The sequence below is a fragment of the Burkholderia sp. MSMB1589WGS genome, from assembly GCF_001636105.1.
In the GTDB taxonomy this organism is placed as follows: Bacteria; Pseudomonadota; Gammaproteobacteria; order Burkholderiales; family Burkholderiaceae; genus Burkholderia; species Burkholderia humptydooensis.
Window position 1 is genome coordinate 56,448 of sequence record NZ_LNJT01000001.1, and the last position, 114,178, is coordinate 170,625.

General features: G+C 67.8%; 100 protein-coding genes, 1 other RNA gene and 4 pseudogenes (2 of these 105 only partly in view). 28 read left to right on the plus strand and 77 right to left on the minus strand.

The window, feature by feature from the left end:
* Both WT16_RS00285 and WT16_RS00290 read left to right on the plus strand, forming a co-directional pair.
* Positions 1-1,253, plus strand: the 3' portion of a protein-coding gene (locus WT16_RS00285) for an Nramp family divalent metal transporter (RefSeq protein ID WP_063532482.1). Its footprint begins 55 nt before the window's first position; only the last 1,253 of its 1,308 coding nucleotides appear in the window; its start codon lies off the left edge, out of view; the stop codon is at positions 1,251-1,253.
* A 248-nt stretch (positions 1,254-1,501) separates the two neighbouring features.
* Complete coding sequence (locus WT16_RS00290) at positions 1,502-1,705, plus strand: DUF1289 domain-containing protein (RefSeq protein ID WP_004191494.1); 204 nt, start codon at positions 1,502-1,504, stop codon at positions 1,703-1,705.
* A 141-nt stretch (positions 1,706-1,846) separates the two neighbouring features.
* On the opposite strand, the gene WT16_RS00295 is transcribed toward WT16_RS00290, so the two are convergent.
* The 3 genes from WT16_RS00295 to WT16_RS00305 form a co-directional block, all read right to left on the minus strand.
* Positions 1,847-2,491 (minus strand): OmpW family outer membrane protein, encoded by a 645-nt coding sequence (locus WT16_RS00295; RefSeq protein ID WP_009912175.1) that lies wholly within the window; start codon positions 2,489-2,491, stop codon positions 1,847-1,849.
* 72 nt (positions 2,492-2,563) lie between these two features.
* Complete coding sequence (locus WT16_RS00300) at positions 2,564-3,754, minus strand: nitronate monooxygenase family protein (RefSeq protein ID WP_015602257.1); 1,191 nt, start codon at positions 3,752-3,754, stop codon at positions 2,564-2,566.
* A gap of 161 nt (positions 3,755-3,915) precedes the next feature.
* Positions 3,916-5,352 carry an aldehyde dehydrogenase family protein gene (locus WT16_RS00305; protein ID WP_063532483.1) on the minus strand — a complete coding sequence of 479 codons (1,437 nt, stop codon included), beginning with the start codon at positions 5,350-5,352 and terminating at the stop codon, positions 3,916-3,918.
* Positions 5,353-5,628: 276 nt separating this feature from the next.
* On the opposite strand from WT16_RS00305, the gene WT16_RS00310 reads away from it, so the two are divergent.
* Entirely contained in the window at positions 5,629-6,264 is a 636-nt protein-coding gene (locus WT16_RS00310) for an eIF4A-inactivating lethal factor BLF1 (protein WP_015601377.1), read from the plus strand.
* A gap of 165 nt (positions 6,265-6,429) precedes the next feature.
* Here WT16_RS00310 and WT16_RS00315 read toward each other — a convergent pair whose 3' ends face one another.
* Complete coding sequence (locus WT16_RS00315) at positions 6,430-8,022, minus strand: ABC-F family ATPase (protein ID WP_063532484.1); 1,593 nt, start codon at positions 8,020-8,022, stop codon at positions 6,430-6,432.
* Positions 8,023-8,198: 176 nt separating this feature from the next.
* Positions 8,199-10,700, minus strand: coding sequence for an AsmA family protein (locus WT16_RS00320; RefSeq protein ID WP_063532485.1), 2,502 nt, complete (start codon positions 10,698-10,700; stop codon positions 8,199-8,201).
* A gap of 133 nt (positions 10,701-10,833) precedes the next feature.
* Here WT16_RS00320 and WT16_RS00325 point away from each other — a divergent pair, with 133 nt between their 5' ends.
* Positions 10,834-11,529, plus strand: a complete 696-nt coding sequence (locus WT16_RS00325) for an ATP-binding cassette domain-containing protein (protein ID WP_006026931.1) — start codon at positions 10,834-10,836, stop codon at positions 11,527-11,529.
* Entirely contained in the window at positions 11,526-12,344 is an 819-nt protein-coding gene (gene fetB / locus WT16_RS00330) for an iron export ABC transporter permease subunit FetB (protein ID WP_059930832.1), read from the plus strand. Before WT16_RS00325 ends, fetB begins: the two co-directional genes overlap by 4 nt.
* A gap of 237 nt (positions 12,345-12,581) precedes the next feature.
* Here the strand turns inward: fetB and WT16_RS00335 are convergent, their stop codons facing one another.
* Both WT16_RS00335 and WT16_RS34655 read right to left on the minus strand, forming a co-directional pair.
* A complete protein-coding gene (locus WT16_RS00335) occupies positions 12,582-13,127 on the minus strand; it encodes a DUF6013 family protein (protein ID WP_063532486.1) in 546 nt (181 codons plus the stop codon).
* A gap of 70 nt (positions 13,128-13,197) precedes the next feature.
* Positions 13,198-13,674 (minus strand): annotated as a pseudogene (locus tag WT16_RS34655) (hypothetical protein).
* Positions 13,675-13,716: 42 nt separating this feature from the next.
* Between WT16_RS34655 and serB the strand changes: the two are divergent.
* The gene (gene serB / locus WT16_RS00340) at positions 13,717-14,562 is read left to right on the plus strand and encodes a phosphoserine phosphatase SerB (RefSeq protein WP_063532487.1); all 846 of its coding nucleotides are present in this window, start codon (positions 13,717-13,719) and stop codon (positions 14,560-14,562) included.
* Between the two features lie 86 nt (positions 14,563-14,648).
* Here the strand turns inward: serB and WT16_RS00345 are convergent, their stop codons facing one another.
* The 11 genes from WT16_RS00345 to WT16_RS00400 form a co-directional block, all read right to left on the minus strand.
* On the minus strand, positions 14,649-15,833 hold the full coding sequence (locus WT16_RS00345; RefSeq protein ID WP_059934684.1) for a cystathionine beta-lyase: 1,185 nt from the start codon (positions 15,831-15,833) through the stop codon (positions 14,649-14,651).
* A gap of 316 nt (positions 15,834-16,149) precedes the next feature.
* Positions 16,150-16,758 (minus strand): hypothetical protein, encoded by a 609-nt coding sequence (locus tag WT16_RS00350; protein WP_015602101.1) that lies wholly within the window; start codon positions 16,756-16,758, stop codon positions 16,150-16,152.
* A gap of 16 nt (positions 16,759-16,774) precedes the next feature.
* Complete coding sequence (gene bktB / locus WT16_RS00355) at positions 16,775-17,959, minus strand: beta-ketothiolase BktB (RefSeq protein WP_063532488.1); 1,185 nt, start codon at positions 17,957-17,959, stop codon at positions 16,775-16,777.
* 97 nt (positions 17,960-18,056) lie between these two features.
* Positions 18,057-18,983, minus strand: a complete 927-nt coding sequence (locus WT16_RS00360; RefSeq protein ID WP_063532554.1) for a sugar kinase — start codon at positions 18,981-18,983, stop codon at positions 18,057-18,059.
* 2 nt (positions 18,984-18,985) lie between these two features.
* Positions 18,986-20,377, minus strand: coding sequence for a 30S ribosomal protein S12 methylthiotransferase RimO (gene rimO, locus WT16_RS00365; RefSeq protein ID WP_082874647.1), 1,392 nt, complete (start codon positions 20,375-20,377; stop codon positions 18,986-18,988).
* A 575-nt stretch (positions 20,378-20,952) separates the two neighbouring features.
* Positions 20,953-21,525, minus strand: coding sequence for a polyhydroxyalkanoate synthesis repressor PhaR (gene phaR / locus WT16_RS00375; RefSeq protein ID WP_015602025.1), 573 nt, complete (start codon positions 21,523-21,525; stop codon positions 20,953-20,955).
* Positions 21,526-21,662: 137 nt separating this feature from the next.
* A complete protein-coding gene (locus WT16_RS00380; RefSeq protein ID WP_009912154.1) occupies positions 21,663-22,403 on the minus strand; it encodes a 3-ketoacyl-ACP reductase in 741 nt (246 codons plus the stop codon).
* A 128-nt stretch (positions 22,404-22,531) separates the two neighbouring features.
* Positions 22,532-23,713 carry an acetyl-CoA C-acetyltransferase gene (locus WT16_RS00385; RefSeq protein WP_063532490.1) on the minus strand — a complete coding sequence of 394 codons (1,182 nt, stop codon included), beginning with the start codon at positions 23,711-23,713 and terminating at the stop codon, positions 22,532-22,534.
* A gap of 96 nt (positions 23,714-23,809) precedes the next feature.
* Entirely contained in the window at positions 23,810-25,609 is a 1,800-nt protein-coding gene (phaC, locus tag WT16_RS00390) for a class I poly(R)-hydroxyalkanoic acid synthase (protein WP_015600805.1), read from the minus strand.
* A gap of 502 nt (positions 25,610-26,111) precedes the next feature.
* Positions 26,112-26,981, minus strand: coding sequence for a peptidoglycan editing factor PgeF (gene pgeF / locus WT16_RS00395; RefSeq protein ID WP_043282637.1), 870 nt, complete (start codon positions 26,979-26,981; stop codon positions 26,112-26,114).
* Between the two features lie 6 nt (positions 26,982-26,987).
* Positions 26,988-28,175: an RluA family pseudouridine synthase gene (locus WT16_RS00400; RefSeq protein ID WP_015600828.1), complete on the minus strand. Its 1,188-nt coding sequence runs from the start codon at positions 28,173-28,175 to the stop codon at positions 26,988-26,990.
* 53 nt (positions 28,176-28,228) lie between these two features.
* Here WT16_RS00400 and WT16_RS00405 point away from each other — a divergent pair, with 53 nt between their 5' ends.
* Positions 28,229-29,053 (plus strand): outer membrane protein assembly factor BamD, encoded by an 825-nt coding sequence (locus WT16_RS00405; protein WP_063532491.1) that lies wholly within the window; start codon positions 28,229-28,231, stop codon positions 29,051-29,053.
* A 125-nt stretch (positions 29,054-29,178) separates the two neighbouring features.
* On the opposite strand, the gene WT16_RS00410 is transcribed toward WT16_RS00405, so the two are convergent.
* The 3 genes from WT16_RS00410 to WT16_RS00420 all read right to left on the minus strand — a co-directional run bounded on the left by WT16_RS00410 (position 29,179) and on the right by WT16_RS00420 (position 32,581).
* Positions 29,179-31,440 carry an ATP-dependent DNA helicase gene (locus tag WT16_RS00410; RefSeq protein ID WP_006026947.1) on the minus strand — a complete coding sequence of 754 codons (2,262 nt, stop codon included), beginning with the start codon at positions 31,438-31,440 and terminating at the stop codon, positions 29,179-29,181.
* Positions 31,441-31,502: 62 nt separating this feature from the next.
* Positions 31,503-31,718: a YdcH family protein gene (locus tag WT16_RS00415; RefSeq protein ID WP_006026948.1), complete on the minus strand. Its 216-nt coding sequence runs from the start codon at positions 31,716-31,718 to the stop codon at positions 31,503-31,505.
* A gap of 107 nt (positions 31,719-31,825) precedes the next feature.
* The gene (locus WT16_RS00420; RefSeq protein WP_059934675.1) at positions 31,826-32,581 is read right to left on the minus strand and encodes a hypothetical protein; all 756 of its coding nucleotides are present in this window, start codon (positions 32,579-32,581) and stop codon (positions 31,826-31,828) included.
* Positions 32,582-32,721: 140 nt separating this feature from the next.
* Here WT16_RS00420 and WT16_RS00425 point away from each other — a divergent pair, with 140 nt between their 5' ends.
* Complete coding sequence (locus tag WT16_RS00425) at positions 32,722-35,049, plus strand: Tex family protein (RefSeq protein WP_063532492.1); 2,328 nt, start codon at positions 32,722-32,724, stop codon at positions 35,047-35,049.
* Between the two features lie 181 nt (positions 35,050-35,230).
* Here WT16_RS00425 and WT16_RS00430 read toward each other — a convergent pair whose 3' ends face one another.
* Positions 35,231-37,123 carry a potassium transporter Kup gene (locus WT16_RS00430; protein ID WP_063532493.1) on the minus strand — a complete coding sequence of 631 codons (1,893 nt, stop codon included), beginning with the start codon at positions 37,121-37,123 and terminating at the stop codon, positions 35,231-35,233.
* Here WT16_RS00430 and WT16_RS34250 point away from each other — a divergent pair.
* Positions 37,088-37,282: pseudogene (locus tag WT16_RS34250) on the plus strand (hypothetical protein). The gene WT16_RS00430 and the pseudogene WT16_RS34250 sit on opposite strands and share 36 nt — an antisense overlap.
* 138 nt (positions 37,283-37,420) lie before the next feature.
* Here the strand turns inward: WT16_RS34250 and WT16_RS00435 are convergent.
* From WT16_RS00435 to ndk, 16 genes are all read right to left on the minus strand, one after another.
* Entirely contained in the window at positions 37,421-38,014 is a 594-nt protein-coding gene (locus WT16_RS00435) for a phosphoribosyltransferase (RefSeq protein ID WP_041861657.1), read from the minus strand.
* 7 nt (positions 38,015-38,021) lie between these two features.
* Positions 38,022-39,368, minus strand: a complete 1,347-nt coding sequence (locus WT16_RS00440) for an adenylosuccinate synthase (RefSeq protein ID WP_015601246.1) — start codon at positions 39,366-39,368, stop codon at positions 38,022-38,024.
* Positions 39,369-39,492: 124 nt separating this feature from the next.
* A complete protein-coding gene (locus WT16_RS00445) occupies positions 39,493-40,641 on the minus strand; it encodes an ATP phosphoribosyltransferase regulatory subunit (protein WP_015600991.1) in 1,149 nt (382 codons plus the stop codon).
* A gap of 120 nt (positions 40,642-40,761) precedes the next feature.
* On the minus strand, positions 40,762-40,953 hold the full coding sequence (locus tag WT16_RS00450; RefSeq protein ID WP_006026956.1) for a DUF2065 domain-containing protein: 192 nt from the start codon (positions 40,951-40,953) through the stop codon (positions 40,762-40,764).
* Positions 40,954-40,977: 24 nt separating this feature from the next.
* Entirely contained in the window at positions 40,978-41,877 is a 900-nt protein-coding gene (locus WT16_RS00455; RefSeq protein ID WP_063532494.1) for a protease modulator HflC, read from the minus strand.
* Between the two features lie 15 nt (positions 41,878-41,892).
* Positions 41,893-43,224, minus strand: a complete 1,332-nt coding sequence (gene hflK / locus WT16_RS00460; RefSeq protein WP_063532495.1) for an FtsH protease activity modulator HflK — start codon at positions 43,222-43,224, stop codon at positions 41,893-41,895.
* Between the two features lie 81 nt (positions 43,225-43,305).
* Positions 43,306-44,469, minus strand: a complete 1,164-nt coding sequence (gene hflX, locus WT16_RS00465; RefSeq protein ID WP_170963104.1) for a GTPase HflX — start codon at positions 44,467-44,469, stop codon at positions 43,306-43,308.
* A 70-nt stretch (positions 44,470-44,539) separates the two neighbouring features.
* Complete coding sequence (gene hfq / locus WT16_RS00470) at positions 44,540-44,779, minus strand: RNA chaperone Hfq (protein ID WP_004192796.1); 240 nt, start codon at positions 44,777-44,779, stop codon at positions 44,540-44,542.
* 134 nt (positions 44,780-44,913) lie between these two features.
* Positions 44,914-46,251, minus strand: a complete 1,338-nt coding sequence (gene der / locus WT16_RS00475; protein ID WP_009912127.1) for a ribosome biogenesis GTPase Der — start codon at positions 46,249-46,251, stop codon at positions 44,914-44,916.
* Between the two features lie 234 nt (positions 46,252-46,485).
* Positions 46,486-47,631 (minus strand): outer membrane protein assembly factor BamB, encoded by a 1,146-nt coding sequence (gene bamB / locus WT16_RS00480; RefSeq protein WP_006026962.1) that lies wholly within the window; start codon positions 47,629-47,631, stop codon positions 46,486-46,488.
* A gap of 44 nt (positions 47,632-47,675) precedes the next feature.
* Positions 47,676-48,305, minus strand: a complete 630-nt coding sequence (locus tag WT16_RS00485; RefSeq protein WP_006026963.1) for a tetratricopeptide repeat protein — start codon at positions 48,303-48,305, stop codon at positions 47,676-47,678.
* Between the two features lie 52 nt (positions 48,306-48,357).
* On the minus strand, positions 48,358-49,698 hold the full coding sequence (gene hisS / locus WT16_RS00490) for a histidine--tRNA ligase (RefSeq protein WP_006026964.1): 1,341 nt from the start codon (positions 49,696-49,698) through the stop codon (positions 48,358-48,360).
* A gap of 19 nt (positions 49,699-49,717) precedes the next feature.
* Complete coding sequence (gene ispG, locus WT16_RS00495; RefSeq protein ID WP_059934698.1) at positions 49,718-51,022, minus strand: flavodoxin-dependent (E)-4-hydroxy-3-methylbut-2-enyl-diphosphate synthase; 1,305 nt, start codon at positions 51,020-51,022, stop codon at positions 49,718-49,720.
* 93 nt (positions 51,023-51,115) lie between these two features.
* Entirely contained in the window at positions 51,116-52,195 is a 1,080-nt protein-coding gene (locus WT16_RS00500) for a helix-turn-helix domain-containing protein (protein WP_063532496.1), read from the minus strand.
* 147 nt (positions 52,196-52,342) lie between these two features.
* Entirely contained in the window at positions 52,343-53,479 is a 1,137-nt protein-coding gene (rlmN, locus tag WT16_RS00505) for a 23S rRNA (adenine(2503)-C(2))-methyltransferase RlmN (RefSeq protein ID WP_006026967.1), read from the minus strand.
* 43 nt (positions 53,480-53,522) lie between these two features.
* Positions 53,523-53,948 (minus strand): nucleoside-diphosphate kinase, encoded by a 426-nt coding sequence (gene ndk / locus WT16_RS00510; protein WP_006026968.1) that lies wholly within the window; start codon positions 53,946-53,948, stop codon positions 53,523-53,525.
* A gap of 248 nt (positions 53,949-54,196) precedes the next feature.
* On the opposite strand from ndk, the gene WT16_RS00515 reads away from it, so the two are divergent.
* The gene (locus WT16_RS00515; protein ID WP_059934667.1) at positions 54,197-54,895 is read left to right on the plus strand and encodes a Bax inhibitor-1/YccA family protein; all 699 of its coding nucleotides are present in this window, start codon (positions 54,197-54,199) and stop codon (positions 54,893-54,895) included.
* A gap of 81 nt (positions 54,896-54,976) precedes the next feature.
* On the opposite strand, the gene rlmD is transcribed toward WT16_RS00515, so the two are convergent.
* Entirely contained in the window at positions 54,977-56,380 is a 1,404-nt protein-coding gene (gene rlmD, locus WT16_RS00520) for a 23S rRNA (uracil(1939)-C(5))-methyltransferase RlmD (protein ID WP_063532497.1), read from the minus strand.
* A 76-nt stretch (positions 56,381-56,456) separates the two neighbouring features.
* Between rlmD and WT16_RS00525 the strand changes: the two genes are divergently transcribed.
* Entirely contained in the window at positions 56,457-57,317 is an 861-nt protein-coding gene (locus WT16_RS00525) for an endonuclease/exonuclease/phosphatase family protein (protein WP_063532498.1), read from the plus strand.
* 76 nt (positions 57,318-57,393) lie between these two features.
* On the opposite strand, the gene WT16_RS00530 is transcribed toward WT16_RS00525, so the two are convergent.
* The 10 genes from WT16_RS00530 to ffs all read right to left on the minus strand — a co-directional run bounded on the left by WT16_RS00530 (position 57,394) and on the right by ffs (position 67,096).
* Positions 57,394-58,170, minus strand: coding sequence for a 3'-5' exonuclease (locus WT16_RS00530; protein ID WP_059934664.1), 777 nt, complete (start codon positions 58,168-58,170; stop codon positions 57,394-57,396).
* A gap of 7 nt (positions 58,171-58,177) precedes the next feature.
* A complete protein-coding gene (gene rpoS / locus WT16_RS00535) occupies positions 58,178-59,266 on the minus strand; it encodes an RNA polymerase sigma factor RpoS (RefSeq protein WP_006026973.1) in 1,089 nt (362 codons plus the stop codon).
* Positions 59,267-59,277: 11 nt separating this feature from the next.
* The gene (locus tag WT16_RS00540) at positions 59,278-60,168 is read right to left on the minus strand and encodes a peptidoglycan DD-metalloendopeptidase family protein (RefSeq protein ID WP_063532499.1); all 891 of its coding nucleotides are present in this window, start codon (positions 60,166-60,168) and stop codon (positions 59,278-59,280) included.
* An 11-nt stretch (positions 60,169-60,179) separates the two neighbouring features.
* Entirely contained in the window at positions 60,180-61,169 is a 990-nt protein-coding gene (locus WT16_RS00545) for a protein-L-isoaspartate(D-aspartate) O-methyltransferase (RefSeq protein ID WP_063532555.1), read from the minus strand.
* Entirely contained in the window at positions 61,166-61,927 is a 762-nt protein-coding gene (gene surE, locus WT16_RS00550; protein ID WP_063532500.1) for a 5'/3'-nucleotidase SurE, read from the minus strand. The genes WT16_RS00545 and surE overlap by 4 nt, the downstream gene beginning before the upstream one ends.
* A 113-nt stretch (positions 61,928-62,040) precedes the next feature.
* On the minus strand, positions 62,041-63,246 hold the full coding sequence (locus tag WT16_RS00555) for a CoA transferase (RefSeq protein ID WP_063532501.1): 1,206 nt from the start codon (positions 63,244-63,246) through the stop codon (positions 62,041-62,043).
* 56 nt (positions 63,247-63,302) lie between these two features.
* Positions 63,303-63,905, minus strand: coding sequence for a recombination mediator RecR (gene recR / locus WT16_RS00560; RefSeq protein WP_082874651.1), 603 nt, complete (start codon positions 63,903-63,905; stop codon positions 63,303-63,305).
* Positions 63,906-63,936: 31 nt separating this feature from the next.
* Entirely contained in the window at positions 63,937-64,263 is a 327-nt protein-coding gene (locus WT16_RS00565) for a YbaB/EbfC family nucleoid-associated protein (RefSeq protein ID WP_006026979.1), read from the minus strand.
* A 93-nt stretch (positions 64,264-64,356) separates the two neighbouring features.
* Complete coding sequence (locus tag WT16_RS00570; RefSeq protein ID WP_063532502.1) at positions 64,357-66,852, minus strand: DNA polymerase III subunit gamma/tau; 2,496 nt, start codon at positions 66,850-66,852, stop codon at positions 64,357-64,359.
* Positions 66,853-66,997: 145 nt separating this feature from the next.
* An RNA gene (gene ffs / locus WT16_RS00575) (signal recognition particle sRNA small type) lies at positions 66,998-67,096 on the minus strand.
* Between the two features lie 361 nt (positions 67,097-67,457).
* On the opposite strand from ffs, the gene trxA reads away from it, so the two are divergent.
* The 8 genes and pseudogenes from trxA to WT16_RS29745 form a co-directional block, all read left to right on the plus strand.
* On the plus strand, positions 67,458-67,784 hold the full coding sequence (trxA, locus tag WT16_RS00580) for a thioredoxin TrxA (protein ID WP_006026981.1): 327 nt from the start codon (positions 67,458-67,460) through the stop codon (positions 67,782-67,784).
* A 194-nt stretch (positions 67,785-67,978) separates the two neighbouring features.
* Entirely contained in the window at positions 67,979-69,241 is a 1,263-nt protein-coding gene (gene rho / locus WT16_RS00590; RefSeq protein ID WP_009890788.1) for a transcription termination factor Rho, read from the plus strand.
* A 140-nt stretch (positions 69,242-69,381) separates the two neighbouring features.
* Complete coding sequence (locus WT16_RS00595; protein ID WP_006026983.1) at positions 69,382-69,909, plus strand: MerR family transcriptional regulator; 528 nt, start codon at positions 69,382-69,384, stop codon at positions 69,907-69,909.
* Positions 69,906-71,462: an MFS transporter gene (locus tag WT16_RS00600; protein ID WP_063532503.1), complete on the plus strand. Its 1,557-nt coding sequence runs from the start codon at positions 69,906-69,908 to the stop codon at positions 71,460-71,462. The genes WT16_RS00595 and WT16_RS00600 overlap by 4 nt, the downstream gene beginning before the upstream one ends.
* A gap of 41 nt (positions 71,463-71,503) precedes the next feature.
* A complete protein-coding gene (locus tag WT16_RS00605) occupies positions 71,504-72,349 on the plus strand; it encodes a M90 family metallopeptidase (RefSeq protein WP_063532504.1) in 846 nt (281 codons plus the stop codon).
* Between the two features lie 133 nt (positions 72,350-72,482).
* Entirely contained in the window at positions 72,483-72,746 is a 264-nt protein-coding gene (locus tag WT16_RS00610) for a type B 50S ribosomal protein L31 (RefSeq protein ID WP_006026986.1), read from the plus strand.
* Positions 72,747-72,971: 225 nt separating this feature from the next.
* Positions 72,972-74,720, plus strand: coding sequence for a hypothetical protein (locus tag WT16_RS00615; protein ID WP_059934658.1), 1,749 nt, complete (start codon positions 72,972-72,974; stop codon positions 74,718-74,720).
* 24 nt (positions 74,721-74,744) lie between these two features.
* Positions 74,745-74,939: pseudogene (locus WT16_RS29745) on the plus strand (MATE family efflux transporter); the annotation flags it as partial.
* Between the two features lie 58 nt (positions 74,940-74,997).
* On the opposite strand, the gene WT16_RS00620 reads toward WT16_RS29745, so the two are convergent.
* The 5 genes from WT16_RS00620 to WT16_RS00640 form a co-directional block, all read right to left on the minus strand.
* Positions 74,998-76,113 (minus strand): acetoin dehydrogenase dihydrolipoyllysine-residue acetyltransferase subunit, encoded by a 1,116-nt coding sequence (locus WT16_RS00620; protein WP_063532505.1) that lies wholly within the window; start codon positions 76,111-76,113, stop codon positions 74,998-75,000.
* Positions 76,114-76,117: 4 nt separating this feature from the next.
* Entirely contained in the window at positions 76,118-77,122 is a 1,005-nt protein-coding gene (locus WT16_RS00625) for an alpha-ketoacid dehydrogenase subunit beta (protein ID WP_009916694.1), read from the minus strand.
* Positions 77,123-77,171: 49 nt separating this feature from the next.
* Positions 77,172-78,155 (minus strand): thiamine pyrophosphate-dependent dehydrogenase E1 component subunit alpha, encoded by a 984-nt coding sequence (locus tag WT16_RS00630; RefSeq protein ID WP_006026991.1) that lies wholly within the window; start codon positions 78,153-78,155, stop codon positions 77,172-77,174.
* Between the two features lie 133 nt (positions 78,156-78,288).
* The gene (locus WT16_RS00635; RefSeq protein WP_063532506.1) at positions 78,289-79,065 is read right to left on the minus strand and encodes an SDR family NAD(P)-dependent oxidoreductase; all 777 of its coding nucleotides are present in this window, start codon (positions 79,063-79,065) and stop codon (positions 78,289-78,291) included.
* A gap of 41 nt (positions 79,066-79,106) precedes the next feature.
* Positions 79,107-80,186 carry an NAD(+)/NADH kinase gene (locus WT16_RS00640; RefSeq protein WP_015601388.1) on the minus strand — a complete coding sequence of 360 codons (1,080 nt, stop codon included), beginning with the start codon at positions 80,184-80,186 and terminating at the stop codon, positions 79,107-79,109.
* 417 nt (positions 80,187-80,603) lie between these two features.
* Between WT16_RS00640 and WT16_RS00645 the strand changes: the two genes are divergently transcribed.
* Positions 80,604-82,562, plus strand: coding sequence for a sigma-54-dependent Fis family transcriptional regulator (locus WT16_RS00645; protein ID WP_063532557.1), 1,959 nt, complete (start codon positions 80,604-80,606; stop codon positions 82,560-82,562).
* Between the two features lie 42 nt (positions 82,563-82,604).
* On the opposite strand, the gene WT16_RS00650 is transcribed toward WT16_RS00645, so the two are convergent.
* Both WT16_RS00650 and WT16_RS00655 read right to left on the minus strand, forming a co-directional pair.
* Positions 82,605-83,003, minus strand: a complete 399-nt coding sequence (locus WT16_RS00650; protein ID WP_009912093.1) for a carboxymuconolactone decarboxylase family protein — start codon at positions 83,001-83,003, stop codon at positions 82,605-82,607.
* A complete protein-coding gene (locus tag WT16_RS00655; protein WP_015602183.1) occupies positions 82,952-83,446 on the minus strand; it encodes a MerR family transcriptional regulator in 495 nt (164 codons plus the stop codon). Before WT16_RS00655 ends, WT16_RS00650 begins: the two co-directional genes overlap by 52 nt.
* A 307-nt stretch (positions 83,447-83,753) precedes the next feature.
* Here WT16_RS00655 and WT16_RS00660 point away from each other — a divergent pair, with 307 nt between their 5' ends.
* Positions 83,754-84,344, plus strand: coding sequence for a helix-hairpin-helix domain-containing protein (locus tag WT16_RS00660; protein ID WP_015600333.1), 591 nt, complete (start codon positions 83,754-83,756; stop codon positions 84,342-84,344).
* Between the two features lie 80 nt (positions 84,345-84,424).
* Positions 84,425-84,847 (plus strand): YidB family protein, encoded by a 423-nt coding sequence (locus WT16_RS00665; protein ID WP_015601739.1) that lies wholly within the window; start codon positions 84,425-84,427, stop codon positions 84,845-84,847.
* A 121-nt stretch (positions 84,848-84,968) separates the two neighbouring features.
* On the opposite strand, the gene ltrA is transcribed toward WT16_RS00665, so the two are convergent.
* The 6 genes and pseudogenes from ltrA to WT16_RS00695 form a co-directional block, all read right to left on the minus strand.
* Positions 84,969-86,357, minus strand: a complete 1,389-nt coding sequence (ltrA, locus tag WT16_RS00670) for a group II intron reverse transcriptase/maturase (protein ID WP_231892007.1) — start codon at positions 86,355-86,357, stop codon at positions 84,969-84,971.
* A gap of 670 nt (positions 86,358-87,027) precedes the next feature.
* Positions 87,028-87,297: pseudogene (locus WT16_RS00675) on the minus strand (ABC transporter substrate-binding protein); the annotation flags it as partial.
* Positions 87,298-87,505: 208 nt separating this feature from the next.
* Complete coding sequence (locus WT16_RS00680) at positions 87,506-88,810, minus strand: MFS family transporter (RefSeq protein ID WP_063532509.1); 1,305 nt, start codon at positions 88,808-88,810, stop codon at positions 87,506-87,508.
* A gap of 346 nt (positions 88,811-89,156) precedes the next feature.
* Entirely contained in the window at positions 89,157-90,845 is a 1,689-nt protein-coding gene (locus WT16_RS00685; RefSeq protein WP_009912496.1) for a SpoVR family protein, read from the minus strand.
* On the minus strand, positions 90,845-92,110 hold the full coding sequence (locus WT16_RS00690) for a YeaH/YhbH family protein (RefSeq protein ID WP_006026635.1): 1,266 nt from the start codon (positions 92,108-92,110) through the stop codon (positions 90,845-90,847). The genes WT16_RS00685 and WT16_RS00690 overlap by 1 nt, the downstream gene beginning before the upstream one ends.
* A gap of 123 nt (positions 92,111-92,233) precedes the next feature.
* Positions 92,234-94,156 carry a PrkA family serine protein kinase gene (locus WT16_RS00695; RefSeq protein ID WP_006026634.1) on the minus strand — a complete coding sequence of 641 codons (1,923 nt, stop codon included), beginning with the start codon at positions 94,154-94,156 and terminating at the stop codon, positions 92,234-92,236.
* A gap of 535 nt (positions 94,157-94,691) precedes the next feature.
* On the opposite strand from WT16_RS00695, the gene WT16_RS35345 reads away from it, so the two are divergent.
* Positions 94,692-94,817, plus strand: coding sequence for a hypothetical protein (locus WT16_RS35345; RefSeq protein WP_269447536.1), 126 nt, complete (start codon positions 94,692-94,694; stop codon positions 94,815-94,817).
* Positions 94,818-94,847: 30 nt separating this feature from the next.
* Here the strand turns inward: WT16_RS35345 and WT16_RS00705 are convergent, their stop codons facing one another.
* The 12 genes from WT16_RS00705 to WT16_RS35490 all read right to left on the minus strand — a co-directional run bounded on the left by WT16_RS00705 (position 94,848) and on the right by WT16_RS35490 (position 108,587).
* Positions 94,848-96,701, minus strand: a complete 1,854-nt coding sequence (locus WT16_RS00705; protein ID WP_063532510.1) for a methyl-accepting chemotaxis protein — start codon at positions 96,699-96,701, stop codon at positions 94,848-94,850.
* Positions 96,702-96,906: 205 nt separating this feature from the next.
* Positions 96,907-97,881, minus strand: coding sequence for a ribokinase (gene rbsK, locus WT16_RS00710; protein ID WP_006026631.1), 975 nt, complete (start codon positions 97,879-97,881; stop codon positions 96,907-96,909).
* Positions 97,878-98,909: a LacI family DNA-binding transcriptional regulator gene (locus WT16_RS00715; RefSeq protein WP_009912507.1), complete on the minus strand. Its 1,032-nt coding sequence runs from the start codon at positions 98,907-98,909 to the stop codon at positions 97,878-97,880. Before WT16_RS00715 ends, rbsK begins: the two co-directional genes overlap by 4 nt.
* A gap of 29 nt (positions 98,910-98,938) precedes the next feature.
* Complete coding sequence (locus tag WT16_RS00720) at positions 98,939-99,952, minus strand: ABC transporter permease (protein WP_063532511.1); 1,014 nt, start codon at positions 99,950-99,952, stop codon at positions 98,939-98,941.
* An 85-nt stretch (positions 99,953-100,037) separates the two neighbouring features.
* On the minus strand, positions 100,038-101,654 hold the full coding sequence (locus WT16_RS00725) for a sugar ABC transporter ATP-binding protein (protein ID WP_063532512.1): 1,617 nt from the start codon (positions 101,652-101,654) through the stop codon (positions 100,038-100,040).
* A 141-nt stretch (positions 101,655-101,795) separates the two neighbouring features.
* Positions 101,796-102,758, minus strand: a complete 963-nt coding sequence (locus WT16_RS00730; RefSeq protein ID WP_063532513.1) for a sugar ABC transporter substrate-binding protein — start codon at positions 102,756-102,758, stop codon at positions 101,796-101,798.
* Between the two features lie 425 nt (positions 102,759-103,183).
* Positions 103,184-104,113, minus strand: coding sequence for a CysB family HTH-type transcriptional regulator (locus WT16_RS00735; RefSeq protein ID WP_006026626.1), 930 nt, complete (start codon positions 104,111-104,113; stop codon positions 103,184-103,186).
* A 71-nt stretch (positions 104,114-104,184) separates the two neighbouring features.
* Positions 104,185-105,240: a sulfate ABC transporter ATP-binding protein gene (locus WT16_RS00740; RefSeq protein ID WP_063532514.1), complete on the minus strand. Its 1,056-nt coding sequence runs from the start codon at positions 105,238-105,240 to the stop codon at positions 104,185-104,187.
* Between the two features lie 13 nt (positions 105,241-105,253).
* A complete protein-coding gene (gene cysW, locus WT16_RS00745; protein ID WP_059934409.1) occupies positions 105,254-106,252 on the minus strand; it encodes a sulfate ABC transporter permease subunit CysW in 999 nt (332 codons plus the stop codon).
* Positions 106,249-107,142, minus strand: a complete 894-nt coding sequence (gene cysT, locus WT16_RS00750) for a sulfate ABC transporter permease subunit CysT (RefSeq protein WP_006026623.1) — start codon at positions 107,140-107,142, stop codon at positions 106,249-106,251. Before cysT ends, cysW begins: the two co-directional genes overlap by 4 nt.
* A 130-nt stretch (positions 107,143-107,272) precedes the next feature.
* Positions 107,273-108,310 (minus strand): sulfate ABC transporter substrate-binding protein, encoded by a 1,038-nt coding sequence (locus tag WT16_RS00755; protein WP_006026622.1) that lies wholly within the window; start codon positions 108,308-108,310, stop codon positions 107,273-107,275.
* A 103-nt stretch (positions 108,311-108,413) separates the two neighbouring features.
* Positions 108,414-108,587 (minus strand): hypothetical protein, encoded by a 174-nt coding sequence (locus tag WT16_RS35490; RefSeq protein ID WP_009912523.1) that lies wholly within the window; start codon positions 108,585-108,587, stop codon positions 108,414-108,416.
* Positions 108,588-108,590: 3 nt separating this feature from the next.
* Here WT16_RS35490 and lexA point away from each other — a divergent pair, with 3 nt between their 5' ends.
* The 3 genes from lexA to WT16_RS00770 all read left to right on the plus strand — a co-directional run bounded on the left by lexA (position 108,591) and on the right by WT16_RS00770 (position 110,406).
* Positions 108,591-109,238 (plus strand): transcriptional repressor LexA, encoded by a 648-nt coding sequence (gene lexA / locus WT16_RS00760; protein ID WP_063532515.1) that lies wholly within the window; start codon positions 108,591-108,593, stop codon positions 109,236-109,238.
* Between the two features lie 64 nt (positions 109,239-109,302).
* Positions 109,303-109,629 (plus strand): hypothetical protein, encoded by a 327-nt coding sequence (locus WT16_RS00765; protein WP_059934238.1) that lies wholly within the window; start codon positions 109,303-109,305, stop codon positions 109,627-109,629.
* 36 nt (positions 109,630-109,665) lie between these two features.
* A complete protein-coding gene (locus WT16_RS00770; protein ID WP_063532516.1) occupies positions 109,666-110,406 on the plus strand; it encodes a DUF2939 domain-containing protein in 741 nt (246 codons plus the stop codon).
* 297 nt (positions 110,407-110,703) lie between these two features.
* On the opposite strand, the gene WT16_RS00775 is transcribed toward WT16_RS00770, so the two are convergent.
* The gene (locus WT16_RS00775) at positions 110,704-111,195 is read right to left on the minus strand and encodes a universal stress protein (RefSeq protein WP_006026618.1); all 492 of its coding nucleotides are present in this window, start codon (positions 111,193-111,195) and stop codon (positions 110,704-110,706) included.
* 184 nt (positions 111,196-111,379) lie between these two features.
* Between WT16_RS00775 and nodI the strand changes: the two genes are divergently transcribed.
* Together nodI and WT16_RS00785 are read left to right on the plus strand one after the other, a co-directional pair.
* Positions 111,380-112,339, plus strand: coding sequence for a nodulation factor ABC transporter ATP-binding protein NodI (gene nodI / locus WT16_RS00780; RefSeq protein WP_269435039.1), 960 nt, complete (start codon positions 111,380-111,382; stop codon positions 112,337-112,339).
* A 4-nt stretch (positions 112,340-112,343) separates the two neighbouring features.
* Entirely contained in the window at positions 112,344-113,180 is an 837-nt protein-coding gene (locus tag WT16_RS00785) for an ABC transporter permease (RefSeq protein ID WP_006026616.1), read from the plus strand.
* Between the two features lie 123 nt (positions 113,181-113,303).
* Here the strand turns inward: WT16_RS00785 and WT16_RS00790 are convergent, their stop codons facing one another.
* Both WT16_RS00790 and WT16_RS00795 read right to left on the minus strand, forming a co-directional pair.
* Positions 113,304-113,726, minus strand: coding sequence for a hypothetical protein (locus tag WT16_RS00790; protein ID WP_009912533.1), 423 nt, complete (start codon positions 113,724-113,726; stop codon positions 113,304-113,306).
* A gap of 196 nt (positions 113,727-113,922) precedes the next feature.
* Positions 113,923-114,178: the 3' portion of a permease gene (locus tag WT16_RS00795; RefSeq protein ID WP_063532517.1), read on the minus strand. Its footprint extends 806 nt past the window's final position; only the last 256 of its 1,062 coding nucleotides appear in the window; the start codon falls outside the window, past its right edge — the gene reads right to left on this strand; the stop codon is at positions 113,923-113,925.

A 114,178-nucleotide genomic window follows, 5' to 3' on the forward strand; every position in this document is an offset into this window, starting at 1 on the left:
CCGGCGGGCCGGGCGGCGGCCGCCGCTGGGCCACGTTCGTCGGCGCGGGCGTGCTCGTCGCCGTCGGCTACATGGACCCCGGCAACTGGGCGACCGCGCTCGCGGGCGGCGCAGGCTACGGCTACGCGCTCCTCGGCATCGTGATCGCCGCGAGCCTGATGGCGATGCTGCTGCAATGGCTCGCCGCGCGGATCGGCGTCGTGTCCGGGCGCGACCTCGCGCAACTGTGCCGCGAGCGCTTCGACCCGCGCGTCACCGTGCTGCTGTGGATCGCCGCCGAGATCGCGATCATCGCGTGCGACGTCGCGGAGGTCGTCGGCGCGGCGGTCGCGCTGCAGATGCTCTTCGGCGTATCGCTGACGGCGGGCGTGCTCGTGTCGGCGGTCGGCACGCTCGCGATGCTCGCGCTCGAGCGGCGCGGCCGGCGCACGCTCGAAGCGGCGATCGCGTCACTCATCTTCTTCGTCGGCTTGTGCTTCGTGATCGAAGTCGCGCTCGCCCGGCCCGACTGGCACGCGGCGCTCGCGGGCGCCGCGCCGCCGCCGCGGCTGCTGCGCGAGCCCGGCATGCTGTGGCTCTCGGCCGGCATCCTCGGCGCGACCGTGATGCCGCACAACCTTTACCTGCACTCGATGCTCGTCAAGCACCATGCGAGCGAGCGCGACGAGCAGTCGATCCGGCGCGCGCTGTTCGGCGTCAATCTCGATACGTTCGTGTCGCTCGGGTTCGCATTCGTGATCAACGCGGCGCTTCTCATCGTCGCGGCGGCGGTGTTCCATGCGAGCGGCCACGACGACGTCACCGATCTCGCCGACGCGCACCGGCTCATCGCGCCGCTCGTCGGCAACCGCTGGGCAGGGCTGCTGTTCGCGGCCGCGCTGCTCGCGTGCGGGCTGTCGGCGACGGTGACGGGCACGCTCGCCGGCCAGGCGATCATGGAAGGCTTCCTGAAGCTCACGCTGCCGCGCTGGCAGCGCGCGCTCCTCACCCGCGCGCTCGCGATCGGCCCCGCGCTCGCCGCGGTCGGCCTGTTCGGGCAGCACGGATCGAATCAACTGCTCGTCGCGAGCCAGGTCGTGCTGAGCCTGCAATTGCCGCTCGCGATGGTTCCGCTCGTCGTATTCGCGTCGAGCCGCGCGCTGATGGGAAACTGGCGAGTCCGCGGCTTGCCGCTCGCGGCCGCGTGGGTGTGCGCCGCCGTGATCCTGCTGCTGAACGGGGCGCTCGTCTGGCAGGTCGTTGCGGCGGAGTGAGCGGAAGAAATTGGCGCACGGCTCGCGCGCCGGCAGCAGCGACGGCGGCGGCAATTCACCCAGCCATTCACCCGGCCATTCACCCGTTCGATTGAAAAACCGCAGCGACGCTCGCACGCATCATGCGCCTCGGCGCGCCACGCCTCCTCCTTCCGGGCCGCCCCGATCGACCGCGCCAGGCGTTTCGCGCGCATGCTTTAACATAACGGCTTGCCGCTCGCGCGGCGATCACCGAATTCCATGCTCCGATGACCTCGAATCTTCACGACAAACCCGACAGCCCCTGCATCGGCGTCTGCTCGACGCTCTTCGACGAAGTCTGCAAAGGCTGCGGTCGCACGGCGCTCGAAGTCGCGAACTGGGTGTTCATGACGGACGCCGAGAAGCAGGCGGTATGGGAGCGCATCACGCGCGAAGGCACCGCGATGCGCTTCCAGTACGACAAGCTGTAGTGCTGTCGACTCGCAACGCGCGGCGGTTGCAGAGTATGCGCATGCGCATTCGATCAGCATGCCGAAACGATCGGAGCAAAAAAAGGACGGCACGCATGAAGCCGTGCCGCCAACCCCAACACTTTTCGATTCCGCCGATTCCTAGAACTTCATCCCGACGCCGACGCCCACGATGAGCGGATCGATGTTCAGCCGGCCGAGCGGCTGGCCGCCGAGCGTCGCATCGGTGTGCATCCAGATCTTCTTCACGTCGACGTTGACGAACACTTTCTTCGTCACCTGCACATCGACGCCGAACTGCAGCGCGGGACCGAAGCTGTGGTTGTTGATCCCGATCCCCTCGCCGCCCGCGTGCAGTCCGTTGTTGTAGAACAACGTGTAGTTGATGCCCGCGCCGACATACGGACGCACCTTGCCGGCGTGATTGAAGTGGTACTGCAGCAGCAGCGTCGGCGGCAGCACGCCGACGCCGCCGAGATCGCCGAGCGACGACGTGATCTGATGCCGCGACGTGCCGAGGATCAGCTCGACGCCGAGGTAATCGCGAATCATGTACGTGAAGTCGAGCTCGGGGACGATCGCGTTGTTCACGCCGACGTTCAGCGCCGACAGCGTATTGCTCGTGCGCTCGTCCGGCATGATGCTGATCCCGCGAACGCGCGCGATGATGTCGCCTTGATTGATGCCCTCCCCGGGCGAAGCCGCATGCGATAGCGACGGAATCATCGCAAGACCGGCTGCGCAGGCGATAGCGGTGGTGCAAGTACGGATTGTTTGACAACGCATCATAAGGCCCCCCTAAGAACAGGCTTCATTCTCCGGGGATGGTTCCCTACTTATATTGACCGACATCAAGCATCACGACAGCGAGAAAGTGGGACGGTTTGCCGCAGCCTCGGGCGCGGCGCCCGTGAGCAGCAGGTCGAGCAGATCGCGCACGCTGCGAATCGCCTGCCCGAACGGCAACGACTCGCGGCCGCGGAAGAACAGCCCGTTCGCGACGTCGCCGCGCAGCGCGGCGGCAAGACGCGTATCGATGCAGAAGTGACCGAAGCGCTCGATGCCGTCGCGCAAACCGCACACCGTCAGGCATTCGAGCGCGGACGGGCAGCGCTGCTTGAGCGCGCCGATCTTCGCGCGGATGCGCGCCTCGTGCCGCAGATAGCGCTCGAGCCACGGCGTCTTCACCGCACGCGCGGGCAGCCCCGTGACACTGACGAATTCGACGATGTCGTCCGGCTGCGCGTTCGCGAGCACGCGCTTGAAATTCGGATGCGCATCGCCCTCCTCCGTGACAGCGAACGGCGTGCCCACCTGCACGCCGTCCGCGCCTTCGGCGAGCGCCGCGCGCACCGTCTCGTGGCTGTTGATGCCGCCCGCGACGACGAGCGGAATGCGTTCGCGCTCGAGGCCGAGCGACACGAACGTCTGCCGGGTTTCGTCGATGACGCGCGCGAATTCGAAGCGCGGATCGTCCATGTCGTCGAGGCTCGTCACGCCGAGATGGCCGCCCGCATGCGCCGGATGCTCGATCACGATCGCATCGGGCACGCGCCCTTTCTTCATCCACTTCTTCAGCACGAGCGCGATGCCGCGGCTGTCCGACAGGATCGGGATCAGCGCGATATCGTGCCCCTGCGTCATGTCCGGCAGATCGAGCGGCAACCCTGCGCCCATCACGATCGCGTCCGCGCCGAATTCGCACGCGATGCGCACGTAGTCCGCGTGCGAGCGCACCGCCTTCATCACGTTGACCGCGATCATGCCGCGGCCCTCGCTCCACGTCTTCGCGCGCTGGATCTCGCGCGCGAGCGCCTCGAGATTCGCAGCCTCCATCGTCTCGCGATCGGGGTGCAGCCTGCAGCGCTCGATCAGGTCGGTATGGTGATGGCGCAAGTCGATGCTCGCGATCGTGCCGAGCGCGCCTTCGCGCGCGACGCTTCCGGCGAGCCGATGCGCGGAGATACCGACGCCCATCCCGCCCTGCACGACGGGCAACAGCGAGCGGCCACGGATCCTGAGCGGCGGAAAGGGAATGGGACCGATCATCGCAACCTCTCGATACAGCAGAAAAAATTCGATGATCGGCGATTGCCGGCGAAACGCCTTGACCGTCGTCAAGAAAAACGGCACGCGTGCGCATGGACGCGTGCCGTGTCGTCACAAAAAGAGGCGCGCTCGATGTTGCTTACGCGTCCTTCACGCGCTCGTTACGCGCCCTTCTTCGGCCGCAGTTGCATCGATTTGTATTCGAGATATTCGTCGAGCCCATACGTGCCGTTCTCGCGGCCGATCCCCGACTGCTTGAAACCGCCGAACGGCGCGGCCATGTTCCAGGCGCCGCCGTTGATGTCGACCTGCCCCGTGCGAATGCGGCGCGCGACGCGCATCGCGCGCTCGTCGCTGCCCGACCACACCGCGCCGCCGAGGCCGTACGGCGAATCGTTCGCGATCCGCACTGCATCGTCTTCGTCGCGATACGTGATGATCGACAGCACCGGGCCGAAGATTTCCTCCTGCGCGATCGTCGCGCCGGGCTCCACGCGCCCGAACACGGTCGGCTTCACGAAGAAGCCGCGCGCAATGCCTTCCGGCATGCCGAGGCCGCCCGTGACGAGCTCCGCGCCTTCGTCGATGCCGCGCCGAATATAATCCTGCACGCGCTTTTGCTGGACTGACGACGCCAGCGCGCCGAGCCGCGTCGCATCGTCGCGCGGATCGCCCGCGACATAGGTTTGCGCCGCGGCCTTCGCGAGGTCGCGCGCTTCTTCGTAGCGCGATTCCGGCACGAGCATCCGCGTGTGCGCGGAGCACGTCTGGCCTGCATTCAGATAGCACGCGGACACCGTGCCCTTCACCGCGGCCGCGAAGTCGGCGTCGTCGAGAATCACCGACGCCGACTTGCCGCCCAGCTCGAGCGCGACGCGCTTCACGCCGGCCGCGGCGAGCTCGGCGACGCGCTTGCCCGCGCGCGTCGAGCCGGTGAACGACACCATGTCGACATCGGGGTCGCTCGCGAGCGCCTCGCCGACGACGGGCCCGTAGCCGCACACGAGATTGAACACGCCGGCGGGCAGCCCCGCGTCGTGAATCGCTTCGGCGAGGATGAACGCATTGAGCGGCGCGACTTCGGACGGCTTCAGCGCGACCGTGCAGCCGGCCGCGAGCGCGGCGGCAACCTTCAGCGTGATCTGGTTGAGCGGGTAGTTCCACGGCGTGATCGCCGCGACGACGCCGACGGGCTCGCGCACGACGAGCGAATTGCCGACCTGTTCCTCGAACGCGAAGGTCTCGGCGAGCTTCGCATACGCACCCCAGTTGTAGATCGGGCCTCCGACCTGGATCGCGCGCGATAGCTTGATCGGCATGCCGACTTCGCCCGTGATCGATTGCGCGAGTTCCTCGCTGCGCGCCTTCAGGTTGTCGGTGATCCTGTGCAGATAGCGGGCGCGCTCGGCGGGCGGCGTCGCGGCCCAGTCGTCGAACGCCGCGCGCGCGGCGGCGACGGCCGCTTTCGCGTCTTCGGCGGCGCCTTCGGGAATGCGGCCGATCACGGCCTCGGTGCCGGAGTCGATCACGTCGATCGTGCCCTTGCCCGCGCTCGGGCGCCACGTGCCGCCGATGTAGAACTGTTCGTAGGTTTTCATCGCAGCCCTCTTGATCCCGGTGGAAATACGGTCATTCTACCCAGTCGAGCACATCGACCACTCGGCATCCCCCCATCGTTTCGGAGAAGGTCCAATGTGCCGGACAAACTACACTCGAAGAATTGCGTTTCGGCAGGAGACGTTTCTCGCTCCGCAACGGTTCGCAGACTCATGTCATCAAACCGATCGACGCCGCTACCGGCTTTCGGCGGCGTGCGCTGACCCGACTTCCCGCCCGCTCTGCAAATCGCCGTTTCATCGAAAGGACGTACGACCATGCCAAACTCACTCGAAACCCAGATTCGCCAGGCAATGAAAACAGGCGGCACCCTCACTATCGAATTCGATCAGGCTCTCAATCAGAAATCGCCGGGCACCTTGAATGTATTTCTTCACTCGACGAAAGGCGGCGTAAGGATAGATCTCGATTCGGGCAATCAAGGCGAACCGGCGAAAATACTGTGGCTACCGTGGAAGCAAGGCGAACTGCAAACACTGCAACCCGGATCGATCTCGACCACGGGCATGCTGTTCTTCACCTACTACCTGACTGGTTGCAAAGTATTCGCCGCCAGCGGCGGCCCCGTCTGGCACATCGATGCGCCAGTCGAGGTCGAGCAGTTCTGGCCCAGAATGTCGAGCGACGAATGGATGGAGGATTGGGAGATCGGCACCGATCAAGCGATTGCCTATCTTCATCGCGCGGGCCAACGCGACAACCTGTGGAATCTATCCAAGTATCTTGAAGGCCCCGCCCCGAGCACATACGGACGCGACAATCTGGGAGAGGCGGTGGTGGGTGGAATCGTCAGCGGCCCCCGGCAAATGGACCTGTACCAGTACGCCACGACATCTTCGGGCTCATCTCCCTGGAGCCGATTGGCGTACACCAATCAGCGACGCAAGCAATAGGCGGGAGCGGAGGCGGGGGCGTTCATCTTCGTCCGGACCGACGACGGGGCCACATCGCCGACCGAGGACGGGCCTCTTGTCGGCCCCTTCCCGCCCTGCGTCGCACGAAGCCGGATCGGATGATCGGGCGACCCGGTTTCGATCGGGCCGCCGTCACGATTTCGCTTACTGCAAACCCTTGCTCGCGAGGAAATCCTCGTAATTCCCGCCGAAGTCAGTCAGCTTGCCATCCGTCGTCACTTCGATGATCCGGTTCGCGAGGCCGCTCACGAACTCGCGGTCGTGCGACACGAAGATCAGCGTGCCCTCGAACTTCTCGAGCGCGATCTGCAGCGACTCGATCGACTCCATGTCCATGTGGTTGGTCGGCTCGTCCATCAGGAGCACGTTGTGGCGGCCGAGCATCAGCTTGCCCCAGATCATCCGGCCCTTCTCGCCGCCCGACAGCACCTTCACCGATTTCCTGATGTCGTCCGCCGAGAACAGCAGGCGGCCGAGCGTGCCGCGCACCATCGTTTCGTCGTCGCCGTCCCTGCGGTACTGGTCGATCCAGTCCATCAGCGTGACGTCGTTCGGGAACGCTTCGTAGGTGTCCTGCGGCATGTAGCCGACGTTCGCGTTCTCGGCCCACTTCACGGTGCCGTGCTCGAGCGCCAGGTTGCCGAGCAGCGAACGCAGCAGCGTCGTCTTGCCCGCACCGTTCTCGCCGATGATCGCGATGCGCTCGCCCGGCTGCACCGACAGGTTGAAGTTCTCGAAGATCGTGCGCTCGTACTTCTTCGTGATCTCTTGCGCGACGACCGCGACGTTGTGCAGCTTCTTCTCGTACTCGAAGCGGATGAACGGGTTCTGGCGCGACGACGGCTTGAATTCCTCGATCTTGATCTTGTCGATCTGCTTCGCGCGGCTCGTCGCCTGGCGGGCCTTCGACTTGTTCGCCGAGAAGCGGCGCACGAAGTCCTGCAACTCGGCGACGCGCTCCTTCGCGCGCGCGTTCGCGGCGGCCTGGCGCTCGCGCGCCTGCGCGGACGCGAGCATGTAGTCGTCGTAATTGCCCGGCCAGACCTTCAGCGTGCCGTAGTCCATGTCGGCCATGTGCGTGCACACCGAGTTCAGGAAGTGACGATCATGCGAGATGATGATCATCGTCGAATCGTAGTTGTTGAGCGTGTCCTCGAGCCAGCGGATCGAGTTGATGTCGAGGTTGTTGGTCGGCTCGTCGAGCAGCAGCACGTCCGGGTTCGAGAACAGCGCCTGCGCGAGCAGCACGCGCAGCTTCCAGCCCGGCGCGACGTCGCGCATCGGGCCATTGTGGAATTTCTCCTCGATGCCGATGCCGAGCAACAGCGCGCCCGCGCGCGCCTCGGCGTCGTAGCCGCCGTATTCGGCGAACTTCGCCTCGAGCTCGGCTGCGTGCATGTAGTCGTCGTCGGTCGCCTCCGGGTTCGCGTAGATCGCGTCGCGCTCGGTCATCGCGGCCCACATCTCGGTGTGGCCCATCATCACGACGTCGAGCACGCGCACGTCCTCGTATGCGAACTGATCCTGGCGCAGCTTGCCGAGACGAACGTTCGGCTCGAGCGCGACGTTGCCCGACGATGGCTCGAGATCGCCACCCAGGATCTTCATGAAGGTCGACTTGCCGCAGCCGTTCGCTCCGATGAGGCCGTAGCGGTTGCCCTCCCCGAACTTGACCGAGATGTTCTCGAACAGGGGCTTGGGCCCGAATTGCATCGTGATGTTGGCGGTAGAAAGCACGGCAGATCCCGTTAAGAGATAGATCGACGGAAAACCGGGTATTTTAGCAGGAGTCGATGAATCGCTGCGCCGCATGCCCTTCGGGCCCCGAAAACGGGCGCGCCATTCGCCTGTCTTTTCCTCCCGCGGCCGGCATAAATTGCCCGGCGCGCCGATCCGTCAAGCCCGCGCCCCCGTCACTTGCGCGCATTCGCCGCCTGCTGCGGCGCCTTCAATTGCGCGAACAGTTCCGGGCACGGCACGTCCTTGTTGTTGCTCGGCGCGATCAGCGGGATCAGCGCCGCGAGCGGATTCACGAGCCCGAGGCCGACCATCGCGCCCGCGCGCAACGCGAGCGCGCCCGCATCGACGCCGACGTCCGGATTCTTGAACGTCCCCTTCATGTATAGCGGCGAGCGCAGCGAGAACACGCGGAATCCCTTCGTATGCGGATGGACCTTCAGGTTCATCGACTCGTTGCGCAAATCGATCGGGCCGTCGATGTTGATCAGCGCGTCGTCGGTATCGAACGCGAACAGCTTCGTGTCGAGCAAGCCGTTGGTCGCCACGAAATCGACGGCCGCGCAATTGATCTTCACGTCTTGGCCGCCGAACATCTTCTCGTAAAGGACGTTGGCGACGTTCAGGCCCGCCGCCTCCATCAGCAAGCGGCTGATCGCGCCGTTGGTCATCAGCATCTTCACTTCGCCGCTCGACGTCGCCGCGAGCGCGGCGGGCGAGTTGCCGGTCGCCGACAGCGCCGCATCGCCGTTGATCTCGCCGAACGCGGACTGCATGACCTTCTGCGTCGGGAACAGTTGCCTGAGCTTCAGATGCCGCGCGGCCACCGCGAAGCGCCCCTTGAGCGGCGCGGCGCCGCCGTCGAGATGCGCGGTCGTCGCGAGCGAGCCGCCCGCGACGCCGAACTTCAGCGGCTCGAGCGACAGCACGCCGTCCGTCATCACGATGTGCGTGTACAGATCGGTGATCGGCAGCGCGGCGCTCTTGACCAGCTTGCGGCCCGTGAACTTGACGTCGGCGTCGAGCGCGCGCCAGCGGTCAGTGCGGAACGTCTCGACAGGCAGCACGCGGCCGGGCGGCTGCTTCGTCGTGTCCCCGCGCTGCGCCTTGCTCGCGGCCGTGTCGGCGCCGACGATCGGCGCGAGATCGGAGAATTGCAGCAGATTCGACACGAGCTCGCCGGACAGCAGCGGCCGGGGCGCGCGCTGCTGGTACGTCAACGTGCCGCGCAGATCGCTGCCACCGACGCGGCCGTTGAAGTTCTCGTAGCGGAACGTGCTCGCGCCTCGCTTGAAATGGCCGATGAGCCGGCCTTCGGTCGCGTAGGGCGGCGTGTCGGGCAGCGTCACGCCCGTGAGCGGATACAGATGCGACATGCTCGTGCCCTGCAGCCACAGCCGCAGATCGATCGCGGCGAGATGGACCGGATCGGTGAGCGTGCCGACGATCGCGAGGCGCGTGTCGCCCGCCTTCACGTCGGCCTGCAGCGGGAACGGCCGCGATGCGTCGCGAAGCGACAGCACGCCGCCCATCTTGCCCGTGCCGGCGATCGGCACGCCCTTGTAGCGGCCCTTGACGGTCAGGCCGAATGCGTAGGTCGGACCGGCCGGCCGCTTCGCCGCGGCAGCCGCGCTTGCGCTGCTTGTGCCAGGCCCGGCCGCGGTCGTCGATACAGCGGCAGCGGAGGCCGCTGCGGAAGCGGCCGCTCCGCCTGCATTCGACGCGGGCGCCTTGCCGGCGGCAATCGCCGCGGCGCTGCCGCCTGACGACGACGCAGCCGTCTTCGGCGAGCCGCCCGCATTCGCCGAAACCCGATTTCCCGCCGCCTGCGCCGACGCCGCCTGGCTGCCGCCGGAAGCCTTGCCGGCCGGCGCCGCGCCATTCGCGCCATTCGCGCCATTCGCGCCCGTTGCGCCGCTCGCCGCCGAAGCGCCGCCCGTTCCGGGCGCTTCGGCCGCCGACGCTGCCGACGCTGCCGACGCCTCGGACACAATCTGGGCCTTCGCCTTCGCGGTCAGTTGCGCCGCCCCCTTCTTGCCGACCCGCTGCGCCGACGCCGCTCGCGACGTTTCCTCCTGCTGCCGGAGCACGTCGCCGAGCGGGATCGGCTGGCCGAGCGTGTCGACCGCGACGCTCAGATCAGCTTTCGTGATCGCATCGCGATACGCGACCGTGCCCTTCGCGAAGCCGAAGTCGCGCAATTGCACCTTCCACGGCGACGGGCCGGAAGACTGCTTGAATTCGAAGGTCCAGTTGTTGCGGCCGTCGGCGAGGCGCTCGATGTCGAGCGCCGGATTGACGAGCTCGATCGTCGGGATCACGACCTCATGGGCGAGCAGCGGCAGCAGCGCGAGCTCGAAGCGCGCTTCGTCGAGCGTCGCGAAGTCGGGCGCCTTCGCCCAGGGCGGGTTGCCGATCACGACCTGGCGCGCCGAGAACATCGGCCACGGCACCCAGGCGCGCCAGCCGGTCTCGCCGTCGGGCCGCCGCCAGCCGACCTTGATGTCGCCGCGGATCTCGAATGGCCGGCCGATCGACGCGCTTGCCTGCTCGTTGATCCACGGTTTCGCGCGGCTCCAGTCGAACGTGAAGATGAACACGCCGACCGCCGCGGTCAAGACCGCGAAGATGCCGACGATCCACGCCGCCGTTTTGCCGAGGGTACGGGTGAGCGTCATGCCAGATTCCGTCGTTGTTCTTCCTGAACCGGCAGCGCCGCGCAGCGTGCGCGACGCTGCCACTGACAGTTATTATGGCGCACGATGCGGCGCCACCCGCCCCCATTTACCGTTTTTTGCGTTTTTTGCATTTATGACAGCCGATGCCCTGATCGAAGCCCGACAGATCACGCGACGCGACGCGGCGAGCGGCAAAACGCTCCTGGCCCCGACCGATTTCTCGCTCGCGGCGGGAGAGCGGATCGCGCTCACCGGCCCGTCGGGCTCCGGCAAGAGCGTGTTCCTGAGGGTTCTCGCGCGCCTCGATCCGATCGACGGCGGTCAATTGCTCTGGCACGGCAAGCGCGTGCCGCGCGCGGCCATCCCGCGCTACCGGCGCAGCGTCGCGTACGTTCGGCAGCGCCCCGCGACGGCCGACGGCACGGTCGAGGACCTGCTGCGCTACCCCTATTCGCTCGCGGTCTATCGCGATGCGCACTTCGACCGCGCGCGCGTCGCGCGCCTCGCCGCGCAAGCGGGCCGCGGCGACGATTTCCTGCGCAAGGCCGCGAGCGAGCTGTCGGGCGGCGAGGCGCAGATCGCCGCGCTGCTGCGCGTGCTGCAGCTCGCCCCCGACGTGCTGCTGCTCGACGAGCCGACGTCCGCCCTCGATCCCGATTCGACCCGCGCGATCGAGGCGCTCGTGGCCGCCTGGTTCGCCGCGGCGCCCGCCGCGCGCTCGTATCTGTGGATTTCGCACGACCCGGCGCAGGCGGCGCGCGTCGGCCGCCGGCGCCTGACGATGCGCGCCGGCGCGCTCGGCGATGCCGCGACGGAGAACATGCGATGAACACGCCGCTGCAAGACCTGAGCCTCGTCGACGTCGGGATCGCGGCGGCGCTCGTCGCGATCAACGGCGCGATTTCGGTCGCCCTGTCGCTCGGCCTCGGCCGCAAGCTCGCGTGGGCTGCCGCGCGCACCGTCGTGCAGTTGCTCGCGATCGGCTACGTGCTCGGCTGGGTGTTCGGCCATCCGCGCTGGTACGTCGTGCTGCCGCTCGTCGCGCTGATGACGCTGATCGCCGGCTTCGCGGGCGCCGCGCGCGGCAAGCGGACCTACGCGGGGCAGCGCGCCGACAGCATCCTGTCGATCTGGGCGAGTAGCTGGTTCGTCGCGGCAATCGGGCTGTTCGTCGTGATCCGCATCCATCCGTGGTACGAGCCGCAATATGCGATCCCGATCCTCGGGATGATTCTCGGCAACACGCTGACGGGCGTGTCGCTCGGCATCGAGCGGATGATGGAGGAGCTGACCGCGCGGCGCGATCGCGTCGAGACGGCGCTCGCGCTCGGCGCGACGCGCTGGGAAGCGGCGCAGGACGCGGCGCGGCAGGCGGTGCGCGCCGGCATGCTGCCGACGCTCAACCAGATGGCCGTCGTCGGCGTCGTGAGCCTGCCCGGGATGATGACGGGCCAGGTGCTCGCCGGGCAGTCGCCGCTGCAGGCCGTCCGCTATCAGATCGTCATCATGTTCCTGATCGCGGCGGCGTCCGCGCTCGGCACCGTCGGCGCGGTGCTGTCGACTTATCGGCGGCTCTTCTCCGCCGAGCACCGGTTTCTGGCATCGCGGCTCGTCGAGCGGGAAAAGACCGCGAATCGCGGGTGAGACGCGCACGCCCGTGGAGTGGACCCGCTCGTCGGACGCTTGATGGTTCGTCGATTCGCGTGGGACGTAACAGCTTGGCGAGTCGGCGGACTGGCGATTGGCGCGAGCCTTGTCGCCGATCCGAGTGATCCGAGTGATCCGAGTGATTATCGAGTCGCGCGCCGACATCCGGCGTGTCATGCGGCGTGCGTGCCGCGCCGCCGCCATCCGCCACGCGAACGCCGCCGCGCCACCCCGTTACCGCTTGATCGACACCGTGATCTTCGTGCCGTCGCGCATCGCGATCGACTTCGAGCCGCCCGTCGGGATCGACAGCCATTTCACCTGGCTCACCGATACGACATTCGGGCATTGCAGCGTCTTGCCGTTCACCGTGACCTTCTTCGCGCCGTTCGGCGCGCTCGCCTGGAAGCTCAGTTGCACGTTCGCGACGCCCTTGCTGTCGATGGATGGCGCGAGCCGCACCTGCGCCTGCCGGACCATCGCGCCGTTCGCGTCGCGCGGCAGCGTGTCCGCATTCGGGCACGCGCCGGGCATCGGCACGGCGCCCGACGGCGGCACCGACTTCCAGTTGTAATCGTCGGTTTCGCCGGAGCGGATCTTGCGCGTCTCCTGCATCGTGCCGAACTGCTTCGAGTCGACCTTGACCGTGTATTGAAGCTGGCCGTCGTTGCCGCCCAGCACACTGCCCTTGATGGGCGGCGCCGCATGCGCGGCGAAAGCCGAGAGCAGCGCCGCGGCGGCGCACGACGCGACGAGCGGCGACAGAATGCGTTGACTCATGCTGACCTCTCCTTTTATGACGACGTGCTGCGCGAATCGCCGGGTTATCGATGCATGACGCAATGCCAGTCTAACGCGAAGCGGCACGCGTGGCGCCTGCCGCGCATCGGGTGTTACCCCTGCTTGCACGATCCGCGCCGAGCGTGCGTGGCGCGCGATCACGGGCTCGATACTCGCCTCGGGGCGCTCGCTTCGCGCGGCATCGCCCGGAATGGACGAGATGCATCGCGGACACGTCATGCTCGCTCGCATGCTGCCGGAACGTGAAGCCGTCGACGGCGAAGACGCCAAGCGCGCGCACGACAAATTTGATCCATCGCAAATTTTCACGCCTTGTTGCTCGAACCATCGAATCGAGTTGACGGCGACGTCCGGTATCAAACGCTGTCCGCACAAGAGCCGAGAGCCGGAAATCGCCAGCCGGGAATGCGCAGCGATCAGCCACGCCCCGCCCGCCACCGTCCGATCGGACACGCCCGAGTCCTCCCCCTACCGCCCGTCCGCTGGCGCTGCGTCGCAACCGGCTACAATAACGGGTTCGCCGCATCGCCTTGGTCGGCGCCGCCACCCGCTCCACCGTGACACTTCCATGACCACGAATCTCGTCGTTCAAAGCACTGCGCCGCTCTCCGACGCGCATCACAAGCCGCTCGCCGCACTCGCGCGCGGCGCGCGCGTCGTTCCGCTCGACGCGCAGTCGATCCGCATCGAGGGCGCCGACCCCGCGCAGCGCGCCGACATCGACGCATACTGCGGCGCGCACGCGCTCGACTACGCGTTCGTCGACGCGGCCCGCAAGCTTGCCGACTTCGGACTCGTCGCGATGGACATGGATTCGACGCTGATCACGATCGAGTGCATCGACGAGATCGCGGACTTCTGCGGCCTGAAAGCCGAAGTCTCGGCGATCACCGAGGCGGCGATGCGCGGCGAGATCAAGGATTTCAACGAGAGCCTGACCCGCCGCGTCGCGCTGCTCGCGGGCCTCGACGCGAGCGCGCTCGAGCGCGTCTACGAAGAACGGCTGCGGCTGTCGCCGGGCGCCGAGTCGATGCTTGCCGGCGTGAAAGCGGCGGGCCTGAAGACGCTGCTCGTATCGGGCGGCTTCACCTTCTTCACCGAGCGCCTGAAGGCGCGGCTCGGCCTCGACTTCGCGCACTCGAACACGCTCGAGATCGTCGACGGCAAGCTGACGGGCAGGGTCGTCGGCGAGATCGTCAACGCGGACGTGAAGGCGCGCGCGGTGCGCGATACGTGCGCGGCGCTCGGCATCGAGCCCGCACGCGCGATCGTCCTCGGCGACGGGTCGAACGATCTGAAGATGATGGCCGCCGGCGGCTTCTCGATCGCGTTTCGCGCGAAGCCGGTCGTGCGCAGCGCGGCGAGCGCCGCGTTCGATCACGTCGGCCTCGACGGATTGCTGCGGCTGTTCTGAGGCCGCGCTCAGGCTCGCCCGGCCCGCGCGCGGCGCGGCCGAAAGAACCGCCGCCTCTGTCTTCCGCCGCGGTCCGATGTCGCGCGTTACGCGAACGTTTCGGCGAATGCGCGCTCGATGTCCGCGCGCAAATCGGCTTCATCTTCGAGGCCGACATAGAAACGCACCAGCGTGCCGCGATGCGGCCACTTGCCCGTGCGCATCGACTGAACGTCGTACGGCATCGCGAGGCTGCATGCGCCGCCCCAGCTCCAGCCGATCGCGAACAGCGCGAGCGCCTCGACGAAGCGGTCGACCTGCGCGGCATCGTAGCGCTCGTCGAACACGACCGAGAACAGGCCGCCCGCGCCCGTGAAGTCTCGCATGAAGGCCTCGTGGCCGGGGCAATCGGGCAGTTGCGGATGCAGCACCGCCGCGATCTCCGCACGCGTCTTCAGCCAGCGCGCAAGCGACAGCGCGCTGCGGCCGTGCGCCTCGAAACGCGCCCGCATGCTCGGCAGGCCGCGCAGCACGAGCGAGCAGTCGTCGGCCGACACGCCGATGCCGAGCCGCATCCGCGCAAGCTTCAGCTTCGCGTGCAGTTCGTCGTCGGCGGTGATCGTCGCGCCCATCAGCACGTCGCTGCCGCCCGACTGATACTTCGTCAGCGCCTGCACCGAGATGTCGACGCCGTGCTCGAACGGCTTGAACGCAAGGCCCGCCGAATACGTGTTGTCGATCGCCGTGACGATCCCGCGCGAGTGCGCGACCGCCGTGATCGCCCGCACGTCGGGCACCTCCATCGTCACCGAGCCGGGCGCCTCAAGCCAGATGATGCGCGTGTTCGGCTGGATCAGATCGGCGATGCCCGCACCGATCATCGGATCGTAAAAGCGCGCGGTGATGCCGAAATCCTTCGCCAGCCATTTGCCGAAATCGCCGTTCGGCCCGTATGCGTTGTCCGGAATCAGCACGTCGTCACCTTCCTTGACGAGGCCGAAGTACACGTTCGTGATCGAGGAGAGCCCCGACGGCTGCAACAGCGCGTGCGTGCCGCCTTCGATCTCGGCGAGCCGCTGCGCGAGCGCGAGCGACGTCGGCGTGGCGTGCAACCCGTAGCGCCACTGGCCATCCTGGTGCCAGTCGAGGTTGCGCATCGTCGCGAGATCGGGGAACACGACCGTCGACGCTCGCGCGACCGGCACGACGAACGATTCGAAACCGGCGGGAATGCGATCGTCCGGCTGGACGACGCGCGTCTGGAGCGCGCGCTTGGGAATGGATGCGGTCATCACTGGGAGGGCTCGGCGCAAAACGAGCCGGAAAAGATTGGAAACCCGGCTAGCTTAGCCGGATTCCACACGTTTGGCCCGGTACAGTCGGCGCGGCCGCGACCGTGCCGGCGAGAGGCGCCCGCGCCCGAGACCGATGCGGGAGCGGGGGCAACAGATGGGGCCGGTAAGGGGGACTGGCAAGAGGACCGGCAAGAGACCGCCGAGCCCCGGCCGCATCGCCCAAAACCGTTGAGCTACCCGGCCCGTTGAGCCGCCCGGCAAGCGCCGATCGGCGACCGGGAGACTCGGCCGCCGCGCCGACCCGCCGCGTTCGCTATTCGGCGGTCCGCAGATTGCTCACGCCGTCGATCGACTGCCCCCGGACGCCCGCCTGCGGCGCGCCTGCGGCGGCCGGCGCGGGCTGCGCGCCCGCCGCATGCGACGGCGCGGGCGCGCCGCCCGCCGGGCGCAGCGCGACGGGCAGCGGATCCGACTGATCGGCGTTCATCCGGTCGGCGGACAAGCCGCCCGACGCATCGAAGCGGCCGATCCACACGCCCGTGATGTTCGTGCCGTCGTCCGATTCCTCGATCTCGAGCGTGTCGCCGTCGCGATCGCCCGCGAGCAGGACGACCGCCCCCGTGTCGAGATACTGGCACTCGCCATGCACGCCCGGCTCGTCCGTCTTCGGCCCGAGACGCACGACGACCTGCCGGCCGCCGACCGTCCCTTCGTAGCGCGGCAGCCGCGCATACGCCGGATTCGGCTTGAGCGGCGCGGCGGGCGGCGGCGCGTCCGCCTGCGGCGCGGCGGCGGACGCCGCATCGGCCGCGCCCGCGGAAGCCGCCACGCCCTGAGAGGGAGACTGCGCGAACGCGAGCCCCGCCGCCGTCGCAAGTGCGGCGGCGAGCGCCGCGCCGCGGATTCCGGTGATCAGCTTCAACTGCGCGGCCCTCTCGTTACAGACGCTCGAACACCGCGGCGATGCCCTGCCCGCCGCCGATGCACATCGTGACGAGCGCGTAGCGCCCGCCGGTCCGTTGCAGCTCGTACAGCGCCTTCACGGTGATGAGCGCGCCCGTCGCGCCGATCGGATGGCCGAGCGAAATGCCCGAGCCGTTCGGGTTGACCTTCGCCGGATCGAAGCCGAGCTCGCTCGACACCGCGCACGCCTGCGCGGCGAACGCCTCGTTCGCCTCGATCACGTCGAGATCGGCAACCGTGATGCCCGCACGCTCGAGCGCCTTCTTCGTCGCGGGCACGGGGCCGATGCCCATGTACGCCGGATCGACGCCCGCGTGCGCATACGAGACGAGGCGCGCGAGCGGCTTCGCGCCGCGCTGCTCGGCAACGCTGCGCTCCATCAGCACGACCGCGGCGGCGGCGTCGTTGATGCCCGATGCGTTGCCCGCCGTCACCGTGCCGTTCTCCTTGGCGAACACGGGCTTGAGCTTTGCGAAATCGTCGAGCGACGCGTCGTGGCGCACGTGCTCGTCGGCGTCGAACACGACCGTGCCTTTGCGCGATGCGATCTCGATCGGCAGGATCTGCTCCTTGAAGTAGCCGGACTTCGTCGCATGCGACGCGCGCCGATGCGATTCGACCGCGAGCGCGTCCTGCGCGTCGCGCGTGATCCCGTACTTCGTCGCGACGTTCTCGGCCGTCACGCCCATGTGAATCGACTGGAACGGATCGCTGAGCGCGCCGACCATCATGTCGACGAGCTTCGCGTCGCCCATCCGCTGGCCGAAGCGCGCGACCGGCACCGAGTACGGCGCGCGGCTCATGTTCTCCGCTCCGCCCGCGACTGCGATGTCCGCGTCGCCGAGCAGCACGCCCTGCGCGGCCGACACGATCGCCTGCAGGCCCGAGCCGCAAAGGCGGTTGAGCGTCAGCGCGGGCGCGTGCTGCGCGATGCCGCCGTTGATCGCCGCGACGCGCGCGAGATACATGTCCTTCGGCTCCGTGTGCACGACGTTGCCGAACACGACGTGGCCGACTTCGTCGCCCGACACCTGCGCGCGCGACAGCACTTCGCGCACGACCCGCGCGCCGAGCTCGGTCGGCGCGAAGTCCTTCAGGCTGCCGCCGAAATCGCCGATCGCGGTGCGTACGCCGCTTACCACCACTACTTCGCGTTGCATCGTTGCCTCCCTCTCTTCTCTTGATGAAAACCGATGGAGCGCGCGGTCGCGGCCGCGCACGTCATGCATTCGGATCGCGCGCCGCACGCGCGCGGGCTCACGCGCCCAATAGCCGCTCGACCGCGGCGCGCGACGGGATCGGCGCGACCGCGCCGAACCCTTGCGTCGACAGCGCGGCCGCCGCGTTCGCATAGCGTGCGGCCGAGAACGGATCATCGCCCGCGGCGAGCCGCGCGACGAACGCACCGCCGAAGCAGTCGCCCGCGCCCGTCGCGTCGAGCGCGTCGACGACGAAGCCGGGCACGACGCGCCGCTCGCCGGGCGTCGCGACATACGCGCCCTCGCGGCCGAGCTTCAGCGCGACGACGCGCGGCCCCAAGGCGAGCAGCGCATCGACGATCGCGTCGCGCTCGACGAGCCCGGTGAGCGCCGTCACGTCATCCCAGCTCGGCAGGCAGACATCGGTATGGCGCAGCGCCTCCGTCATCACCGCCCGCGCGCGCGGCAGCGGCCAGAGCTTGAGCCGCAGGTTCGTGTCGAAGCTCACGCGCGCGCCGTTCGCGCGCGCATGCGCGATCGCGGCGAACGCCGCATCGCACGCGCTCGTGCTGATCGCGAGGCTCACGCCCGACAGATGCACGAAGCGCGCGGCCGCGAGCGCGTCGAGCGGCAGATCGCGGATCGCGTAGCGGCTCGCGGCCGAGCCCGCGCGGAGATAATCGAACGCGTGGCCGTGCTCGCCGTGCGACACGAAATAGACGCCCGTCGGCGCGCTGCCGTCGATCCGCACGCACGACGTGTCGACGCGCTCGCGACGCCACAGATCGAGCAGCAACCGGCCGAAATGATCGTCGCCGAGCGCGGACACGAAACCCGCGCGCGCACCCTGCCGCGCGGCGGCGATGCAGAAGTTCGACGTATCGCCGCCGAAGCCCTGCAGATAGTTCGGCTCGCCCGGCCGCGCCTGATTGAATTCGACCATCGCCTCGCCGAGCGCGAGCACGTCCGGAGACGTCGCCGGCATCATCAGACCTCGCCCCAAAGATCGTGGCCGTCGGCGCCCGTGATCTTCACGGACACGAAATCGCCAACCTTGTACCGCTTCGACGCCTTCGTTGCCGGCTCGACGTAGACGACGCCGTCGATCTCGGGCGCGTCGGCCGCGGTGCGGCCGACGCCGCCCTCTTCGTTGACCTCGTCGATCAACACCTTGAGCGTCTTGCCGACCTTGCGTTCGATGCGCGCGGCCGACACCTCCTCGGCGACTTCCATGAATCGCGCGCGGCGCGCCTCGCGCACGTCGTCGGGCAGCGCGCCGTCGAGCTCGTTCGCGCTCGCACCCTCGACCGGAGAATACGCGAAGCAGCCGACGCGATCGAGCTCCGCCTCGCGAATGAAGTCGAGGAGTGTCTCGAATTGCGCGTCGGTCTCGCCCGGAAAGCCCGCGATGAACGTGCTGCGAATCGTCAGATCCGGACAGATCTCGCGCCACTTCTGCACGCGCTCGAGCACCCGCTCCGCGTTCGCCGGGCGCTTCATGCGCTTGAGCACGTCCGGGTGCGCGTGCTGGAACGGCACGTCGAGATACGGCAGCACGTGGTCCTTGAGCGGGCCTTGCGCCATCATCGGGATGATTTCGTCGACGTGCGGATACGGATACACGTAATGCAGACGCACCCACGCGCCGTACTGCGCGGCGAGCTCGCCGAGCGCGCCGACGAGCTCGGTCATCCGCGTCCTGAGCGGCCGTCCGTTCCAGAAGCCCGTGCGGTACTTGACGTCGACGCCGTACGCGCTCGTGTCCTGCGAGATCACGAGCAGTTCCTTCACGCCGGCCTTGAACAGGTTCTCGGCTTCGAGCATCACCTCGGCGACGGGCCGCGACACGAGATCGCCGCGCATCGACGGAATGATGCAGAACGAGCAGCGGTGATTGCAGCCTTCGGAGATCTTCAGATACGCGTAGTGGCGCGGCGTGAGCTTGATGCCCGCGGCCGGCACGAGATCGACGAACGGATCGTGCGGCTTCGGCAGATGGCTGTGCACGACCTGCATCACTTCGCCGACCGCATGCGGGCCGGTGACGGCGAGCACCTTCGGGTGCACTTCCTCGATGAGGCCGGAGCCGCTCGCGCTCTTCTTCGCGCCGAGGCAGCCGGTGACGATCACCTTGCCGTTTTCCGCGAGCGCTTCGCCAATCGCGTCGAGGCTTTCCTGGACCGCTTCGTCGATGAAGCCGCAGGTGTTGACGACGACGAGATCCGCGCCGTCATAGGTGCCGGAGATTTCGTAGCCTTCGGCGCGCAGTTGCGTGATGATCTGCTCGGAGTCGACGAGCGCCTTCGGGCACCCGAGCGAAACCATGCCCACCTTGGGCGCGGCGAGCGGCTTACCGCGTGATTTCAATGAATTTTCCAACTATCGCTTCCATGCGTGAGGGGACGGCGTCCGGTGGCGGCACGCCTTGGGTTTGCCGGCATTTTACCCTCCGCGCGGCGACGTTTCCCCGCGGGAGCACACCGAGCGCGTCGCCCACCCGGACCGCATGCGTGACGCCGATTGCGAGCTGCTTGGTGACGAGCCTCATGAGCCGGATCGCCCCGACGTAGCACGCGCCCATCGCGCTCGTACACGGCAGACGCGCGAGGCCGGCCGACAGCTTCAGGAGTCGGGTTCGCGAATGCAGCGCGTGCGTCGCAGACGAAACGGCCGCCTGCCCGTCTGCCGCGGCGGCATCATTCGGGCGCATCCCACCCCGAAAAGAAACGGCGCCTGCGCGGCGCCGTTTCCTGCATGCGATTGCGACGTCCGCCCGATGACGCGCGGCAAGCCGCGGCCCCTCGGGCGATGCGCCCGCCGAGCGCAATCGATGCCGCCCCGCCGAGCCGCAAGCGGGTTCACGGAGCAACGACACATGCGGTATCGCAACGCAGCCGGGTCGCATTCCGGCCACGGTCCCGGCGAAAGACGTCGCACGACGTCGCGCGTTGCGTCTACTTTTTCTCCGGCTCGCTGCCCGGCGGCGTCGCCGGCTTGAACGGGAACGAGCTGAACATCGTCTTCGCCTGGTTCTGCATCTGCTCCTGCATCTGCACGAACATGTTCTTCGACTGCTCGATGTAGCTCGTCATCATCCCTTGCATCATCGGCGCCTGCATGTTCATGAACTGCGACCAGACTTCCGGATTCATCGCGTTGTTCTCGTACAGGTTCTTCGACTGGTCGGCAAGCTTGCTCTGGATGTCGATGAACGCCTGGATGTTCTTCTCCAGATACGCGCCCATCATCCCCTGCATCGCATGCCCGTAGAACCGGATGATCTGCGAGAGCATCGACGACGAGAACATCGGCACGCCGCCGCTCTCCTCTTCGAGAATGATCTGCAGCAGGATGCTGCGGGTCAGGTCCTCGCTGCTTTTCGCATCGATGACCTTGAAGTCCTCCTGTTCGAGCACGAGTTGCTTCACGTCGGTCAACGTAATGTAGGTGCTCGTCTCCGTATCGTACAAACGGCGGTTCGGATACTTCTTGATCAGCCGTTCGCCAGTTTTCTTTGTAGTAGTCATGTAACGCCTTTGAGCGCCTGATGCGCGCAGTGACGGCGCCCGGCGCCGCACGCGGGCGCGAGCCGCGCGCGGAACCGGGCGTTCCCGGAACATCCGACCCACACGGCCGGACGGCATGCGCCGCCCGGCCGAATGGCTCAGCCCATATGCAAGCCGCCGTTCAGCGAAAAATCGGCGCCCGTCGCGAAGCCGGACTCTTCCGACGCGAGCCACGCGACGATCGAGCCGATCTCGTCGGGCGAGCCGAGACGGCGCACCGGAATCGTCGCGACGATCTTCTCGAGCACGTCCGGACGGATCGCCTTCACCATGTCCGTGCCGATGTAGCCCGGCGACACCGTGTTGACCGTCACGCCCTTCGTCGCGACCTCCTGTGCGAGCGACATCGTGAAGCCGTGAATGCCCGCCTTCGCGGTCGAGTAGTTGGTCTGGCCGAACTGCCCTTTCTGGCCGTTCACCGACGAAATATTGATGATGCGCCCCCAGCCGCGCTCGACCATGCCGTCGATCACCTGCTTCGTGACGTTGAAGAGGCTCGTCAGGTTCGTGTCGATCACGGCCGTCCAGTCTTCGCGCGTCATCTTGCGGAACACGACGTCGCGCGTGATGCCCGCGTTGTTGACGAGCACGTCGATCTCGCCGATCTCGGCCTTCACCTTGTCGAACGCCTGCTTCGTCGAATCCCAGTCGCCGACGTTGCCTTCGGATGCGTAGAAATCGAAGCCGAGCGCCTTCTGGTTCTCGAGCCATTTCACGCGGCGCGGCGAATTCGGGCCGCAGCCCGCGACCACCCGGAAGCCGTCCTTGTGCAGGCGCTGGCAGATGCTCGTACCGATGCCGCCCATGCCGCCCGTTACGTAAGCAATTCGCTGAGACATAACCATCACTCCATTATCGTTTTGAGAAGCGCCGAGCGGCAACCTCTCCGTCGCCTGCATGCCGATCCGCCCGTTCGCCGGGCCGCGCGCCCGTCGGCGCGGCCGGCTCGGGTGCCTCCTGATTGGCGTTACGGGCGCTCGAGCGCGAGCGCGACGCCCATCCCGCCGCCGATGCAAAGCGATGCGAGGCCGCGTTTCGCATCGCGCTTGCGCATTTCGTGCAGCAGCGTGACGAGAATCCGGCAGCCCGACGCGCCGATCGGATGGCCGATCGCGATCGCGCCGCCGTTCACGTTGACCTTCGACGTGTCCCAGCCCATCTGCTTGTGGACCGCGAGCGCCTGCGCGGCGAACGCCTCGTTGATCTCCATCAGGTCGAGGTCGCCGACCGACCAGCCCGCGCGCTCGAGACAGCGGCGCGACGCCGGAACGGGGCCCATGCCCATCACGCTCGGATCGACGCCCGCGTTCGCGTAAGCCTTGATCCGCGCGAGCGGCTCGAGGCCGAGCGCCTCGGCCTTCTTCGCCGACATCACGAGCACCGCGGCCGCGCCGTCGTTGATGCCGGACGCGTTCGCGGCCGTCACCGTGCCGTCCTTCGCGAACGCGGGTTTCAGGCCCGCGAGCGCCTCGGCCGTCACGCCGTGACGCACGAACTCGTCGGTCGCGAAGCGAAGCGGCTCGCCCTTTCGCTGCGGGATCTCGATCGGCACGATCTCGTCGTCGAAGCGGCCCGTCTTCTGCGCGGCTTCCGCCTTGTTCTGCGACAGCGCCGCGAACTGGTCCTGCTCTTCGCGCGTGATCCCGTATTCCTTCGCGACGTTCTCCGCGGTGACGCCCATGTGGTACTTGTTGTAGACGTCCCAAAGGCCGTCGACAATCATGCTGTCGACGAGCTTCGCGTCGCCCATCCGGAAGCCGTCGCGCGAGCCCGGCAGCACGTGCGGCGCGGCGCTCATGTTCTCCTGGCCGCCCGCGACGACGATCTCCGCGTCGCCCGCGACGATCGCGTTCGCGGCGAGCATCACGGCCTTCAGGCCGGAGCCGCACACCTTGTTGATCGTCATGCCCGGCACGGCGTTCGGCAGCCCCGCCGCGATCAGCGCCTGACGCGCCGGGTTCTGGCCCGAGCCCGCCGTCAGCACCTGGCCCAGAATCACTTCGCTGATCTGCTCAGGCTTCACGCCCGCACGCGCGAGCACCGCGCGGATCGCGGTCGCGCCGAGCTCGGGCGCGGCGATCTTCGCGAGCGAGCCGCCGAACTTGCCGACCGCGGTGCGCGCGGCCGATACGATCACTACGTCAGTCATTTCACTATCCTCCGAACGAACGCGGCACGGCGCGCCGCGAACCGCCCTGTTAAAAATCGGTGGCGACGCAAAGCGTGCTCCGCCTTCCGTCGTTCGTCAATCGCGTCGCATCACATACCGGCCGGGCGCGGGCTCGATCACCGGGAAGTGCGCGGAGCCGGGCTGCGCGCGCGGCTTCACCTTCTTGCCGCCGTACTGATCGAGCCACTCGATCCACACCGGCCACCAACTGCCCGGATGCTCGACGGCCGCGTCGAGCCAGTCGTTCGCCGATTCCGGCAGCGCCTTTGCATCCGCGTCGTAGCTCCAGTAGCTGCGCTTGTTCTTCGCGGGCGGGTTGATCACGCCCGCGATGTGGCCCGACGCGCCGAGCACGAACTTCAGCGGCCCCGTCAGCAGCGACGTCGATTCGTACGCGGTCTGCCACGGCACGATGTGATCCTCGCGCGAGCCGTAGATGAACGTCGGCACGTCGATCCGCGACAGATCGACGGGCTCGCCGCACACGGTGAGCGCGTCCGGCTCGCGCAGCTTGTTCTCGAGATAGGTGTTCCGCAGATACCACGCGTACATCGGGCCCGGCAGGCTCGTCGAATCGCCGTTCCAGTACAGCAGATCGAACGGCGCGGGCGTGCGGCCCTTCAGGTAGTTGTCGACGACGTAGTTCCACACGAGATCGTTCGGACGCAGAAACGAAAACGTGTTCGCGAACTCGACACCGCGCATCAAGCCCGCCGGCGCGCCGTTCTTGCCGCCGATGGTCTGCTCGCGCATCTGCACGTGCGCTTCGTCGACGAACACGTCGAGAATGCCCGTGTCGGAGAAGTCGAGCATCGCGGTGAGGAGCGTCATCGACGCGGCCGGGTGCTCGCCGCGCGCGGCGAGCACCGCGAGCGCCGTCGCAAGCATCGTGCCGCCGACGCAGAAGCCGAGCGTGTTGATCTGCTCGCGCCCGCTCACCTGCTGGACGACGTCGATCGCGGCGAGCAGGCCCTCGTCCATGTAGTCGTCCCATGTCTTGTGCGCGACCGATGCATCGGCATTGCGCCACGACACGAGGAACACCTGATGGCCGCACGACAGCGCGTGCGCGACGAGCGAGTTCTCGGGCTGCAGATCGAGGATGTAGAACTTGTTGATGCACGGCGGCACGATGAGCAGCGGCCGCTCGAAGACGGTCGGCGTCGTCGGCTTGTACTGGATCAACTGGATCAGATCGTTCTCGTAGACGACCGCGCCTTCCGACACCGCGAGATTCTCGCCGACGACGAACTGCGATTCGTCCGTCTGCGAGATCTTGCCGCGCTGCATGTCGGCGAGCAGGTTCATCATCCCGAGACGCAGGCTCTCGCCCTGCGTCTCGACGAGATTCTTCTGCGCCTCCGGATTGAGCGCGAGGAAGTTGCTCGGCGACGCGGCGGCCGTCCACTGCTGGACCGTGAAGCGGATTCGCTCGCGCGTCTTCGGATCGGTCTCGAGCGCGTCGGCGAGCTCCTGCAGATAGCGTGCGTTCAGCAGATACCAGGCGGCCGCGAATCCGTGCGCGGGCGAAGCCTTCCACGCATCCGAGCTGAAGCGCCGATCCTTCAGTTCAGGAACGGTCGGCGTCGCGACGTTCGCCTGCTGGATCAGCGCGATGCACTCGCGCGAGTAATCGGCCTGAAGCTTCTGCAGCCGCGCGGGCGGCACCGACGCGACGGGCGCGAGCCCGGCGGGCGACACGGCCGCGCCGGACCAGTCCGGCATCGGCGGCATCTTCGGCATCGCAAACGAAAACGGCAGAGGCGTCTGGAACGCCGCGAACGGCGACTGCGCGGGTACGCCGCCCGCGGCCGCTCGGGCCGGTTCCGCGAAGCTGCGCCATGCGTCGAGCCAGGACTCGAACAACTGTTGCATGGGCTGGGCCGCCGATCCGGCTGTATTGTGGCCCTGGGGAGTATCCGTGTGAGAGGACGTCGACGATTTTTTCGATGCTGTCATACCTGCCTTAACGGTGGTTCCTCGGTGGTTCCTCGGTGTTGCCTGCGGGGACCCTGGAAATCCTGCTCGAGCCGCATGAAGTCGACCACCCACTGCGCGCCCCGTCCGGCCGGGCGTCGTGTTCCGGAGCGCTTCTCCAGATTCTGCCGCAGTGCAGTAGTTTTATCATTATCGTTTTCCCCATGTGATCCGTCACCTCCGACAACACATGCTTCGACAACCGGAATGATTGTTGCAGGACGCGCCGCGCGACGCGCGGCGGGGATGTCCGGCCCGTTCGGCCGGCAAGAGTCTAAGCGATCTCGATGACAACCATCACACGGTGCGGCGCAGCAATCCGCGCGCCGCGGCGCGGCAGGAACAGCGCCGGCATGCCGTCGCGGCCAGTCGCCACGACGCCGCTCGCAACCGGCGGCCGTCAGTCGGCGAGCCAGATCATCGCGGCCATCCGGCCCGTCACGCGATCGCGGCGATACGAATAGAAGCGCTCGCGCTCTGTCACCGTGCACGCGGTACCGCCGCTCACGCGCGCGACGCCGGCACGCGCGAGGCGCAGCCGCGCGAGCGCGTAGAGATCCGCCAGATACTTGCCGGGCGCGTCCGCGCGCGGCGCGAATGCGCGTTCCGTCGCCGCGTAATCGGCGAGCGGCGCCGCATCGAGAAAGGCCGAGCGCACGTCGGCGCCGACTTCGAACGCGGTCGGCCCGATCGCCGGGCCGAGGTACGCGTGCAGGCTGCCGGCGCCGGCGCCCGCCAGCGCCGCGACGCGCTCGGCCGTCTTCTCGACGATGCCCGCGACGAGGCCGCGCCAGCCCGCATGCGCGGCGCCGACCGCGCGGCCCGCTTCGTCGCACAGCAGCACCGGCAGGCAGTCGGCGACCATCACGACGCAGACGGCGCCCGGCGTCGCCGCGACGCTCGCATCCGCGCGCACGACGCCGCCCTCGCCCGCATCCGCCGCGCTTGCGGCGAGCACGTCCTCCGCGCGCACGACATCCGTGCCGTGGACCTGCTCGAGCCACGCGGCGCGCGGCTGGCCCGTCAACGCGAGCAGCCGCGCGCGATTCGCATCGACATGCGCAGGATCGTCGCCGGTGTGCCGGCCGAGGTTCATCCCGCCCGCGACCTCGCCGCCCTGACCGCCCCGGCCACCCCAGCCGCTCCACCCGCCATAAGGCGGCTCGCTCACGCCGCCGTTGCGCGTCGAGACGAGCGCGCGCACGCGCGGCGGCGCATGCCAGTCGGGTTGCACGCAATCGGCCAGCGTCAGGGGTCGCAACGTCGTCATCGGCAGTCAGTCCTCATCGTCGTCGGCATACGGGATGCCTTCATCGTAACCGTCGTCATAGACCGCGTCGTCGTCGCCGAATTCCGCATCGTCCGCGCCGAAGCCGAGTGCCTCGACGAGCGCCGCGAGATCGGCCGGCAGCGGCGCGCGCCATTGCATCGTCCGGCCGGTCGCCGGATGAACGAGGCCGAGCCGCCATGCGTGCAGCGCCTGCCGCGCAAAGCCGCCCGGCAGCGGCGTGACCGAGCGCTTGCCGCGCGCGCGGCCGTACACCGGATCGCCGAGCAGCGGATGCCCGACGTGCGCGCAGTGCACGCGGATCTGGTGCGTGCGCCCGGTTTCGAGATCGCAATGGATCGCCGACACCGGTTGACGCTCCCACAGCGTCGTGTCGACCGCGCGGAAATGCGTGCGTGCAGGCTTGCCCGCCGCGCCCGCGACGACCGCCATGCGCGTGCGTTCGCGCGGATCGCGGCCGATCGGCGCGTCGATAGTGCCCTTGTCGGGCATCTGCCCCCACACGAGCGCGAAATAGCGGCGCTTCACCGTGCGCGCCTGCAATTGACGGATCAGATCCGTCTGCGCGGCGAGCGTGCGGGCGACGACCATCAGGCCCGACGTCTCCTTGTCGAGCCGATGCACGATGCCCGCGCGCGGCAGGCCGGCCGCGTCGGCATAGCGGTGCAGCAGGCCGTTGAGCAGCGTGCCGCTCCAGTTGCCGGCCGCCGGGTGAACGACGAGGCCGGCCGGCTTGTCGACGACGACGATCGCTTCGTCCTCGTAGACGATCGAAAGCGGCACCGGCTCCGGCGTGAACGCGAGTTGCTCGGGCAACAGATCCGGCAGCAGCTCGATCGTCGCGCCGAGCGGCACGGGCTGCCGGATCTTCGCGGGCGCGCCGTCGACGCGCACGCGGTCCGACTCGATCCACTGCTGCAGACGGCTGCGCGAGAACTCGGGGAACAACTGCGCGAGCGCCTTGTCGAGGCGCTCGCCCGCGAGCGCGGGCGGCACGCCGACGACGCGCGGCGCATCGGCGCCGGCATCGGCGCCCGCCGGCGCGACGAGCGCGTCGCTCGTCAGATCGTCGTCGAGCGAATCGCCGGCAGAAGCGTCGGCGGGGCTGGCGCTTGGGCTATAATCGTCGCGGTTTGACTTGCCCGCACGGGCATTCAACGAACTTGAACGGGTCATTTAAACTGGGTCACTTGAGACTTGAAGCTAGGACAATGCGAGCCCTTTTCACCATGATGCATTCGACCAAACGCGTCGCAAAACCTGCGGCCGCCTGGGCCGCGCTGGCGGCGGCCGCGGTGCTCGTCGCGGGTTGCCACGGCTTGCCGCAGAAGAGCGACGAGACGGCAACCTGGTCGAACAACAAATTATACTCAGAGGCTCAGGATGCATTGACGGGCGGCGACTGGGGCAAGTGCGCGAAATATTTCGAGGCGCTGCAGGGGCGCGACCCGTTCGGCCACTTCGCGCAGCAGGCTCAGATCAACGTCGCCTACTGCAACTGGAAGGACAACGAAACGGCCTCCGCCGACCAGGCGGTCGACCGCTTCATCCAGCTCCACCCGGATCACCCGGATGTCGCGTACGCGTACTACCTGAAGGGGATGATCCACTTCAACGACGACCTCGGTCTCTTCGGCCGCTTCTCCGGCCAGGACATGAGCGAGCGCGATCCGCAGGCGCTGCGCGAATCGTATGACGCGTTCAAGGTCGTCGTCGACCGCTATCCGAAGAGCAAGTACGCGCCCGATGCGGCCGCGCGGATGCGCTACATCGTCAACGCGCTCGCGTCGCACGAAGTGCACGCGGCCGACTACTACTACCGGCGCGGCGCTTATGTCGCGGCGATCAACCGCGCGCAGCTCGCGATCAAGGAATACAAGAACGCGCCGGCGATCGAGGACGCGCTGCACATCATGATGCTGTCGTACACGAAGCTGAATCAGCCGCAGCTCGCCGACGACACGAAACGCGTGCTCGCGTCGACGTTCCCGGACAGCCCGTACGTCACGGGCCATGCGCGGCCGGGTGCGAAGAAATCGTGGTGGCAGTTCTGAGTTGAGCATCGCGCGTCGCGCTTCGTGCGCGACCGGCGCATGAAAGAAAAACCCGGCCTGGTCGAGCCGGGTTTTTCTTTTTGCGCGCCTGCCCCTGCCGCGCAGGCTCAACGATTACCGCGCGCTCAAGCCTGCTCGGCTTCGCGCCGCTCGGCGAAGAACTCGCGCACGACGTCGATCTCGCGCGTTCGCTTGAAGGGCGGCAGGCTCTGCCAGATACGACGGCCATATGGCTTGTCGACGAGGCGCGTGTCGCAGATCATCAGCACGCCGCGGTCCGTCTCCGCGCGAATCAGCCGCCCCGCGCCCTGCTTCAGCGTGATGACGGCCTGCGGCAACTGATGGACGGCGAACGGGCTCAACCCCTTCTTCGTCAGCGCATCGAGCCGCGCGGCGAGCACCGGATCGTCGGGCGGCGCGAACGGCAGCTTGTCGATCACGACGAGCGACAGCGCGTCGCCGCGCACGTCGACGCCTTCCCAGAAGCTCTGGCTGCCGACGAGAATCGCATTGCCGTATGCGCGGAACCGGTCGAGCAGCTCAGTGCGGCTCGCATCGCCCTGCACGAGGAGCGGCGTGTTCCAGCCGCGCGCCTCGATCGTCTCGCGCAACTTCATGGCGATCCGGTCGACCGCGCGCAGCGTCGTGCACAGCACGAACACGCCGCCGCCCGACGCCTCGATCGCCGGCAGCGCGGCGTCGAACACCGCGTCGGTGAACGCGGGCGACGACGGCTGCGGCAGGTTCCGCGGCACGTACAGGAGCCCTTGCGTCTGATAGTCGAACGGGCTCGGCAGCGTCATCGAGCGGCGCGAATTGAGCCCCATCTGCGCCGCGTAGTGCGTGAAATCGCCGCGCACCGACAGCGTCGCCGACGTGAAGATCCACGCGCGCGGCACGCCCGCGCGCTGCTTCGCGAAGATCGGCGCGACGGACAACGGCGTTTCGTGCAACTGGACCGTGTGCGCGAACACCTCGACCCAGCGCACTTTCTCGTTCGGATCGTCGCGCTCGCCCGCTTCCGCAGCGGCCTTCGCATCGGCCGCATCGTCTTTCGCACCGGGCGCAACCCAGCCCGCGAGCAACTCCTGCAGCTCGCGCGCGCGGCGCTGGCAGGCGGCGATCGATTCGGCCCGCTCCGCCTGCCCCGCGAGCGCCGTCGACAGCGCGTCGAGCGCCGAATCGACCGCATCGAGCGCGCCGAAAAGCGGATGGCCGTCGCCCAGTTGCGCGAGCGACATCCGGACGATCCCGTCGTCGGCGAACGCGAGCCGCACGTCGCGCGCCGCACGCTCCAGCGCGCCGCCGAGCTTCACCCATTCGACCGCATCGCGCGCATGCGCGAGCCCCTCGACCACCGCATCGCGCGCGAGCTCGAGCAGTTGCGTCGTCGACAGCGTCTCGCCGAAAAAGAGCGTCGCGGTCTCGGGCAACTGATGCGCCTCGTCGAAGACGATCGTGTTCGCGCTCGGCAGCAATTCGGCCATCCCGGTGTCGCGCAGCATGATGTCGGCGAAGAACAGGTGATGATTGACAACGACGATGTCCGCCTGCTGCGCCTCGCGGCGCGCCTGCATCACGAAGCAGTCCTTGTAATGCGGGCATTCCTGGCCGAGGCAGTTGTCGCGCGTCGACGTGACCATCGACCACACGGGCGACGTCTCCGGCACGCTCGCGAGCTCGGCCTTGTCGCCGCTCTTCGTGATCTTCGCGAAGCGGATGATGTCCTGCAGGTACGCGGTGTCCTGTCGCGACGGCAAGCGGCCGTTGTCGGCCGTGCGTTGCAGATAGTAATGACACAGGTAATTCGCGCGCCCCTTGAGCATCGCGACCGTCACGGGCACCGCGAGCGCGTTGCGCACCGTCGGGATGTCGCGCTGGAACAGTTGATCCTGCAGGTGCTTCGTGCCCGTCGACACGATCACCTTGCCGCCCCAGAGCATCGCCGGGACGAGGTACGCATATGTCTTGCCGGTGCCGGTGCCGGCTTCGACGATCAACGTGTTGTCGCCGTTGTCGGCGCCTTCGTCGCCGGACGACGTGGCGTGCGCATCGTCACGGCCGGCGGATGCGCCGTCTTGCAGGCGCCGCGCGGGGCGCTTGCGCGCCTCGAAGATCTCGGGCTCCGGCATCAGCTTGCCCGATGCTTCCATCGCGGCGGCAACGGCGCGCGCCATGTCGATCTGCGACGCGCGCGGGCGGTAGTTGTCGAGCGCGCGCGCGAACAGGCCGCCGTCGCCGAAGATGGCGTCGAGCTCGACGATGCGCTTCACGCTCGGCGTGTACGCGCCCGCGGCGGCAACGGCGCTGCCGCCGGACGTGCGGGAGCGCGCGGCGGACGAATCGTCGCGCCGCGCGTCGGGAGTGGCATCAAGCGGTGAATTCAAGGCAAGCGGTTCCTAATATCATCCGGCGCCTGCCGCGGCGCCGGCGCTTGCCAGGCCGCGCGTCAAGCGCGCTTATCCGGTTCGAGCTGCGATTGCAGCATGATGATCTTGTCTTTGGCCAGCAGCTTTTCCTTCTTCAGCCGGTGCAGCGCCAGGTCGTCGATGTCGGAGCGTCCCTCTTTCTGCTCGATCTCGCGGGCAAGCTGCTGGTGCAGCTCCTGCAAAGACACCAGTCGGTTGTACAGTTCCTGTTGCGTTTCCGCCGAACGGGTTTGCATACTTGCCTCCTCATTGAATCGGCATGCCGACCGAGCCGCCTGCATGCCCGAGATTGCCTTGCGAAACCACCACCCAACGCTGCCGCGTGTACCCCTGCTGCTAACCGTTACTGCTGCTGTTGCTTCTGCTTCGCCTTCTCGGCGGCCTGCCGCCGGCGTTCGTCGACGTCCGCCTTGTGCTGCGCCGCGTCACGCTGCTTCTGTTCGTAGCGCCCGGCGTTCTCCGCGCGCTGCTGCGCATCCTTCGCCGCCTGCGCGTGCGCCGCGTCGAGCTTGCGCTGGAACTCGGCCTGCTTCGCGTCATACGCCTGCTGGTTCGCCGCGCGTTGCGGCGCCTGCGCGTCGCGCTGCGCGCGCTTGAGCGCGTTTTCCTGCTGCTTGCCTTCGTACGCGGCCGCGTTCGCCTGTTCGTTCGCCGCGCGCTGCGGCGCCTGCGCCTGCCGCTCGGCTTCCTTCAGCGCGAGTTGCCGGTCCCGCTCCTGCGCGCGCACCGCCCGTTGCTCGTCGTCGAGCGCGAGCTGCTCCTGGCTGACGCTCGCGCGCTCGGCCCGCATCGTCTCGCGCGCCTTGTTCAGGCAGTGATTGACGAAAAACGTGCTGTAGCAATCGTGCTGGGCCACCGCATAACGATAATCGTTTTCCGACGCGCGTTGATTGAGCACTTTTTGACGCGCGTCGAAATTCGCCTGCGCGCCGAACGTGCCCGCATCGGATGCGGCGGCGGCAGGCGCCGCGACGGCGGATGCGGACGTCTGCGCGATGCCGGCGACGGGCGCGCAGGAGAGCGTCGCCGCAAGCGCAGCGGCGAACGCGAGAACGGAAAATCGGGAGGTTGGCAACGTCGTAGGAAAGCTGCGGATCATGGGGCGAATTCTAACACCCGCGGCTAGACCCTTTCGCATTTATGGCAAAATGCCCCGCTCCATTCACCCGCCCGGGCCGACTCGAGGGCGCAGCCGGCCGGACCGGGCGATTTCTGCAGGCAGTAGACGCACATCACGACATGACGGAAACCGTAGCACTCAAGATCGTACAGCGCATCGCCGACGAACTGTCGGTCCAGCCCCGGCAAGTCGCCGCGGCAGTGCAACTCCTCGACGAAGGCTCCACCGTTCCGTTCATCGCCCGCTACCGGAAGGAAGTCACGGGCAACCTGGACGACACGCAGTTGCGCCAGCTCGAAGAGCGCCTGCTGTATCTGCGCGAGCTCGAGGAACGCCGCGCGACGATCATCGCGAGCATCGACGAGCAGGGCAAGCTGACGGACGAACTGCGCGCGGCGATCGACGCGGCCGACAGCAAGCAGACGCTCGAGGATCTGTACCTGCCGTACAAGCCGAAGCGCCGCACGCGCGCGCAGATCGCCCGGGAAGCCGGGCTCGAGCCGCTCGCGCAGGCGCTCCTCGCGAATCCGCTCCTCGATCCGCAAACGGAGGCCGCCGCCTACGTGAACGCGGACAAGGGCGTCGCCGACGTGAAGGCGGCGCTCGACGGCGCACGCGACATCCTGTCCGAGCAATTCGGCGAGACGGCCGAGTTGCTCGGCAAGCTGCGCGACTACCTGTTCGAGCGCGGCGTCGTGTCGTCGGCCGTCGTCGACGGCAAGGAAGGCGAGGAAGGCGAGAAATTCCGCGACTACTACGACTACTCGGAAACGCTCAAGACCGTGCCGTCGCACCGCGCGCTCGCGCTGTTCCGCGGCCGCAACGCCGGCGTGCTGACCGTGAAGCTCGGCCTCGGCGAGGAGCTCGACGCGCAGGTGCCGCATCCGGGCGAGGCGACGATCGCGCGCCATTTCGGGATCGCGAACCAGAACCGGCCCGCCGACAAGTGGCTGTCCGACGTATGCCGGTGGTGCTGGCGCGTGAAGGTGCAGCCGCACATCGAGACCGAGCTGCTCACGCACCTGCGCGAGACGGCCGAGCACGAAGCGATCCGCGTGTTCGCGCGCAACCTGAAGGACCTGCTGCTCGCCGCGCCCGCGGGCCCGAAGGCCGTGATCGGTCTCGACCCCGGCCTGCGCACGGGCGTGAAGGTTGCCGTCGTCGATCGCACGGGCAAGGTGCTCGCGACCGACACGATCTATCCGCACGAGCCGCGCCGCGACTGGGACGGCTCGATCGCAAAGCTCGCGCGCCTCGCCGCGCACACGCAGGCGGAGCTCGTCAGCATCGGCAACGGCACCGCGTCGCGCGAAACCGACAAGCTCGCGAGCGAGCTGATCGCACGGCATCCCGAGCTCAAGCTGCAGAAGATCGTCGTGTCGGAGGCGGGCGCGTCCGTCTACTCGGCGTCGGAGCTCGCCGCGAAGGAATTCCCCGAGCTCGACGTGTCGCTGCGCGGCGCCGTATCGATCGCGCGCCGGCTGCAGGACCCGCTCGCCGAACTCGTGAAGATCGAGCCGAAGGCGATCGGCGTCGGCCAGTATCAGCACGACGTGAACCAGCGCGAGCTCGCGCGGTCGCTCGACGCGGTCGTCGAGGACTGCGTGAACGCGGTCGGCGTCGACGCGAACACCGCATCGGCCGCCCTCCTCGCACGCGTGTCGGGCCTGAACCCGACGCTCGCGCGCAACATCGTCGACTACCGCGACGCAAACGGCCCGTTCCCGTCGCGCGAGCATCTGCGCCGCGTGCCGCGCCTCGGCGACAAGACGTTCGAGCAGGCGGCGGGCTTCCTGCGCATCAATGGCGGCGAGAATCCGCTCGACCGCTCGTCGGTGCACCCGGAGGCGTACCCCGTCGTCGAGCGGATGCTCGCGAAGATCAGCAAGCGCATTGACGACGTGCTCGGCAACCGCGACGCGCTCGCGGGCCTGTCGCCCGCCGAATTCGTCGACGAACGCTTCGGATTGCCGACCGTGCGCGACATCCTGTCCGAGCTCGAGAAGCCCGGCCGCGATCCGCGACCCGAATTCAAGACCGCGACGTTCCGCGAAGGTGTCGAGAAAGTGTCGGATCTCGCGCCGGGGATGGTGCTGGAAGGCGTGGTGACGAACGTTGCGGCGTTCGGCGCGTTCGTCGACATCGGCGTGCATCAGGACGGGCTCGTCCATGTGTCCGCGATGTCGACGAAATTCATCAAGGATCCTCACGAAGTCGTGAAGGCGGGCCAGGTCGTCAAGGTGAAGGTGCTCGACGTCGACGTGAAGCGCCAGCGGATTTCGCTGACGATGCGGCTCGACGACGACTCGGCGCCGAGCGCGGCCGGCAATCGCGGCGGCGCGGAGCGCGGCGCCATGCGCGGCGGCGCGCGGCCGCAGCGCTCGCGCGAGCCGGAGCCGGCGGGCGCGATGGCCGCCGCGTTCGCGAAGCTCAAGCAGCCGCGTTGAGCGCGACGCGCCAGTCACGAAAAAGCCCGCTTCGAAGCGGGCTTTTTTGTGACTGGCGGCGTCTGGATCGACGGGGGGCGATTCGGCATCTCCGCTCGATAGCGCTGGCATCGATTCCTGTCGCGCGAAAGCGGTGGAACGCGCCGCACGTCGACAACGAACGGCGCGCGGCACTCGCCGCTCAGATCTCGATCTTCGTGCCGAGCTCGACGACGCGGTTCGCCGGGATCGCGAAGAAATCGGTCGGCTTCGCGGCGTTCTGATGCATCCACGCGAACACGCGCTCGCGCCAGATCGACATGCCCGGCAGATGGGTCGGCACGACGGTTTCGCGCGCGAGGAAGAACGACGTGTCCATCAGCTCGAACGTCATTCCGCGCTGACGCGCGACCTCCTCGAGCACCGCCTTCACGTCCGGCGTTTCGTTGAAGCCGTATTCCGCCTTGACGATGTAGAGTCCTTCACCCGCATCGTGAATCGTCACCCGTTCGTCGTCCTTCACATACGGGATGTCGCGCGTGACGAATGTCATGAAGATGGTCCGCTCGTGCAGCACCTTGTTGTGCTTCAGGTTGTGCAGAAGGCTCACAGGCACCAGCGTGTCGTTGCCCGTCAGATAGATCGCCGTGCCCGACACGCGGTGCGGCGGATGCGCGAGCAGCCCCTGAAGGAACGGCGCGAGCGGAATGCCGTCGGCGGCGGTGCGCTCCTTGACGATATGACGGCCCTTGTACCAGGTCATCAACAGGAAGAACAGCAGCGCGCCGATGCCGAGCGGCAGCCAGCCGCCCTGCTCGACCTTCAGCAGGTTCGCGCCGAAGAAGCCGAGGTCGACGACGAGGAACACGCCGATGATCACCGCGACGAGCAGCTTGTTCCAGTTCCAGACCTTCACCATCACGACCGCGGCGAGGATCGTCGTGATCACCATCGTCGCCGTCACCGCGATGCCGTACGCGGCCGCGAGGTTGTCGGAACTCTTGAAGCCGATCACGATGCAGAGGATCACGAACAGCAGCAGCCAGTTGACGACGGGCACGTAGATCTGCCCGATCGCGAGCTCGGACGTATGCAGGATCTTCATCCGCGGCACGTAGCCGAGCTGGATGGCCTGGCTCGTCAGCGAATACGCGCCCGAGATCACCGCCTGCGACGCGATGACGGTCGCAACCGTCGACAGCACGACGAGCGGCAGCGCCGCCCATTGCGGCGCGAGCAGGAAGAACGGATTCTCGATCGCCTTCGGATCGAGCAGCAGCAGCGCGCCCTGGCCGAAGTAGTTGAGCACGAGCGACGGCATCACGAGCACGTATGCGGCGAGCCGGATCGGCTTCGCGCCGAAGTGCCCCATGTCCGCGTAGAGCGCTTCCGCGCCCGTCAACACGAGCACGACGGAGCCGAGCACCACGTACGCGAGCAGCACGTGCTCGGACATGAACGAGAACGCGTAGTATGGATTGATCGCCCGGACGATCATCGGCGCGCGCGCGATGTGATAGACGCCGAGCGCGGCGATCGTCACGAACCAGAGCACCATGATCGGGCCGAACAGCTTGCCGACCATCGCCGTGCCGTGCCGCTGAATCCAGAACAGCGCGGTCAGGATCACGATCGTGATCGGCAGCACGAGGTGCGACAGTTGCGGCGTTGCAACCTCGAGGCCCTCGACCGCCGACATCACCGAGATCGCGGGCGTGATCACCGCGTCGCCGTAGAACATGCACGCGCCGAAGATGCCGAGCGCCATCATCAGGCCGGTGATACGCGACTTCGGATTCAGCGGCCGCAGCGACAGCGCCATCAGCGCGAGCACGCCGCCCTCGCCGTTGTTGTCGGCACGCATCACGAACAGCACGTACTTGATGCCGACGACGAGAATGATCGCCCAGAACAGGAGCGAGATCACGCCTAGGATCGAGCTCGGCGTGAGAGGAATGCCGTGTGCCGGACTGAACGCTTCCTTGAGCGAGTACAGCGGGCTCGTGCCGATGTCGCCGAAAACCACGCCGATTGCTGCAATCGCGAGCGATTGCAGCGAATGCTGGCGCATGGACGAGTGATTCGTGTCGGTCATAAAAGCGGTATAAATCCGTGCTGGGGTCGGAAAAACGAGCGCTACTCTAACTGGGCACGCAAAAATGCCGCCCACTGACGTTGTCGGCACACCACTTGCTGCGGCGCGCCAAGTGTAGCATGGGGGCACGATGCCTCCTGCCGCGATGGGGCGTCATGATAGCCGGGCGCGGGCGCCGCGCCTACCCTCTCGCGCGATTCTTCGGATACCGTAAAGAAGACGTAAAAGATCGAACGCACCCCCTAAAAAAAAAACGGCGCCATCGAGGCGCCGTTTCCGGTGCGACATCCCGCGCGCTTATGCGGCGGACGCGTCGTCGCGCTGCGCGTTGCCGCGCTTGATCCACGCCGCGAGATTGTGCGGACGCACGGTATCCCATTCTTCGAATGGCTGATGAATCCACGGATTCGTCGGCAGATACTGGACGTGATAATCGGGCTTCACCTTCGAGCAGCCCTTGTACCAGAGCACGGCCGAGCGCACGGCCGTCACGGCCGGATAGCGCTCCTTCAGATGCTGCTGGACGCGCGCGAGCGTCACGCCCGAATCGACGAGATCGTCGACGAGCAGCACGTTGCCCGTCAGTTCGCCGCGCGTCATCGTGATGTACTGCGCGATATCGAGATCGCCCTGCTGCGTGCCCGCCGCCTCGCGATACGAGCTCGTCGCGAGAATCGCGAGCGGCAGATCGTAGATGCGCGAGAGCTGATCGCCGACGCGCAGCCCGCCGCGCGCGAGGCACAGGATCTTGTCGAACTTCCACCCGGAATCGTGCACGGCGAGCGCGAGCATCTCGATCAGCCGGTGGTATTCGTCCCAGCCGACCCAGAGATTCTTGTCGTCGTTGCGCGGATCGGACATCTTGAGCGCGGTCATGAGGTTCTGCGTCATCGGCGATTTACACCTTGAACGGATGACGCAGCAGGATCGTCTCGTCGCGATCCGGGCCCGTGGACACCATGTCGATCGGCACGCCGGCCACTTCCTGCACGCGCGCGAGGTACGCGCGCGCGTTCTCGGGCAGCGCGTCCCACGAGCTGATGCCGACCGTGCTTTCCTTCCAGCCGCCGAACGTCTCGTAGACAGGCTCGCAGCGAGCGACTTCGGCCGCGCCGCGCGGCAGCAGATCAGCGTCTTCGCCGTCGATCTTGTAGCCGACGCACAGCTTCACTTCGTCAAGGCCGTCGAGCACGTCGAGCTTCGTCATGCACAGGCCCGACACGCCGTTGATCTGGATCGAGCGGCGCAGCGCGGCCGCGTCGAGCCAGCCGGTGCGGCGCGGACGGCCTGTGACGGAGCCGAATTCCTTGCCGACGTTCGCGAGCGTGATCCCGATCTGATCCTGGCGGCTCGGATTGTCCGCGTCGTACAGTTCGCTCGGGAACGGGCCCGAGCCGACGCGCGTGCAATACGCCTTCGTGATGCCGAGGATGTAGTTGAGCTTCTGCGGGCCGACGCCCGCGCCCGCCGCCGCCGCGCCCGCGACGCAGTTGCTCGACGTGACGAACGGATAGGTGCCGTGATCGATGTCGAGCAGCGTGCCCTGCGCGCCTTCGAACAGCAGGTTGCGGCCCGCGTGGTTTTCTTCGTACAGGCGGCGCGACACGTCCGCGACCATCGGCTTCAGGCGATCCGCGTAGCCGAGCATCGTATCGAGCGTCGCCTGGAAATCGACGGCCGCGCCGCCGAGATACTGCGTCAGCACGAAATTGTGGAAGTCGAGATTCTCGCGCAGGCGATCGGCGAACGTTCTCGCGTCGAACAGGTCTTGCACGCGCAGCGCGCGGCGGCCGACCTTGTCCTCGTACGCAGGGCCGATGCCGCGGCCCGTCGTGCCGATCTTGCCCGCGCCGCGGCGCGCTTCGCGCGCCTGGTCGATCGCGATGTGATACGGAAGGATCAGCGTCGCCGCCTCGGAAATGAACAGGCGCTCGCGAACGGAAAGACCGGCCTCTTCCAGCTCGCCGATTTCCTTGAACAGTGCCTCGGGGGACAGGACGACGCCGTTGCCGATGTAGCAGGCAACGCCTTCGCGCATGATGCCCGACGGGATGAGGCGCAAGATGGTTTTCTTGCCGCCGATGATGAGGGTGTGGCCGGCGTTGTGGCCGCCCTGGAAACGCACGACGCCCTGAGCGTGGTCCGTCAGCCAGTCGACGATCTTGCCTTTGCCTTCATCACCCCATTGAGTCCCCACGACGACGACGTTGCGCCCGGGAGTCACGTTCACTGCGCTGGCAGACATGTTGATTCGTTAGCTGGTTAAAAACGTATTCTACCTAGGTTCGCCGCCGGCTCCGAATTTTTCCGTTTCGCTTCAACGACATTGCACGCCGGACGCGCATCGGAAGCCCGGTGGCGCAACACGTTCAGCGGGGCTCGACCACCCACGCGCCGTCGCGCTCGACGAGCGCGCGATCGCATGCGAATTCGTCGAGCACGTGATCGTGCCCCGGCAGCGCCTGTATCACCACCTCGCCCGCGTCGCGCAGCGCGCCCACCGCCGCGCGCAGCGCGTCGTCCTGCTTCCACGGCGCGAGAATCGCGGCGCCGCGCGCCTCGACCGGCGAGATCCGCGCGATTTCGCGCAGGTCGAGCGAAAAGCCCGTCGCCGGACGCGCGCGGCCGTAAGCCTGGCCGACGTGGTCGTAGCGGCCGCCGTGCGCGACCGCGTTCGGCACGCCGTCAACGTACGCGGCGAACATCGCGCCGCTGTGATACGCGTAGCCGCGCAGATCGGCGAGATCGATCGCGACCTCGGCATCCTTCACCTGCGCGACGAGATGCGCGAGATCGTCGAGCGCGCGGGCGATCTCCGGCAGCGCCGGCAACTGGCGGCGCGCCTCGTCGAGCACCGACGCATCGCCGTACAGGCGCGGCAGCGCACGCAGCGCGGCGCGCGTATCGGCGCCGAGGTCGTCGGTCAGCTCGGTGAGGCGCGGCACGTCCTTGCCGGCGAGCGCGTCGTAGAGCGCCTCGCCGCGCTCGGCCGCAACCGCGTCGCGCGCGAAGAGCGCGGCCAGCACGCCCGCGTGACAGAGGTCGAGCCGGATTTTCTTCAGGCCGGTCAGGTGCAGCGCATCGAGCATCAGTTGCTGGATCTCCTGATCGGCCTCAAGGCCCGCATGCCCATAGATTTCCGCGCCGATCTGCAACTGCTCGCGGCTCGCGTGCAGCCCGCGCGGACGCGTGTGCAGCACGGGGCCCGCATAGCAGAGGCGCGTCACGCCCTGGCGGTTCAGCAGGTGCGCGTCGATCCGCGCGACCTGCGGCGTCATGTCGGCGCGCAAGCCGAGCGTGCGGCCCGACACCTGATCGACGAGCTTGAACGTGCGCAGGCGCAGCTCGTTGCCGCCGCTCGTCAGCAGCGACTCCAGATACTCGAGGAGCGGCGGCATGACCATCTCGTAGCCGTACGAACGAAAGCGGTCGAGCAGCCTGCGACGCAGCTCCTCGATCTTGCGCGCCTCCGACGGCAGCACGTCGGCAATATTCTCGGGAAGTAACCAGGTCGACATCGTGGCGGTCCTACGACAGGAAACACGGCGCGCGCGTCGCGCGCCTCGGATTGGAATCGGGTCGGCGCCCGGCGCCTCGGCGGATGGCCGGGCGGCGCCGAACGGGCGCAAGCGGCCGGATCAGGTGACGAGCAGAAGCAGCGCGAGCCCGAGCGCCATCACGATGAACCCGCCGATCCGGATATGGTGCGGGGGCCGCTCCGCTATTCTACGGAACGTGTCGCGCCACGCGCTCGGAAACACGAACGGAAAAGCGCCCTCGATGATGAGCATCAGCGCGAGAGCGAGCAGTAACGAGCCAGCGAGATCCATGCAGACGACGACGCCCCTTGCACATCAACGGTTGCGGGGCGCGGCAGCCGGCGCCGCGGCGCCGGCCGTCGGGCTGCGCATGAAGCGGAAGAACTCGCTGTCCGGATCGACGACGATCACGTCGTTCGGCTTGAAGCTGTTCCGATACGCCTGCAGGCTCGCGTAGAACTGGTAGAACTGCGGATCGCGGCCGAACGCGTCGGCGGCGATCGACGCGGCCTTCGCGTCGCCCTCGCCCTTGATCGACTGCGCGGATTTGTAGCCTTCCGCGAGAATCGTCTGCTGCTGCCGGGCCGCGTCCGCCTTGATCTCTTCCGCCTGCGCCGCACCTTCCGCGCGCTCGCGCTCGGCCTCGCGCTGCAGCTCGGCCGTCATCCGCTGATACGCGCCGTCCGCCTGCGCGGCGGGCAGGTCGACGCGCGTCAGTTGCACGTCGACGACGTCGATGCCAAGCGGCGCCGCGTCGGCCTGCAGCGCGCGCTTCGCATCGTCGGCGATCGCACGCTGGCTGCCGAGCGCGTCGTCGAGATCGCGCTTCGCGAACGCGGCGCCGAGCGCGCCCCTGGCCGCCGCCGTCAGGCGATCGACCTCGCCGCGCGGCACGCCGCCCGTCTCCCTGTAGTACTTGAGCACGTCGGCGATCCGGTATTTGACGACGGGGCTCACGAGCACGTCGCTCTTGTCCTTCGTCGCGAGGCTCAGCGGATCGGCCGAGTCGAGCGTCTGCACGCGGACGTCGACGAGCGTCGCCGTCTGCAACGGCTGCGGCAGCTTGAAATGCAGGCCGGGGCCGGCGAGCGCCGGCGTGTCGCCGTCGCGCGACGACAGCACGGCCGTATGGCGCGGATCGACGATGAGCACCGTCGACGAAGCCACCAGCGCGACGATGACGATCGCTACGACGAGCGCGATGATTCGGTTCATGTAAAGCGCTCCTCGTTACTGCAGATCGTCGGTGCGCGAACGGCTGCGGAACGCCTCGCGCGAGCGCAGCGAATCGCTGCCGGACGCCGGGCTCGCCGCGGCGGGCGCCGACGCGCGCGGCGCGCTCGCGGCAGCCGCGGCCGATGCCGGCGCGGAAAACGCGGGCGTGGGCGCTTGCGCGCCGCTCGCAGGCATCGCGGCGGCGGCGCTCGCCGCCTCGGCCGCGCGCTGGCGCCCCGCCTCGACGATCTTGTCGAGCGGCAGATACAGCACGCTGTTGCCCGCCTTGTTGCCGACGTACACCTTCGTCGTGTTCGAATAGATCTCCTGCATCGTCTCGAGGTACATCCGCTCGCGAATCACCGCGGGCGCCTTCGAGTACTGCGCGTAGACCTGCTTGAAGCGCTCCGCGTCGCCCTCGGCCTGCGCGGCGACGCGCTCGGCGTACGACTTCGCGTCGTCGACCATCTTCGCCGCGTCGCCCTGCGCGCGCGGCAGCAATTCGCTCGCATACGCCTGCGCGGCGTTCTTCGCGGCCTCGCTGTCCTGGCGCGCCTTCGCGATGTCGTCGACGGCCGCCTGCACCTGCTCGGGAGGCGCCACGCTCTGCACGGTCACGCCGGTCACGACGAGGCCCGTGCGATAGCGGTCGAGGTCGCGCTGGATCGCCTTCGCGAGCGCATCGCGCAGCGCGTCGCGATCCTGCGCGAGCACGTCTTCCGCGCGCTTCGCGCCGACAATCTCGCGCACCGCCGCCTGTGCGGCCTGCGACACGCTGCGCTCGGGGTCGACGGCGCGAAACAGGTAATCGGTCGGGGACCCGACCCGATATTGAACGGCGAAACGCACGTCGACGATGTCGGCATCGCGCGTGAGCATCGACGCGTCCTTCACGTTCGCGAGCCGCACGACGTTGTTGCGACCGATCTCGATCGAGCGCACCTGCGCGGTGTCGACGATCTCGTGCGATTCGAACGGATACGGCAGGCGCCAGTGAACGCCGTCGCCGACCGAGCCTTTGTATTCGCCGAAGCGCAGCACGACGCCCGTCTGGCCATCCTGAACGATGAAGATGCCGCTGCCGAGATAGATCGCGATCAGCACGCCCGTGACAATGCCGACGCCGACGCGCGCGGCGCGCCCGTTGTCGGGACGAAAGCCGTTGTTGCCACCGCCCTTGCCGCCGAACCAGCCGCTCAGGCGACGGTTGAAGTTCCGCCACATTTCGTCGAGATCCGGGGGGCCGTCGTCGCGCCCGTTCGGGCGTTTCGATTCGTTCGCGCGCGGCTTGTCGCCGTTGCCGCCGCGTCCCCAGCGGGGATCGTTGATCGACAGCAAGGCGCGCATTCGCCGCCAAGTACTCCGCTCGTTGTAATCGTTCACCTGTATTTGTTCACCAGATTGGAGCAATTCGATCGGCCGCAGCCGTCAGCGCCCGTGTTCGGAAACCGGGTGGTCTTCGTGTGGTTGCGCCGGCGCGCCGCCGAGCGGCACGGCGCCGACAAGATGTTCCGCGGTAGCGATCTCGGCGATGGCGGCACGCAGCGAATCCAGCCCCTGGCCCGTGCGCGCGCTCAAAAAGACGCGCGAAATATTACCATACTCGTCCCGCTCGACCGCGCCGCCGCGGGCCGCGAGCTCGGGCACCGCATCGATCTTGTTGAACACGAGAACCTGGCGGATCGAGTCCGCCCCGATTTCGCGCAGCACGTCGTTGACCTGCTCGATCTGCTCGAGCCGCACCGCGCTCGACGCGTCGACGACGTGCAACAGCAGATCCGCGTGGATCGTCTCCTCGAGCGTCGCGCGAAACGCCGCGACGAGTTGGTGCGGCAGTTCGCGAATGAAGCCGACGGTATCGGACACGACGATCTGCCCGACCTCGTCGCCGAGATACACGCGCCGCGACGTCGTGTCGAGCGTCGCGAACAACTGGTCGGCCGCATAGGCCTGCGCTTTCGTCAGCGCATTGAAGAGCGTCGATTTGCCCGCGTTCGTATAGCCGACGAGCGACACCGACATCGCGCCGCTGCGCGCGCGCTGCCGGCGCTGCGTGTGATGCTGGCGGCGCAGCCTGTCGAGCCGCGACTTCAGCATCTTGATGCGCTCGCCGATCAGCCGGCGGTCGGTTTCGAGCTGCGTTTCGCCGGGGCCGCGCAGGCCGATGCCACCCTTTTGCCGCTCAAGGTGGGTCCAGGCCCGAATCAGCCGGGTCGCGAGATACTGCAGTTGCGCGAGCTCGACCTGCAACTTGCCTTCGTGGCTGCGCGCGCGTTGCGCGAAGATGTCGAGAATGAGGCTCGTGCGGTCGACGACGCGCCGATTAAGCATTCGCTCCAGATTGCGTTGCTGGGCGGGTGCGAGCGCGTGATTGAAGATGACGATTTCTACGTCGTTCGCTTCGCAGGCAAGCCGCAGTTCCTCGGCTTTGCCGCTGCCGACGAACATCGCGGCGTCGGGACTCGCGCGGCGGCCCGTCAGCGTGACGGCGGGATGGGCGCCCGCGCTGGAGGCGAGCAGGCTGAGTTCTTCGAGACTGGCTTCGAAATCGGTCTTGCCGAAATCGATGCCCACTAACGCTGCGTTGATCAAATTATCGGACGTCAAGATAAGGCGGCTGGCATCGGCTGCCGGCGGCGACGCAAGCCAGCCGCGGCATGGGTTAGGACGCTGCTTCCGCATCCGGGTGGAAGTTCACCGGACGCGCCGGCACGACCGTCGAAATGGCGTGCTTGTAAACCATCTGGGTAACTGTGTTCCGGAGCAACACGACGTACTGGTCGAACGATTCAATGTTCCCTTGGAGCTTGATGCCGTTGACGAGATAGATCGAAACCGGCACGTGCTCTTTACGCAGTGCGTTCAAAAACGGGTCTTGTAACAATTGCCCTTTGTTGCTCATGGCGTACTCCATCTTTTTTGCAGGTTGAACTAGATTGGGGCGAAGAAAAAGAGAGCCGCCGCCAATCGCTACACTATAGCCGATTTTGTCCGCCCCGCCCGGCTCTGCCGACCGGCCGACGCGGCGCGCGCCGCTCAGTCCTTGTCGGCGTACGGGTTCGTCGACGAGCGGAACTCTATGCGCAATGGAGTGCCCGTCAGCGAGAAAGTTTCTCGGAAACGATTCTCGAGATAGCGCTTGTACGTTTCCGTCACGGCGTCGAGCGCGTTGCCGTGGATCACGATGATGGGCGGGTTCTGTCCGCCCTGGTGCGCATAGCGCAGCTTCGGCCGCACCGGGCCGCGGCGGCGCGGCTGCTGGAACTCGACCGCCTCGATCAGCGCGCGCGTGAGCTTCGGCGTCGGCAGTTTCTTCATCGCGGCCGCATACGCGTCGTCGACCGAGCGCATCAGCGCGCCGATGCCCGTCTTCTCCGCCGCCGAGATGAAATGGAACTTCGCGAAATCGAGGAATTTCAGCTTGCGCGCGAGATCCGCCTTCGTGCGCTCGCGCACGTGCGGGTCGAGCCCGTCCCACTTGTTCACGCCGACGACGAGCGCGCGCCCCTGCTCGACGACGAAGCCCGCGATGTGCGCGTCCTGGTCGGAGATGTCCTGCTGCGCATCGAGCAGCAGAATGACGACGTTCGCGTCGGAGATCGACTGCAGCGTCTTCACGACCGAGAACTTCTCGATCGCCTCGAACACCTTGCCGCGGCGGCGCAGGCCCGCCGTGTCGATCAGCGTGTACTGCTTGCCGTTGCGCTCGAAATCGACGTAGATCGAATCGCGCGTCGTGCCCGGCATGTCGAATGCGATCACGCGGTCTTCGCCGATCAGCGTGTTGACGAGCGTCGATTTGCCGACGTTCGGCCGGCCGACGATCGCGATCTTGGTGCCGCGCGCGGCGGCGTCCTCTTCGCTCTCTTCCGGCTGGCCCGCGTACGCGACTTCGAGCGCCTCGTTGATCATGTCGGTCACGCCGTCGCCATGCGCGGCCGAGATCGCGCGCGGATCGCCCAGGCCGAGCTCGTAGAAATCCGACGCGACCGCCGTGTATTTCATCCCCTCGGCCTTGTTGACGACGAGGAAGATCGGCCGGCCTGTCTTGCGCAGGTAATCGGCGATCGACTTGTCCTGCGGCGCGAGGCCGTTGCGTCCGTCGACGATGAACACGACGACGTCCGCCTCCTCGACCGCCTGACGCGTCTGCCGCGCCATCTCGTGCAGGATGCCGTCCTTCGCGACGGGCTCGAAGCCGCCCGTGTCGACGACGAGGTACGGCCGCGCGCCGACCCGCCCCTCGCCGTAATGGCGATCGCGCGTCAAGCCGGGCAGATCGGCGACCAGCGCATCGCGCGAGCGCGTGAGCCGGTTGAACAGCGTGGATTTCCCCACATTGGGGCGCCCAACGAGGGCAATGACCGGTTTCATCTGATGATGTCGTCTACGTGAAACGCAGCGGCGGTGAGCCCGCATGCCGCAGGCGGCTGCGCTTGATGGAAATTAGCACGAATTCGCGCCGCGTCGGCGCGCAGGCGGCGGCATACGTGTCGCGCCGCTCATTTTTTTCGATTCGCTCCCGGCTGCCCGCCGATCGCGCGATGCCGCGCCGCCGGGCCGCGCGCGGCCGGCGAAGCGCACGGCCGCGCGAAAAACGTCGCGCGCTTAGCGCGGACGGAAACCGTATACGCCGCCGTCCTGCGTCAGGACGACGAGCGTGTTGCCGGCGAGCACGGGCGCCGCGGCGATCGCGCTGCCGTCCGTCTTCATCCGGGCGACGAACGTGCCGTCGTCGCGCGACAGGAAGTGCACGAAGCCCTTGTAATCGCCGAGCACGACCGCGCGGCCGAGCAGGTACGGCACGCCGACGTCGCGGCTCTTCAGCTTGTCGTTGCGCCAGAGCTCCTTGCCCGTCGCGACGTCGTAAGCCGACACGACCGACCAGTCGTCGCCGCCCGCGACGGCCGTATCGTCCTGCGCGACGCCGCTGCGGCTCGAAAACGCCTTTTCCCACAGCGGGCGGCCCGAGTTCGCATCGAAGCAGCCGAGCTGGCCCTGGAACGTCACCGCGCACGTCTCGGCGCCGACAAGCGTCGGCGCGCCCGTCACGTCATTGATCCGCTCGACTTCGGTCACGCCCTTCGGGAACGACACGGGCGTCTGCCAGAACGGCTCGCCCGTCTGCAGGTTCAACGCGACGAGGCCGCCGCCCGGGAAGCCCGCGAGCACCGCGGCGTCGCCCGCGAACGTCATGCCGGCCGACACGCGCAGGTTGAGCGGCACCGCGCGGTTGCGGTAAGTCCACTTCTGCTCGCCCGTCTGCGCGGCGAATGCGATCACCTGGCCGTCGATCGTGCGCACGATCACGAGACCGTTGCCGACGAGCGGCGGCGAGAAGATCTCGCCCTGCACGGTGCTCTTCCACAACTGCTTGCCGTCCGGGCCGAGCACGAACACGCCGCCCTTCAGCGCGCCGACCGCGGTCAGGTTGCCGTCGCTGCCGACGCCCGCCGACAGGTCGGAGCCGATCTTCGCGCGCCAGACTTCCTGGCCCGTCTTCGCGTCGATCTTCTCGACCGAACCGTTCGCGCCGGCGACATACACCGCATCGCCCACCGCGACAGGCGAGAACGAATAGCGACCGCCCTTGCCGACGCTCGCCTTCCACACCTGCTGCACGTCGAGCACGGGTTTGAACTCGGTGAGCGGCGTCGGCACGCGGCGCGCGTCCTTCGTTGACGAACAGGCCGCGAGAACCAGGACGGCCGCCGCGCAGGCAACGGGTGCAGCGTAACGTTTCAGCAGATTCATCGATAGCGAAGCAAAGTTAAGTTGTAAAACGAAAGCGTGGGCGCTCAGCCGCCGAGCGCGTCCAGCTTGAACTGCACGAGTTGACGAGCGGATGCGTCGTCCTTCGGCAGCGCGTCGAGCGCGAGCTTGTACGCCGCCTTCGCATCGTCGCTCTTGCCTTGCGCGGCGAGCAGATCGCCGCGGCGATCGGCGACGGCGCCCTTGAACGCGTCCGAAGGCGTGCCCGACAGCAGCGCGAGGCCCGCATCGTACGCCTTCTCGTCGAGCAGCAGCGACGCGAGGCGAAGCTTCGCGATCTGCTTGTACTCGTCGTCCTTCGCGTGATCGGCGGCCCACTGCAGTTGCGCCTTCGCGCCTGCCGCATCGCCCGCGCCGTACAGCGCCTTCGCCGCCTCGAGCGCCGTCATCTGCGCATAGGCGGTGCCGCCGAACTTGTCTTCCATGTCGGACGCGACGCGCGAGACCTTCGCCTTGTCGTTCGACTGGACGGCCTGCTGCACCTGCTCATAGAGCACGGCCGCCTGAGACGCCTGACGGCGCTGCCAGTAGTTCCAGCCGTTCCAGGCGGCCGCGGCGGCAAGAACGGCGATCGCGATCCAGGTCGTCAGATCGCCCCACCGGGCCCACCACGCCTTCAGGTTTTCAATCGATTCTTGTTCGTCGTGATAACTCATCGCCTAGCGATTCCTTCCTGTACACGCTTTTTGTCGAGCGGATGCGCCGCGATCAGTCGTCGCCGTCTTCGGCGGTTGCAACCATCGCATTGATTAGAAATTCGGTCAAGCTTTCGACCGGCACGGACTGCTGAACGTTCTTCTCGCCGTCTGCGCCCGCGCCGCGCAGCGGCTTCACGCTCGCCGCGCCGTTCGCGACCTCGTCTTCGCCGAAGATCACCGCGAACGCCGCGCCGCTCGCGTCCGCGCGCTTCATCTGCGACTTGAAGCTCGCGCCCGCGCCGTCCGCGCTGCAATGCAAGATCACGTCGAGGCCCGTGTCGCGCAGGCGCTCGGCGGCGATGAACGCCTGCTCGCGCGCGGCGTCGCCCTGGTGGACGACGTACACGTCGACGCCTTCCTGCTCCGGCATGAGGTTCTCTTCCTTCAGGAGCTCGAGGATACGCTCGACGCCCATCGCCCAGCCGCACGCGGCGGTCGGCTTGCCGCCCAGTTGCTCGATCAGCGGATCGTAGCGGCCGCCCGCGGCGACCGTGCCCTGCGCGCCGAGCTTGTCGGTCACCCACTCGAACACGGTCAGGTTGTAGTAGTCGAGCCCGCGCACGAGGCGCGGATTGATCGTGAACGGCAGGTTGTTCGCCTTCAGCAGCCGTTGCAGGCCCTCGAAGTGCGCGCGCGACGCGTCGCCGAGGAAATCGATCAGCTTCGGCGCGTTCTGCACGATCTCCTGCAGCGCCGGATTCTTCGTGTCGAGCACGCGCAGCGGGTTCGTGTAGAGGCGGCGCTGCGCGTCGTCGTCGAGCGACTCGGCATGCTGTTCGAGATACTTGATCAGCTCGACGCGGTGCGCGGCGCGCTCCTCGGCGAGGCCGAGCGAGTTGATCTCGAGCTTGATGCCGGCGAGGCCGAGATCGTCCCACAGGCGCTGGCACATCATGATGATTTCCGCGTCCGCGTCCGGGCCCGCGAAGCCGAGCGCCTCGACGCCGACCTGATGGAACTGGCGATAGCGGCCGCGCTGCGGACGCTCGTGGCGGAACATCGGCCCGAGGTACCACAGCCGCTTCGGACCGTCGTACAGCATGTTGTGCTCGATCGCCGCGCGCACGACGGCCGCAGTGTTCTCGGGACGCAGCGTCAGGTGCTCGCCGTTGAGCGAGTCGACGAAGCTGTACATCTCCTTTTCGACGATGTCGGTCACTTCGCCGATGCCGCGCGTGAAGAGCTGCGTGTGCTCGACGATCGGCGTTCGGATGTTCTGATAGCCGTACGCGCGCAGCAGCGACTTCACCGTCGCTTCGAAGAATTCCCACAAGCCGGCATCCTGCGGGAGGATGTCGTTCATGCCCTTCACGCCCGTCAGCTTCTCGAGCTTTCGCTTTTGTTCTGTCATCTGAAATACGGTGGACGAATTAATTCTGGACCGCGGCGCGGCCGTAGGTGCGCGCGACGTAGTCGCTCACGATCTGCTGGAACTCTTCCGCGATGCGCTCGCCGCGCAGCGTCTTCACTTTCTCGCCATCGACGAACACGGGCGCGGCCGGATTCTCGCCCGAGCCCGGCAGGCTGATGCCGATGTTCGCGTGCTTCGACTCGCCCGGGCCGTTGACGATGCAGCCCATCACCGCGACGTTCATCTTCTCGACGCCCGGATATTCGTCGCGCCACACCGGCATCTGCTCGCGCAGGTATGTCTGGATCTGCAGCGCGAGCTCCTGGAACAGCGTGCTCGTCGTGCGCCCGCAGCCCGGACACGCGACGACCATCGGCGCGAACGAGCGCAGCCCCATCGTCTGCAGGATTTCCTGGCCGACCACCACTTCGCCCGTGCGCGCCGCGCCCGGCTCCGGCGTGAGCGAAATGCGGATCGTGTCGCCGATGCCTTCCTGCAGCAGCACGCCGATCGCGGCCGTCGACGCGACGATGCCCTTCGAGCCCATGCCCGCCTCGGTCAGGCCGAGGTGCAGCGCGAAGCCGCAGCGGCGCGACAGCTCGCGGTACACGGCGATCAGGTCCTGCACGCCGCTCACCTTGCACGACAGCACGATCTTGTCGCGGCCGAGGCCCAGCTCGACCGCGCGCTCGGCGGAGCCGATCGCCGACTGGATCAGCGCCTCGACCATCACGCTCTGCGCTTCCCACGGCTTCGCGCGCGCGCCGTTCTCGTCCATCATCCGCGCGAGCAGATCCTGATCGAGACTGCCCCAGTTCACGCCGATTCGCACCGGCTTGTCGTACTTGATCGCGGCTTCGATCATCTGCGCGAACTGCGAATCGCGCTTCGCGCCCTGGCCGACGTTGCCCGGGTTGATCCGGTACTTCGACAGCGCCTCCGCGCAGCCCGGATAATCACGCAGCAGCAGGTGGCCGTTGTAGTGGAAATCGCCGACGAGCGGCACCGACACGCCCATCCGGTCGAGCTGCTCGCGGATCGCCGGCACGGCGGCGGCGGCCTCCGGCGTGTTCACGGTGATGCGCACGAGCTCGGAGCCCGCGTTCGCGAGCTCCTTCACCTGGATCGCGGTGCCGATCGCGTCGGCCGTGTCGGTGTTCGTCATCGACTGCACGCGCACGGGCGCCGCGCCGCCGATCGTCACGAGCGTGCCGCCCCAGCGGACGTCGACCGCATGCGACACGCGCCGCGGCGCATGCCCGCCGAATACCGGCTCGGTTGAACAAATCTGACTGCTGCGTGGGGATTGAGCTTCGGATTGCATCGATAGATCCAATTTACGCCAAGCGCGCCGCCTGCCCGGCTGCGCGCAAAAGGGAAAAGCGCCGCGACCGGGCCGGCCGCGGGGCGCTTGCCGTCAGGGCAATGCGAAACGCGCGACGTTGCCCCGAGCCGTCGAGTATTTTGCCGGATCGACAGGCTTGCCGTCGAAAGCGACCGATTCGAGCCCGGCCTTGTTGCCGATCGTGACCTTGAGCGGCGCGGCGCCCGCGACCTGCTTCGTCTCGCCGGCGCGCACGAGCGCCGAGAACAGCTCCTTGCCGTTCTTGTCGCGCACGCTGAACCAGCAGTCCTGCGCGACCTTCAGCGCGACGACCGACTGGCCGGGCGCGACTGCGACGGCTGCGCTCGCGCCGTCGGCCGCCGGCGCGGCCGGCTGCTGCGTCACTTGCGCCGGCTGCGCGGGTTGCGCCGGTTGCGCGACGGCAACCGGCGTCGAAGCGGGCGGCACGACCACCGCGCTCGCGACGACGGGCGCCGAGCCCGCGGCCGGCACGCTCGCCGATGCGCCGCCGATCGGCTGCGTCGCGGGCGCCGCGATCGCGCCCGCCTGCGTCACCGTGCCCGACACCGCCGCACTCGCCGGCAGATCGGACGCGGTGCCTTCCTGCTGCGCGTGCGTGCCCGACGCGGCCTCGCCCGCGCCGCTCGACTTGAAGCGCGCGAGCCAGTTCGACGATTCGCCGCCCGTGCGCCACATCGCCGCCGCGACGAGCGCGACGACGACCGCCGCAACCGCCCACAGCCACGGCCGGCCGCGCGACGAGCCGCCGAGCGGGATCGACACCCGGCCGCGCGGCAGATCGGTGCCGGCCGAAGCGGGCATCGACAGATCGACCTCGGGCGCGCCCTTCTCACGGCGCAGCGCCTGCGCGAACGGCTCCGGATCGACGCCGAGCATCTTCGCGTAGCTGCGCACGAGGCCGAGCGCAAACGTCGTGCCCGGCAACCGGCTCGTATCGCCCGCCTCGAGCGCCTGCAGCTTCGGCGCCGCGACCTTCAGCCGCGCGGACACGTCGTCAACCGACCATCCCTTCGACTCACGCAAGGCCGCGAGCCGTGCGCCCACCGCCGCGACCGACGCAATGCCGCCGGCCGCCGCCGGTTTCTCGCCTGCGTTCGTCTCTGGGCCCTTTGACGGCTGCGGTTCGCTCATCCTCATCCTCGCGTCGATTCTTCTTGCCTGCACGCCCGCGCCAGCTCCGGCCGGGCCCGCAACACCACCGTTGTCACACACTGCGCGGCGCCGCGCGCCGCCCCCGATCGCTTTACGCGCATTTCACTACCGGCCCGGACATCCCCATCAAACCGCCCGGACCTCGATAACCTTCGTCGTCCCCGTCCGCTCGGCAAGGCGCGTGCGATCCCTGACCGCGCCCGCCAGTTGCCCGCAGGCGGCGTCGATGTCGTCGCCGCGCGTCTTGCGGATCGTCGTCACGATACCGGCGTCGATCAGAACCTGCGCGAAGCGCTTGATCTGCTCTGTCTTCGAGCGCACGAGCCCCGATTCCGGGAACGGATTGAATGGAATCAGATTGAATTTGCACGGCACGTCGCGCGTCAGCGCGAGCAACTCGCGCGCATGCGCTTGCGTATCGTTGACGCCGTCGAGCATGCAGTATTCGAACGTGATGAAATCGCGCGGCGCGACCTTCAGATAGCGCTGGCACGCGGCCATCAGTTCGCGCAGCGGATGCTTCCTGTTGAGCGGCACGAGCTCGTCGCGCAGCGCGTCGTTCGGCGCGTGCAGCGACACCGCGAGCGCGACGGGCAGCTCCGCGCCGAGCCGGTCCATCATCGGCACGACGCCCGACGTCGACAGCGTCACGCGCCGGCGCGACAGGCCGTACGCGTTATCGTCGAGCATGAGGCGCATCGCGGGCACGACCGCCGAATAATTGAGAAGCGGCTCGCCCATGCCCATCATCACGACGTTCGTGACCACCCGCTCGGCCTTTCCGTTCGGGCCGGGCGCGCGGCCGAGCGACGCGCGCAGCGCGAATTCCGCCATCCGCAACTGCCCGACGATCTCGCCCGTCGACAGATTGCGGGAAAAACCCTGCTTGCCGGTCGAGCAGAAGCGGCAATTGACCGCACACCCCGCCTGCGACGACACGCACAGCGTGCCGCGCGTCTCCTCGGGGATGAACACCGTCTCGACCGCATTGCCGTTGCCGACGTTGATGAGCCACTTGCGCGTGCCGTCGGCCGACACGTGATCGCTCAGGATGTCGGGCGTGCCGATCACGGCGCGCCCCTTCAACTTCTCGCGCAGCGATTTCGCGAGATCGGTCATCCCGTCGAAATCGGCCGCGTTGTATTGGTGGATCCAGCGCTGCAGTTGCTTAGCGCGAAACGCCTTCTCGCCGAGGCTGCCGCAATACGCGACGAGCCCCTCGGCGTCGAGGTCGAGTAGATTGACGATGGTTTCGCCCGCCATGATTGCCCTGCCTTGCCGCCGAACGCGCCGGACCCCGACCCGCTTAGCGCGAGTAGACGTTCATTTCCGGGAAGAAGAACGCGATCTCGACGCGCGCCGTTTCCGGCGCGTCCGAGCCGTGCACGGCGTTCGCGTCGATGCTGTCCGCGAAATCGGCGCGGATCGTGCCCTTTTCCGCCTTCTTCGGATCCGTCGCGCCCATCAGGTCGCGGTTCTTCAGGATCGCGTCCTCGCCTTCCAGCACCTGGATCATCACCGGGCCCGAGATCATGAAATCGACGAGATCCTTGAAGAACGGACGCTCGGCGTGCACGGCGTAGAACTTCTCCGCATCGGCGCGCGACAGGTGCGCCATGCGCGCCGCCACGATCTTCAGGCCGGCGTTTTCGAAACGGCTGTAGATCTGGCCGATCACGTTCTTCGCCACCGCATCCGGCTTGATGATCGACAGGGTGCGCTCGAGTGCCATAAAAACTCCAAGAAATTAAGAGGTTACAGTTCCAAATGAACCCGTTATTGTAACACGATCCCGTGTATCATTGCGATTGAACCCTTACACGGCAGAAAGGTTCTAATACTTCGTGTTTCGCAGGCGCCAAGGCGTTGAAACCTCCGCCGTCGAAACCCATCATAGGGGTAGCGGCTTCACGGTATTTTGCGGCGCAACAAGCGCGTCGCCCGCCGGCGGCGCCGCCACGTTCCATGCTAGGAGAAACCATGAACGATTATCCGTACAACTTCGGCCGCGGCGGCGCGATCAGCACCGCCGAGACCCGCAACCGCGTGCTGCGCAACACCTACTGGCTCCTCGCGCTGTCGATGGTGCCGACCGTGCTCGGCGCGTGGGCCGGCGTCGCGACGGGTTTCTCGCGGTTCGCCGCGACGAGCCCGATAATGAGCCTCCTCGCGTTCTTCGCGATCGCGTTCGGCTTCATGTTCGCGATCGAGCGCACGAAGAACAGCTCGGCCGGCGTGTTCGTGCTGCTCGGCTTCACGTTCTTCATGGGCCTGATGCTGTCGCGCCTGTTGAGCTTCATCCTCGGTTTCTCGAACGGCCCTTCGCTCATCATGCTCGCGTTCGGCGGCACCGGCGTGATCTTCGCCGCGATGGCGACGGTCGCAACCGTCAGCAAGCGCGACTTCTCCGGCCTCGGCAAATGGCTCTTCGTCGGCGTGATCGTGCTGCTGCTCGCGATGGTCGCGAACATGTTCCTGCAGTTGCCGGCGCTGATGCTGACCGTGTCGGTGCTCGCAATCGTAATCTTCTCGGCGTACATGCTGTTCGATGTCCAGCGCGTCGTGAACGGCGGCGAGACCAACTACATCAGCGCGACGCTCGCGATCTACCTCGATCTGTACAACGTGTTCACGAACCTGCTCGCGCTGCTCGGCATCTTCGGCGGCAACCGGAACTGAAGCTCGGCGACACGTCGCCGCGCGTCACGAAAAACCGGCCTCGGGCCGGTTTTTTCATGCGCGCGCCGCCCGCATTCCACGTCAGCCGCGCTCGAAGAGCGCGATCGATTCGACGTGCGACGTGTGCGGGAACATGTTGACGACACCCGCGCCCTTGAGCCGATAACCCGCCTCGTGCACGAGGAGACCCGCGTCTCGCGCGAGCGTCGACGGATTGCACGACACGTAGACGATCCGCGCGGGCAGCGGCCCTTCACCGCTCTGCGCGATCTCGGCGAGCGCCTTCGACACCGCGAGCGCGCCTTCGCGCGGCGGATCGATCAGGAACTTGTCGAATGCGCCGAGCGCGCGCAGATCGTCCGCCGTCACCTCGAACAGGTTGCGGCACGCGAACGACGTATGACCGTCGACGCCGTTTTCCTTCGCGTTCGCGAGCGCGCGCGACGTCAGCGTCTCGCTGCCCTCGATCCCGACCACCTCGCCCTCGCGCGCGAGCCGGGCGAGCGGCAGCGTGAAATTGCCGATTCCGCAGAACAGGTCGAGCACGCGGTCGCCGCGCTCGGGCGCGAGCAGGCGCAGCGCCCGGCCGACGAGCACGCGGTTGATCTGGTGATTGACCTGCGTGAAATCGGTCGGCTTGAACGGCATCCGGATCCCGAATTCGGGCAGCGTGTAGTCGAGCCGCACGTCGAGCGGATAGAACGGCGCAGCCGTATCCGGCCCTTTCGGCTGCAGCCAGAACTGCACGCGGTGCGCGTCCGCGAATTCGCGCAGGAGCGCCTCGTCGGCCGCGTCGATCGGCTCGAGCACGCGCAGCACGAGCGCCGTCACCTGCGAGCCGACCGCGAGCTCGATCTGCGGCATGCGATCGCGGATCGACAATTGCTCGACGAGCCGGCGCAGCGGCACGAGCATCGCCGACACGTGCGGCGGCAGCACTTCGCAGCTCGTCATGTCGGCGACGTAGCTGCTTTTCTTCTCGTGGAAGCCGACGAGCACGCCGCCCTTCTTCGCGACGTGGCGCACGGTGAGGCGCGCACGATAGCGGTAGCCCCACGACGGGCCGTGAATCGGCGCGAACATCGCCTCGGCGCGCAGCTTCGCGAGATGCCACAGATTGTCTTCGAGCACGCGCTGCTTGATCGCGACCTGCGCGCGCATGTCGAGATGCTGCATCGAGCAGCCGCCGCAGGTGCCGAAAAACGCGCATTTCGGCTGCGTTCGCATCACGCTCGGGCGCAGAATATCGACGACCTGCGCCTGCTCGTAGGTCGGCTTGCGGCGAAAGCTCGAATAGGTGACGCGCTCGCCGGGCAGCGCCCCCTCGACGAAAATCACCTTGCCGGGCTCGCCGTTTTCGTCGACGACGCGGCCGACGCCGCGCGCTTCCATGTCGAGCGAATCGATATCGAGAACCGGGGCGCGATCGGGCGCGGCGCTCGCATGGGACGCGCGGCGCGTGGAGAGAGGGACGGCTTCTGACACCAGCTTTTCCTGACGAACGATTGTGGGGAAAGGCGAGATTGTAGACGAACGGCCGTCATGCAACGGAGATTCGACGATGCGACTCATCAGTTGGAACATCCAATGGGGACGGGACGCGAACGGCACGGTCGACCTCGCGCGCACCGTCGACGCCGCGCGCGGCCTCGGCGATTTCGACGTGCTGTGCGTGCAGGAAGTCACGCGCGGCTTTCACGCGCTGCCAGGCGGGCCGTCCGGCGATCAGTATGCCGAACTGAGCGCGCTATTGCCAGCTTACGTGGTGTTCGACGCGATCGGCGTCGATCTGCCGCCGCTCGAGCCGGGCGCGCCGCGCCGGCAATTCGGCAACGCGCTCGCGACGCGGCTGCCCGTCGAGCGCGCGATGCGCCACGCGCTGCCGTGGCCCGCGAGCGCCGCTGCGCCGTCGATGCCGCGCTGCGCGCTCGAAGTCACGCTGCGCGCGCCGTTCGGGCCGCTGCGCGTCGTCGTCACGCATCTCGAGTACTACTCGGCGCGGCAGCGGCTCGCGCAGGTCGATGCGCTGCGGCGCCTGCATCGCGAGGCGGCCGCGCACGCCCGCGAGAGCGCGCCGCCGGAAACGCCGACGGGCCCTTTCGCGCCGTCCGCGCGCGCGGCCGACGCGATCGTCTGCGGCGACTTCAACAACGCGTATCGCAGTGACGCGTACCGGCGCTTTCTCGCGCCGTTTCCGGACGCGCCGCGCTTCGTCGACGCATGGCTCGCGCGCCATCCGGGCAAGACGCCACCGATGACGGCGGGCGTCTACGACACCGTGCAATGGCACGAAGGGCCGATGACCTGCGATTTCGTGTTCGTCACCGATACGCTCGCGCACCGCATATCACGCTGCGAGATCGACGGCGCGGTGCGCGCGTCGGATCATCAGCCGATCGTGCTCGAATTGAGCGACGCGTAGCCGGGCGATGCGCAAGCGGATCGAGATGAACGGAAAGCGCGACGTCCCCGTCACGCGTTGCGCATCGCGCGCCGCGTCACGCGCCGAACGCGGCGAGGTATTCGGCCCAGTGCGGCGCCGGCTCCTGCACGAGCGCGTTCTTCACGAGCACGATCTCCTCCGCGTATTCGGCGGGCGACAGGCTGCCACGCATCTGCTGGAACCGGCAATACAGCAAGTACGTGTTCACGACGTCGGTCTCGCAGTAATTGCGAATCTCTTCGATTCGCCCCTCCTGGAATGCCGTCCACACCTGGCTGCCGTCCATCCCGAGCTTGCCCGGGAAGCCGCATAGCTTCGCGAGCGCGTCGAGCGGCGCGCTCGCGCGCGGCTGGTAGAGCGCGAGCAGATCCATCAGGTCCAGATGCCGCGTGTGGTAACGCGACAGATAATTGTTCCACTTGAAGTCGCGATCGTCCTCGCCCATGTCCCAGTAGCGCGGCGCCGCGACGCCGTGCACGAGCGCGCGGTAATGCAGCACCGGCAGATCGAAGCCGCCGCCGTTCCAGGACACGAGCTGCGGCGTGTACTTCTCGATCACCCGGAAGAACGACTGGACCAGCGTCGCTTCCGGGTCGCCCGGCGTGCCGAGCGAGCGCACGCGAAAGCCGTTGCTGTCGCGGAACACGCACGAGATCGCCGCGATCCGTTGCAGATGGTGCGGCAGGAAATCGCTGCCCGTCTTCTCGCGGCGCGCGGCGAACGCGTGCTCGGCCACTTCGGCGTCGGCGAGGTCGGCGGGCAGATCTTCGAGACGGCGAATGCCGTCGACATCGGGAATCGTCTCGATGTCAAAAACCAGAATCGGTGTCATCGATGAATTACAGAACGGCGTCCTTGCGCACGCCGTTGGAGGCAAAAAACCGCTTGAGCCGCACGAGCGCTTCCTGCTGGATCTGGCGGACCCGTTCGCGGGTCAGCCCCATCTCGTCGGCAAGCTCCTCGAGCGTCGCGGGTTCGATATGGTTGAGGCCGAAGCGCCGCTCGATCACGTGGCGATGCTTGTCGGACAGGCGCGACAGCCACGCGCGCGTCAGCGTCTCCAGTTCGCGGTGCTGAACCTCAGCGTCGGGCGACTGGCTCTGGTCGTCGGGCAGCAGATCGAGCAGGCTGCTCGCCGGATCGAGATCGAGCGGCGCGTCGAGCGACGCGGTGTGCTCGTTCAGCGCGAGGATGTCGGTGACTTCCTCGGCCGTCTTGCCGGTCAGATACGCGATGTCGTCGATGCTCGCCTCGCGGCGCTCGGCCGCCGCGCCCGTCGACAGCGAGTTCTTCTCCAGATGTCGCTTCGCGCGCAGCACCTGGTTCAGCTCGCGGATCACGTGCACCGGCAGCCGCACGGTGCGCGCCTGATTCATGATCGCGCGCTCGATGCTCTGGCGGATCCACCAGGTCGCATATGTCGAGAAGCGAAAGCCGCGCGTCGGATCGAATTTCTCGATCGCGTGCATGAGCCCGAGGTTGCCCTCTTCGATCAGATCGAGGAGCGGCACGCCGCGATTCAGATAGCCTTTCGCGATGCTGACGACGAGCCGCAGGTTGCGCTCGATCATCACCTGCCGCGCCTCGAATTCGCCCGCCTTCGCGAGCCGCGAATAGCGCTGCTCTTCCTCGACCGTCAGCAGCGGCTTCACGCTGATGCGGTTCAGGTAGTGCTGGATCGTGTCGGCGGTGAGCTCCGCCTGCAGAAGCGCCCGGAAGTCGTCCAGATCAGGCGACGCGTCGGCCGCGTCGCTGCGCCCTTCGCCCGAATCGTCCGAATCCGCGTCGCGCGGCTCGTAGTCGCGTTCGCTGTCGGCAGCGTCTTCGTCCTCGTCCGTCGAAGCGCCAGCTCGCTCCGCCGATGCTTGCGTGGCTCGACTGATCTTCTCAGACTCGGCTTGCGGATCGTGGCGCTTCGATTTCGGCATGGTCGTCTCGTTTATTGAGGCGGCAAATACTTCAGCGGATCGACAGGTTTACCCTGCCGGCGAACCTCGAAATGCAGCATCACGCGGTCGGAATCGCTGTTGCCCATCTCTGCGATCTTCTGGCCTTTCGTCACCGCGTCCCCCTCTTTTACCATCAAAGCGCGATTGTGTGCATACGCCGTGAGATAAGTTGCGTCGTGCTTGATGATAATGAGGTTGCCATAGCCTCGCAGCCCGTTGCCCGCGTATACCACGCGGCCATCCGCGGCGGCCTTCACGGCCTCGCCGGCCGGGCCGCCGATGTTGATCCCCTTGTTCTTCGAATCGTCGAACGTGTTGAGCAGCGCGCCGCGCACCGGCCACGCAAACGACACGTTGCTGCTCGCGGCGAGCGCGCCCGTTTCGGTCGACGCGGTCGTGGCCGGCGCAGTCGGCGCGGCGCTCGCGCTGGAACCGGAGCCATAGATCGGCGGCACCGCGGCGGAGCCGCTCGACGGACCGCTCGACAGCGGCGGCGTGACCGCGGCGCCCGCGACCGGTGCGGCCGCCGTCGCGCCGCCCGCGGTCGGCGACACGCGCAGCAGTTGATCGACTTCGATCTGGTTCGGGTTCGTCAGGTTGTTCCACGCGGCGATGTCGCGATAGTTCTGGCCGTTCTCGAGCGCGATCCGATAAAGCGTGTCGCCCGGCTTCACCCGGTAGTAACCCGGAGGCGCAGGCGGCAGCGGCGCGGGCGGCTGCGCGGCGGCGGTCGTGCCGAGCGAGCCGGAACGGTCGACGACGGGCGCCTGGTCGAGCCGCGTCGCGCACGCGGCGAGCAGCGTGAACGCCGCCATGCAAATCGCGCGCTGAGCGAGCGAGAGCGGAACCTTCGAACGATTGTTTTGCATCGCGCGCAGCATACTCATCGGTATCAAATCACTCCGGATTTTAAAGGGACAAAGAAAACGCGATCAAGCCGCGACTCGCGCCACTGCGCGGGTGCGACACGCTCCACGAGCGTCAGCACCTGCTCGCCCGCCTGCTCTCCGACAGGCGCGACTAGCCTGCCGCCGATCGCCAATTGTTCCAACAGCGCCCGCGGCACGTCGAGCCCCGCCGCCGCGATCACGATCGCGTCGAACGGCGCCGCGGCGGGCAGGCCCACGCGTCCGTCGCCGTAGTGCAGGCGGATGTTCGGCACGCGCAGCGGCCGCAAATTCAGTTTCGCGCGCTCGTAGAGCGGCTTCACGCGTTCGATCGAATACACGTCGCGCGCGACGCGGCTCAGCACCGCGGCCTGATAGCCGCAGCCGGTGCCGATTTCGAGCACGCGCTCGAGCGTGCGGCCCGCCGCCGCGAGCTCGATCATTCGTGCGACGACCGACGGCTTCGAGATCGTCTGCTGATGGCCGATCGGCAGCGCGGCATCCTCGTACGCCTGGGCCGCGAGCCCGGGATCGACGAACATGTGGCGCGGCACGGCCGACATCGCTGCAAGCACGCGCGGATCGCTCACGCCGTTTGCCAGCAGCCGTTCGACCATGCGCTCGCGCACCCGTTCCGAAGTCAGCGCGAGCGCGCTGCTCAACGCGACGTTCGGCGCAGCGCCCTTGTCGCCGTTCTTCGTGCCGGCGGACAACGCGCCCTTCGCGACGCCGGGCATCGCGGGCGCATGCTGCTTCGCGCGCACGGATTTCGAAACGGACCCGCCGCTACCCGACGCGCCGGCCGCGCGTGGCGCGCGGCGCCCGGACACGATCGGGGAAGCGGCTGCGGGCGCGGCTGCCGCCGCCGCGGTGAGGCGCTGGCGGGCGGCGTCGCCAGCCGCCTGGCGCTCGGCCGCGCGCCCCTCGGGCTTGCGCGGCTCGCGCTTCAGGTCCTCGAGCGCGAGCGGAAACCGCTTCGCGCGCTCGCCGCTCATGAAGCGCCGCTCCCGGCACGCGCCCAATCGCGCATGGCTGCGAGCATCTGCGTGTGCGTGAGATCGAGCTGCAGCGGCGTGATCGACACGTAGCCCGACGCGGCCGCGTGAAAATCGGTGCCCTCGCTCGCATCGAGCGCGTCGCCCGTCGCACCGATCCAGTAGATCGGCTCGCCGCGCGGATTGGTTTGGCGAATCACCGGCTGCGACGGATGGCGCTTGCCGAGCCGCGTCACGCGCCAGCCCTTCAGCTCGTCGTATGGCAGGTTCGGAATATTGACGTTCAGGAGCGGCGGGCCGGGCAGCGGATGGTCGAGGTAGTGACGCACGATCTCCGCCGCGACGCGCGCCGCGTCGTCGAGGTGCGCCCATTCCTTGTGAACGAGCGAGAACGCGATCGCCGGCACGCCGAACATGATGCCTTCCGTCGCGGCGGCGACCGTGCCGGAATACAGCGTGTCGTCGCCCATGTTCTGGCCGTTGTTGATCCCCGACACGACGAGGTCCGGCTTCGCGTCGAGCATGCCCGTCAGCGCGACGTGCACCGAATCGGTCGGCGTGCCGTTCACGTAGTAGAAACCCGTGGCCGCCGAGCGCGACACCGAGAGCGGACGCGACAGCGTGAGCGAGTTCGACGCGCCGCTGCAATTCTGCTCGGGCGCCATCACGACGATCTCGGCGAGCGGGCACAGCGCTTCGTACAGCGCGGCGAGGCCGGGCGCGAGATATCCGTCGTCGTTGCTGAGTAGTATTCGCATCCGGCGATTGTAACCGAGGAAAGATTGCGCGAGAGCGACAGCCAGGGCCGCACGGCGCGCCGCGCGCGCCGCGCGCGACGGCGCGCAAACGCACGCCGCGCGGCCCTCGGCGCTCAGATCGCGCGCTTCTCGCGCAGCGCGGCGATCGCCTGCGCGTCGTAGCCGAGCGCGCCGAGCACCTCGTCCGTGTGCTCGCCGAGCGCCGGGCCGAGCCAGCGCGTTTCGCCCGGCGTGTCGGACAGCTTCGGCGTCACGCTCGGCAGCGGGATCTCCGCGCCGTCGGCGAGTTTGAAACGCTGGATCATCTGGCGCGCGACGAATTGAGGATCGGCGAACATGTCGGCGACGCTGTAGATGCGCGACGCCGGCACGTCGGCCGCGTTCAGCACCGCGAGCGCGTCGTCGATCGTGCGCCCGGCGAGCCATTCGGCGAGCGCCGCGTCGATCTCCTGCGTGCGCGGCACACGGCCGTCGTTGTGCGCGAGCGCCGGGTCGTCGGCGAGATCGTCGCGCCCGATCGCCTTCATCAGGCGCTTGAAGATCGGATCGCTGTTGCCGCCGATCACGACGCTGCCATCTCGGCACGGATACGTGTTCGACGGCACGATGCCAGGGAGCGACGCGCCCGTGCGCTCGCGCACGAGCCCGTAGACGCCGTACTCGGGCACGACGCTTTCCATCATGTTGAAGACGGCCTCGTACAGCGCGACGTCGACAACCTGTCCCGCGCCGCCGTTCGCGTTGCGATGATGCAGCGCCATCAGCGCGCCGATCACGCCGTGCAGCGCCGCGATCGAATCGCCGATCGAAATGCCGATGCGCGGCGGCGGCAGCTCGGGGTAGCCCGTGATGTGGCGCAGCCCGCCCATCGATTCGGCGATCGCGCCGAAGCCGGGACGGTCGCGGTACGGGCCCGTCTGCCCGTAGCCGGACAGGCGCACCATCACGAGGCCCGGATTGCCGGCCGACAGCACGTCGTAGCCGAGGCCGAGTTTCTCGAGCAAGCCGGGGCGGAAGTTCTCGACGACGATGTCGGCGTCGCGCGCCAAGCGGCGCACGATCTCCTTGCCCTCGTCGGACTTCAGGTTGATCGTCACCGATTTCTTGTTGCGCGCCTGCACCGCCCACCACAGCGACGTGCCGCCCGCCTCCGGATACAGCTTGCGCCACTTGCGCAGCGGATCGCCGCCGTTCGGATCTTCGATCTTGATGACTTGCGCGCCGAACTCGGCGAGCAGGCGCGCGGCGAACGGGCCGGCGATCAGCGTGCCGAGTTCGAGCACCTTGACGCCCGCGAGCGGGCCGGGGGTTGCGCTCATGTCGCTTCCTTGGATCGTTGAACGGAACGCGCGGCGCCAGCGGGCCGCGCGGCCGGCTAGAGCGTGCGCCGATCGAGCATCGCGCGGGCGATCGTGCCGGCGTCGACGTATTCGAGCTCGCCGCCCACCGGCACGCCGCGCGCGAGCCGCGTGACGGCAAGGCCACGTGCCTTCAGCGTCTGGCCGAGATAGTGCGCGGTCGCCTCGCCTTCGTTCGTGAAGTTCGTCGCGAGCACGACCTCCTTCACGACGCCGTCGGCCGCGCGGCGCACGAGCCGGTCGAAATGGATCTCCTTCGGCCCGATGCCGTCGAGCGGGCTCAGGCGCCCCATCAGCACGAAGTACAGCCCGCGATAGGTCATCGTCTGCTCCAGCATGATCTGGTCGGCGGGCGTCTCGACGACGCAGAGCAGCGCCGGATCGCGCTCGGGATCGCTGCAGACCTCGCAGATCGGCGCTTGCGTGAACGTGTTGCACTTCTCGCAATGCCGCAGATGCTCGGTCGCGAACAGCAGCGAGCGCCCGAGGCGCTCGGCCCCCTCCCGATCGTGCTGCATCAGGTGGTACGCGATGCGCTGCGCGGATTTCGGCCCGACGCCCGGCAGCGCGCGCAGCGCCTCGACGAGCTCGGACAGCGCGGACGGCGGCTTGATGCTCATGCGCTTGCGGCGTCGGCCGAACGGTTCATCGTCAGAACGGCAGCTTGAAGCCGGGCGGCAGCGGCAGGCCCGCCGTCATCCCGCTCATCTTCTCCTGCGACGTCGCCTCGGCCTTGCGCACGGCGTCGTTGAACGCCGCGGCGACGAGGTCCTCGAGCATGTCCTTGTCGTCGGCGAGCAGGCTCGGATCGATCGACACGCGGCGCACCTCGTTGCGGCAGGTCATCGTCACCTTGACGAGCCCCGCGCCCGACTGGCCTTCCACTTCGATGAGGGCCAGTTGCTCCTGCATCTTCTTCATGTTTTCCTGCATCTGCTGGGCCTGCTTCATCAGCCCGGCGAGTTGGCCTTTCATCATGGACTTGCTCCTTCGTAATCGATTGCGAACGGGCGCGATCTTAGCGCCCGCGCGTGAATAGGGAAACCGGGCGTGCGCGGCGTCCGGCTCGCGTCAATGCAGCGTCGGCGCGGCGCCGTCCGCGGCGCCCGTTTCCGGGCCGACGGGCCGAATCGAGCCTTCGACGATGCTCGCGCCGAATTCGCGCAGCAACTGCTGGACGAACGGATCGGCGCTCATCTCCTGCTCGGCCTCGCGCTGCCGCTTCGCGCGCTCGGCGGCGGCGATCGCCGCCGCGGTGCGGCGCGCCGGCCCGACCTCGACCGTGACGTCGATCGGCTTGCCGAGCGCATCCGCAAGCGCCGCCTTCAGCTTCGCGACCTGCGCGGCGTCCGCGTATTGCGGCACCGGCACGGCAAGCTTGAGCGCGCCGCCGCCGGCCGACGTCAGTTCGCTGTTGAACGCGAGCTGGTAAGCAACGCCCTTGAGCGGCAGGCTCGCCGCGAGCGTCGGCCATTCGCCGTCGTAGCCGATTGCGTCGAGCGGAATCGGCTCCGGCAACGGACGCGCGTCGACGGGCGGCGCGGGTGCCGGCTTCGGCGCGACGCGGACGTCGTCGGGGCCGCCGTCGAACACCGGGACGAAACCGTCGTCGGGCGGGATGAACCCGTCGTCCATCGACAACGGCACGTAATCGTCGGGCGGTATGTCCTCCCACGGCGGCGGCGCGTTGCGAGACCCGGATCTCGCTTCGGCGCGCGCGGCGCCGTCCGGCGGCGCATCGCCGGCCGACGCGCGGGCGCGCGGCGTCGGCACGGGCACCTGCACGCGCGGCGCGGACTTCGCGGCGGACGCCGTGGCCGGCGCGGCCGGGCGCGCGGCGTCTGCGCCGCGGCCACGATCGGACGACACGCGCATGCCCGCGTTGCGCAGCACGTCGAGCGCGGCGGCCGCGCCAGTCGCGCGCGGCGCGGGTGCGCCGGCAGCGGATGCGGGTGCCGGCGCTCGGGATTCTGCCGCGACGGGCGCGGGCGCTGCGGCGACTTCCTCAGTCGAGGCCTCGGTCGCTGCCTCAGTCGATGACGCGGCGACCGGCGTGGCTGACTCGGGTACGGCGGGCGCTGCGGACACGACGGCGGGCGTCGATTCGGACGACTCGGCCGCGCGCGGCGCGGATTCGGACGCAGCGTCCGACTGCGTGCCCGATGATGCGCTCAAGTCGGCGCGCGGCGCGCCGGCATGCGGCCGCGCGTCGCGCTCGTGCTCGCCGGGGTGTGCGTCGGCCGGCACGCGCGCGTTCTCGGACGCGTCTCCGCCCCGCTCGGCCGTCGCCGGCGCCGCTTGCGCGGGCGACGGCGTCTCGGCGCGCGTTGCCGCACGCGCGCCGGCCGCCCTTGACGTTTGCGCCGCCGCAGCAACTGCGGGCGCCGCCGCGCCGACGGCAGCCGTCGCGCGCGCGCCCGACTTCGGCGCGGCGCCGGCCGCCTGAGCGGGCAACCCGCCGCCCGGCGCGCCGCCGCCCGTCGTCGCCGGCTCGAACGCCAGCATTCGCAGCAGCGTCATCGTGAAGCCCGCGTATTCGTCGGGCGCGAGGCCGAGCTCGCCGCGCCCGAGCGTCGCGATCTGATAATAGAGCTGCACCTGCTCCGGGCTCAGCAGCTCGGCGAAGCGGCGCAGATCGGCCGCTTCCGGCCATTCGTCGAGCACCGACGCGGGCGCGAACTGCGCCCACGCGATCCGGTGCAGCAGGCTCGCGAGATCCTGCAGCGCGGCCGAGAACGACAGGCTGCGCAGCGCCATCTCGTCGGCGACGGCGAGAATCTGCGGACCGTCGGCGGCGGCGAGCGCGTCGAGTAGCCGCACCATGTAGGTCTGGTCGAGCGTGCCGAGCATGCCGGATACAGCGGTTTCGGTCACTTCGTTCGCCGAATACGCGATCGCCTGATCGGTCAGCGACAGCGCATCGCGCATGCTGCCCTGCGCCGCGCGCGCGAGAAGACGCAGCGCCTGCGGCTCGAACGCGATCCGCTCCTCGCCGAGAATCCGCTCGAGGTGCGACACGATGTGCCCGGACGGCATCTGCTTCAGATTGAACTGCAGGCAGCGCGACAGCACGGTGACGGGAATCTTTTGCGGGTCGGTCGTCGCGAGGATGAACTTGACGTGCGGCGGCGGCTCTTCGAGCGTTTTCAGCATCGCGTTGAACGCGTGGTTCGTCAGCATGTGCACTTCGTCGATCATGTAGACCTTGAAGCGCGCATCGACAGGCGCGTACACCGCGCGCTCGAGCAGCGCGGCCATTTCGTCGACGCCGCGATTGCTCGCCGCGTCCATTTCGACGTAGTCGACGAAGCGCCCTTCATCGATCTCGCGACACGCGCGGCACACGCCGCACGGCTGCGACGTGACGCCCGTCTCGCAATTGAGCGCCTTCGCGAAGATGCGCGACAGCGTCGTCTTGCCGACGCCGCGCGTGCCCGTGAATAAATAGGCGTGATGCAAACGCCCGCCGTCGAGCGCGTGCGTGAGCGCCCTGACGACGTGCTCCTGGCCGACGAGCGAAGCGAAATCCTTCGGACGCCACTTGCGTGCGAGAACTTGATAGGTCATCGGGAAATTGTATCAGCAACGCTGCGCCGCGCCGACAGGTTGAACGCCGCGAAGCACGCGCATATCGAGCCGATCAGGGAAGCGAAGAAAAAGGGAGAGAAAACGGAAGAACGCGAGCGGCGGAATGCGGGTGAAGCAAGCGGAAGGTGACGAGCCCGACCCTCGGCACTGGCGGAAAACGGCTGTGGCTGCTTCGTTCCCGACCTGACCAGGTTGACCGCCCCACCATGCGAGGAGGCCCGTCACGGCGCATTCTAGCATCGCTTGGCGCGCCGCGCGACCGTTATTCGCATACGAGACGACAAATCGCGCGGCGTCGCCCGCCCCTTGCAATTCGCGACGCCGCTCCCATTTGACACACACGCGGGACGCACTCGGGCGGCAAGCCCGAAACCGCATCACATCCCTGTTCGCATGACGACTACTATCGCCGTCAACAGCGGATAGCAATTTAGGCTAATATGACGCCCGAATGACCCGCGAGCCGCGGTACGCAGCGCTCACGCCCTTCTTTTCGCAAGAGCGGAGCTTCCTGCCCCGGCGACCGGCAAGGCCCATGGGCGGCCGGCGCAGGCAGTCCCCGAACCGAAAGAGGTATTGACCCAATGAGCGAACAGATCAAACACATCAGCGACGCATCGTTCGAGCAGGACGTCGTCAAGTCCGACAAGCCGGTCCTGCTGGACTTCTGGGCCGAGTGGTGCGGTCCGTGCAAGATGATCGCCCCGATCCTCGACGAAGTCGCGAAGGACTACGGCGACAGGCTGCAGATCGCGAAGATCAACGTCGACGACCACCAGGCGACGCCCGCGAAGTTCGGTGTGCGCGGCATCCCGACGCTGATCCTCTTCAAGAACGGCGCGGTCGCCGCGCAGAAGGTCGGCGCGCTGTCAAAGTCGCAGCTCACCGCGTTCCTGGACAGCCATCTCTAAATAGATGCGCCTCGGCACACGTGTTGTCAGCCGGCAACACGTGCGCCGTTAAATCCGCCGATCGGTCGCTCAAGCCCGAATCGGCCTATGCTAGAATTAAAAACGTCGATAAGACGCATTTAAGTCTCTGAGCGCTTCCGCTCGCCCTCCTCCCTATATCTTTCGTCGCATCTCCTCCCTGGCGGGATCTCCGTATGCATTTATCCGAGCTCAAGTCTCTGCACGTCTCCGAATTGATCGAAATGGCCAATGGCCTGGAGATCGAAAACGCGAACCGCCTGCGCAAGCAGGAGTTGATGTTCGCCATTCTCAAAAAGCGCGCCAAGACGGGAGAAACGATCTTCGGCGACGGCACGCTCGAAGTGCTGCCCGACGGCTTCGGCTTCCTGCGCTCGCCTGAAATGTCGTACCTCGCGAGCACGGATGACATCTATATCAGCCCGTCGCAGATCCGCCGCTTCAACCTGCACACCGGCGACACGATCGAAGGCGAAGTCCGCACGCCGAAGGACGGCGAGCGCTACTTCGCGCTCGTGAAGGTCGACAAAGTCAACGGGCAGCCGCCCGAGGCCTCGAAACACAAGATCATGTTCGAGAACCTCACGCCGCTGCACCCGAACAAGCCGCTGTGGCTCGAGCGCGAGATGCGCGGCGAGGAGAACGTGACGGGCCGCATCATCGACATGATCGCGCCGATCGGCAAGGGCCAGCGCGGCCTGCTCGTCGCGTCGCCGAAGTCCGGCAAGACCGTGATGCTCCAGCACATCGCGCACGCGATCAAGCAGAACCACCCGGACGTGATCCTGTTCGTACTGCTGATCGACGAGCGCCCCGAAGAAGTGACCGAAATGCAGCGCTCGGTGGCGGGCGAAGTGATCGCGTCGACGTTCGACGAACCGGCCACGCGCCACGTGCAGGTCGCCGAAATGGTGATCGAAAAGGCCAAGCGCCTCGTCGAGATGAAGCACGACGTCGTGATCCTGCTCGATTCGATCACCCGCCTCGCGCGCGCGTACAACACCGTGATCCCGGCGTCGGGCAAGGTGCTGACGGGCGGCGTCGACGCGAACGCGCTGCAGCGCCCGAAGCGCTTCTTCGGCGCGGCGCGCAACATCGAGGAAGGCGGCTCGCTCACGATCATCGGCACCGCGCTGATCGAAACCGGCAGCCGCATGGACGACGTGATCTACGAAGAGTTCAAGGGCACGGGCAACATGGAAGTGCACCTCGAGCGCCGTCTCGCGGAAAAGCGCGTGTATCCGTCGATCAACCTGAACAAGTCGGGCACGCGCCGCGAGGAAATGCTGATCAAGCCCGAGATCCTTCAGAAGATCTGGGTACTGCGCAAGTTCATCCATGACATGGACGAAGTCGAGGCGATGGAATTCCTGCTCGACAAGATCCGCCAGACGAAGAACAACGCCGAGTTCTTCGATCTGATGCGCCGCGGCGGCTGATTCCCGGCCGCACGCCCTGCAGCGCGAAAAACCGCCCGCTTCCCCGGGCGGTTTTTTTTATCGGCAAACTTGTACGTGAACGTACACGTTGATCTATAATCGCGGACATCGATCCTTCGTCATCCGGAGAATTCCGCGCCATGAGCGACGCCCCGCCCACCCTGCTTCTGACCGTGCGCGACGCCGCCGAGCGGCTCGGCGTGACGCCGCGCACGCTCAAGTACTACGAGGAGCGCGGGCTCGTCACGCCGTCGCGCAGCGAAGGCCGCTATCGGCTGTACGACGCCGCAGACCTCGAGCGCTTCGAGCGCATCCTGCGGCTGCGCGCGATCGGGTTCTCGCTGCACGGCATCACCGAGATGCTCAAGCGCCCGCTCGAGCCGGCGGGCGACGGACGGCGGCGCTATTCGGACGCGTCGCTGCGCGATATCCACGCGGATCTGTCGCAGCAGATCGCGACGCTCGATGCGCGCATCGCCGCCGCGCAGCGCGAACTGAAGGAAGTGCGCGCGCTGAAGAAGGAGCTGCAGCACGATATCGACTACGTCGAGCGCCGGCTCGCCGGCGAAAACCCCGACGAGCTGATCGCGCAGCGCCGCGCCGCCGCGCGCGGCGGCAAGACCCGCAAGACCCGCGAGATCCGCAAGACCGGCGGGCCCGGCGCATGAACGCGACGCCGGGCCGGCCGCCGCTATGGAACGCCGCCAATCTGCGCGGAGATTTCTTTCCGTGGGTGCTCGCGATCGTCACCGGCCTCGACTACTTCGACAACGCGACGTTCTCGTTCTTCGCAAGCTATATCGCGGGCGGCATCAACGCGTCGCCGGACGAGCTCGTGTGGGCGTCGAGCGCGTACGCGGTGACGGCCGTGCTCGGCATCCTGCAGCAGCAATGGTGGGTCGACCGGCTCGGGCACCGGCGCTACGTCGCCGGCTGCATGCTGATGTTCTCGCTCGGCGCGGCCGCCGCGGCGCTCGCCGACACGTCGCTGCAACTCGCGTTCGCGCGCGGCTTCCAGGGCTACTTCATCGGCCCGATGATGGGCGCGTGCCGGATCCTGATCCAGGTCAGCTTCGCGCCGAAGGATCGCCCGCCCGCGACGCGCGCATTCCTCATCATGCTGCTACTCGGCAGCGCGCTCGCGCCGATCGCGGGCGGCCTGCTCGTCGCGCATTTCACGTGGCGCGCGCTGTTCGCGTGCACGGTGCCGGCGGGCATCCTGTTCGCGGCGCTCGCGTTCGTCGCGCTGCCCGATTCCGGCCACACGCCGCCCGACGAGCGCGGCGGCGCGCACTTCTGGCCATATGTGATCTTCGCGCTCGCGCAGGGCGCGCTGCAGATCGTGATGCAGCAGGTGCGCTTCCAGCTCTTCGCCGGCTCGCCGCAGCTCGTGCTGCTCGCCGTCGGCGGCCTCGCGGCGCTTGCGTGGTTCGGCCATCACCAGTGGCATCATCCGGCGCCGCTCGTGCGGCTGCACGCGTTTCGCGAGCGCACGTTCCAGGTCGGCCTGCTGCTCTACATGTTCTATTACTACGAGACGACGGGCTACAGCTATCTGATCTCCCGCTTTCTCGAAACCGGGCTCGGCTATCCGGTCGAGAACTCGGGGCGGCTCGTCGGCACGATGTCGCTGATCTCCGCGAGCGCGCTTTTCGTCTATCTGCGCTACGCGAAGCGCCTCACGCACAAGAAATGGATCATCGTGCCCGGCTTCGCGCTCGCCGCGTTCGCCGCGCTGTGGATGACGCGGATGTCGCCCGATGCCGGCGAGGCGGCACTCGTCGCGCCGCTCCTGATGCGCGGGCTGCTGCTCCTCTTCATCGTGCTGCCCGTCGCGAACCTGACGTTCCGCGTGTTCGCGATCGATGAGTATTCGCACGGCTACCGGCTGAAGAACATCGTCCGGCAACTGACGATTTCGTTCGCGACCGCGTCCGTCATCATCGTCGAGCGGCATCGGCTCGCCGTGCACGAGACGCGGCTCGTCGAGCAGGCGAACGTCTACAATCCGCTGTTCCAGCAGACCGTCGACACACTCGCGCGCGGCTTTGCGGCCGCGGGCCACGCGCTCTCCGACGCGCATGCGCTCGCGCTCGTCACCGTGAGCCGCACGATCGCGCAACAGGCGTCGTTCCTTGCGTCGCTCGACGGCTTCTACTTCCTCGCGGGCGTCGCGATCTGCGGCGGCCTCTTCGCCGCCTGGCAAAAAGAGATCGATTGAGGTACGTTTAGCGCCTGTCGCTTCACGCCCTTTCCGCCTCGATGCTCTCCAAGCTCAACCAATGGCTCGACGCGCGCCGCCGCAATCGCGCACTGCGCTCGCATCCGATTCCCGACGCGCTGTGGCGCGAGACGCTCGAGCGCCTGCCGTTCCTGTCGTACCTGTCCGGCGAAGACCGCGCACGGCTGCGCGAAACGACGAGCCTCTTTCTCGCGCAGAAGTCGTTCTCGACCGCGCACGGGCTCGAGCTCACCGACGCGATCGTCGTCGGCATCGCCGCGCAGGCGTGCGTGCCCGTGCTGAACCTCGGCCTCGACCTGTATCGCGGCTGGGTCGGCATCGTCGTCTACCCGGGTGAATTCGTGATCCGCAAGACGGTCGAGGACGAGGACGGCGTCGTGCACGAGGTCGAGCACGACGCGAGCGGCGAAGCATGGGAAGGCGGGCCGGTGATCCTCTCGTGGGAGGACGTGCAGATGTCGGACGGCTCGGACGCGTACAACGTCGTGATCCACGAATTCGCGCACAAGATCGACATGATGAGCGGCGCGGCCGACGGTCATCCGCCCCTTTTTCGCCGCTGGCATGCGCCGGAGCTCGACGCCGAGCGCTGGGCCGACGTGTTCGACCATGCTTACGATCAGTTCTGCGACCGCGTCGACGCGGTGCCGGACCGCGCGTGGGCGCGCTTCGAGCGCGACTCGCTGATCGATCCGTACGCGGCCGACCACCCGTCGGAATTCTTCGCGGTCTGCAGCGAGGCGCTCTTCGTCAAGCCGCGCCCGTTCGAGGCCGAATTTCCGGAGCTGTACCGGCTGCTCGCCCGTTACTACCGGCAGGACCCGGCGCAAACGGGGTGTCTCTCGCGCCTCGTCGCGCACGTCTGACGAAAAATTCGCCAAGCGTCTGATTTTCTGGCATAATCGCGAGCTTTCGACCTTAGGCAAGTGGCTCGCGCCGGGCTTTCGCGCCACGATGCGCAAGCGGCGGGCTGGCTACCGCTCTCACACAGGAAAAACCATGAAACAAGGCATTCACCCGGATTATCGCGAAGTCGTCTTCCAAGACATGTCGAACGGCTTCAAGTTCATCACGCGCTCGACGATCCAGACGCGCGAAACCATCGAACTCGACGGCAAGACCTACCCGCTCGCGAAGGTCGAAGTGTCGTCGGAATCGCACTCGTTCTACACCGGCCAGCAAAAGATCATGGATACGGCGGGCCGTGTCGAGAAGTTCAAGAACAAGTTCGGCGCACGCGCCAGCGGCAAGGCCGCGAAGTAAGCTTCGCGCCCGCACGGCACCCGGCGTCGCGCCGGGCCGGTTCCCGCAAAAAAAGGCAGCTTGGGCTGCCTTTTTTTGTCCCTGCCGATCCCGCGTCGCCGCCGGGCGCCGCGCGGGCCTTCCGGTTCGCTGACGCGCGCCGCCCGGCGCGTCTACAATGCCGGATGCCCGAACCGCCCGCCGCTCGCGCGTCGGCATGCCGCTCATCCTCTTGCCCCCATCTGCATGAAGCCTGTCGTTCGCCTTACCGCTTCCGCCACCCGCGCGCTGCCGCGCTGGCTACTGCTCACGCTCTGCATCGTCTATGCGGCGTTCGGGCTGTTCGGCCGCGATCCGTGGAAGAACGAGGACGCGGCGGGCTTCGGCGTGATGTGGACGATGGCCCAGGGCGGCCTGCACGACTGGCTGCTGCCGAATCTCGTCGGCAAGTTCGTCACGTCCGACGGGCCGCTCGGCTACTGGCTCGGCAGCCTCGCGATCCGCGCGCTGCCGTGGGTCGACGCGAGCAACGCGTCGCGCGTCTACACGGGCGTGCTGTTCTGCGTCGCGTCCGCGTTCGTCTGGTACGCCGCCTACCTGCTCGGCCGGCGCGCCGAGATCCAGCCGTTCAAGTACGCGTTCGGCGGCGAGCCCGAGCCGCGCGACTACGGGCGCACGCTCGCCGACGGCGCGCTCCTCATCCTGCTCGCGTGCTTCGGCCTCGCCGAGCGCGGCCACGAGACGACGCCGCAACTCGCGCAGTTCGCGTGGATCGCGATGTTCGTCTACGGGCTCGTGCGCGTGATCGACAAGCCGGTGCAAGGCGCGCTCTGGTGGGGCCTCGCGCTCGGCCTCGTCGCGCTGTCGGGCAACCCGGTGCTCGTCGCCGCGCTCGCGGTCGGCACGCTCGCGCTCTATCTCGTCACGCCGGAGATCCGCTGCGTTCAGGTGCCGGCGATCGGGCTGCCGCTCGCCGTCGCCGTGTTCGCGATCTGGCCGCTCGCCGCGCACGTCGCGTTCCCCGACGACGCGAGCTGGTTCTTCAACCAATGGCTGCACGGCAGCCTCACGCGCTTCTCCGGCCCGCCGACGACGGTGCTCGCGTACGCGGCCAAGAACCTGCCGCTCTTCACGTGGCCCGCGTGGCCGCTCGCGATCTGGGCGTGGGTCAGTTGGGCGGGGCTGCGCCGCCGGCCGCACATCGCGATTCCGCTGTCGGTCGTCGTGCCGCTCCTCGTGCTCGTGATCCTGCAGAGCCAGCAAACGAACCGGATGTACATGCTGCTGCTGCCCGCCCTTGCCGTCGTCGCGACGTTCGCGCTGCCGACGCTCAAGCGCGGCGCGATCAACGCGATCGACTGGTTCGCGGTGCTGAGCTTCACGATCCTCGGCACGTTCGTGTGGCTCGTGTGGCTCGCATCGCTGACGGGCTTCCCGCACCCGCTCGCGCGCAACCTCGGGCGCCTCGTGCCGGGCTACGAGCCGCACTTCAAGGTGCTGTCGTTCGTCTGCGCGCTCGCGGCGACCGCATGCTGGCTGATGCTCGTGCGCTGGCGCATCTCGCGTCAGCCGAAGGTGCTGTGGCGCAGCGTCGTGCTGTCGAGCGCCGGCACGACGCTGATGTGGGTGCTGCTGATGACGCTGTGGCTGCCGATCGTCAATTACAGCCGGACCTATCGCGACGTCGCGCAGCAGATCGCCGCGCACCTGCCCTCCGACTACGAATGCATCTCGCCCGTGCGGCTCGGCGACGCGCAGATCGCGACGTTCGCGTATTTCGGCGACATGCATTTCTCGTTCACCGACGACTGCGACGTGATCCTGCGCCAGGATCGCGCGGACTTCGGCGAGCCGAGCTCGATCTCGCAATACGTGTGGCGTCTCGTGTGGGAAGGCCGCCGCGTCGCCGACCGCGACGAGCGCTTCCGCCTGTACGAGCGGATCGAGCGCCCGAAGACGCCCGTCAAGCGCCGCGCGCCCCGCAAAGCCCGCTGACCGATGTTCGGCGACATCCGCCGGATCGTCGTCAAGGTGCCGCTCAACGTCTGGTTCATTTTCGGCGGCCTCGGCATGCCGGCGCTCGGCGGCCACCAGATCGCCGGCAACGTCGGCGCGGTGCTGTACATGACGCCGCTGTCGATCGGCGTCGCGTCGTCGATGCTCGTCGCGCGCGCGCTCGGCGCAAAGCGCTTCGACGAGGCCCGCGCGCCCGGCCCGCCGCCGCGCCCATCGATTCGACGGCGGCGGCCGGTTCGGGCGCGGCGCGCCATCGTCAGTCTCCGAGGAACGCGTCGACCAGGCGGTTCACGTCGGCCGCCGCCTCCATCTGCACCATGTGGCCGCGCCCCGCCAGCACCTCGGCGCGCACGCCGTCCGGCAAACCGCGCGCATGATGCGCGGGGATCACCTGGTCCGCCTCGCCCCAGATCACGAGCGTGCGCGGCGCGAGCGACGCGATGCGCTCGCGGAACACGCGGCGCTGCGCGGCGCCGTCGAACGCCGCGCCGGCGATCTTGCGCAGCGCGGCGTCGACGCCCTCGAGCCGCTTGTACCGGACGAGGTCCTCGACGAGCTGCCGCGTGACGAGCGAGCCGTCGGCGAAGAGCTTCGTCAGGTGCGGTCTCAGCGTGTTGCGGCTCGTGGCGGCGACGAAGCCGTCGATGTAGTCGCGGTCGATCTCGCTGCCGAGCCCCGCGCTCGCGATCAGCGTGAGCGACGCAACGCGCGCGGGCGCGCGCTCGGCCGCCGTCATCGCGACCGCGCCGCCCATCGAATGGCCGACGAGATGCGCGCGCTCGACGCCGCGTGCATCGAGCAGCGCGAGCACCGCGTCCGCGAGCTCGTCGAGCCCGCCCGTCTCGACCGCCTTGCCCGACTCGCCGTGCCCCGGCAGATCGAGCGCCCACACCGGCCGGCGCGCGGCGAGCGCCGCGTGGTTGAAGAGCCAGTTGTTCAGGTCGCCGCCGAAGCCGTGGATCAGCACGGCGGGCGTGCCGCCGCCGTCGCCGAGCCGCAGGAAACGCAGCGTGCGCCCGCCGATCCGCGCCTTCTCCGGCTGCGGTCCCGCGTCGCCGTCCGCGGCGGCGTCCGGCACGAAATCGCGCTGGAACGCGGCGACGGCCGCATCGATGTCCGCATCGCTCGCGTCCTGCGCCGCGACGACGCCGAGCAGCGCGCCGACGGGCAGCGTCTCGCCCGCCTGCGCGAGCTGCCGGCGCAGCGTGCCGTCGAACGCGCATTCGACGCCCGACGAGATCTTGTCGGTCTCGACGTCGACAAGCTCGTCGCCTTTCGCGACCCGCTCGCCGATCGCCTTCAGCCAGCCGTTGACCTGCCCCTGCTCCATCGATAGCCCCCACTTGGGCATCGTGATCATGTGAATCGACATCGTGTCAGCTCCTCGTTTTCAGCACGGCTTGCGCAATCGCATCGGACGACGGGATGTACAGCTCCTCGAGCACACTCGCGAACGGCACCGGCGTGTGCGGCGCGGTGACGAGCTCGATCGGCGCCTGCAGCGATCTGAACGCGCGCTGCGCGATCAGCGCGGCGATGTCGGTCGCGATCGAGCAGCGCGGATTCGCCTCGTCGACGACGACGACGCGCCCGGTGCGCGCCGCGCTCTCGAGGATCGTCTCCTCGTCGAGCGGCGACGTCGTGCGCAGATCGATCACGTCGGCGTGCACGCCGTCCTTCGCGAGCTTGTCCGCCGCCTGCGCCGCGACGTGCACCATCCGCCCGTACGTGACGATCGTCGCGTCGTCGCCGTCGCGCACGACGCTCGCCTCGCCGAACGGAATCGCGTAGGACTCCTCCGGCACGTCGCCGTCGCGGCTGTACAGCAGCTTGTGCTCGCAGAAGATCACCGGATCGTCGTCGCGGATCGCCTGGATCAGCAGGCCCTTCGCGTCGTACGGCGTGGCCGGGCACACGACCTTCAGGCCGGGAATGTGCGTGAAGAGCGACGTGAGCATCTGCGAATGCTGCGCGGCCGCGCGCAGCCCCGCGCCCATCATCGTGCGAATCACGACGGGCGTGACCGCCTTGCCGCCGAACATGTAGCGGAACTTCGCCGCCTGGTTGAAGATCTGGTCGAAGCACACGCCCATGAAGTCGATGAACATCAGTTCCGCGACGGGCCGCATCCCGCACGCGGCCGCGCCGACCGCCGCGCCGATGAAGCCGCCCTCCGACAGCGGCGTGTCGAGCACGCGCCCCGGAAACTTGTGATAAAGCCCCTTCGTCACGCCGAGCACGCCGCCCCAGGCGTCGTCCTCGCCCGGCGCGCCCGCGCCGCCCGCGTTGTCCTCGCCCATCACGATCACGCTCGCGTCGCGCGCCATCTCCTGCGCGAGCGCTTCGTTGATCGCCTGCGAATAGCTGATTTTCCGTGCCATGTCTGTCTCCTGAGTGTTGTTCGATGTCGGCTCGCCGCGCATCGCGCGTTCACGGGTACGACACGTAGACGTCCGTGAGCAGATCGGCCGCGTCGGGCAGCGGCGCGGCCTTCGCTTGCGCGAGCGCGTCGTCGATCAGTTCCGCGACCGCCGCGTCGACCGCGCGCAGATCCTCGCGCGCGAGCGCTTCCGCGCGCACGACGCGCTCCTCGAAGCGCTTCAGGCAATCCTTCTCGTCGCGCAGCTTCTGCACTTCGCCCGGCGCGCGATAGGTCTGCGCGTCGCCCTCGAAGTGGCCGAAGTAGCGCGAGAACTTCACTTCGACGAGCGTCGGCCCGCCGCCGCCGCGCGCGCGCTCGACCGCCTCGCCGAGCGCCTCGTGCACCGCGAAGAAATCGAAGCCGTCGACGATCACGCCGGGCATCCCGAAGCCGTTCGCGCGATCGGCGATGTTGTCGGTCGCGACCGACCAGCTCGATGCGGTCGCCTCCGCGTAGCCGTTGTTCTCCGCGACGAAGATCGCGGGCAGCCGCCACACCGACGCGAGATTCATCGATTCGAAGATGACGCCCTGGTTCGACGCGCCGTCGCCGAAGAAGCACACGCCGACGCCGCCCGTGCCGCGCAGCTTCGCGGCGAGCGCCGCGCCGCAGACGAGCGGGCCGCCCGCGCCGACGATCCCGTTCGCGCCGAGCATCCCCTTCGCCAGATCGGCGATGTGCATCGAGCCGCCCTTGCCGCGGCACACGCCCGTCCTGCGGCCGTAGATCTCGGCCATCATGCCGTGCACGTCGACGCCCTTCGCGATGCAGTGGCCGTGGCCGCGGTGCGTCGTCGCGACGTAGTCGACGTCGTTCAGATGAAGCATCGCGCCAACCGCGGACGCCTCCTCGCCCGCATACAGATGCACGAAGCCGGGTATCTCGCCCGTCGCGAACTCGACGTGCAGGCGCTCTTCGAATTCGCGAATCGTGCGCATCAGGCGATACGCGTGCAGCAGCCGATCGCTGCCGAGCTGATTCGAAACGGACATGTCTGTCTCCTGGATGGGTTATCGTTGAAGCCGCGCCGCGGCCTGTGCCGCGAGGCGGCGGGACGACGGCTCGCGCCGTCGCGGCGCGCCGTCGCAAAATCGAGCGGCGCCGAATGCGCGGGCCTCGACGCGCTCAATGAAACGTGAAGCCGCCGTCGACGTTCACCGCCTGCCCGGTCACGTTGTCCATCGTCGCGAAGAACACCGCGAGCCGGCCCATGTCCTCGGGCGTCTGCGCGCGGCCCTGCGGAATCAGCGTCAATTGATGGCGCTGCCACGACTCCTCGACCGTCTCGCCCGCCTGCTTCCATTCGTCGGACAGCCGCTCCCACATGTACGTGCGCACGATGCCGGGGCAGATCGCGTTGACGGTCACGCCGTCGCGCGCGAGCTCCTTCGCGAGCGCATTCGTGAAGCCGACAACCGCGAACTTCGATGCGCTGTAGTGCGCGAGATTCGCAAAGCCCTCCTTGCCCGCGATCGACGCGACGTTGATGATCCGGCCGCGCCCTTGCGCCTTCAGATGCGGCAGCGCCGCGCGGCAGCCGAGGAACGTGCCCTTCGCGTTGACGTCCATCACGAAATCCCAGTCGCGCTCGGTGAGCTCGGCGACGGGCCGGATGCCGATCACGCCCGCGCAGTTGACGACGATGTCGAGCCCGCCGAGCGCGTCGAGCGCATGCGCGATCATCGCGTCGACCTGCGCCTGCTGCGTCACGTCGACCTCGAGCGCCACCGCGCGCCGGCCGAGCGCGCGCACGTCGCGCGCGGTGGCGTCGAGCGCGTCGGCGAGCAGATCGGCGAGCAGGATGTCCGCGCCGGCCGCGGCGAGCGCGAGCGCGATGCCGCGGCCGATGCCGCGCGCGCCGCCCGTGACCACGGCGACCTGTCCTTCCAGTGGTGTCGTCATGCTTCTTGTCTCCTTCTCGGTTGGAATGGTGGATGCGCCGCTCAGTCGGCGGCGGGATACGGAAATGCGTCGCCGGGATAGGCGTCGCCGAGCGCGCGATGCGACGCCGCATGGCGCAGCGTGCGCTCGACGTCGACCGTGAGCGGGCCGCGCCAGTCGAGCGCGATCTCGTAGCGCTCGCCGCGCGCGACTTCGATTTCGCGTTCGCCGTCGAACGCGAGCGTGCCTTGCTCGAGTTCGATCGGCGTCCACGCGTTCGCGTCGAGCCGCTCGCAGCCGCGCATCACGACGCGCTCGATCCGGCCTGGCGCGATCGGCGCGACGAGCGGCGTGCCGCCGCGCTCGCCGGGGCGCGCGAAGCGCATCGCGAGCCCGTGCGGCGCGCGCCGCTCGATCGGCGCCCACGCGCCGCCCAACGCGGACAGGCCGATGCCGTGCGGCTGCGCGAACGTCAGGTACAGCGCGTCGATGTCCTCCGGCGCCGAGATCGCGCGCGCGCCGATGAAGCGCTGCCGCGCCGCGCACACGTCGACGAGCGCGATCTCCTCGCGGCCGCGGTCCGGCCCCGCGACGCAGCGCACGACGAGCCGCTTGTTGCGCGCGAGCGCGACGTCGGGCGGCACCGCGCCCGTCGCGACGAGCGCGCCCGCGAGCCCCGCGACGGTCGCCTCGCGCAGATCGGGAAACGCGTTGTTCGTGCCGGTCGACAGCGTGAGCAGCGGCGTGTCGCCGCAATGCGCGGCCACCGCGCGATGCGTGCCGTCGCCGCCCAGCACCGCGATCAGCGCGACTTCGGCGCGGCGCATGTAGGCGGCGCCCGCATGCGTGTCCGCGACGCTGTCGGTGATCGGCAGATCGACGAATTCGACGGCGGGCCAGCGCGTGCGCCGCTCGACGGCCGCGTGCGTGTCGAGCGCGCGCAGGATCAGCGTCGCGATGCCCGTCTTGTCGCGCAGCGCGAGCACGCGCTCGACGCCGAGCGCGCCGAGGCCCGCGAACAGGCGCACGACCATGTTCGCCTTCTCGGCGGTCGGAAAAACCGACGCGTGCGTCGTGAGACGACGGATGTCGCGCCCCGACGCGGGGTTCGCGATCACGCCGACGGTAACGGGCGAGGTCACGGGCTTGTCTCCTGTTCGCAGCGTCAAGCGCGAACTGTTTTTCATCGGCGGTGCGGACGCACCGTGCTTGCCCGTGATCTCTGCAAGCGGCATGCCACATTGCGCAGCAGACCTGACGATCGGCGCGAGCGCGCCGCCGCGCGCGGCGGCGCGGCCGATCTGGCGATGCGCGGCGATGCGCGCGCCGGGGGCGACTCGTGCGACGCGTCTCGCCTCCACGTCCCTGCGACCGCTGCGACGCCTCGCCTCGACTGCCGCGCGCGGCCCGCCGCGCGGGCATCGGCGCGCGTCTCACGCGCGTGAGACGCGCGCTGAGACAATTGTCTCAACCGTTTGCCGTGCTGCAATGCAGGGTGATCGCGCGAACCGGATGTGCTACAAAACGTCGACATCCCTGCCGCGAAGAGTCAGCCGATCATGCCTTACGCCGCTTCCCAGACCCGGCACGCGGACCGCGTGCGCGGCGCGCTCGAAGGCCGCCTGCCCGCGCCCGCCGATTCGCCGCGCCTCGCGTCGTCCTGGCAGCGCTCGTTCGAGCGCTACCGGCTCGACCCCGCGTCGACGATCGGCCCGCGCGTGCTGACCGCGGCGGAATTGCGCGAAGTGCGCGACAGGGAGGAGGCGTTCCTGCGCGCGTCCGGCCAGTGCCTGACGCGGCTGCACGAGATGATCCGCGTCGCCGACTACTGCGTGATGCTGACGGATGCGCACGGCGTAACGATCGACTACCGGATCGACCGCGAGCGGCGCGGCGACTTTCGCCACGCGGGGCTGCACATCGGCTCGTGCTGGTCCGAGAGCGAGGAAGGCACGTGCGGCGTCGCGAACGTGCTCGCCGATCTCGCGCCGATCACCGTGCACAAGACCGATCATTTCCGCGCGGCGTTCACGACGCTCACCTGCAGCGCGGCGCCCATCTTCGCGCCGACGGGCGAGCTGATCGGCGTGCTCGACGCGTCCGCCGTGCAGTCGCCCGACAACCGTGACAGCCAGCGGCTCGTCTTCCAGCTCGTGCGGCAGAGCGCGACGCTGATCGAGAACGGCTACTTCCTGCATCGCACCGCGCAGCACTGGGTGCTGTTCGGACATCCGAGCCGCCATTTCGTCGAAGCGCAGCCGGAATGGCTGATCGCGTTCGACGAATGCGGCAACGTCGTCGCCGCGAATCGTCCGGCGCGCGACGCGCTGCCCGAGCTCGCCCATCCGCGCCACATCGACGAGATCTTCGACACGGTCGATCTGCCGTTGCGCGACGCGGGCCGCATCGATGCAGTCGTCGCGCTGCGGCTGCGCGCCACCGGCGCGACGCTGCACGCGCGCATCCGCGCGCCGCTCGCGCACGCGCCGCGCGACGCGGGCCGCGCGGCGCACCGCGCATCCGATGCCGCCGCGCGCAGCGTCGGCGCGCTGACGCCGTTCCTGCGCAGCGCGGACCCGCGCATCGCGCGCCACGCGGAAGTCGCGCTGCGCGTCGCGAGCAGACGGCTGCCGATTCTCGTGCTCGGCGAGACGGGCGTGGGCAAGGAAGTGTTCGCGCGCGCGGTGCACGATGCGGGCGCGCGCCGCGCGCGGCCGTTCGTCGCCGTCAACTGCGGCGCGCTGCCCGAGGCGCTGATCGAAAGCGAGCTGTTCGGCTATGCGGCGGGCGCGTTCACCGGTGCGCGCCGCCAGGGCGCGCGCGGCAAGATCGCGCTCGCCGACGGCGGCACGCTGTTCCTCGACGAGATCGGCGACATGCCGCTCGCGCTGCAGACGCGCCTGCTGCGCGTGCTCGCGGATCGCGAAGTCGTGCCGCTCGGCAGCGACGCGCCGGTACGCGTCGACATCGACGTCATCTGCGCCACGCACCGCGATCTCGCGCGGATGGTCGCCGACGGCGGCTTTCGGGAAGATCTGTACTACCGGCTGAGCGGCGCGGTGTTCGAGCTGCCGCCGCTGCGCGAGCGCGCGGACATTCGCGAGATCGTCGATGCGGTGTTCGGCGAGGAAGCGCAGGCGGCAGGCCACGTGCTGACGCTCGACGCCGCGCTCGTCGAGCGGCTCCGCGCGTTCGCGTGGCCTGGCAACATCCGCCAGTTGCGCCACGCGCTGCGCTATGCGTGCGCGGTGTGCGACTCGGCGCGCGTCGAGCTGCGCCATCTGCCCGGCGGGCTCGCCGCGCAACTGGGCGACGCGGCGCCCGCGAACGCCGCGCGCGCCGCGCACGGCGGCGCGGCCAGTGCAACCGGCGCAACCGACGAGCGCAGCCGCATCGTCGCCGCGCTCACCGCGCATCGCTGGCGGCCCGACGCGGCTGCGCGCGCACTCGGCATCTCGCGCGCGACGCTCTACCGGCGCATCGCGAAATACCGCATCGTCGCGCCGCATCGCGTGTGAGCGCGCCGCCCGCGCGCGAAGCCGCCGCACGCGACGGCTTCGTCACGCATGCGCGGCGTCGCGCTGCTCGAACACGTCGCGCGCGGCGAAGAGCGCATTGAGCGCGGCCGGAAAGCCCGCGTACAAGGCCATCTGCATGAACACCTCGACGATCTCGTCACGCGTGCAGCCGACGTTCAGCGCCGCCTCGATATGCACCTTCAGTTGCGGCTGCGCGTGGCCGAGCGTCGCGAGCGACGCGATCGTCGCGATCTCGCGCGACTTCAGGTCGAGCTGCGGCCGGCTGTAGATGTCGCCGAAACCGAACTCGACGAGCAGCCGCCCGAAGTCCGGCGCGATCGGCGCAAGCGCCGCGACGACGCGCTCGCCGACTTCGCCGTCGATTTCCTTCAGCGTGTTCCAGCCGCGCGCGTAGCGGTCTTCTGCGATTCGTGGTTCCATCGTTCGTCCTTGTCCGGTTGAGGTTGAGTCGTCTGCCCTGTCTGTCGAATCGCGTCGCGCTCGGCCCGCTCGTAATACGCGATCTTATCGACGATCGCGTCGAGGTTCGTCTGCAGCGCGTCGATCTGCGCACGCACCGCGTCGCGATGCGCGGCGAGGAGCGCGCGCCGCTCGCCGAACGTCGCATCGCCTTGCGCGCGCAGCTCGGCGAACGCCTGCATCCCGGCGATCGGCATCCCGGTCGCCTTCAGCCGCATCACGAAACGCAGCCAGTCGAGATCGGCGGGCGCGTACAGCCGGTGCCCCGCCGGCGTGCGCGAGATCGACCTCAGCAGACCGGCCTGCTCGTAATAGCGCAGCGTGTGCGTCGACACGCCGACGAGCGCGGCCACCTGGCCGATCGTCAAGGCGCGCGGGGACGTTGGCTTCGATGCGTTCGACATGACGTTCTCAAGGTTAGGACTTAGAGTGCACTCTAAGTCAAGCGCCGCGCGATGGCCAGCGTCCGGGCGGCCTGCGTCGCCGCTTCGCGCCGTCGCCCGGCCCGTTTTTCCGTCAAAGATGGTCAAAACCCGCCCGCACGCGACGCGGCAGCCTTTACAGTGTCGCCGTCGATGCGCAACACTGCCCCCGCTGTCTTAAAAAGGGCACGCATTTGTCCTATGCTTGAACGCGACGCCCAGCTCGCGCCGCGCGCCGGCGTTCGTTCCGACAGCCATTCATCCGTTCCATCAAAAGGGAGCTCCCGCCATGCTGAAAAAGCTGCTGATGCTGGTCGTCGCACTGTCGCTTTCGCTGACCGCCGCGCTCGCCGCCGCGGTCGAAGTCAACACCGCCGACCAGGCGGCGCTCGAATCGGTGAAGGGCCTCGGCCCGGTGAAGTCGAAGGCGATCATCGACGAGCGTGCGAAGAACGGCCCGTTCAAGGACGCCGACGATCTCGCGAGCCGCGTGAAGGGTCTCGGCGCGAAATCGGTCGCCAATCTCGAGGCGGCGGGCCTGACGATCGGCGGCTCGACGACGCCGCCGACGGGCGCGAAGGCGAAGACGAGCGCGGCGAAGCCGGCCGCGACCACGACGACCGCGACGACCGCAGCACCCGCGCCGGCCCCGTCCGCGACGACGCCCGCCCCCGCCGCGACCGCGCCGGCGACGGCGGCGAGCGCCCCGGCCGCGAAAAAGACCCGTTCGTCGAAGAAGAAGGACAAGGCCGCCGCCGCGGCGAGCGCCGCGGCAGAAGCGAGCGCGCCGGCCGCCGCGTCGTCGATGAAGGCGAAGGGCTCGAGGAAGAGCAAGAAGAACAAGGCGGCGACGCCCGCGTCCGCGGCATCGGGCGCATAAGTCGGGCGCCGCGCGTTGCGCGCGGCGTCTTCGTTCCACCGGCGCCGTTCGCGGCGCCGCCTCAACCTAGCAGGTGAATCATGGGTCTACTCGACATCGTTGGCGGTCTGATCGGCGGCCAAGGCGGCAATCAGAACGCGCTCGTCAGCGCCGCGCTGGAGTTCATCAACAACCAGCCGGGCGGCCTGAACGGCCTCATCGAAAAATTCAAGGCAGGCGGCGCGGGCGACGTCATCGGCTCGTGGGTCGGCACCGGCGAAAACCAGCCGATCTCGCCCGAGACGCTGCAGAACGTGCTCGGCTCGGATACGGTCGGCGCGCTCGCGCAAAAGATCGGCATCGATCCTCAGCAGGTGTCCGGTCTCCTCGCGCAGGTGCTGCCGCACGTCGTCAACGGCGCGACGCCGAACGGCGAAGTGCCGGCGAACGGCCAGCTCGACACGTCGAACGTGCTCGGCACGCTGTCGCAGCTCACGGGCCTGTTCGGCAACAAGCAGGCGTAACCGCACCGCGCCCCCGCGATCGCGGCCGACCGCCGAAACGGCATACGCCGATCGAGTAGGGTGAGGGGTTACCCCCTCAGCCCTCTCACACCACCGTACGTGCGGCTCCGCATACGGCGGTTCAGTTAATGCTCTGGAGGCAATCCACCGTCCGACGGATCGAGATCAGTCCCCGTGCATCGAAGTAGGCATTGGGTAACGCCTGCTTCAAATGGTGAGAACCGGCGTTCCACCAAGGCCCTCGGCCGTTCACGCTCGACTTCCATGCCCGCTCCGGGCGTAGGCCCAGTGCGATCATGTTGCGTGCTCGGGTTCGGGGACGCTTCCACTGCCGCCAGATCTGGCAGCGCAAACGCCTTCGCAACCATCCGTCCAGCCCCTCCAGCCGCTTGTGCTGCTGACTGAGCCGGAAGTAATTTGCCCACCCTCGCAGAACCGGGTTGAGCGTCTGGATCGTCCGTTCAAGGGACCCGCTTCTTCCCTTCAACGTCCGTTCCCGCACCCGCGTCATCAATCGCTTGATGCTTTCCGGTGCAATCCGGATCCGTGCCTGGCCCAGCCTCACCGCCACTCGGTAGCCCAGGAACTTCCGCGTGCTCGGCCGTGCCACCGCACTCTTGGTCTCGTTCACGCGCAGCTTCAAGACCTTCTCGAGATAGGCCCTGATTCTCGCCATGACGCGCTGTCCTGCTTGTTTGCTGCCAACGTAAATGTTGCAGTCGTCAGCGTACCGGCAGAACGCCAGCCCTCGGCTCTCCAGCCTCCGATCCAGATCACTCAGCAATATATTCGACAGCAGCGGCGACAGGGGGCCGCCTTGCGGCGTGCCCTCCGTCCTCGCCTGCGTCACACCGTCCGCCATCATCCCCGCTTCGAGGAAGCGGCGAATCAGCTTCAGCGTCACCTTGTCTTTTACATGCCTCGCAACCCGGGCCATCAGCACATCATGGTTGACTCGATCGAAGAACTTCTCCAGATCGATATCGACCACCCAATGCCGACCACCCTGGACATAGGCTTGCGCCTGACGCACCGCGTCCAGCGCATTCTTGCCCGCTCGGAATCCGTAACTACTCGCCGAGAACGTCGGCTCCAAGATCGGTTGCAATACCTGGTGCAGCGCTTGCTGGATCAGTCGGTCCACCACGGTCGGCACGCCCAGCGTCCTCACCCCGCCTTGCGGCTTCGGTATGTCCGCCCGGCGTACCGCCTGCGGTACGTACCGCCCTTCCAGCAGCGCCTGCTTCACACTCGGCCAGTGCATCTTGAGCCAGTCACCAAGGCCTTCCACGCTCAGCCCATCTACCCCGGCTGAACCCTGGTTCCTCAGCACCCGGCGGTATGCTCGCCTCATGTTGCCGCGTTCCACGACGCGCTCCATCAGCGCGTCGCCCTCCGATTTCGTTTGCCCAGATGTCGCCGTGCCCGTCTCCGCACCCCGCACGCAGCCCGGTGGCTTCCGGCCACCCCTCGCGTGCTCGGCCACTGTCTCCAGCGCTTCTGCATCCATAACAGGCTTCGAGATCATCCGTCCTACTCTCGGCATTCACTGTTCCGGCCTTCGGTCCCGGTCCTCTTCGGCTCTCCGCCTTCGCCTTGACCTACTATGCCTTCTGCTGACTTCTGCTTCCGCGTCCCGCCGCCTCTCGACCTCGGTAGCTGGCCTTACCGCGCCAGCACAGAAACAGATCTCCCCGGGTATTGCGCACTCACCTTCACGCTTATGCCTGTCGGATCTACGTAACAACGTCGGTGCAAGTTTCGGGCTTCGGTGAATTGGGACACCTTACCCAGTCGCTACGCCTCATATCCGCTTCCTGTTCGTCAGGCCAGCGCTTTGCCTCCCAGCTTCCTTCAGACTCCCAGTCACCCGGGAAACCCTTGCCTTCGGCTAACTCTTCCCCTTGCCGGGCGAGTAGAGGACTTTCACCTCCCAGTGAGTGCGCCCTGCCGGGCGCACCCAAAAAAAAGCCCGCTGCGAGAGCGGGCGAGAATCCCAGTCAAGGAGGTGTCACACGAACTACGGACTCAGATTAAGACTCGTCGCCGCTGTGCACAACGAAGCATTTTCGATATCGATATCGTGCGCGCCGCATTGACGGCACGTCGATGCCGCGTCGATGTCGGGGCGACTCCCGTGCCGAACGCGGCCCGCCTCGCGAAACGGGACGGCGCGCGCATCAACTGCCCTGCGCAGTCGCGGGGTCGTCGAAGAAATAATCGCGCCAGGTCTTCGGCTCGTGGCGGATCGCGCCGACGCGATGCATGAACGTCGCGAGCGCAAACGTGTTCTGCGGCGCGATCCTGAACTGCACCTGCGGATTCTTGACGATCTTCAGCAGCAGCGCGCGATCGGCCTTCGAGCGGTTCACGCGCAGATACGCGTCGACCGCGCCTTCCGGGTTCGCCTGCACATAGCGCGCCGCCTGCCCCAGCGCGGCGACGAACGATGCGGCGGAGAGCGCGGCTGCCAGCGCGGCCGCGAGCGAGCGTCGCCCGAAAGGCGATGCGCGTGTCATGACGACTCCATGAATTGCGTCGAGACAGCGAATCTAGGGGTGCGCGCGGGTCAACGAAGCAAATCCGCTACGCTTGTCGGCCGCGGCGATAACGGCGCGCGCCGAACCGGACGCCGCCCGCCGCGCGGCCAGGCCGCGCTCAGGGCTCGTTGCGCAGGTAGCCGTCCTTGCTCGGATCGCGCATCCGCCACGACACGACGAGCGAGATCGCGCACAGCGCGGTCACGTACCAGTAGAAGCTCGATTCGCTGCCGACCGACTTGAACCACAGCGCGACATATTCGGCCGAGCCGCCGAAGATCGCGTTCGCGACCGCATACGACAGGCCGACGCCCATCGCGCGCACCTCGGGCGGAAACATCTCGGCCTTGATGAGGCCGCTGATCGACGTGTAGAAGCTCACGATCGCGAGCGCGACGACGATGAGGCCGAACGCCGCGAACGGGCTCGTCGCGCCGCCGAGCGCATGCATCAGCGGCACCGTGCCGATCACGGCGCCCATGCCGAACAGGATCATCGACATCCGTCGGCCGATCTTGTCCGACAGCGCGCCGAACACCGGCTGCATCAGCATGTAGACGAAGAGCGCGGCCGTCATCACGTTGCTCGCCGTCTTCGCGTGCATGCCGGCCGTGTTGACGAGGTACTTCTGCATGTACGTCGTGAACGTGTAGAAGATCAGCGAGCCGCCGGCCGTGAAGCCGACGACTGTCAGGAACGCGCCCTTGTGCTGCCACACGCCGCGGATCGTGCCGGCGTCCTTCGCCTTGCGCGATTCGCTTGTCGACGTCTCGTCGAGCGACTTGCGCAGATACAGCGAGACCAGCGCGGCCGCCGCGCCGACGACGAACGGAATCCGCCAGCCCCATGCCTTCAGCTCGGCGCTCGAGAGCGTCTGCTGCAGGATCACGAGCACGAGGAGCGCGCAGAGCTGGCCGCCGATCAACGTCACGTACTGGAACGACGCGAAGAAGCCGCGACGGCCCTCCAGCGCGACCTCGCTCATGTACGTCGCGCTCGTGCCATACTCGCCGCCCACCGACAGGCCCTGGAACAGCCGCGCGACGAGCAGCAGCAACGGCGCGAGCGCGCCGATCTGCGCGTACGTCGGCAGCACCGCGATCACGAGCGAGCCGCCGCACATCATCAGCACCGAGATCATCATCGCGGTGCGGCGGCCGTGCTTGTCGGCGATGCGGCCGAACAGCCAGCCGCCGATCGGCCGCATCAGGAAGCCGGCGGCGAACACGCCCGCCGTGTTGAGCAATTGCGTCGTCGTGTTGCCGCTCGGGAAGAATGCCGGCGCGAAGTACAGCGCGCAGAACGAGTAGATGTAGAAGTCGAACCACTCGACGAGGTTGCCCGACGATGCGCCGACGATCGCAAGCACGCGGCGCCGTACGTCTTGCCGCGCGACGGCGGCGAAGGCGGTCTGGTCATTCATGGATGGTCTGTTCCTTGAAGTTCTCTGGATGGCTGGCGGTGACAGTTGCCGCCTTCTTGTTCAACGCGCGCGGTGATACCGGTTCCACCTTGGCGTGGCGGCGATTTTAGCGAAATGTAATGTCTCTGGATGCCCGGGAACGCCCCGATGTCGAAAAATAATTTCCGCTCGACCGGTCATCCAATGAAAACGCGAGCCCGAGGGCTCGCGTTTCGTGCAAGGCGGCGCGCCGCGCAAGCGGCGGCGGACCACGGACGACGCTCGCGACGCCGAGCGCATCGGCATGGGCGCCGTCGACTTCGGCACCAGGCGACTGCCGCGATCGCTGCGACTCGCCCCGCCGCCGTCAGAGCCGTATTTCGGGCGCCGAGTAGCGGCACTCGTAGCGCTTGCGGACCGTCCCCGTCTCGTCGACGCTCTCGAGGAACACGTCGAACTGCCAGAGCCGCGCCATGTGCTTGAGCACCTCGTCGCTGTCGTTCGACAGATGGCGGTTGTCGGTCATGAAGTGACGCAGCGTGAGGCTGCGGTCGCCGCGCGTATTGACCGACCACACCTGAATGTTCGGCTCGCGGTGATGGATGTCGTACTGCCGCGACAGCGCCTGCCGCACGTACTGGTAGCCGGATTCGTCGTGGATCGCCGACACTTCGAGCGCGTCGCGCATGTCGTCGTCGAGCACCGAGAACAGGCGCATCTCGCGGATCAGATGCGGCGACAGATACTGCGCGATGAAGCTCTCGTCCTTGAAGTTGCGCATCGCATAGTGGAGCGCGGGCAGCCACGGGCTGCCCGCGAGCTCGGGGAACCACGCGTAGTCCTCGTCGGTCGGCGCCTCGCAGATCCGGCGAATGTCGCTCATCATCGAAAAGCCGAGCGCGTACGGATTGATTCCGCTGTAGTACGGCTTCGTCACGGGCGGCTGGTAGATCACGTTGCTGTGCGAATGGAGGAACTCCATCATGAAGCCGTCCGCGAGCTTGCCCTGGTTGTACATCGTGTTGAGCAGCGTGTAATGCCAGAACGTCGCCCAGCCTTCGTTCATCACCTGCGTCTGCCGCTGCGGATAGAAGTACTGGCCGATCTTGCGCACGATCCGGATCACCTCGCGCTCCCACGGCTCAAGGAACGGCGCGTTCTTCTCCGCGAAGTACAGCAGGTTTTCCTGCGGCTCGGACGGAAAGCGGCCTTCCTGCTCCTCGTCGGCGAACTCGGGCTTCTTCGCGGGCAGCGTGCGCCACAGCTCGTTGACCTGCGACTGCAGATACGCCTCACGCTCGCGCCTGAGCTCGGATTCCTTCGCAAGCGACGGCTTCTGCGGCCGCTTGTAGCGGTCCACGCCGTAATTCATCAGCGCGTGGCACGAGTCGAGCAGTTCCTCGACGCGGTCGAGCCCATAGCGCTCCTCGCATTCGGCGACGTAGTTCTTCGCGTAGACGAGATAATCGATGATCGCGTGCGCGTCGGTCCACAGGCGGAACAGGTAGTTGCCCTTGAAGAACGAGTTGTGCCCGTATGCCGCGTGCGCGATGACGAGCGCCTGCATCGTCATCGTGTTCTCTTCCATCAGATACGCGATGCACGGGTTCGAATTGATGACGATCTCGTACGCGAGCCCCATCTGCCCGCGGCGGTAGCTCTTCTCGGTCGAGAGGAAGTGCTTGCCGAACGACCAGTGACGGTAGTTGACGGGCATCCCGACCGACGCATACGCGTCCATCATCTGCTCGGCGCTGATCAGCTCGAGCTGGATCGGGTAGATGTCGAGCTCGTACTGCTCCGCGACCTGCGAGATGTGGGTGTCGTACTCCTCGATCAGCTCGAAGGTCCAGTCGGACGGGCACGGCAACGGTTTGCGGTCGGCAACGTTCATACGCGCTTCCTTGAGCCCGCTCGCGGGCGCCTCTGCCTCTGGGTGCTGCGCCGCCGCTTCGGGCGATGCGCCGCGCTCGCGCGCGGCGCGTCCCGACGCTTCGTCGCTCTTGCGCCGCGGCTCGTAGCCGCGCGCTTCGTTGTGCAAGTGGCGTGTCGTCATCAGGTTTCCACGTGCTTTTCAAAGAGCTCCCGGAACACGGGATAAATGTCGGCCGCCGATTCCACTTTCTTCATCGCGAGATGCGGCTGCGACAACGCCAGTTGCGCGTATTCGAGCCACAGGTTCTGCTCCTCGGGCGTCACCTGGATGTACGCGAAGTAGCGCACCTTCGTCAGGATGTCCTCGTCGAGGATCTTGCGGCACTTCGGCGAATCGTCGGTCCAGTTGTCGCCGTCCGACGCCTGCGCGCCGTAAATGTTCCATTCGGTCGGCGAATAGCGCTCCTCCATCACCTTGCGCATCAGCTCGAGCGCGCTCGACACGACCGTGCCGCCGCTTTCGGTCGAATGGAAGAACGTGTCCTCGTCGACTTCCTCCGCGCGCGTGTGATGACGGATGAACACGACTTCGATCCGCTCGTAGTTGCGCTTCAGGAACAGGTACAGCAGGATGAAGAAGCGCTTCGCGAGATCCTTGCGCTGCTCGTCCATCGAGCCCGACACGTCCATCAGGCAGAACATCACCGCCTGGCTCGACGGCTGCGGCATCTTCACGCGATTCACGTAGCGCAGGTCGAACGGATCGATGAACGGGATGCGCCAGATGCGGCCCTTCAGATGATGGATCGCATCCTCGAGCTGCGCGATCTCGACGCGGTGATCGCCCGGCTCCTCCTTCAGCGCGGCGAGTTTCTCCTCGAGCTCGTGCAGCTCGTTGACGAGCGGCGAGCCGAGCGCGATGCGGCGGCCGAGCGCGCTTCTCAGCGAGCGCACGACGTCGATGTTGTTCGGCGTGCCCTCCGCCGCCCAGCCCGCGCGAACGCTCTTCCAGCTCGGCACGGTCAGCAGGTGGGTCTTGACGAGGCGCGGCAGTTCGAGATCGTCGAAGAAGTACTGCATGAATTCCTCGCGGGACAACTCGAACACGAAGTCGTCCTGACCTTCGCCTTCGTTGCTCGCCTGGCTGCCGCCGCCTCCGGCACCGCCGGGCGGACGCGGGATCTTGTCGCCGCGCACGTAATCGGCGTTGCCCGGATGCACGAGCTCGCGCTTGCCGCCCGGCCCGTGCCGGAACGTCGGCTCCGCGATGTCCTTGCGGGGAATCGTGATGCTCTGCGTGCCCTGGATGTCCTTGATGCTGCGATCGCGCACCGCGTCGGACACTGCACGACGAATGTAGTTCTTGACGCGGCGCAGGAAGCGCTCGCGATTTGCAATGCTCTTGTTCTTGCCGGCCAGTCTGCGGTCGATGATTTGATGAAGCACGCCCGGTCTCCCGCTCGAATGTCGATACGCCGGGACGCACGCCGCGCACGCGGGGCTGCCGCAATGCGGGCGGCGTCTCTCAAGGTGCCCGCGCGCGGCCGCGCGGGCGTCGCGTTGCGCGCGTCATGACGACTTGCGCACGCGCAGATACCAGTCGCACAGGAGCCGCACCTGCTTGGGCGTATAGCCCTTCGCGACCATCCGGTTCACAAAGTCTTCGTGCTTGCGCTGTTCCTCCGCCGAGCCCTTCGCGTTGAACGAAATGACCGGCAACAATTCCTCCGTGTTCGAGAACATCTTCTTTTCGATCACGACGCGCAGCTTCTCGTAGCTGACCCACGCCGGGTTCTTGCCGCCGTTCGCCGCCCGCGCGCGCAGCACGAAATTCACGATCTCGTTGCGGAAATCCTTCGGATTGCTGATGCCCGCCGGCTTCTCGATCTTCTCGAGCTCCGCGTTGAGCGCCGCGCGGTCGAAGCTCTCGCCCGTGTCGTGATCGCGGAATTCCTGATCCTGGATCCAGAAGTCCGCGTACGTGACATAGCGGTCGAAGATGTTCTGGCCGTATTCCGAATACGATTCGAGGTACGCCGTCTGGATCTCCTTGCCGATGAACTCCGCGTAGCGCGACGCGAGCAGGTCCTTCACGAACGACAGATATTTCTGCTCGGTTTCCGGCGGGAACTGCTCGCGCTCGATCTGCTGCTCGAGCACGTACATCAGGTGCACCGGGTTCGCCGCGACTTCCGTCGAATCGAAGTTGAACACGCGCGACAGGATCTTGAACGCGAAGCGCGTGGACACGCCCGTCATCCCTTCGTCGACGCCCGCGTAATCGCGATACTCCTGGTACGACTTCGCCTTCGGATCGGTGTCCTTCAGATTCTCGCCGTCATACACCTGCATCTTCGAAAAGAGGCTCGAGTTCTCCGGCTCGTGCAGGCGCGTGAGCACCGAGAGCTGCGCCATCATCTTCAGCGTGCCGGGCGCGCACACGGCCTCGGCGAGCGACGAGTTGCGGATCAGCTTCTCGTAGATCTTGATCTCCTCCGACACGCGCAGGCAGTATGGCACCTTGACCACGAAGATCCGGTCGAGCAGCGCCTCGTTGTTGCGGTTGTTGCGGAACGCCTTCCATTCGGACTCGTTCGAGTGCGCGAGGATGATGCCGTCGAACGGGATCGCGCCGAAGCCTTCCGTGCCCTTGAAGTTGCCTTCCTGAGTCGCGGTGAGGAGCGGGTGCAGCACCTTGATCGGCGCCTTGAACATTTCGACGAACTCGAGCAGGCCCTGGTTCGCGAGGCACAAGCCGCCCGAGTAGCTGTATGCGTCGGCGTCGTCCTGCGCGTATTGCTCGAGCTTGCGGATGTCGACCTTGCCGACGAGCGACGAGATGTCCTGATTGTTCTCGTCGCCGGGCTCGGTCTTCGCGATGCCGACCTGCCGCAGGATGGACGGATAGCGACGCACGACGCGAAAGCGCCGGATGTCGCCGTTGTATTCGTGCAGGCGCTTGACCGCCCACGGACTCAGGATGCTCTTCAGGTAGCGGCGCGGAATGCCGTATTGCTCTTCGAGGATCGGGCCGTCTTCGTCGTAGTCGAACAGGCCGAGCGGCGATTCGTTGACGGGCGAGCCCTTGAGCGCGTAGAACGGCACGCGCTCCATCAGTTGCTTCAGGCGCTCGGCGATCGACGACTTGCCGCCACCCACCGGACCGAGCAGGTAGAGAATCTGCTTCTTCTCCTCGAGCCCCTGCGCCGCGTGGCGGAAATAGGCGACCACCTGCTCGATCACCTCTTCCATGCCATAGAATTCGCGGAACGCAGGGTACACCTTGATGACCTTGTTCGCGAAAATCCGCGACAAGCGCGGATCGTTGCGCGTGTCGATCTGTTCCGGCTCCCCGATGGCCGCCAGCATGCGTTCGCCGGCAGCGGCGTACGCCGATGGATCGTTCTTGCAGAGCGCGAGATACTCCTCCAGCGAGAACTCTTCCTCTCGCGTTTTTTCGAAGCGGTTCGCGAAGCTGCTATAAATATCCATGCTACCTCCTCGCCTGAGTCTGAAGACGATCTTGCCTTCGTATAGATCGTGTCGAAGCAGGACCGTTCGATTTCATCCTAAACCCATTTACTTTTTTTTTCACGAACTACTTCAACGGCCTCGCAGCGGTTTTCAACATTGCGGAAAACGCTGCTTGGAAAGCACTTTCCGCTGCCCTAGAATGGTTCTCCCGCTTCGCACCAACACTGCATCGGCGCTCTCCATTCAGGCAGCGAATCGTCTCGTCCGTTGACGTTCCGGCGCTCGCCGAACCCCTCCCCGCTTCTTTCCACCGCTTCTTTCCATACACGCACGACACGCCGATTGCGACGACAGCGTGAACGCGCCGTTACAAATTTTTTTGCGGTGCGCGCAACAGCGTGATGCCCGTGACGTCGATGCGGACGATTGCGCGCGGTGGACGCGCGTAGGCGACATGCGCGTAGGCGACGTGCGCGTAGGCGACGTGCGCGTAGGCGACATCGCGAATCGGCGGACATCGCGACGCTTCTTAGCGCCGAATATCGAGATAACGATGCCGACCTCCTCGCGCATCGCGCAACGCCTGCTGCGTTTCGCGCGACGAATCCGCGAGCGGCCGGTCGCGATGCGAAAACGCCCGCTGGTGGCGGGCGTCGTCGTTCAATCAAATTGGGGATAGATCGGTGTCCGATACGTTTTCCCGTTCATGTCAGAAGGTCTCCCAATCGCCGTCGCTCGCGGCGGACGCCGCGGCAACCGGCGCGGCGCGCGGCGCAGGCGCGGGTTTCGGCTTGGCCGCCGCGGCCGTGGCCGTGAGCTCGGGCGCAGCCTTCGCGGCCGAAGCGGACGGTGCGGACGACGCGGGCTTGAGCGCCGCGTGCGCCGCCGCCACGGCCGGCGCGCCGGAAGACGCGGCGGCACGCGCCGGCGCAGCCGCGCTCACCGCCGCCCTGTGCGCGACGTGCGCGACGCCGGCCGCTGCCCGCGCCGGTGCATGCGGCGCGTCATCGCGTGCATCGCCGTCTTCGACGCGGAACACCGAGACGGTCGCGCGCAGCCGCGCGGCCTGCTCGTCGAGCGATTGCGCGGCCGCCGCGGCCTCCTCGACGAGCGCCGCGTTCTGCTGCGTGACTTCGTCCATCTGCGACACGGCGCGCGACACCTGGTCGATGCCGGTGCTCTGCTCGTCCGACGCCGCCGCGATCTCGCCCATGATGTCGGTCACGCGTTGCACCGCGCCGATCACCTCGCTCATCGTGCGGCCTGCGTCGTCGACGAGCGTCGAGCCCGTGCGCACGCGCTCGACCGACGTATCGATCAGCTCCTTGATCTCCTTGGCGGCCGTCGACGAGCGCTGCGCGAGGCTGCGCACCTCGCCCGCGACGACCGCGAAGCCGCGCCCCTCCTCGCCCGCGCGCGCCGCCTCGACGGCTGCGTTCAGCGCGAGAATGTTGGTCTGGAACGCGATCCCCTCGATGATCGTGATGATGTCGGCGATCTTCGCGGAGCTCTGGTTGATGTCGCCCATCGTGCCGACGACCTGGCCGACGACCGCATTGCCCTTGTTCGCGATCTCCGACGCGCTCGCGGCAAGCGCGCTCGCCTGCCGCGCGTTGTCCGCGTTGCGCCGCACCGTGCCCGTCAGCTCCTCCATGCTCGACGCCGTCTCTTCGAGCGCCGCCGCCTGCTGCTCGGTGCGCGAGGACAGATCGACGTTGCCCGCCGCGATCTGCCTCGCCGCCGTCGCGATCGACTCGCTGCCGACGCGCACCGAGCGCACGGTGTTGGCGAGGCTCGCCTGCATCTTCGCGAGCCCTTCGAGCAGCAGCCCCATCTCGTCGCGCCGCGCGACGACGATCGGGCGGCGCAGCTCGCCCGCGGCGATCGCGTCGAAGTGGCCGAGCGCGTCGGCGAGCGGCCGTGCGATCGCCGCGCGCAGGCTCAGGAAGCAATAGAGCGAGATCGCGAGGCCGAGCACGAGCGCGACGATGCCGGCGATCCGGCTCGCCGCATATACGCTCTGCGCAGCGCTGAAATTGAGGCTCGCCTGCTTGAGCTGAAACGTGCGCAGCGCCTCGCTCGCGAGCGAGAAATCGTTGAACACGCTCTGCATCCGCTTCGCGGACACGATGATCCTGTCGTGATCGTTCGCGTTGATGAGCTCGACGAACCCGTCGAGCTCGCGCTGCAGGATCTGCCGTTTCGACGCGACGTCCTGCGCGAAGCGGTCCTCCTCCCCGTTGCGCGGCAAGTCGAGGTACTTTTTCCACCATGAATCGGAGACGCCGCGCATGTTGCGCGCGCGCTCGATCGTCGGCGCGGCGTCCGGCGTGCCCGCGAGGAGCGCCGCGCGGTCGAGCACGAGGCGCTCGCGCGCGGCGAACAGCTCGGCGCTCGCGACGTCGATCGCGCTCGGCAACTGGTTCGACGAGGTTTGCTCGTTCGCGTCGTTGGCCTGGCTCATGCCGGTGAGGCCCAGTGCGCCGACGACGCACAGCAGGACGGAAAGGAGCGTCATCGTGACGGCGAGACGCGTCCTGATCGAGATGTTCTTCAGCAGCATGGTTCTTCCTGTGATGCGTCGCAAAGACGAAGGCGGCGGCCCGCAACGGCGAAACGCTTGCTCGGCTACGCCTGGTTTACGGCTTTCGACAGGAAGACTTGATCCGGGCGGGCGTCCGTGTGAAGAAAATCTCGTTCGCCACGGCCACCGGGTTCGACATTTTTCTTTCTTTTTCCTGACGAAGCCCGGTGCAGCGTGGCGCGCGTCAGGACGGGTCCGGCGCGAACGCGTCGAGCTCGGCGAGCGTCGGAATCGACGGCTGCGCGCCCGCGCGCGTGACCGACAGCGCAGCCGCGCGCTGCGCGAACCGGATTGCGTCGTGCGGCGCGTCGCCCGCCGCGAGCCGTGCGGCGAAGCCGCCGATGAACGTGTCGCCCGCGGCCGTCGTGTCGACGGGCGCGACGCGCGGCGCCGGGTAATGGCGCGCGGCGCCGTCCGCCGTCAGCGCGAGCACGCCCTGGCCGCCCAGCGTGACGATCACGTTGCGCGCGCCCGCCGCCGCGAGCGCGCGCGCGGCGGCCTCGGCGCCCGCCGGGTCGCGCACCGGCAGCCCGGTCAGCGCGGCGGCCTCGATCTCGTTCGGGATCAGATAGTCGACGAGCGGCAGCCAGTCGGCGGGCAGCGGCCCGACGGCGGGCGCCGGATTCAGCACGACCGTCTTGCCGAGCCGGCGGCCGGCGGCGAGCGCCGCGCGGACCGCGGCGTCTGGCGTCTCGAGCTGGCAGATCAGCACGTCGGCCGCGGCGAGCGCCGCGCCGTGCTCGGCGATCGATTCGGGCGTCACCTCGCCGTTGCTGCCGGCAACGATCACGATCGCGTTCTGGCTCGCATCGTCGACGACGATGAGCGCGACGCCCGTCGTCGCCGTCGTGCTGACCGACAGCGCGTCGCAGTCGATCCCCTCGGCGACGAGCCCCGCGCGCAGCGCGGCGCCGTGCGCGTCCGCGCCGACCCGGCCGAGCATCGCGACCTGCGCGCCGAGCCGCGCGGCCGCGACCGCCTGGTTGCCGCCCTTGCCGCCCGCCGCCTGCGCGAACGAGCGGCCGGCGAGCGTCTCGCCCGGCTGCGGCAGCCGCGGCGCGCGCACGACGAGGTCCATGTTGAGGCTGCCGATCACCATCACCCTGCCGGCGCGCGCGGGCGCGGCCCGCCCGGCGGCGCGTTCGACGGCGGCCGTCATCCTCGATATCCGGCGTCGGCCGGCTCCACGTAGACGGTCGTCGATTCGCGCAGCACGAGGCGCGGCGATACGACGCGCCGGCGCTGCGGCGCGCCCGACGCGCCGCAGCCGATCCGCTCGATCAGCGTCTGCGCGGCCATCTCGCCCAGCGCGCGCACCGACTGGCCGACCGTCGACAGCGCCGGATACGTGTAGCGCGACAGCTCGATGTCGTCGAAGCCGATGATCGAGCAGTCCGACGGCACGCGAATGCCGCGCTCGGCGGCCGCGCGCAGCGCGCCGAGCCCCATCAGGTCGTTGCCTGCGAAGATCGCGCTCGGGCGCACGGTGTCGAAGAGGCGCACGGCCGCGTGATAGCCGCCGATGCACGAAAAGTCGCTTTCGGCGATCGCGCCCGGCACGATGTCGATCCCGCGCTCGGCCATCGCGCGGATGAAGCCGTGCACGCGCATCGCGCTCACCGCGGTCGACACGGCGCCCGTGATGCAGCCGATCTTCGCGTGGCCGAGTTCGAGCAGGTGGCGCGTGGCGAGATACGCGCCGCGCTCGTGGTCGATCTGCACGAGATCGGCCGCGAGCCCCTCGATGTTCCGGTCGACGACGACGAGCGGCTCGCGCGTGTCGGCAAGCGACTGCGCGAGCACCGCGTCGTCGCCCGCCGACGCGATGATGAGCCCGTCGATGCGCTTTTCCTGCAGCACGCGCAGGTAGTTGCGCTGCTTCTCGGGATCGTCGTCCGAGTTGCACAGGAACACGCAATAGCCGGACAGCGCGCACTGGTCTTCGATGCCGCGCGCGAGCTCGGCGAAGTACGGGTTCGTGCTGTTCGGCACCACGAGGCCGATGGTGGCCGTCGAGCGCGCCTTCAGCGAGCGCGCGACGGCCGACGGCACGTAGTTGAGCTCGCGGATCGCCCGCTCGACCTTGGCCCGCACGTCGGCCGACACGGGCCGCGAGTTGTTGACCACGTGCGATACCGTCGTGAACGATACGCCGGCGATGGCCGCCACATCCTTGATCGTCGCCATTCCGATTCTCTCTGGTTCGTTGTTCTTTGCTATCCCCGCGCGCGCCGGCTGCGATACGTGTCGAGCACGACGGCCACGACGATCACGGCGCCGGTGATGATGCGCTTGGTCGGTTCGTTCGCGCCGGTCTGCGCGAGCCCTGCCGCGAGCACCGAGATGATCAACACGCCGAAGAACGTGCTGACGACCGAGCCGCGACCGCCCATCAGGCTCGTGCCGCCGATCACGACGGCCGCGATCACCTGCAGCTCGAGGCCCGCGCCCGCGTTCGGATCGGCGGCTTCGAGCCGGGAGATCTGGAACAGCGCGGCGAGCCCCGCGAGCGCGCCCATCAGCGCGAAAACGATGATTTTATACGGCCTCGGGTTAACCCCGGCCAGTCGCACCGCTTCCTCGTTCGTGCCGATGCCGACGAGATAGCGGCCGAACACCGTGCGCGCGAGCACGAACTGGGCGACGGCCATCACCGCCACCGCGATCAGGAACGCGGGCGAGATGCCGAGCGCGATCGGGTTCGACAGGAAATCGAATGCGTCGCCGATGTAAGCGGTGCGCGAATTCGTCAATTGATACGCGACGCCGCGCGCCGCCTCGAGCACGCCGAGCGACACGATGAACGACGGAATCCGCCAGCCGACCGTCACCGCGCCCGTGAGCGTGCCCGTCGCGGCGGCGGCCGCGACGCCGGCGAGCGCGGCGGGCAGCGGCGGCCACTGCCAGCGCAGCGCGGCGACGCTCACGACCGACGCCGCGAGCGCGAGCACGGAGCCGACCGACAGGTCGATTCCCGCGATGATGAGGATGAAGGTCATGCCGACCGACAGCACGACGAGATCGGGAATCTGATTCGCGATCGTGCTGAACGTGTCGTACGTGAGGAAATGCGAGCTGAGCATCGAGAAGAGCGCGATCAGCGCGAGAAGCGCGAGCGCGAGCCCGACATAGTTCGACAGGCCGAGCCGCACGCCGGCCGGCTTCGCCGTGACGGCCGCCGCCTGCCCGGACGGGCTATCGGCGTGTCGGTCGATGGATCGGTCGTTCATCGTGAAAATCCTGGGTGTTGCTGTCTCGATTATGGATGAGGGAGTGGGCCGCGCGGCGGCTTCGGAGCCGCGTCGGGCGCGGCCGCTACGCGGCGCTACGCGCGTCGCCGGGCGGCTGCAATGCCGCGTCGCGGCGCGCGTAGCCGGCGAACGCGGCGGCGAGGAGCGCGTCCTGCGTCCACGCGCCGCGCTCGAACACGGCGTGCATCCGCCCCGCCGACATTACGCCGATCCGGTCGCAGATCAGCATCAGCTCGCGCAGGTCGCTCGACACGACGACGATCGCGCGACCCTCGCGCGCGAGCGCGTCGAGGAGCGCGTAGATGTCGAACTTCGCGCCGACGTCGATCCCGCGCGTCGGCTCGTCGAACAGCAGCACGCCCATGTCGCGGCCGAGCCAGCGGCCGATCGCGACCTTCTGCTGATTGCCGCCCGACAGCTCCGCCACCGGCTGCGCGGGGCCGCGCGCGCGGATGCGCAGCGTATCGATCCGCCGCGCGGCGAGCGCGTTTTCCCGCTCGCCGTCGACGACGCCGCCGCGCGCGACGCGCGCAAGCTGCCCGAGCGACAGGTTCGCCGCGATCGACTGCGGCAGCAGCAGCCCCTCGCCCTTGCGGTCCTCGCTGACGAGCGCGATGCCGTGGCGCACCGCGTCGGCGGGCGAGCGGATCGCCGCGGGCCGCGGCGGGTCGCCGACCGACACGACGCCGCCGTCCGCCGCGTCCGCGCCGTAGATGAGCCGCAGCAGCTCGGTGCGCCCCGCGCCGATCAGCCCGGAAATGCCGAAGATCTCGCCCGCGCGCACGTCGAACGACACATCGCGCACCGCGTCGCCGCGCGACAGCCGCTCGATCCTCAGGCGCGGCGCGCCCGGCGCGCCCGGCGCGCGCGCGCCGTGCACCGCCTGCTCGGCGATCTCGCGCCCGGCCATCAGCGCGACGAGCCGCTCGACCGGCTGCGCGTCGATCCGGCCGACGTGCACGAGCCGGCCGTCGCGCAGCACCGCCACCCGCTGCGCGACGCGCGCGAGTTCCTCGAGCCGGTGCGAGATGTAGACGAGCGCGACGCCGTCGGCCTTCAGCCGCGCGATCTGGTCGAACAGCAGCTCGACTTCGCGCGCGGTCAGCATCGCGGTCGGCTCGTCGAGGATCAGCACGCGGCAGTCGCCCGCGAGGCTCCGCGCGATCTCGACCATCTGCTGATGACCGATCCCGAGCGCGCCGACGGGCGTGTCGGGATCGAGCGAATCGAGCCCGACGCGCGCCATCGCCGTGCGCGCGTCGGCCGCGAGCCGCCGGCGGTCGATCACGCCGAACCGGTGCGGCAGGCGGTCGAGAAACAGGTTCTCGGCGACGGTGAGCGTCGGCACGAGGTTGAGCTCCTGCATCACCATCCGCACGCCGAGCGCCTCCGCATGCGCGCGGCTTTGCGGCGCGTACGCGGCGCCCGCGAACCGCATCGCGCCCGTCGTCGGCGCGACGAGCCCGGCGACGATCTTCGACAGCGTGCTCTTGCCCGCGCCGTTCTCGCCCGTCAGCGCGAGCGCCTCGCCCGGATGGAGCGTGAGCGACACGTCGGCGAGCACGGGCTCGGCGTAGGTCTTGCCGATGCCGGTCACGACGAGCGTCGGCGTAGTCGACGTAGGCGGCATAGTCGACGTAGGCGGCGTATCAGGCGTCGAATCTGGGTCGGTCGAATCCATCGCGATCCTGGTGAAAAACGGTCGTCGCGATCCGCGCGAGCCGCGCGGACGTGGACGCGAAGCGGCCGCGGTCACGCTCTGACCTGATATCGGCCGCCTCGCGGCGTTCTTGAGCGGCGCGGCGCGCGCCGCCGCGCCGGATTACGGCTTCGTCACGAGATCGACGGGCGTCGCGACGACCCCCGTCATGTCGGCCTGCTTACGATGCTCGGCGAGCGCCTTGAGCGCCGTGTCGATGCCGAACACGGCCTGCTTCGCCGCATACTGGTCGGCGGTCGCGAGCACGCGGCCGTCCTTGAGCATCGGCTTGATCGCGTTGATGTTGTCGTAGCCGACGACGTACACCTTGCCCTGGCGGCCCGCCGCGCGCACCGCGGACACGGCGCCGATCGCCATGTTGTCGTTGCCGCAGAGGAGCGCCTTCAGGTTCGGGTATTCGTTGAGCATCGCGGACGCGACCGCATTGCCCTTGTCGATCTCCCATTCGCCCGACTGCACCGACACGACCTTCGCGCCCGCCGCCTTCATCGCGTCCTGGAAGCCCGCGGTGCGCTGCTGTGCGTTGGTGGTCGTCGGCACGCCCTCGACGATGCCGACCTGGTCGCCCGCCTTCAGCCGCTTCGCAAGATGGTCGCCGACCATCCGCGCGCCCTTGCGGTTGTCCGGGCCGACGAACGGCACGTTCAGGCTCTTCGACTTGAGCACGTCCGGATCGAGCCGGTTGTCGATGTTGACGACGACGATGCCCGCGTCAACGGCCTTCTTGACGACGGGCACGAGCGCCTTCGAATCGGCGGGCGCGAGCACGATCGCGTCGACCTTCGACACGATCATCTGCTCGACGATGCGGATCTGGCTCGCGGTGTCCGTTTCGTCCTTGATGCCGTTCGTGACGAGATCGAACTGGCTCGCGTTGTGTTTCTGGTATTCCTTCGCGCCGTTCTCCATCGTGAGGAAGAACTCGTTGGCGAGCGACTTCATCACGAGGGCGACCTTCGGCTTGTGCGCGGTCTCGGCGCGCGCGACCGAGAACGGTCCGGCAGCGGCGATGGCGACGCAAACGGCCGCGGCGGCTAGCACGCGGCGGCGGAGGCTGACATCCATGCGACTCTCCTGGCAGGGGTTGTGGTCCCGGACGGATCGAGTGTCGTTTTCACGACGAGCAAACGTTTGCTCAGACCAAACCGACAAGGCGTTTCAAGCATCTGCGCCACGAAGGGAATACGTCGGAAGAGACTGCCTGCGTACGGTCGGCCGCGCAAACTGCGCATCCCGGTCCTTTTTCTTGATATCGGGAGCGCCTATCGTCAGCCTTTTCTTCGCATTACGCAACGCCGATTCGGGCATTTAAGGGTTTGTGCGGAGCCGACCCGGACAGGAAAACGACAGTCGGCGCGGTGGGAAGTCAAGCAACGAAGCGCGCGGCGAAGAGCGAAGGAGGAACGGCCGACTCGAAGAAGCCGGCATGCCGGGTGCGCAAGGCCGCGGCCGCGCGGCCGCGCGGCCCCGCCGCCGCCCGCGCCCGGCGCTCAGGCCGCCGCTTCCCGCAATTGCCCGGCGATCTCGCTTTCGGACAGATGCGGCGCGAACATCTCGATCAACCGGTACGCGTACGCGCGCAGGAACGCGCCGCGCCGCAGGCCGACGCGCGTCGTGCTCGCTTCGAACAGGTGCTGCGTGTCGAGCGCGACGAGCCCCGTGTCCCGCTGCGCGTCATACGCCATCGCGGCGACGACGCCGATCCCCATCCCGAGCTCGACGTAGGTCTTGATCACGTCCGCGTCGATCGCCGTCAGCACGACGTCCGGCACCGCGCCCGCATTCGCGAACGCCTGGTCGATGTGCGAGCGGCCGGTGAAGTCCTGGTCGTACGTGATGATCGGATACTCGGCGATGTCGTCGAGCGACACGTTCTCGCGGCCGACGAGCGGATGCCCCTTCGGCACGACGACGACGTGATGCCACGAATAGCACGGGAACGTGGCGATGTCCGGATAGCGGTCGAGCGCCTCGGTCGAGATGCCGAGATCCGCCTCGCCGTTCAGGATCATCTGCGCGATCTGCTGCGGGCTGCCCTGGCGCAGCGCGAGATGCACCTTCGGATAGACCTCCGTGAACTGGCGGACCACCTTCGGCAGCGCGTAGCGCGCCTGCGTATGCGTCGTCGCGACGACGAGGTGGCCGCTGTCCTGATCCGCGAACTGGCGCGCGACGCGGCGCAGGTTCTCCGCGTCGAGCAGCATCCGCTCGATCAGTTGATGGACCGCCTTGCCGGGCTCGGTCAGCCCCGTCAGGCGCTTGCCGCGGCGGATGAAGATGTCCACGCCGAGCTCGTCCTCCAGATCCTTGATCTGCTTCGACACGCCCGACTGCGACGTGTACAGCACGTTCGCGACCTCCGTCAGGTTCATGTTCTGCCGCACCGCTTCGCGCACGAAGCGCAACTGTTGGAAATTCATGGGTAGCCTCTCGGGCGATGTCCTTGTTGGTCTGTGAAATCCGCATGCGCGAAGCGCTCGCCGGCCCGCCGTCAGCGCGCCGGAAACACGCGCACCACGCGCGGCACGGCGGTCAGCGCGTCGCCGACGTCGAGCGCGAGCGCGCGCCACGCGTTGCGATCGAGCTCCGCCTCGAGCACGCCGCCCGTGCGCGCGGCGAGTTCGACGCGCACCGAGCCGCCGAGCGGCACGACGCGCCGCACGTCGGCCGCGATGCCGTCCGCGCGCGCGAGCGGCGAGACGAGCTCGAGATCGTGCGGGCGCACGTACGCGCGCGCCGGGCCCGCGAAATCGGCATCGACGGCGATCGCCTGCGCCGCGCCGTGCGCGACGAAGCCCTGGCCGCTCACGGTGCCGTCGAGCCGGTTCGCCGCGCCGAGGAACTCGTAGACGAACGCGCTTCGCGGATGATCGTAGACGTCCTGCGGGCTGCCGACCTGCTCGATGCGGCCGTGATTGAGCACGACGATCCGGTCGGCCACCTCGAGCGCCTCCTCCTGATCGTGCGTGACGAAGATCGTCGAGATGTGCAGATCGTCGTGCAGCCGGCGCAGCCAGCCGCGCAGCTCCTTGCGCACCTTCGCGTCGAGCGCGCCGAACGGCTCGTCGAGCAGCAGCACTTTCGGCTCGACGGCGAGCGCGCGCGCGAGCGCGATCCGCTGCCGCTGGCCGCCCGACAGCTCGGACGGATAGCGCTGCGCGAGCCAGTCGAGCTGCACGAGCGACAGCAGCTCATGCACCTTCGCGCGGATCGCGGCTTCGCTCGGCCGCTCGCGGCGCGGCTTCACGCGCAGCCCGAACGCGACGTTCTCGAACACCGTCATGTGCCGGAAGAGCGCGTAATGCTGGAACACGAAGCCGACCTGCCGCTCGCGCGCGCCGACCGACGCGACGTCGAGCCCCTGCAGCACGACCTGCCCCGAATCCGCGTGCTCGAGGCCCGCGATCACGCGCAGCAGCGTCGTCTTGCCGCAGCCGGAGGGGCCGAGGAGCGCGACGAGCTCGCCCGCGGGGAAATCGAGCGTGACGTCGTCGAGCGCGGTGAAGTCGCCGAACCGCTTGTGCAGATTACGAACGGTGATGCCCATCTGGTTTGCCTCTTTACGAAATCGACGAAGTGACGGCGGCGCCCGGGTGCGCGGCGGCGGCGGGTGCGCCGTCGCGGCCGTCCCCGAGTTCGGCGGACAGCCGCCGCTCGGCGAAGAGCTTGAGCGCGAGCGTGACGAGCGCGAGCAGCGCGAGCACCGACGCCACCGCGAACGCGGCCGCGAAGTTGTACTCGTTGTAGAGAATCTCGACGTGCAGCGGCATCGTGTCTGTCTGGCCGCGGATGTGGCCGGACACGACCGACACCGCGCCGAACTCGCCCATCGCGCGCGCGTTGCAGAGAATCACGCCGTACAGCAGGCCCCACTTCACGTTCGGCAGCGTGACGCGCCTGAAGATCTGCCAGCCGGACGCGCCGAGCACGCGCGCGGCCTCTTCCTCGTCGGAGCCCTGCGCCTGCATCAGCGGAATCAGCTCGCGCGCGACGAACGGGAACGTGACGAAGATCGTCGCGAGCACGATGCCCGGCACGGCGAAGATGATCTGCACGTCGTGCGCCTGCAGCCACGGGCCGAGCCAGCCCTGCGCGCCGAACAGCAGCACGTAGACGAGGCCCGAGATCACGGGCGACACCGAGAACGGCAGGTCGATGAGCGTCGTCAGCAGCGCGCGGCCCTTGAACTCGAACTTCGCGATCGCCCACGACGCGCACACGCCGAACACGAGATTGAGCGGCACGGCGATCGCGGCGACGGTCAGCGTGAGCTTGATCGCCGACCACGCATCCGGATCGGCGAGCGATTCGAGATAGAAATCGACGCCCTTGCGCAGCGCCTCGAAGAACACTGCGGCGAGCGGCACGACGAGAAAGAGCGCGAGGAACGCGAGCGCCGCGCCTGTGAGCAGCCAGCGCACCGCGCGCGGCTCGCTGACGGGATCGAGGCGGCGCGCTCGCGCTGGCGCGCCGGCGGCGCGGCGGGAGTCGAGGCTTGCGTCGCGGCCGGCATCGGCGCGCGCGGCGGCCGCGCGGGATCGAACGGTATCGTGGCTCATTGCGCGCCTCCGAGTGCCGTCGCCGCGTGCGCCGCCGGCGCCGGGCCGCTCGCGCCGCGGCTCGTGCGGCGCTGCAGATACCACTGCAGCGTGTTGATGAGGAGCAGCATCACGAACGACACGACGAGCATCACGACGGCGAGCGCGGTCGCGCCTGCGTAGTCGTACTGCTCGAGCTTCGTGATGATGAGGAGCGACGTGATTTCCGACTTCATCGGCACGTTGCCGGCGATGAAGATCACCGAGCCGTATTCGCCGAGCGCGCGCGCGAACGCGAGCGCGAAGCCCGTCAGCAGCGCGGGCGTCACGGCGGGCAGCACGACGCGGCGGAACGTGAGCCAGCGCGGCGCGCCGAGGCACGCGGCCGCCTCCTCCTGCTCGCGCTCGAAGTCCTCGAGCACGGGCTGCACGGTGCGCACGACGAACGGCAGGCCGATGAACGTCAGCGCGACGAGCACGCCGAGCGGCGTGAACGCGATCTTGACGCCGAGCGGCGCGAGGTGGCCGCCGATCCAGCCGTTCTGCGCGTAGACGGCCGCGAGCGAGATGCCCGCGACCGACGTCGGCAGCGCGAACGGCAAATCGACGATCGCGTCGACGAGCCGCTTGAGCGGAAACGTGTAGCGCACCAGCACCCACGCGACGAGAAAGCCGAACACCGCGTTGACGAGCGCGCCGCCCAGCGCGGCCGCGAACGTCAGCCGGTACGACGCGAGCACGCGCGGCGACGTCGTCGCGGCGACGAACTGGTCCCACGTGAGCGTGGCCGTCTTCAGAAAGGTGGCGGCGAGCGGAATCAGCACCACGAGGCTCAGGTAGGCCAGCGTGATGCCGAGCGTCACGCCGAATCCGGGCAGCGCGCTCGGCTTGCGGAAGGTGAACGTCGTCATGCGGAATGCTCTTCCAGGGTGATGCACATGGGTCCAACGGCTCGGCGGACGCGCTGCAACGCGCGTCCGCCGGCCCGATATCGTGTTGTCGCGAAACGGCGCGCCCGTGCGGCGCGCCGCCCGCCCTCGCTCATTGCGGCTTGTAGATCGAATCGAACACGCCGCCGTCGGCGAAATGCGTCTTCTGCGCGTGGGTCCAGCCGCCGAACGTGTCGTCGACCGTGTACAGCTTCAGCTTCGGGAACTGCTTCGTGAGCGCCGCCGGCACGTCCTTCGAGCGCGGCCGGTAGTAGTTGCGCGCGGCAATCTCCTGCCCTTCCTTGCTGTACAGGAAATTCAGGTACGCGTCGGCGAGCTTGCGCGTGCCCTTCTTGTCGACGACCTTGTCGACGACCGCCACGGGCGGCTCCGCGAGAATGCTCGCGGACGGCACGACGATCTCGAACTTGTCGGCGCCGAATTCCTTGATCGACAGGAACGCCTCGTTCTCCCACGCGATCAGCACGTCGCCGATGCCGCGCTGCACGAAGCTCGTCGTCGCGCCGCGCGCGCCCGAATCGAGCACGCCCGCATTCTTGTACAGCTTCGTGACGAAATCCTTCGCCGTCTGCGCGCTGCCGCCCGGCTTGTGCTGCGCGTACGCCCACGCGGCGAGGTAGTTCCAGCGCGCGCCGCCCGAGGTCTTCGGGTTCGGCGTGACGATCGACACGCCCGGCTTCACGAGGTCGTCCCAGTCCTTGATCCCCTTCGGATTGCCCTTGCGCACGAGAAACACGATCGTCGACGTGTATGGCGACGCGTTGTCCGGCAGGCGCTTCTGCCAGTCCTTGTCGATGAGGCCCTTGTTCGCGAGCGCGTCGATGTCATACGCGAGCGCGAGCGTGACCACGTCGGCCTGCAGGCCGTCGAGCACCGAGCGCGCCTGCGCGCCCGAGCCGCCGTGCGACTGCTTGAAGTTCACCGTCTCGCCCGTCTTCGCCTTCCACGCCTTGCCGAACGCCTGATTGACGTCCTGGTAGAGCTCGCGCGTCGGGTCGTACGAGACGTTCAGGAACGTCGTTTCCGCGAGCGCCGGCGTGAGCGCGCCAAGCGCCGCCGCCGCGCCGAGCGCGAATGATGCGATGAGACGGCGCGCGCCGCCTGCCAGCCCCGTGTTGCGCTTGACCATCCGTTGTTCTCCAAATGCGTGGGTCGTTCGTTGCGGTTTGTTTGCGATGCCGGGCCAGTCTAACGAACAGGTTTCATCATTAAAAATAATCGTTCCTCATTTTTTAATACTCAAAAGTGGTAAGGGGCGCCCAATCGACGACTATCGCGTCCGAAGCGCCGCTTCGACGCAGCCGGATCGCGGCGGAATCGCCGCGATAGCGCCGAACTTCAAGTAACGCTTGAATTTCCCGCGATACTGTATAAAAATACAGCTCACTGTCTATCCATACAGTCATGCCATGATCAAACTCACCGCCCGCCAGCAGCAAGTGTTCGACTTGATTCGTCGCGCGATCGAGCGCTCGGGCTTTCCTCCGACGCGCGCGGAAATCGCCGCCGAGCTGGGCTTCAGCTCGCCGAACGCGGCCGAGGAGCACTTGCGGGCGCTCGCGCGCAAGGGCGTGATCGAACTGGCGGCGGGCGCGTCGCGCGGCATCCGCCTGCTCGGCATCGACGATGCGCCGCATCAGCTAACGCTGCCGCACGCGGCGCTGATGCAGTTGTCGCTGCCGCTCGTCGGCCGTGTCGCGGCGGGCAGCCCGATCCTCGCGCAGGAACACATCTCGCAGCACTACGCTTGCGATCCCGCGCTCTTCTCGAGCAAGCCGGATTACCTGCTGAAGGTGCGCGGCCTGTCGATGCGCGACGCCGGCATCCTCGACGGCGATCTGCTCGCCGTGCAGAAGCGCACCGAGGCGAAGGACGGTCAGATCATCGTCGCGCGGCTCGGCGACGACGTCACGGTCAAGCGCCTGAAGCGCCGGCCGGGCGGCGTCGAACTGATCGCCGAGAACCCCGACTACGAGAACATCTTCGTGAAGGCCGACAGCGCGGAATTCGCGCTCGAAGGCATCGCCGTCGGGCTGATCCGCCCGGGCGAGTTCTGACCGCCTTTCGGCCAGCCGAGGCCCCGCCCGTCTATCCGCCATTCGACTGGATCTGGAGAACCTCATGGAACGCCTCGCCCGCCTGCTGCCCTTCCGCCAATTCGGCCGTCTGCGCCATCTGCGCGGTCGCACGCCGTGCGCGCCGCTCGTCGCCGCTCATTCACGCGACGATGCGAACGCGCAGCCGTCGCTGCTGCCGTCCGCGCTCCCGGCGTTCGCACGTGTGTCGCTGAACGGTTCGCTCCATCATGCGGAGCCCGCGCGGCGTGCGCCGGTTCGCGTCTATCACGGGCCGTCGCGATTCATCATGGTCGGCACGGTCGACGCGATCTGCCGAATGATCGATCGATGCATCGCCGAGGAACGTTCGTTGACGCAGCAAGGTCTGTAACGGACCAGGGCCCGTTCGTTTCGTCGGGGAGACCGCTTGAATTCCACTGCACGCCTGCGAGGGCGTTTCCTGAAGCCGGCGTCGGTCGTCGTGACGCTGATCGTCGCCGCTGTCGCGGCGGTGTATGCATACGCGTCGCCTTATCTCGCGCTCAGGCAGATGAAGCAGGCAATCGACGCGCGCGACGCGCAGGCGATCAGCGCCTATGTCGATTTCCCCGCGCTGCGGATCAGCCTGAAGCAGCAACTGACCGATGAATTGATGCGGCGCATCGACGCGCAAAAGCGCGACAACCCGCTCGCGATCATCGGCGCGATGATCGGCTCGGCGCTCGTTGGCCCGCTGGTCGACGCCTATGCGACGCCTGAAGGCGTCGCCGCGCTGATGAGCGGCCTGCCGCCGCGCGCGCGGCCCGGACAACGGCCGCCCGAGTTGAATCGGCCCGGCGATCAAGCAGCCAGCCAGGCCGTGACGGCCTCAGCCGGCGCAGGCGCACCGCCGGGCAGCGCAGGCAACGCCGACGCCGCGCGCAGCCCGTCGCCTGCGGCAAGCGGCGCGGCGGCGCAAACCGCACCGGCGCCCGCGCCCGATATGCCGGCCGCCGCGTCGGGCACGCCGTCCGGCCCATCGCCGCAAACAAGCGCCGGCTATCGAAGCTTCGACGAATTCGTCGTCACGTATCGCCGCGACGACGGCAGCGCGCGTTATGCCGCGGTCTTTCGTCGCAGCGGGGTCTTGGGCTGGAAATTGTCGGCAGTCGATTTACACGACGATTGAATCCGACTCGGGGCGCGAGCGTGTCGGCCGCGCGCGATCTGACGGCGACTTGCGCCGCGCATCAAAGCAAACCACTACAATCCGCCGCGCGACGCAAACGGCCACGCGGCAAACCGCCGGGATACCCGCCCGCGGGCCCTTCACTGAGAACGGGCCGGAACCGGCGCGGGCCGTTTACCCGATCGAGCCAATACCGAGCGTCAGCGGCCAAGAAGAACCGCCAACGCCGGCCCCGACCGCTCGGCCGCCCCCTCGATCCGTCAATTCCTGTTCGCCCACCGCCGCGCCGGCGGCTCGTCAGTGTCCGGTCGTCGCGGCCGCGTCCTTCGCGCTTTCCGCTTTCTGCTCGGCAGGCGACGAACACGCCACCAGAATGCTGCACGACACGCGGTCGAGCAGTTGCGTACTGCCGGAGCCCATCCACCACCGCGACAAGCCGCTGCGGCAACGATGGCCGACCACGACGAGATCGACGTTCAGCTTCGTCGCGAGATTCGCGATCTCGTCGATCGGATAACCGAACGCGAAATGCCCCTGCGCGTGCACGCCACGCTCGGTCAGCCAGTCGACGCCCTCTTGCAGGATCTCCCGCGCGGTTTCCTCGAAGCGGCTGCACGCGACGTCGGTCAGCAGGCCGGCGCTTTGCGCAATGCTCGAGCGCATGTCGACGACCGACAGCAGGTGCGTCTCCGCCTTCAGATCGAGCGCCAGATCGGCGCCGCATCGCAGCGCCTTGCGGCCTTCGAGCGTGCCGTCGTAGCACAGCAGAATCTTCTTGTAGCTAGCCATTTCGGCCTCCCCAATGCGCGACTCGCGCACGGATTCATCATGCTGCGCCGCAATTCCAGATGCAAGCGCTGGAAAACGCTGATTCGCGTTGCACCGCGAAAGCGCGATGATGCGACGCAGGAAGCAGCGACATCTGCGCCGGGACGATGCAAACGCGCTGAAGCGATACGGCCGATGCACTAGAATGGCCCGTTCGTGTCGCACGATTCCAATTGAAAGTCACTTGCCCATGTCTGTCGCACCGATCGATTTTCAACAAGTCGAGAAACGCTATGACGACAAGCTCGTCGTCAACGGCTTGTCGTTTCATGTGCAGCCCGGCGAATGCTTCGGCCTGCTCGGCCCGAACGGCGCCGGCAAGACGACGACGCTCAAGATGCTGCTCGGCATCACGCATCCGAACGCAGGCTCGATCAGCCTGTGCGGCGAGCCCGTGCCGTCCCGCGCGCGGCATGCGCGGCGGCGCGTCGGCGTCGTGCCGCAATTCGACAACCTCGACCCCGACTTCACCGTTCGCGAGAACCTGCTCGTGTTCGCCCGCTACTTCGGGCTCGCCGCGCACGAGGCGCGCGCGCTCGTGCCGCCACTGCTCGAGTTCGCGAAACTCGAAAACAAGGCGGATGCGAAGGTGGGCGAGCTGTCGGGCGGGATGAAGCGGCGGCTCACGCTCGCGCGCGCGCTCGTCAACAATCCCGACGTGCTCGTGCTCGACGAACCGACGACGGGCCTCGACCCGCAAGCCCGGCATCTGATGTGGGAACGGCTGCGCTCGCTCCTCGCGCGCGGCAAGACGATTCTGCTCACCACGCACTTCATGGAAGAGGCCGAGCGCCTGTGCCACCGCCTGTGCGTGATCGAGGAAGGCCGCAAGATTGCGGAAGGCGCGCCGCGCACGCTGATCGAATCGGAAATCGGCTGCGACGTGATCGAAATCTACGGGCCCGATCCCGCGCAGCTTCGCGACGAGCTCGCGCCGTTCGCCGAGCGCACCGAGATCAGCGGCGAAACGCTCTTTTGCTACGTCAGCGACCCGGAGCCGATCAACGCGCGCCTGAAGGGCCGCGCCGGCCTGCGCTATCTGCACCGCCCCGCGAATCTCGAAGACGTATTCCTGCGGCTGACGGGCCGCGAGATGCTGGATTGACACGATGGATACACGCCACTACACGCCGTCGCAGGCGCTCGCCCCCCGCCGGCGCGAATCGGCGTTCGCACTCGCGCTGCCCGCGAACGCCACCAACTGGATCGCCGTCTGGCGACGCAACTATCTCGTCTGGCAAAAGCTGGCGATCGCGTCGATGTTCGGCAATCTCGCCGATCCGATGATCTATCTGTTCGGCCTCGGGCTCGGGCTCGGGCTGATGGTCGGGCACGTCGAGGGCGTGTCGTACATCGCGTTCCTCGCGGCCGGAACGGTCGGCTCGAGCGTGATGATATCGGCGAGCTTCGAGTCGATGTACTCGGGCTTCTCGCGGATGCACGTGCAGCGCACGTGGGAAGCGATCATGCACACACCGCTGTCGCTCGGCGACATCGTGCTCGGCGAGATCGTCTGGGCCGCGAGCAAGGCGATGCTGTCGGGCGCGGCGATCATGCTCGTCGCCGGCGTCCTCGGCTATGCGAAGTTTCCGTCGATGCTCGTCGCGCTGCCGGTGATCGCGCTCGCCGGCGTCGCGTTCGCGAGCCTCGCGATGATCGTCACCGCGCTCGCGCCGTCCTACGACTTCTTCATGTTCTATCAGACGCTCGTGCTGACACCGATGCTGCTGCTGTCGGGCGTGTTTTTCCCGCTCACGCAATTGCCCGAATTCGCGCAGCACATCGCGCACGCGCTGCCGCTCGCAAATGCAGTCGACCTGATCCGCCCGGCGATGCTCGACCGTCCGGCAACCGACGTCGCGCTCCACGTCGCCATGCTCGCCGCGTATGCGGTCGGCGGATTCTTCGTCTGCGCGCGCCTGTTCAGGCGCCGGATGATGCGCTGACCAACCGGGCCGCGCCGGCCCCGGCCGGCGCGCCGCCGCGACGGCGCGCCGCGCCGAATGCCGGACGAGCGAGCCGTTCGGACCGCGCCGCGCCGATGCGCCGCGCGGCCTCCGGCGCTGCGCTCACTCGTCGTCGTCGCTCCACGGCATCTCGACATCGGTCAGAAACGCGACGGTCGCGAGCGGCCCGCCTTCCTGCCGGCCGAGCTTGCCGTCCGCGCGGTGCCATTCGACCCGGAACATCGTGCCCGGATCGTCGGCGAGCAGGTACACGGTACGCAATTCCTCCGGATCGGCGTCCCCGACCGGGCCGTCGAACGACACGAGCATCTTCTGTGGCCACACGCCGTTGACCGGATCGTAGACGCGCTCGCCCTGCGGAATGTCGATGCTCGCGTCGACGCCGATCGTCGCCGACGCCTCGACGATCATCTTGCCAAGCGCGCTCAGCACCGCGGTCGCGCGCGTGGAGTTGGCCTGGCGAATCGCGAGATCGCCGCGCGTCAGTGCCTGTTCGAGGCGGGGATGTACCTTGTGTTGCGTCATGCGTTTTCCTGATTGCTTCTGCTTCTGAAAAATGACGGCCGGCCTCGACTCCGAGACCGGCCCGATCGAGTGCACCGCATGCGGACGGCCGATACGCCGACACCCCGGCCGCACACCCGCCGAACCGCCGAACCATCTAACCGCCGAACGGATTTCCCCGTCCGGCCACCCCGGCCCGCGGTTCGGCCAACCTCGCTCAGAACCCGAGCGCGACCGCCGCCAGCCCGCCGACCACCCCGAACGCGACGACGAGCGCCGCGACGAGCGCGAGCGTCGTCGGCTTGAACGAGCGCGCCAGCATCGCGAGCGACGGCACGCTGACGGGCGGCAGCGTCATCAGCAGCGCGCCCGCGGGGCCGACGCCCATGCCGAGCGACAGCATTGCCTGAATGATCGGCACCTCGCCCGCGGTCGGAATCACGAACAGCATGCCCGCGATCGCGAATGCGAGG

Excerpts from the sequence above, each read along its gene's own strand:
- WT16_RS00290 (WP_004191494.1), top strand. The coding sequence starts at position 1,502 with ATGACCTCGAATCTTCACGACAAACCCGACAGCCCCTGCATCGGCGTC.
- WT16_RS00295 (WP_009912175.1), bottom strand. The coding sequence starts at position 2,491 with ATGCGTTGTCAAACAATCCGTACTTGCACCACCGCTATCGCCTGCGCA.
- WT16_RS00300 (WP_015602257.1), bottom strand. The coding sequence starts at position 3,754 with ATGATCGGTCCCATTCCCTTTCCGCCGCTCAGGATCCGTGGCCGCTCG.
- WT16_RS00305 (WP_063532483.1), bottom strand. The coding sequence starts at position 5,352 with ATGAAAACCTACGAACAGTTCTACATCGGCGGCACGTGGCGCCCGAGC.
- WT16_RS00310 (WP_015601377.1), top strand. The coding sequence starts at position 5,629 with ATGCCAAACTCACTCGAAACCCAGATTCGCCAGGCAATGAAAACAGGC.
- WT16_RS00320 (WP_063532485.1), bottom strand. The coding sequence starts at position 10,700 with ATGACGCTCACCCGTACCCTCGGCAAAACGGCGGCGTGGATCGTCGGC.
- WT16_RS00325 (WP_006026931.1), top strand. The coding sequence starts at position 10,834 with ATGACAGCCGATGCCCTGATCGAAGCCCGACAGATCACGCGACGCGAC.
- fetB (WP_059930832.1), top strand. The coding sequence starts at position 11,526 with ATGAACACGCCGCTGCAAGACCTGAGCCTCGTCGACGTCGGGATCGCG.
- WT16_RS00335 (WP_063532486.1), bottom strand. The coding sequence starts at position 13,127 with ATGAGTCAACGCATTCTGTCGCCGCTCGTCGCGTCGTGCGCCGCCGCG.
- serB (WP_063532487.1), top strand. The coding sequence starts at position 13,717 with ATGACCACGAATCTCGTCGTTCAAAGCACTGCGCCGCTCTCCGACGCG.
- WT16_RS00345 (WP_059934684.1), bottom strand. The coding sequence starts at position 15,833 with ATGACCGCATCCATTCCCAAGCGCGCGCTCCAGACGCGCGTCGTCCAG.
- bktB (WP_063532488.1), bottom strand. The coding sequence starts at position 17,959 with ATGCAACGCGAAGTAGTGGTGGTAAGCGGCGTACGCACCGCGATCGGC.
- WT16_RS00360 (WP_063532554.1), bottom strand. The coding sequence starts at position 18,983 with ATGCCGGCGACGTCTCCGGACGTGCTCGCGCTCGGCGAGGCGATGGTC.
- phaR (WP_015602025.1), bottom strand. The coding sequence starts at position 21,525 with ATGACTACTACAAAGAAAACTGGCGAACGGCTGATCAAGAAGTATCCG.
- WT16_RS00380 (WP_009912154.1), bottom strand. The coding sequence starts at position 22,403 with ATGTCTCAGCGAATTGCTTACGTAACGGGCGGCATGGGCGGCATCGGT.
- WT16_RS00385 (WP_063532490.1), bottom strand. The coding sequence starts at position 23,713 with ATGACTGACGTAGTGATCGTATCGGCCGCGCGCACCGCGGTCGGCAAG.
- phaC (WP_015600805.1), bottom strand. The coding sequence starts at position 25,609 with ATGCAACAGTTGTTCGAGTCCTGGCTCGACGCATGGCGCAGCTTCGCG.
- pgeF (WP_043282637.1), bottom strand. The coding sequence starts at position 26,981 with ATGACGACGTTGCGACCCCTGACGCTGGCCGATTGCGTGCAACCCGAC.
- WT16_RS00400 (WP_015600828.1), bottom strand. The coding sequence starts at position 28,175 with ATGACCCGTTCAAGTTCGTTGAATGCCCGTGCGGGCAAGTCAAACCGC.
- WT16_RS00405 (WP_063532491.1), top strand. The coding sequence starts at position 28,229 with ATGATGCATTCGACCAAACGCGTCGCAAAACCTGCGGCCGCCTGGGCC.
- WT16_RS00415 (WP_006026948.1), bottom strand. The coding sequence starts at position 31,718 with ATGCAAACCCGTTCGGCGGAAACGCAACAGGAACTGTACAACCGACTG.
- WT16_RS00420 (WP_059934675.1), bottom strand. The coding sequence starts at position 32,581 with ATGATCCGCAGCTTTCCTACGACGTTGCCAACCTCCCGATTTTCCGTT.
- WT16_RS00425 (WP_063532492.1), top strand. The coding sequence starts at position 32,722 with ATGACGGAAACCGTAGCACTCAAGATCGTACAGCGCATCGCCGACGAA.
- WT16_RS00430 (WP_063532493.1), bottom strand. The coding sequence starts at position 37,123 with ATGACCGACACGAATCACTCGTCCATGCGCCAGCATTCGCTGCAATCG.
- WT16_RS00435 (WP_041861657.1), bottom strand. The coding sequence starts at position 38,014 with ATGACGCAGAACCTCATGACCGCGCTCAAGATGTCCGATCCGCGCAAC.
- WT16_RS00440 (WP_015601246.1), bottom strand. The coding sequence starts at position 39,368 with ATGTCTGCCAGCGCAGTGAACGTGACTCCCGGGCGCAACGTCGTCGTC.
- WT16_RS00445 (WP_015600991.1), bottom strand. The coding sequence starts at position 40,641 with ATGTCGACCTGGTTACTTCCCGAGAATATTGCCGACGTGCTGCCGTCG.
- WT16_RS00450 (WP_006026956.1), bottom strand. The coding sequence starts at position 40,953 with ATGGATCTCGCTGGCTCGTTACTGCTCGCTCTCGCGCTGATGCTCATC.
- WT16_RS00455 (WP_063532494.1), bottom strand. The coding sequence starts at position 41,877 with ATGAACCGAATCATCGCGCTCGTCGTAGCGATCGTCATCGTCGCGCTG.
- hflK (WP_063532495.1), bottom strand. The coding sequence starts at position 43,224 with ATGCGCGCCTTGCTGTCGATCAACGATCCCCGCTGGGGACGCGGCGGC.
- hfq (WP_004192796.1), bottom strand. The coding sequence starts at position 44,779 with ATGAGCAACAAAGGGCAATTGTTACAAGACCCGTTTTTGAACGCACTG.
- der (WP_009912127.1), bottom strand. The coding sequence starts at position 46,251 with ATGAAACCGGTCATTGCCCTCGTTGGGCGCCCCAATGTGGGGAAATCC.
- bamB (WP_006026962.1), bottom strand. The coding sequence starts at position 47,631 with ATGAATCTGCTGAAACGTTACGCTGCACCCGTTGCCTGCGCGGCGGCC.
- WT16_RS00485 (WP_006026963.1), bottom strand. The coding sequence starts at position 48,305 with ATGAGTTATCACGACGAACAAGAATCGATTGAAAACCTGAAGGCGTGG.
- hisS (WP_006026964.1), bottom strand. The coding sequence starts at position 49,698 with ATGACAGAACAAAAGCGAAAGCTCGAGAAGCTGACGGGCGTGAAGGGC.
- ispG (WP_059934698.1), bottom strand. The coding sequence starts at position 51,022 with ATGCAATCCGAAGCTCAATCCCCACGCAGCAGTCAGATTTGTTCAACC.
- WT16_RS00500 (WP_063532496.1), bottom strand. The coding sequence starts at position 52,195 with ATGAGCGAACCGCAGCCGTCAAAGGGCCCAGAGACGAACGCAGGCGAG.
- rlmN (WP_006026967.1), bottom strand. The coding sequence starts at position 53,479 with ATGGCGGGCGAAACCATCGTCAATCTACTCGACCTCGACGCCGAGGGG.
- ndk (WP_006026968.1), bottom strand. The coding sequence starts at position 53,948 with ATGGCACTCGAGCGCACCCTGTCGATCATCAAGCCGGATGCGGTGGCG.
- WT16_RS00515 (WP_059934667.1), top strand. The coding sequence starts at position 54,197 with ATGAACGATTATCCGTACAACTTCGGCCGCGGCGGCGCGATCAGCACC.
- WT16_RS00525 (WP_063532498.1), top strand. The coding sequence starts at position 56,457 with ATGCGACTCATCAGTTGGAACATCCAATGGGGACGGGACGCGAACGGC.
- WT16_RS00530 (WP_059934664.1), bottom strand. The coding sequence starts at position 58,170 with ATGACACCGATTCTGGTTTTTGACATCGAGACGATTCCCGATGTCGAC.
- rpoS (WP_006026973.1), bottom strand. The coding sequence starts at position 59,266 with ATGCCGAAATCGAAGCGCCACGATCCGCAAGCCGAGTCTGAGAAGATC.
- WT16_RS00540 (WP_063532499.1), bottom strand. The coding sequence starts at position 60,168 with ATGCTGCGCGCGATGCAAAACAATCGTTCGAAGGTTCCGCTCTCGCTC.
- WT16_RS00545 (WP_063532555.1), bottom strand. The coding sequence starts at position 61,169 with ATGAGCGGCGAGCGCGCGAAGCGGTTTCCGCTCGCGCTCGAGGACCTG.
- surE (WP_063532500.1), bottom strand. The coding sequence starts at position 61,927 with ATGCGAATACTACTCAGCAACGACGACGGATATCTCGCGCCCGGCCTC.
- WT16_RS00555 (WP_063532501.1), bottom strand. The coding sequence starts at position 63,246 with ATGAGCGCAACCCCCGGCCCGCTCGCGGGCGTCAAGGTGCTCGAACTC.
- recR (WP_082874651.1), bottom strand. The coding sequence starts at position 63,905 with ATGAGCATCAAGCCGCCGTCCGCGCTGTCCGAGCTCGTCGAGGCGCTG.
- WT16_RS00565 (WP_006026979.1), bottom strand. The coding sequence starts at position 64,263 with ATGATGAAAGGCCAACTCGCCGGGCTGATGAAGCAGGCCCAGCAGATG.
- WT16_RS00570 (WP_063532502.1), bottom strand. The coding sequence starts at position 66,852 with ATGACCTATCAAGTTCTCGCACGCAAGTGGCGTCCGAAGGATTTCGCT.
- trxA (WP_006026981.1), top strand. The coding sequence starts at position 67,458 with ATGAGCGAACAGATCAAACACATCAGCGACGCATCGTTCGAGCAGGAC.
- rho (WP_009890788.1), top strand. The coding sequence starts at position 67,979 with ATGCATTTATCCGAGCTCAAGTCTCTGCACGTCTCCGAATTGATCGAA.
- WT16_RS00595 (WP_006026983.1), top strand. The coding sequence starts at position 69,382 with ATGAGCGACGCCCCGCCCACCCTGCTTCTGACCGTGCGCGACGCCGCC.
- WT16_RS00600 (WP_063532503.1), top strand. The coding sequence starts at position 69,906 with ATGAACGCGACGCCGGGCCGGCCGCCGCTATGGAACGCCGCCAATCTG.
- WT16_RS00605 (WP_063532504.1), top strand. The coding sequence starts at position 71,504 with ATGCTCTCCAAGCTCAACCAATGGCTCGACGCGCGCCGCCGCAATCGC.
- WT16_RS00610 (WP_006026986.1), top strand. The coding sequence starts at position 72,483 with ATGAAACAAGGCATTCACCCGGATTATCGCGAAGTCGTCTTCCAAGAC.
- WT16_RS00615 (WP_059934658.1), top strand. The coding sequence starts at position 72,972 with ATGAAGCCTGTCGTTCGCCTTACCGCTTCCGCCACCCGCGCGCTGCCG.
- WT16_RS00620 (WP_063532505.1), bottom strand. The coding sequence starts at position 76,113 with ATGTCGATTCACATGATCACGATGCCCAAGTGGGGGCTATCGATGGAG.
- WT16_RS00625 (WP_009916694.1), bottom strand. The coding sequence starts at position 77,122 with ATGGCACGGAAAATCAGCTATTCGCAGGCGATCAACGAAGCGCTCGCG.
- WT16_RS00630 (WP_006026991.1), bottom strand. The coding sequence starts at position 78,155 with ATGTCCGTTTCGAATCAGCTCGGCAGCGATCGGCTGCTGCACGCGTAT.
- WT16_RS00635 (WP_063532506.1), bottom strand. The coding sequence starts at position 79,065 with ATGACGACACCACTGGAAGGACAGGTCGCCGTGGTCACGGGCGGCGCG.
- WT16_RS00645 (WP_063532557.1), top strand. The coding sequence starts at position 80,604 with ATGCCTTACGCCGCTTCCCAGACCCGGCACGCGGACCGCGTGCGCGGC.
- WT16_RS00650 (WP_009912093.1), bottom strand. The coding sequence starts at position 83,003 with ATGGAACCACGAATCGCAGAAGACCGCTACGCGCGCGGCTGGAACACG.
- WT16_RS00655 (WP_015602183.1), bottom strand. The coding sequence starts at position 83,446 with ATGTCGAACGCATCGAAGCCAACGTCCCCGCGCGCCTTGACGATCGGC.
- WT16_RS00660 (WP_015600333.1), top strand. The coding sequence starts at position 83,754 with ATGCTGAAAAAGCTGCTGATGCTGGTCGTCGCACTGTCGCTTTCGCTG.
- WT16_RS00665 (WP_015601739.1), top strand. The coding sequence starts at position 84,425 with ATGGGTCTACTCGACATCGTTGGCGGTCTGATCGGCGGCCAAGGCGGC.
- ltrA (WP_231892007.1), bottom strand. The coding sequence starts at position 86,357 with ATGGATGCAGAAGCGCTGGAGACAGTGGCCGAGCACGCGAGGGGTGGC.
- WT16_RS00680 (WP_063532509.1), bottom strand. The coding sequence starts at position 88,810 with ATGAATGACCAGACCGCCTTCGCCGCCGTCGCGCGGCAAGACGTACGG.
- WT16_RS00685 (WP_009912496.1), bottom strand. The coding sequence starts at position 90,845 with ATGACGACACGCCACTTGCACAACGAAGCGCGCGGCTACGAGCCGCGG.
- WT16_RS00695 (WP_006026634.1), bottom strand. The coding sequence starts at position 94,156 with ATGGATATTTATAGCAGCTTCGCGAACCGCTTCGAAAAAACGCGAGAG.
- WT16_RS35345 (WP_269447536.1), top strand. The coding sequence starts at position 94,692 with ATGCCGACCTCCTCGCGCATCGCGCAACGCCTGCTGCGTTTCGCGCGA.
- WT16_RS00705 (WP_063532510.1), bottom strand. The coding sequence starts at position 96,701 with ATGCTGCTGAAGAACATCTCGATCAGGACGCGTCTCGCCGTCACGATG.
- rbsK (WP_006026631.1), bottom strand. The coding sequence starts at position 97,881 with ATGACGGCCGCCGTCGAACGCGCCGCCGGGCGGGCCGCGCCCGCGCGC.
- WT16_RS00715 (WP_009912507.1), bottom strand. The coding sequence starts at position 98,909 with ATGGCGACGATCAAGGATGTGGCGGCCATCGCCGGCGTATCGTTCACG.
- WT16_RS00720 (WP_063532511.1), bottom strand. The coding sequence starts at position 99,952 with ATGAACGACCGATCCATCGACCGACACGCCGATAGCCCGTCCGGGCAG.
- WT16_RS00725 (WP_063532512.1), bottom strand. The coding sequence starts at position 101,654 with ATGGATTCGACCGACCCAGATTCGACGCCTGATACGCCGCCTACGTCG.
- WT16_RS00730 (WP_063532513.1), bottom strand. The coding sequence starts at position 102,758 with ATGGATGTCAGCCTCCGCCGCCGCGTGCTAGCCGCCGCGGCCGTTTGC.
- WT16_RS00735 (WP_006026626.1), bottom strand. The coding sequence starts at position 104,113 with ATGAATTTCCAACAGTTGCGCTTCGTGCGCGAAGCGGTGCGGCAGAAC.
- WT16_RS00740 (WP_063532514.1), bottom strand. The coding sequence starts at position 105,240 with ATGGGCATCACCGTTCGTAATCTGCACAAGCGGTTCGGCGACTTCACC.
- cysW (WP_059934409.1), bottom strand. The coding sequence starts at position 106,252 with ATGAGCCACGATACCGTTCGATCCCGCGCGGCCGCCGCGCGCGCCGAT.
- cysT (WP_006026623.1), bottom strand. The coding sequence starts at position 107,142 with ATGACGACGTTCACCTTCCGCAAGCCGAGCGCGCTGCCCGGATTCGGC.
- WT16_RS00755 (WP_006026622.1), bottom strand. The coding sequence starts at position 108,310 with ATGGTCAAGCGCAACACGGGGCTGGCAGGCGGCGCGCGCCGTCTCATC.
- WT16_RS35490 (WP_009912523.1), bottom strand. The coding sequence starts at position 108,587 with ATGACTGTATGGATAGACAGTGAGCTGTATTTTTATACAGTATCGCGG.
- lexA (WP_063532515.1), top strand. The coding sequence starts at position 108,591 with ATGATCAAACTCACCGCCCGCCAGCAGCAAGTGTTCGACTTGATTCGT.
- WT16_RS00765 (WP_059934238.1), top strand. The coding sequence starts at position 109,303 with ATGGAACGCCTCGCCCGCCTGCTGCCCTTCCGCCAATTCGGCCGTCTG.
- WT16_RS00775 (WP_006026618.1), bottom strand. The coding sequence starts at position 111,195 with ATGGCTAGCTACAAGAAGATTCTGCTGTGCTACGACGGCACGCTCGAA.
- nodI (WP_269435039.1), top strand. The coding sequence starts at position 111,380 with ATGGCCCGTTCGTGTCGCACGATTCCAATTGAAAGTCACTTGCCCATG.
- WT16_RS00785 (WP_006026616.1), top strand. The coding sequence starts at position 112,344 with ATGGATACACGCCACTACACGCCGTCGCAGGCGCTCGCCCCCCGCCGG.
- WT16_RS00790 (WP_009912533.1), bottom strand. The coding sequence starts at position 113,726 with ATGACGCAACACAAGGTACATCCCCGCCTCGAACAGGCACTGACGCGC.